Here is a 113,065-nt window from a genome sequence, read left to right on the forward strand (position 1 = left end):
CAGATGGTGCCGACCCGCGACCGCGCCGCTGTGGCCGAATTGTTGCGCATGACCGAGTTTGTGGACGTGATCGTGCCGCGCGGCGGCAAGGGGCTGGTCGGACTCGTGCAACGCGAGGCCCGCGTGCCGGTCTTCGCCCATCTCGAAGGGATCTGCCACATCTACATCGATGGCGATGCCGACCCCGGCATCGTCTCGAAGATCGTCGTCAACGCCAAGACCCGTCGAACCGGCATTTGCGGCGCGGTGGAATGTCTGCTGGTGGACCGCGCCTATTTCGACCGACACGGGGCGGACTTTCTGGGCGATCTTGTCGCCGCCGGGGTGGAGGTGCGGGCCGACGGGGCGCTGCTGGGTGTGCCCGGCACCGTTCAGGCCGGACCCGAGGATTTCGGGCGCGAGTTCCTCGACAGCATCGTCGCGGCGACGCTGGTGGACGGGGTTGAAGGTGCCATCGCCCATATCGGGCGCTACGGCTCCGACCACACCGACTGCATCCTGACGGCCAACGACGCCGCCGCGCAAACCTTCTTCGATCGGGTGGACAGCGCCATCGTGATGCGCAACGCGTCCACCCAGTTCGCGGACGGGGGCGAGTTCGGCATGGGCGCCGAGATCGGCATCGCCACCGGCAAACTGCACGCGCGCGGCCCGGTCGGGGCCGAGCAACTGACCAGCTTCAAGTATCTGGTGGACGGGGCGGGCAGCATCCGCGCCTGATCCGCCGACCGCTTGACGCCCCCGGCGCGCGAGCCTGCGCCGGTCAGCCCGGCGCGGCGTTGATCCGCAGCCCCGCCGGGCCGATCTGCACGCGCAGCACAACGGCCATCTCGGCGGCCTGCTGGCGTGCCAGTGCGAATTGCACCCGGTCCGGCGACAGCGCCGCGTCCAGCGGGCCGTTCTCCAGCACCGGCCAGACATCGGGCAATTCGCGGTAGCGCGGCCCCTCTCCGGTCACCTCCCAGCCGTCGGCGCCATCGCGCACGGTGATCCGCCCGCCATGCGGCAGCGCGCTTTCAAGGCACATGATCAGAAGGAAGGCCAGCTTGGCCGATGCGCGCGACACCGCGCGGGTGCTGCTCCAGGAAACCTGCAACCGGCTGCCCGCATGGACCTCTGTCAGGATCTCGACCAGTTCCGGCGTTCCGATCGACTGGTCGTGCCGGCTGGCCCCGAAGGCGACCCGGTAATAGCGGATGCGCGCCTGCGCCTTGCCGACGCTTTCGGTCACGAGCGCCATTTCGGGTGTGCGCGGCCCCCCTGTCATGCTAATCAGTTCCAGCCCGTTGCCTATCGCGCCGATCGGACTGATCAGGTCATGGCAGATGCGAGAGCCAAGAAGTGCGGTCAGGTCGGTCGCGGAAAGATCACGCATCGCCGCCGCCTCCGCAGACCGGTCGGCGCAGGAGCGTATGGCCGGTGCTTGGGCGGCCAGATGGCGCCGCGCCGGGATGGGCTGGGGACGGATCGCCGGGCACGGCCGAAACGGGCGCAACCGGAAAGGGAGCCGGAAAAGATGATGTCATTGCTGGAACCGGGTGTGCTGGTGCGCCATCCCGAACGACCCGATTGGGGGCTGGGGCAGGTGCAGTCGAACATTCATGGCCGTGTAACCGTCAATTTCGAACACGAGGGGAAGGTCGTCATCGACGCGACGCGCGTGGACCTGATCATCGATTTCTCTGCATAATGTCATTCTTTACTACCGTTAACACAATCTAAGCGTGTATCAAGTCGATCCTCGCACGGTGTGGCTTTTGCGCAATCCGCCTTGCATCGTCGGGCGCGCGTTTCTATCACCCGACCATGCTCAAGCGCAGGCGCATCCCATGAACCCGCACCAAGACCTGATCGTCCGTCTTGCCAGGGACGAGCGTGACCTTCTCGCGGCGCAACGCCTGCGCTATGAGGTGTTCGTGGAGGAACTGGGCGGCGACGGCGCGCTTGTCGATCACGAGGGCCGCTTTGAACGCGACGCCTATGACCCCTTCTACGATCACATGCTGGCGATCGATCCGGCGCGCGATGATGGGCACAGCCTGACCCATGTGATCGGCGTCTATCGCCTGATGCGGGGCGAGAACGCGGCAAGGGCCGGGGGCTTCTACACCGCCGGCGAATACGACCTCGCACCGCTGCTTCGAAGCGGCAGGCGGCTTCTGGAACTGGGCCGGTCCTGCCTGAAGGCCGAATATCGCGGCGGCAAGGCGATGTGGCACCTGTGGAACGGGCTGGCAGCCTACACGCTGCAGCATGAAATCGAGGTGCTGTTCGGTGTCGCGAGCTTCCACGGCACCGACCCCGCGCCACTGGCAGCGCCTTTGTCGCTGCTGCACCACCGCTACCTCGCTCCCGAGGACATCCGCGTGCGCGCCGTGCCGGAACACTTCTTGCCGCTCGATCTGATGGCGGCCGGCGACATCGACGCCGCCGCGGGAATGCGCGCCATGCCCTCGCTGATCAAGGCCTACCTGCGCCTAGGCGGTTTCATCGGCGAAGGCGCCTTCGTGGACCGGGAGTTCAACACGATCGACGTGTGCCTGCTGCTCGACACCGCGCGCATGAACGACCGGCAGCGCCAGATCTACACCCGCGGGCTGCCGGCATGAGCGCGACGTGGCAGGGCGCACCCGCGCCCGCCGCGGCGCGCATCACGCCACTGGGCTGGCTGCGCGTGGTCTTGCGCGGCAGCGCGCTGGGGGCAGTGACCTTCGGCGGGCTGGCGCTTCTGCTGGTGGTGCGATTGGTCGAACGCCCGCTCTACGGGCTGCACCGGCCGGTCACGCCCTACATAACGCAGGGCGTGTGCCGTGCCGCCTTCGTTATCCTAGGCATCGCGCACCGGACAGAGGGCACTCCGATGGCGCAGCCCGGCGCGGTGGTGGCCAACCATGCCTCCTGGCTCGACATCTTCGCGCTGAACGCCCGCAAGCGGATCTACTACGTCGCCAAGTCCGAAGTCGCGGGCTGGGCCGGGATCGGCTGGCTGGCCCGGGCGACCGGCACCGTGTTCATCGCCCGCGACCGAGCGCAGGCCGCCGCGCAGAAACAGGTGTTCGAGGACCGTCTGACCGCCGGGCACAAGCTGCTGTTCTTCCCCGAAGGGACAAGCACCGACGGGCGCCGCGTGCTGCCCTTCAAGCCGACTCTGTTTGAGGCCTTCTTCGCGCCCGCGCTGAAGGAGAGGATCTTCGTGCAGCCGGTCAGCGTGGTCTACACCGCACCGCGGGGGCAGGACGCACGGTTCTACGGCTGGTGGGGCGACATGGACTTCGCGCCGCATCTGCTCAAGGTGCTGGCGGCCCCTTGCCAGGGAGAGGTCTTCTTGACCTACCACCCGCCGCTGCGAGTGGCGGACTTTTCCGGGCGCAAGTCGCTATGCGCCGCCTGCGAGATCGCGGTGCGCGGCGGCCACACCGCGCGGCTCAGTCGATCGCGGCCGCCAGCGCCCTGATCGCCTCTGCCGGGTCCGGCGCGCGCCAGATCTCGTCGCCGAAGGCGAAGAAGTCCGTCACCGGCGCATAGGCGCGCACCAGGTCGGCCGTCAGCGCGCCTTCGGCCACCACCGGCAGTTCGATCATCTCGGACCACCAGGCGAACAGGTCATGGTCCGGCCGCTCGCCGGTGCCAAGTGCAGTCTCTCCCACCGGGCCGAAGGCGACGTAATCCGCCCCGGCCTCGCCCGCCGACAGCCCGTCATGGCGCGAGCCGCCGCAGAACGCGCCGACGATGGCATCCTGTCCCAACGCCTTGCGGGTTTTGCGCACCGACTTCGCCCCATCCGTCAGGTGCACACCGTCCAGGCCCAGCCGGTCCACCAGCCCCAGATGCGTGTCGATGACCAGCGGGATGTCGCGGGCATGGACCAGCGGGCGCAGCGTATCCGCGACGCGGGCGATGTCGTCCTCCACGGCGCTGGCCATGCGCAGGCGCAGGCAGGCTACCTCCACCGCGTCGAGCACGCACGACAAAAGGTCGGGAAAGCTGTCCGCTGACGGGTCGGGCGGGGTCAGCAGGTAGATCTGCGGGCGGGTCTGGTCCTGGGGGGCGGTCTTGGTCATGTCGGGCCTTCCGGTCTGGGCTGCGCGCCTGTTACCGTGCGCGCCGCGCCGCCACAAGCGCGCAGGCCGTCCACGCGACACCTGCAGTGGTCTGACAGGGCGCGCGCCCCCGCTTGGCTGACTGCGCTGCGCGCCATTGCGCCCTTCGCGCGGCTGGCCTAAACCGCCGCCATGACCGATACCGCCCCGCCCCGCCCACAGCCTGCCTTCGTGCTGGTCCGCCCCCAGATGGGCCAGAACATCGGCGCCGCCGCGCGCGCGATGCTGAACTTCGGGCTGGACCGGATGCGCCTTGTAAGTCCGCGTGATGGCTGGCCTAATCCCGATGCGGTGGCGATGGCCAGCGGCGCGGGTCGGGTTCTGGACGCCGCCGGGCTGCATGACAGCACCGCTGCGGCGGTGGCCGATTGCACCTACGTCTACGCCACCACGGCGCGGGCGCGGGGGCTGACAAAGCCGGTGTTCTCGCCCGAGGGTGCGATGGCCGACGCCGTGCGCCGAACCGCCGAAGGTCAGCGCGTCGCCGTGCTGTTCGGCCCCGAACGCGCAGGGCTGGAAAATGACGATATTTCAATCGCCAACGCGATCATCACGGTGCCGGTGAACCCGGACTTCCCGTCGCTGAACTTGGCGCAATGCGTGCTGCTGACCGGCTATGAATGGCGCCGCCAGACCCATGACGTGCCCGCGCAGACGACCGAACTGGCCGGCACCGACTGGGCCGAGGCGCACGAGATCGAGAAGCTGGCCGAACACTACGAGGAACGCCTTGAAGAAGCGGGTTTTTTCTTCCCCGAGGTGAAGGCCCCGCACATGAAACGCAATCTGCGCAACATGTGGTCGCGGATGCCGCTGACCCGCGCCGACGTGCAGATCCTGCACGGCATGATGCGCCAGGTCGTGCGCTGGAAAAACCGCGCCGAGTGACCTTGCCCGCACTGTCCGCAACGCCTAGCTTCCGCGCAACCCGGAGGACGCCATGAGCCAGAAAAACCGCAAGCTTTTCGAAGAGGTTGACAGCCCCAAGGCGGTCGCGGCCAAGCCCGCCGGCGGTTTGATCGACCGGCGCGGCGGCGGGGCGCGTGGCGCCGTGCGCGCATGGCTTATGGTGTTGTTCGGGATGGTGGTGTTGATGATCGCCGTCGGCGGTCTGACACGGCTGACCGACAGCGGTTTGTCGATCACCGAATGGCGCCCGGTCACCGGCGCACTGCCCCCCACAAGCGCCGAGGCGTGGCAATCCGAGTTCGACAAGTACCGCGAAATCCCGGAATACCAGTTGCAGAACAAGGGTATGACCTTGTCCGAGTTCAAGGTGATCTACTGGTGGGAATGGGGCCATCGGCAGCTTGGCCGCGCGATCGGACTGGTCTGGGCGATCGGGTTCGCGGGCTTCGCGCTGGCGCGCAAGATCCCTCCGGGCTGGTCGCCTCGCCTGCTGCTGCTGGGCGCGCTTGGCGGTTTGCAGGGTGCGATCGGCTGGTGGATGGTTGCCTCGGGCCTGACCGGAAGCATGGTCGATGTCGCCTCCTACCGCTTGGCCACGCATCTTGGGCTGGCTTTCGTGATCCTCGGCCTGATCGCGTGGTACACGTTCCTTCTGGGCCGCAGTGAACCCGCGTTGATGACCGCCAGACGAAGCCGCGACGTCAAGCTCTTCGGGATGTCCACAGGGCTGCTGCACCTCGCTTTCGTGCAGATCCTGCTTGGCGCGCTGGTCGCTGGCATCGACGCCGGTCGCAGCTATACCGACTGGCCGTTGATGGGTGGAGAGCTGTTTCCTTCGTCGGCCTTCGTGATCGAACCCTTGTGGCGGAACTTCTTTGAAAATCCCGGGCTTGTGCAGTTCATCCACCGCGTGACCGGCTATGTGCTGCTGGCCTTCGGGGTGGTCGTGTGGCAGCGCGGGCGGCGGTCGGCCAATCGCGGAACAGCGCGTGCCTTCCACCTGATGGCTGCGGCGCTGGCGGCGCAGATCTTGCTGGGGGTCGTCACCGTCTACAACGCGGCGCCGTGGCATCTGGCGATCGCGCACCAGTTCCTTGCGGTCGTCCTGTGGGTCGCCATCCTGCGCGCGCGGTTCCGCAGCCAGTATCCCGTCAGCCAGAGCGTGCGGGGCTGACGGCGGGCTTGCCAAAGTCCCGCGCGCTGCCCATCTGCCCTCGGGACCGGAACTGAGAAGCGAGGACGGGCATGGGCTATCTGCGCACGGCGATCTTGATGGCGGCGATGACCGCGCTTTTTATGGGCGTGGGCTGGATGCTGGGCGGCGGCGGCGGCGCGATGATCGCGCTGGTCGTCGCGGCTGGCATGAACGCCTTCACATGGTGGAATTCGGACCGGATGGTCCTGCGGATGCACGGCGCGCAATTTCTTGCCGCGGGTGACCGTTGGGGCCTGCACGAACTGACCGCAGAACTTGCGCGCAACGCGGGAATGCCGGTGCCCGCTGTCTACCTGATCGATCAGGACCAGCCCAACGCCTTCGCCACCGGGCGCAACCCCGGCAATGCCGCGGTCGCCGTGACCACCGGCCTGATGGCACGGCTGTCGCGCGAGGAACTGGCCGGAGTGATCGCGCACGAACTGGCGCATATCCGCAACCACGATACCGCGATCATGACGGTCACCGCGACCTTCGCGGGGGCAATTTCCATGCTGGCGAATTTCGCACTTTTCTTCGGCGGCTCGCGCGAAAGGGTAGGCATCATCGGCACGCTCGCGCTGATGATCCTTGCTCCGCTTGCAGCCTCGCTGGTGCAGATGGCGATCTCGCGGTCCCGCGAATACGAGGCAGACCGGATCGGGGCCGAGATCTGCGGCAACCCGCTCTGGCTTGCCTCCGCACTGGAAGGTATCCAGCGGGCCGCATCCAGGATCGATTACGCGGCTGCCGAACGGCACAAGGCGACGGCGCACATGTTCATCATCAACCCGCTGCACGGGCAAAGGATGGATAACCTGTTCGCCACGCACCCGGCGACCGAGAACCGCGTCGCCGCCCTTCGGGCCATGGCCGGGCAAGGCGGGGGCCGCGTGCCGCAACGTCCGACCGTGCAGCGCCAGACCACCGTGCCGCGTTCGGGGCGACGCAGCAACGACGCCGGCCCTTGGGGCTGAGGCGGCGTCAGGCGGCGCCGGGGGCGACCTGCGCGATCCAGTCCTGAAGGTTGTAGTAGGTCGTCACGCGGCTGATCTTGCCGTCTTCGACATTGAAGAACGAAGCGGCGGGCAGGGTGTAGGTCTGCCCCGTGGCAGCCGGTAGACCGTCATCGTCGGCCTTGTAAGTGCCGTTCACCGTGAACTCTGCCGCCGCCCGGTCACCGTTGGTAAACACCACGATATCGGTAAGCTGTTCGGAATAGCAGCGGTCCATATGGGCGCAGAACTCGGCGAACAATGCCTTGCCGCGGCGCGGTTCGCCCTGGTTGGGGTAATGCACCACATCCTCGGCCAGCAGGTCGAGCATGGCGGCGCTGTCGCCCGCGTTGAAGGCTTCGAAATAGCGGGTGATCAGGTCGTCGGTCGCGGGCATCAGAAACTCCGGTTAAACAGGCGCGGCGCGTCCATTTAGCAGCGCCTAGTTAAACTTGTTGTTCACGGCAGGAAAGGCGGTTTCGATCCCGTTCGGGCCCTTCCCGGATTTCATGCTGCCGATCCAGATCCTTTGCCCAGCGATTGTGGCCATCCCGCACATGCCAAGATTGTATTTCGCCATCATCTGTCTGTAGATTTCGGATTGAGGTGCATAGATCTGGCAGTCTTCCCAAGCCTCGGTGATCGCGGCCTTGATCGCGTTCCAATCCATGTCGGACGGGAAGAAGGAACTGACCTTCGGCGCCTTGCCGCCGCGGAGCGACACGCTGGCCGTATAGATGTCGTTCACCCGGCTGTCATGTTCTGTGATATTGACCGTTCGCGTCGGGTATTGACCGGCGGCGACATTGAAGCTGTGCAGGCCGGTATGTGCGCCCGGCCCGTTCGTGCTGTCGCCGAGCATGATATGGTTCTGCGCCGTCGCGGCGAACCTCACACCGCCCGCGATCCGCACCGCGATGATGCTGTCTTTCGGCTTTTCCTTGGCCATGGCGCCGTCTCCTTTTCTCGGCTGCTGTTCACGCGAGGTTAGCGTGTGAAGCCGCTCTGAAATCAAGGAAAATCCGCCAGGATCGTGGTTAGGGCGGGTTCAGAACCCTTCGATGCCCGCGCCCGCCTGCCACGGCTTGATGAGGTTGCCGAACCGGGTGAAGCGACCCTCGAAGCTCAGCTCCACGCTTCCGATCGGGCCGTGGCGCTGCTTGCCGATGATGACCTCGGCCTTTCCGTGCACCCGTTCCATAGCTTCTTGCCAGGCCTGCATCTCGGCCAGCTTGTCGTCGCCGGGCTTTTCGCGTTCCTTGTAGTACTCCTCGCGGTAGACGAACATCACCACGTCCGCGTCCTGTTCGATCGAGCCGCTTTCGCGCAGGTCCGACAGTTGCGGGCGCTTGTCCTCGCGCTGTTCCACCTGTCGGCTGAGCTGCGACAGCGCCACGACCGGGATGTCCAGTTCCTTGGCGATGGCCTTCAGGCCCTGCGTGATCTCGGACACCTCGTTCACGCGGCTGTCCTTGGCCGAGGCGGGGCGCACCAGTTGCAGGTAATCCACGAACAGCGCGTCAAGTCCGTGGGTGCGCTTGAGCCGCCGCGCGCGGGCGGCGAGTTGGCTGATCGGCAGCGCGGGTGTGTCGTCGATGAAGAGCGGACAGGCCTCGAGGGTCTTGGCGGCCTCAACGAAGCGGCGGAACTCCGCCTCGGTCATGTCGCCGCGGCGGATCTGTTCGCTCGGCACCTCGGCGGCTTCCGACAGGACCCGGGCGGCCAACTGTTCCGACGACATCTCGAGGCTGAAGAACCCCACGACGCCGCCGTTCACCGTGCCTTCGGTGCCGTCGGGGCGCAGGCCCTTCTGATAGCCCTTGGCGATGTTGAACGCGATGTTGGTGGCCAGCGAGGTCTTGCCCATGGACGGCCGCCCGGCGAGGATCAGCAGGTCGGATTTGTGCAATCCGCCCAGCTTTTTGTCGAGATCGTCCAGCCCCGTGGACACGCCCGCCAGCCCGCCGTCGCGTTGGTATGCGGCGTTCGCCACGTTCACCGCGTCGGTGACCGCCGACAGGAAGGACTGGAAGCCCTGACTGGCCTGCCCGCTTTCGCCCAGCAGGTATAGCTGCTGTTCGGCTGCCACGATCTGGTCGCGCGGGTCGCTGTCGGCGGTGACGGCGGTGGCCTTGGCGGCGATGTCGCGGCCCAGTTCGATCAACTGGCGGCGCATCGCGAGATCGCGGATGATCTGCGCATAGTCCTTCGCCGCGAAGGTCGAGATCGCGGCGCCTGCCAGCCGCACGAGGTAGGCGGACCCGCCCAGTTCCTTCAGCCCCTCGTCCTCGGACAGGTAGTTCGCCAGCGTGACCGGCGTGACCAACGCGTTCTTGGAAATTCGGGTGACGGCGGTTTCGAAGATGCGGCGGTGCACCGGGTCGAAGAAATGGCCCGCCTGCACGATCTGCGCGATCCGGTCGTAAATCTGGTCGTTGGTCAGAAGCGCGCCGAGCAGTTGCTGTTCTGCCTCGATAGAATGGGGCAGTGTGCCTGCCGCGTCCTCTGTGTCGGGGTGGGACGGTGTCACGCCTGTGATCTGGTTCATGGCTGCTCCCCGCGAATTTTTTGTGATCGTTTGTCCTGCCTAACCGCGCGGTCGATGGCAGGCAAATTGTATAAAGCTGTGGATGGGCTGTGGATATGCTGCATGTTGCGGCAAGGGTGCCCCCGCCGTCAACATCTGGCTGGTTTTCAGCGCGAGTTCAGGCGCGGGCGGCCTGCCAGGCGCGCGGATCGTCCAGGAAGGCGGCGACCTCGGCCAGGGTTTCTTCATCGAAACTTCGCGCACTGCGCGCTTCGGCCAGAACGTCGTGCCATGTGCACAGGTGATGCAGCGCGACGCCGTGTTCGCCCAACGTCTTCTCGGTTTCCGGGAAGATGCCGTAGTAGAAGATCACCGCCGTGTGGTGACAGCTTGCCCCTGTTTCGCGGATCGCGTCGACGAAGCTGATCTTCGATCCGCCGTCTGTGGTCAGGTCCTCCACAAGCAGCACGCGCTGCCCTTCGCTCATCGCCCCTTCGATCCTGGCATTGCGCCCGTAGCCCTTGGGCTTCTTGCGCACATAGGTCATCGGAAGGCTCATGCGCTCGGCTACCAGCGCAGCAAAGGGGATGCCCGCGGTCTCGCCGCCGGCAATGTTGTCGAACGCCTCGAAGCCCGCATCGCGCATCACGGTGATGGTCAGGAAATCCATCAATGTGGAACGAATACGCGGAAAGCTGATCAGTTTGCGGCAATCGATATAGGTCGGCCCCGGCAGGCCCGATGCGTAGATGTAGGGCTCGCGCGCGTTGAAATGCACCGCGCCTATTTCCAGCAGCATCCGTGCGGAAAGGCGGGCGATTTCGGACTTTTCGGGAAAGCTGGTCGGGATCATGTCTGCGGGCCTTCTACGCGCCAGTGGAGGGGGAAGCCGGGGTCGAACACGGTGACCGGGCCTTCGGCGGTGTCGATTGCGGCCGGGTAGGCGACAGGTGCGCCCTTGACCAGCGTTATGCTGCGCTCGTTGACCGGGAGCTTGTAGAACGCGGGGCCATGCAGCGATGCGAACCCTTCCAGGCGGTCCAGCGTCCCGGCGCGCTCGAATACCTCGGCGAGGCAGGACAGTGTGTTTGTCGCGGTGAAGCAGCCCGCGCAGCCGCAGGGCTGCAGCTTTGCTGCATCGAGATGCGGCGCGCTGTCGGTGCCGAGGAAGAAGCGCGGATCGCCCGAGGTTGCGGCCGCGATCAGTGCGTCGCGGTGGGTCGCGCGCTTGGCCACCGGCAGGCAGTAGTAGTGCGGGCGGATCCCGCCAGCGAGGATGTGGTTGCGATCGATGATCAGGTGATGCGTGGTGATCGTCGCGCCCATGCTGTCCTCGGGCTCTGATGCCACATAGTCCACCCCGTCGCGGGTCGTGACATGCTCCAGAACCGTGCGCAGGCCCGGCAGCCGTTCGCGCAGCGGCGCGAGCACCGTGTCGATGAACACCGCCTCACGGTCGAAGATATCCACGTCCGGCGTCGTCACCTCACCGTGCAGGCACAGCGGCAGCCCGATCTGGGCCATCGTTTCCAGAACGCGCATCACCTTGTCGAGGTCACGCACCCCTGAAGCGGAGTTGGTCGTCGCGCCGGCCGGGTACAGCTTGACCGCCGTGATCAGCCCGATCTCGGCCGCGGCGCGCACGTCCTTCGCATCGGTCGTTTCGGTCAGATAGAGCGTCATCAGCGGCTTGAAGCCGTTGTTGAGCGGCTTGGCGGCCATGATCCGGTCGCGGTAGTCGGCGGCGTCGGCGGCGGTGACCACCGGCGGCACAAGGTTCGGCATGATGATGGCGCGTGCGAAATGGCGCGCGGTCTCGGGCAGCACGGCGCGCAGCATGTCGCCGTCGCGCAGGTGCAGGTGCCAGTCATCGGGCTGGCGCAGGGTCAGGCGGTCTGTCATGGCGCTGGCGATACAGAAAACCGCGGCGCCTGACCAGACCGGCGTTGCGTTCCTGCGCTGCCCAAAAATGCGGCGTCGTGGCTGAAAATCCGCGCCGGGTTGCGGTTGGCCGTTGTCGCCGCCTGCCGGGGGCGGCTAGGGTTCCGGGCATGACCGATCTTGCCCCACTACGTCCGCCCGTGCAGGCGGCCCCGGTGCACCAGCGCACGCGCGGCCTTGCCGAAGTGGCGCTTGATGGCGGCGGGAAACGGGGCGCGCGCCTGACGCGGCTTTATCAGCGCGGGTCGGCCAAGGCTTTCCTGCCGCGCATCCATTCGGACCGGCCCGAGGTCGTGTTCCTGAACACGGCGGGCGGGCTGACCGGCGGCGACGACATGCGGTTCGATCTGAGGCTCGGGCCGGGCGTGACCGCTGTGGCGACAACCCAGACGGCGGAGCGCGCCTATGCGAGCCTCGGCGATCCGGCGCGCATGGCAGTGCAGCTGCGGGTCGGTGCGGGCGGAATGCTTCACTGGCTGCCGCAGGAGACCATACTGTTCGATCGGTCGACCCTTGCGCGCCGGACGGTGGCGGACCTTGAAGGAGATGCAGGGCTTGTGTTGTGCGAGACGATCGTGCTTGGCCGCGCCGCGATGGGCGAACGACTGACGGATGTGAGTTGCGAGGACTGGCGCGAGGTGCGCCGCGACGGGCGTCCGGTGCTGCTGGAGCCATTCCGACTGTGCGGCGCGGCGCTGGCGGTGCGGGATGGGCCCGCGATGTTGGGTGACGCTGTGTCGGTGAGCAGTCTTGCGCTGTGTGCGCCGGGCGCGGCCGATCGACTGGGTGCGGTGCGTGAGGTGCTGGACGGACTGCCAGGCCCGGTGCGGGCGGCGGCCGCGGGATGGGATGACAAGTTGGTGGTGCGGGCGCTGTCCCGCGAAGCGCAAGCCCTGCGCAAGGCCGTGGCGGCGGTGCTGGGCGTGCTGACCGGCGCGGCGCTGCCGCGCGTATGGGCGATCTAGAACAGGAAGAAGACGCGAGACATGAACCTGACCCCCCGTGAGAAAGACAAGCTGTTGGTCGCCATGGCGGCGATGGTGGCGCGCAACCGGCTGGCGCGCGGCGTGAAGCTGAACCACCCCGAGGCGATTGCCCTGATCACCGATTATGTGGTCGAGGGCGCGCGCGACGGGCGCAGCGTGGCCGACCTGATGGCTGCCGGCGCCGAGGTGATCACAGCCGCGCAATGCATGGAAGGCGTGCCCGAGATGATCCATGACGTGCAGGTCGAGGCGACCTTTCCCGACGGAACCAAGCTGGTGACGGTCCACCATCCGATCCGCTGATCCGCTGTCCCGGTGGGCCGGATCGATCACGTTTTTTGCTTAATGCCCGCCTTGCGGGCGTTTTGCCTTGCTTTTTGGCAGTGCAGCATTGTACCGCGCAGGTGCAGCGAAATGGCTGCCGCTAGGGCAGGGCGATCTTGTTCCCGATCCGCGCGTGTGAAAGCGTCCGGGAACCCAGCCAGGAGGACGACCCGATGATACCCGGTGAAATTCTGACAGCGCCCGGTGACATTGTTCTGAACGAGGGCGCTGAGGCGGTGACGCTGACCGTGGCCAATACCGGCGATCGACCGGTTCAGGTGGGCAGCCACTACCATTTCGCCGAAACCAACGCCGCGCTGGACTTCGATCGGGCGGCTGCCGCCGGCCGCAGGCTCGATATCGCGGCTGGAACCGCGGTGCGGTTCGAACCCGGCCAGTCGCGGGACGTGACGCTGGTGCCGTATGGCGGCGCGCGGCGGGTCTACGGGTTCAACCAGCAGGTCATGGGGCCGCTGGCGTGATCCTGCCCGGCATCTGCGGCCGTCCTGCGCCGCGACACAGCACTCTGGAGACGACGACGATGATGATGACGCCGATGGACTACTGGAAAAGCGGTGTGGAGCTTTGGTTCCGCACGGCGGAGGCGCAGCTGGAACTTGGGTTCCGCATGGCGACACTGATGCCCACCTGGGATGTCGCACTGACCTCTGCCCGTGGGCTGAAGGACGACCGTGTGACGTTGCGCGCCACCACGGCGCGCCCGGCGCTGCGCGCTGTGCCGAAACCTGCACCCGCGCCGAAGCCGAAGGCGGCTCCGAAGGCAAAGGCGGCATCCACGGCGAAGGCGAAGGCGTCTGCCTCGCCCGCGGTCGAAGCCGCGCCTGCGCCCCTGAAACCGGCCCCGATGCAAGCGGAACCCGCCAAGGCCGAAACCGTGAATGCGTCGCTGGTGACGCCCGTTGCGGCCCCCGCGAAGGCGGATGCGGCATCTGCCAAGACCGAGGCGCAGCCAGCGCCCAAAGCCCCCGTCGCTGCGACCCCGGCGGTCAAGACTGACACTCCTGAAAAGTCCGAAGCAGCACCCAAGCCTGCCGAAAAGGCCGCGCCGACGCCTGCCAAGGCACCTGCGCCCAAGGCGGCAGAGGCTACTGGCGCGGTCAAGGACGCCGTGACGGCGCCCGCGAAGAAGCCCGCCGCCAAGCCCAAGGCAGCCCCGCGTCCCCGGCGCGCCGCAGGCGCTGCGAAGGCCGCGCAGAAGCAGAAGGAAGATGCCGCGAAGGCCACTCCCGCCGCGGCTGCGGCCAAGACGTCATCGACTGATGCCGCGCCGAAGCCTGCTGCTGCAGAAAGCAAGCCCGCCGCCCCGCGCAGCCGCCGCCGTCGCGCCCCGGCCACCCTGGGCCTCCCGCCTAAGGCCACCGGCACGGGCGATCCGTCCTGATGTGACTGCACTGCGGAGCTTATGCCGCAGTGCAGCATTTTTCGATCTGTGGTAGACATGTATGGCAAGGCGGCTGTTCCGCCTTCCAGATCAGGAGCGGTCCATGTCTGCCCCAAACCCTTTCGACCCCCGACTGACCCATTACGCCAGCTTCGAAGCGCCGCTGCAGGCAATGCAGACCGGCCTGCAGCTGGCGACCATGCTGGCAGAGGCGCAGATGGTCGTGACCCTGCGCGTGCTGGGGCAGTTCGGCCTGTGGGCTGTGACACCGGGCGAGAACCGCCGCATGGTGTCGGAAAAGCCGCAGGCGTTCCTGAAATCGGCCAACGCGGCCCTGGCGGCGGCGCAGGCGGGCAAGCGTCCCGACCAGGTGCTGTCCGCGGCGGTCAAGCCGTTGGGGCGCAAGACCCGGTCCAACATGCACCGGCTGGCCCGCCGCGGCCCCGGACTGCCCAAATGATGGGCACAGGGCGCAGCGCGCGGCGCTGATCCCTTGCTCAACCCGGCGGTTCCGGCAAAGGTTGCGGGCAAGATCAACGCCCCGTTCCGAGGACCCCGCCGATGCCTGCCAAGATCTCCCGCGCCACCTATGCCGACATGTATGGTCCGACCACCGGCGACCGCGTCCGGCTGGCAGATACCGAACTGTTCATCGAGGTGGAGCGCGACCTGACCACCTATGGCGAAGAGGTGAAGTTCGGCGGCGGCAAGGTGATCCGCGACGGCATGGGCCAGAGCCAGGCAACCCGCGCGGACGGCGCCGTGGATACGGTCATCACAAACGCGCTGATCGTCGACACCACCGGCATCTACAAGGCCGATGTGGGACTTCGAGACGGGCGCATCGCGGCCATCGGAAAGGCCGGCAACCCGGATACGCAACCCGGCGTGGACATCATCGTCGGGCCGGGGACAGAGGCGATCGCCGGCGAAGGGCGCATCCTGACAGCGGGCGGTTTCGACAGCCACATCCATTTCATTTGCCCGCAGCAGATCGACGACGCGCTGCATTCGGGGCTGACCACCATGCTGGGCGGCGGAACCGGGCCCGCGCACGGAACGCTTGCCACCACGTGCACGCCGGGGCCTTGGCATATCGGTCGGATGCTTCAGGCGGCGGATGCGTTCCCGATGAACCTTGCCTTCGCGGGCAAGGGCAACGCGTCGCTGCCCGGAGCGCTGGTCGAACAGATCGAGGCCGGGGCCTGCGCGATGAAGCTGCACGAAGACTGGGGCACCACGCCCGGCGCCATCGACTGCTGCCTTACGGTGGCCGATGACATGGACGTTCAGGTGATGATCCACACCGACACGCTGAACGAGTCCGGTTTCGTGGAAAACACGCTTGCGGCGATGAAGGGCCGGACGATCCACGCTTTCCATACCGAGGGGGCGGGGGGCGGACATGCGCCGGATATCATCAAGGTCTGCGGGTCACCAAACGTCATTCCGTCCTCCACCAACCCGACGCGGCCCTTCACGGTGAACACGCTGGAAGAACATCTCGACATGCTGATGGTGTGCCACCATCTCGACAAGTCGATCCCCGAGGACGTCGCCTTCGCCGAAAGCCGCATCCGCCGCGAGACCATCGCAGCCGAAGACATCCTGCACGACATGGGCGCGTTTTCGATTATCGCTTCTGACAGCCAGGCGATGGGCCGGGTGGGCGAGGTCATCATCCGCACCTGGCAGACGGCGCACAAGATGAAGGTGCAGCGCGGGCGGCTTTCCGACGAGACCGGCGAGAACGACAATGTCCGCGTGAAACGCTACATCGCCAAGTACACGATCAATCCCGCCATCGCACATGGCATCAGCCACGAGATCGGCTCCATCTCCGTGGGCAAGCGAGCGGACCTGTGCCTGTGGTCGCCCGCTTTCTTCGGTGTGAAGCCGGAAATGGTGCTGCTGGGCGGCACCATCGCCTGTGCGCAGATGGGCGACCCGAACGCGTCCATTCCGACGCCGCAGCCGGTCTATTCCCGTCCCATGTTCGGCGCGTTCGGCCGGTCGCTCGAAGCGTCCTCTGTCACGTTCGTCAGCGAGGCGGCGCAGGCGGCGGGTATCGGCGCGGAGCTTGGCCTGCGCAAGCAGACTGCGGCGGTCAAGGGCACACGCGGGATCGGCAAGGCGGACATGGTGATGAACGATGCCACGCCCGAGATCGAGGTGAACCCGGAAACCTACGAAGTGCGCGCCAACGGTGAATTGCTGACCTGCGAGCCGGCCAGCAGCCTGCCGATGGCGCAACGGTACTTCCTCTTTTGACGCGTGGGCTGGCCGAAAGTCGGGGCGTTAATAGTAAAATTGTTTCTATGTTGAGGTGACGGGCGCCGAGCACGTATACGAATGACACATCGCAAGGAGTCGTTCGAAAATGTCTTTCACCAAATCAATAAAGTCCGTTGTTGTCGCCGCCGCGCTGAGTGCCGCACCGGTTGTCTCGCATGCCGCAGGGTATTTCGGCGAGTTCTGGGACGCATCGTCGTCCTTCAGCACCATCGACGCCGCAATCAGCTATGCGAATGGCAATGCGGCCACCGGCACCTTCCTTTCCACTGCGATCGACTATCCGGCGGGCAGCAGTGGTTCGGTCGGCGACAGCACGTCCCTGTCCAGTTTCCTCGGTGTGGACTTCCCCAGCTACAGCGGTTCCCTCCCGACATCGCTGAGCACCAGCGTCTTCCGCATTTCGGGCACGTTCCTGCCCGGTGCTGGCTCGAAGACCTATGGCGTGGGGTCGGATGACGGCTTTTCGCTGGTAATCGGTGGCTCGGAAGTCTCGCGCCAAAGCGCGCCGCGCGCCTTCGCCTACACCAACACCTTGTTCGATGCAGGGTCCGGCCCGGTCGATTTCGTTCTGACCTACTACGAGAACGGCGGGTTCACCGGTGTCGAGTTCACGATTGACAGCGTGATCGTCGACAGCAGCCTTGCCGCCGCGCAGGTGCCGCTGCCCGCGGCACTGCCGATGCTGGGGGCTGCGCTGGCCGGACTCGGTCTCGCGCGGCGTCGCCGCAAGGCCGTCATCTGATCTGTCCTTCGGGTTTTCTGGTTCCGCTGTTTCTTCCCCAAGTTGTTCATCGTTTCCGAGTTGGAGCCAGTCCGCGCCGCCAGATCCACTCTGGCGGCGCATTTTTGTGCGCGGGTCGCAAGGCGACGGCAATTCACGCGGCACGGATGCATCAATCCGGACGAGAAGGCTCGCGCGATTGCCTCTTGGGGTTTTCGGTTCATCTTTGCGTGTCAGCTTTAAGGGAAGGAGGGGCCATCGTCAGGAAAGGTGCCCAGATGACTGATGCAACCAACGTCCAGATCGCCTTCACGCCCGCGCTCGATCTTGCGCTCGACCAGTTTTTTGCCGGGGTCGGGTTCGGCTTCAACCCGGCGCAGATGCGGCGCAGCATTCGCCGCGATGCGTTGCGCCTGAACGCCAAGTCGGATGCCGAACTGTCCCGGCTGGGGATTTCGCGGGCCGATATTCCGGCCTATGTGCTACGCCACCGGTTGCCTGCTCATGCACCCGTGCTGCGACGCCGGGCCTGACCGGCGGCGCGTCGGGTCGACGCGCGACCCCAGCATCCGGCGGCGCACACCGGACGGACTATGTGTGGCGGGGCAAGCGGCCATGCGGATTTGGCGCAGGACAAGCGTGCGCTAGGCTCTTATAAGGGCACGCAGAGGAGACCAGAATGCGCGATCTGAAAATTCCCGAACAGCGGCACCCGGAAAAGGCACACCGCCCCGTCAACCCGCAACCCAAGAAGCCGTCCTGGATCCGCGTCAAAGCGCCGGTATCGGATGGCTACAAGAAGACCGCCCGCATCATGCGGGAACACAAGCTGACCACCGTCTGCGAAGAGGCCGGTTGCCCGAACGCGGGCGAATGCTGGTCGCAGGGTCACGCTACCATGATGATCATGGGCGAGATCTGCACCCGGGGCTGCACGTTCTGCAATGTCGCCACCGGACGGCCCGATGCGCTTGACGTGTTCGAGCCGGGCCGCGTCGCCGATGCGGTGCAGAAGCTGGGCCTGAACCATGTCGTCATAACCAGCGTGGACCGCGACGACCTCGATGATGGCGGGGCGGAGCATTTCGCCCAGACCATCCGCGCCGTGCGGCACCGCAGCCCCGACACCACGATCGAGATCCTGACACCCGACTTCCTGAAGTGCGAGCCGTCCGCGCTGGAAACCGTGGTCGCCGCACGGCCGGATGTGTTCAATCACAATCTGGAAACCGTCCCCGGCCTCTATCAGGAGGTGCGCCCTGGCGCGCGGTACTTCCATTCGCTTCGGCTGCTGCAGCGCGTGAAGGAACTGGACCCGATGATGTTCACCAAGTCGGGGATCATGGTGGGACTGGGCGAGGAACGCGCACAAGTACTTCAGGTGATGGATGACATGCGCTCTGCCGGGATCGATTTCCTGACAATCGGCCAGTATCTTCAGCCGACGCCGCATCATCACCGGGTGGATCGCTTCATCACGCCGGAGGAATTCCAGTCCTACGAAAAGGCGGCTTACAACAAGGGCTTCCTGATGGTCTCAGCCACGCCGCTGACGCGGTCGAGCTACCATGCCGGGGACGATTTCGCGCGTCTGCGCTCCGCCCGTCAGGCGAAGCTGGCCAAGGCCTGAGGCGCAGGGCCTGCCCGGTCAGCCGCCGCCGTCCAGCGGCGCGACCGGCGGCAGCGCCTTGAGATACGCGGCGATGGCTTGCCTGTCTCCGTCCGGCAGGCGGGCCAGGTTCTGAACCACGCGCGCCATGTGCCCGCCCGCTGAATCGTAGTCGGGCGTGAAGCCTGTGCCGAGGTAATAGGCGATGTCGGTCGCGGACCAGTCCAGCGCACCGGGGGTGATGTTCGGGATGCTGCCCTTGCCCGACGGGTTCGGCGCGCCGCCCATCCAGCGACCCTTCACCAGCCCTCCAAAGGCATTGCGCGGGGTGTGGCATTCGGCGCAATGGCTCAGCGCCTCGACGAGGTAGCGGCCGCGCGCGAGGCTTTCGGTATCTGCCGCACCCAATACGAATTCGTCGTCGAGGTTCATCCATTTCCAGACGGCCACGCTGCGCCGGATCGAGAACGGGAAGCTCAACTCGTGCCCGGCGCTCGGGGTTTGGTCCGCTGGAAGCGTCCGCATGAATGCCCAAAGATCCGCGATGTCCGCATCGGTCATGTGGGCATAACTGGGATATGGGAAGGCGGGATAGTAGTGTCGCCCCTGCGGGCTGACACCATTGCGCAGCGCCGTGGCAAAGTCCTCGAAGCTCCATCCGCCGATGCCGACCTGCTGGTCGGTCGATATGTTGGGAGCGACGAATGTCCCGAAGTCGGACGGAAACCGCTGCCCGCCCGCCAGCGTCAAAAGCGCGTCGCCCTCGGCTTCGGGCGCGGCGTGACACGATGCGCAGCCCGCGGCCCAGAACACCTGTTCCGCGGCGGCGGCGTCGCCATCGCCCGCCGCCGCCGAAAGATCATCCGACGAAAGCCGCTGCCCGCCCGTCACGAACCAGGCTCCGGCCGCTCCCGCGAGCAAGATCGCGCCGAGCAGACGTATCACAGGCGTGCCCCGCTGCGCGCGTATCGGGCGCCCTGCCGGGACCCTTCAGACCCGCGCAAGATCAACTGGACGGCTGGCGGTGCGCGTCATGGCAGGCGCCGCAGGCCTTGCCCACCGCGCCGACCGCCGGTCCGAGGGCGGATTGTCCCTCGTCGGCGACCTCTTCAAGCTGCTCGGCGGCCTTGCCGAAGGCATCCCATTTGGCAAGGAAGTCGGCGCGGTCGTCCCAGATCGAGGGCAGCGCGCGGGTGCCGTCGATCGCCATGTTGTCCGACCCCTCGGGCCATAGAGGCGCCTGGTGAAGTTCGGAAATCGTTTCGAGGTTCTCTGCCGCGAGCTCGGCAAGCGCCGCGTCATAGGCGACCTCGCCCTTGGCCATACCGCCCAGAACGCCGAGGTTGAGAGCCATGATCCGGAACTGGCCCTGGCGCGCCTTCAGCGCGGCCTCGAAATCCTGTGCGAAGGCAAGGCCCGGCGCAGTGGCCAGTGCGGCAGACAAGCAAATAGCGTGGGAAATCTTCATGGAACCCTCCTGTTGGTGACGCCACGGTATCGGGAAACCGCGGTTGCACAACAAAAAGGGCGGTCAGGCGTGTTCACAGGGTTGTGAGCCTAGTCGGTGAACCGAACCTTGCCGATGTGGTCGAGGTTGCGGTTGCGCTGCGCGTAATCGATGCCGTAGCCGACGACGAATTCGTCCGGGATCTCGAACCCTATCCAGTCGGCCCGGAAATCGACCTCGCGGCGCGCGGGCTTGTCGAGAAGGGCGATGGCCCGAAGGCTGGCCGGCGCCCGCGCCTGTAGCAGAGCGACCACATGGCTGAGCGTGAAGCCGGTATCCACGAGGTCCTCGACCACCAGCACGTGCCGGCCCGCGATTTCGCCCGACAGATCCTTGACGATCCGCACCTCGCGCGAGGACACCATCGCGTTGCCGTAGGACGACGCCTCAATGAAATCGACTTCGATATCCATCTGCAACTCGCGCACCAGATCGGCGATGAAGATGAACGATCCGCGCAGCAGGCCGACGACGACCAGCTTGTCGACGCCCGCGTAATGCCTCTCGATCTCGCGTGACAGGGCCTCGATCCGCGCGGCGATGGACTTTGCCGAGATGAGCTGGTCGATGACATACGGTCGGTCTGACATATCGTCCCCTTGATTTTGCAGCCCGACTTTAAGATATGAGCGCCCACTGTCTCGCGACAAAAGGACCGACATGCCGAGCCACGCGGAACATCGCAAGATGCCATACAGCGCCGACCAGATGTACGATCTGGTCGCGGATGTGGACTCCTACCCGCAATTCCTGCCCTGGTGCGCCGCCGCGCGCATCCGGTCGCGCACCGAGAAGGGCGACCGCGAGGTGATGGATGCGGACCTCGTCATCAGCTTCAAGGTGTTCCGCGAACGCTTCGGAAGCCGGGTGACGCTGTGGACCGACCGCAGCCGCATCGACACCGAATACCTCGACGGCCCGTTCCGTTACCTGAAGTCGAAATGGCTGTTCACTCCGGCCGAGGATGGAGGGTGCATCGTCGATTTCGATGTCGATTTCGAATTCCGCAACCGGATGCTGCAAGGGGTGATCGGGCTGGTGTTCAACGAAGCGATGCACCGCATCGTGCATGCTTTCGAAAAGCGGGCCGCCGCGCTTTACGGCTCAGGCGCCGCCAAGATGCGCGAGTAGCAGCCGAAGGGCATGGGCGACGGTCGCCTCGCGCACCGCGCCGCGCCCCAGCGGGCCGAAGTCGACCGTTTCCGTGCGTGTCGCGCAGCCCCGCGACGCCAGCCCGAAGCAGACCCGGCCTTCCGGTTTCCCGGCGCTGCCTCCGCCGGGCCCAGCGATACCCGTGACAGATACTGCGACCGCCGCGTCCGACCGGGCCAGCGCGCCCTCGGCCATCTCTCGCGCGACCGGCTCCGACACCGCGCCATGCGCCGCAAGGGTCGCCCCGCTGACGCCCAGTATCTGCTGCTTGGCCGCGTTGGTATAGGTGATGAAGCCGCGGTCGAAAATCGCGGACGACCCCGGAATATCGGTGATTGCGCCGCCGATCAGCCCGCCGGTGCAGCTTTCGGCAGTGGCCAGCATGACGCCCCGCGCGCGCGCGGCGTCCAGAACGGCCTGCGCGCTCATGCGCCCAGAACTCCGTGCGCCACGAAGGCGGCTGCTGCGACGCCAAGCGCGGCCATCAGCCCCGCGATCACATCGTCGAGCATGACGCCTGCCGCGCCGGGCTGCCGGTCTGCCCAACCCACCGGGCCTGGCTTCCAGATATCGAACAGGCGGAACAGAACGAAGGCGCCAACCCAGCCCGGCCAGGGAAAGACCCACGGGTCGGCCCCCGCGTGCCACAGCCCGCCTGACAGCGGCATCAGTGCGATCCAGATGCCCACGGCCTCGTCGATGACGATCTCGCCGGGGTCATGCGCGCCGGTCGCGCGTTCCTCAGCACGCGCGGCCCACCAGCCAAGCCCGAGCGCGACGAGCGTGCCCAGCACCAGAAGCGGAAACCCGCCCGCCACATGCAGCGCGTAGCCCGCGGGCAGGGCGGCAGCGCTGCCCCATGTGCCCGGGGCTGGGCGCAGCAGGCCGACATAGCCCAGCGTGGCGATGGCGCGGCTGGCCCTCATGGCGCCAGAAGCGTCGCGGTGGCCAGCGCCGCGATCCCTTCGCCCCGCCCGGTGAAGCCCAGCCGTTCCGACGTTGTGGCCTTCACGCTGATGCGGTCGTCCGTCAGCCCCATTATGCGCGCCAGTTCGGCCTGCATGGCGGTCGCGTGGGGTCCGATCTTGGGCAACTCGCAGACCAGCGTGCAATCGACATTGCTTATGGTAAAGCCGCGCGCGGCGGCCAGGTCCACCGCGTGGCGCAGGAAGATGTCCGATGCCGCGCCTTTCCAGCGCGGATCGGAGGGCGGGAAGTGCCGCCCTATATCGCCTTCGGCCAGAGCGCCGTAGATCGCATCGGTTATCGCGTGCATTCCCACATCCGCGTCCGAATGCCCGTCCAGCGCGTGAATGTGCGGCACGCGCACGCCGCACAGGACCACATGGTCGCCGTCGCGGAACCGATGCACGTCGAACCCGTTGCCAAGGCGAATGTCCATGCTCTTTCGTGCCTCGCCGCGCCGCGCCAGCAGCGCCTCGGCCCGGGCGAAATCGCCGGGCAGGGTGATCTTGATGTTGTCCTCATCCCCTTCGACGATGGCGACGTCAAGCCCCGCGGCCAGTGCCACCGCCACATCGTCCGCAGCGCCCCCGGGATGTGCGGCATGGGCGGCGACGATCGCGTCCAGCGCGAAGCCCTGCGGTGTCTGCGCGCGGAACAGCCCCGCGCGATCCTGCAGTCCGGCTACCGCACCGTCTGCGCCGCGCCACAGCGCATCGGTCACCGCCAGCGCGGGGGCGGCACCGGGCGCGCGGTCAAGCCCGGCCAGCACGCGGTCGATCAGCGCGGCTGCCACCAGCGGTCTTGCCGCGTCGTGGATCAGTACGCGGGTGGTGCCGGGTGCAACGGCGTCGAGCCCGGCGCGCACCGACGCGTCGCGTGTCGCGCCGCCGGTCACGCAGCGCAGCGCACAGCCTTCGGGCACATCGATCATCGCCGTGAACAGATCGGCGTCATCAGGATGCAGCACCACGACAAGTTGCGCGACACGCGGGTGCGCGGCAAGCGCAGCCAATGTGCAGCCCAGCACGGTCTTCCCGCCAAGCGGCTGATATTGTTTCGGGGTTTGCCCGCCTGCACGGGTGCCTCGCCCGGCGGCCACGACGATGGCTGCAACCGTCATTCTGCTCTCCTTGTTGTGCCATTCGGTTTATGGCCTGCCCCCGCCGGTGACAATGCGGTGCAGGCCGCATGTCACTTTGCACAAAAAGTATGCAAACGGTGTTTTTGGGGCGAATTCGCCTTGCGGGAGCTTTGCGCCTGTCGGAGTTACTCTCTACCAGTTGATAAAGCGCATAAGGTTTGAGCAAGTGACCATTCACGTGGCAGGAATTCACATCGTGCCTCCGGTGCTGCTGGCACCGATGGCCGGAATCACAGATCTGCCCTTCCGCAAGCTGGTCGCGCGGTTCGGGGCCGGACTTGTCGTGAGCGAGATGATCGCCAGCCAGGAAATGGTGCAAGCGCGCCGCGGCACTCGAGAAAAGGCCGAGCTCGACGGCGGTGCGGGCCTGTCGGCGGTGCAACTGGCCGGGCGCGACCCTTACTGGATCGCCGAAGCCGCTCGCATGGCCGAAGCGATGGGGGCGCGGCTGATCGACATCAACATGGGCTGCCCGGCCAAGAAGGTCGTGGGCGGGCTGTCCGGATCGGCGTTGATGCGCGAGCCGGACCACGCGCTGCGCCTGATCGAGGCGGTTGTTGGCGCGGTCTCGGTGCCCGTGACGCTGAAAACCCGGCTTGGCTGGGATGCGAACAGCCTGAATGCCGCCGTGCTGGCGCACCGGGCGCAACAGGCCGGTGTGCGGATGGTCACGGTCCACGGGCGCACGCGGTGCCAGTTCTACAAGGGGCGGGCCGACTGGTCGGCCATCGCCCCTGTTGTGCGGATGCTGGACGTGCCGGTCGTTGCCAATGGCGACGTCGTCACGCCGCGGGATGCGCGCACGGCGCTGGCCCAGTCTGGCGCAGCAGGCGTGATGATCGGGCGCGGCGCGCAGGGGCGCCCGTGGCAGCCCGCACTGGTTGCCGCGGCGCTCTATGGGACGCCTGCACCGGTGGTGCCGCGCGGCGCCGCGCTGGCCGATCTCGTCATGGCGCATCATGCCGGGATGCTTGAATTTTACGGACGCGATCTGGGGCAGCGCGTCGCGCGCAAGCACTTGGGGTGGTACATGGATCATGCGGCGACGCCGCCCGCGCTGCGCCGCGAGGTGTTGACCGCGCCGGACCCGGCTACGGTGCACCGCCTGCTGCCGCTGGCGCTGGCGGAACGCGAGAGGTTCGCGGCATGAGCGATCCGCGCTGGGGAGAAACGCTTTGGGCTTCGTTGCCGGTGCCGGCCCTTCTGCTCGAACGGGACGACAGCATCGCCGACATCACGCCGGCGGCCGAGTTCTTCCTGAATACATCGGCCAAGTCGCTGCGCGGCAAGCCGGTATGGGACAAGCTTATGGTTGCCGCCCCGCTGGAACAGGCCTTTGCCCGCGTGCGGCGCGACCGGGCGGACCTGTTCATCAACGACGTGGACGTAGGGAGCGGTAACCGCCCGCCGGTACAGTGCAACATCCAGATCGGGCTTCTGTCGGACCAGTCTGGCCGCGTGCTCGTGATGTTCGAACCGCGCCAGATCGCCGACCGCATGGACCGCGCCAATTCGGTCAAGGCCGCCGCGAAATCGGCGATAGGCATGGCCGAGATGCTGGCGCACGAGATCAAGAACCCGCTGGCGGGCATCGCGGGGGCGGCGCAGCTTCTTGCAATGGGCTTGTCAGGCGAGGACCGCGAGTTGACCGACCTCATCGTCGGCGAGACGCGGCGCATTTCCAAGCTGCTTGAACAGGTGGAGCAGTTCGGCAATCTCAGCCCACCGCAGCGCAAGGTGGTCAATGTGCACGACCTGCTGGACCGGGCGCGCAAGTCGGCCGCACTCGGTGTCGCCGCGCGCATGAAGATCGTGGAGAATTACGACCCGTCGCTGCCCAACACCTATGTCGACGGCGACCAGATGCTGCAGGTGTTCCAGAACCTGATGAAGAACGCGGCCGAGGCGGCCGATGCCACGTCGGGCGGGGTCATCACGATCCACACGTTCTATGACGTGTCGCTGCGGCTGCGCAAACGGGACGGGTCCGACGCGCCGCTGCCGCTGCAGGTCGAGATCATCGACGACGGACCGGGCCTGCCGCCCGAGATCGCCGACGACATCTTCGATCCGTTCGTGTCAGGGCGCGAGAACGGCACCGGCCTTGGGCTCGCGCTCGTATCGAAGATCATTTCCGAACATGACGGTTGGATCGGTGTGGAAAGCGTGCCTGGGCGCACCGTGTTCCGCATCTCGCTGCCCGTCGCACCCAAAGATCTGGAGGATACCTGATGGACGGCACAGTCCTTGTCGCCGATGACGACCGCACGATCCGCACCGTGCTGACGCAGGCACTCACGCGGGCCGGCTGCAAGGTGCACGCCACGTCCTCGCTGATGACGCTGATGCGCTGGGTGGAAGAAGGCAAGGGTGACCTGGTGATCTCGGATGTGATCATGCCTGACGGCAACGGGCTCGAGACGCTGCCGAAGATCAGCGCGGAGCGGCCGGGGCTGCCGGTGATCGTGATCTCGGCCCAGAACACAATCATGACGGCGATCCAGGCCGCCGAGGCGGATGCCTTCGACTACCTGCCCAAGCCGTTCGACCTGCCGGACCTGATGAAGCGCGCCTCGCGCGCGCTGGAGGTCAAGCGCCGTGCGCCCAGCCCACGAAAGGGCGCGCCCGAGGCCGAGTCGGACGAGTTGCCGCTGGTCGGGCGCACGCCGGCCATGCAGGCGCTCTACCGGCTTGTGGCACGGGTGATGAACACCGAGCTTCCGGTCATGATCACGGGCGAAAGCGGTACCGGCAAGTCGCTGATCGCGCGCGCGATCCACGATTTCTCGGATCGGCGCACGATGCCGTTCGTCGTGGCCTCGGCGGCCGATCTTGCCGGTGTCGACGGGCCCGCGAACCTGATCGCGCGGGCGCGCGGCGGCTCGGTGCTGTTCGACGAGGTGGGCGATTTCGACGCTGACACGCAGGCCCGCATCGTGAGGATGCTGGACAGTTTCGGGGACCATTCGCCGCGCGTGATGGCCAGTTCGCAAAACGACCTGTCAGACCGGATCGACGACGGCGCGTTCCGGCAGGACCTGTTCTACCGCCTGTCGGGCGTCGTGATCGCGGTGCCCGCGCTGCGCGAACGGGTGGACGATATCCCGCTGCTGGCGGAGCATTTCCTGGCACGGGCAGAACGCGAAGGCGCCCCGGCACGGCGCTTCAGCGACCCGGCGATGGAGATGATCCGATCCTACAGCTGGCCGGGCAACGTGCGCCAACTTGGAAATACGGTGAGGCGTCTTGTGGTGACCAGCCCGGAGGACGAGATCACGAAAAGCGACGTGGATCACGTGCTCGGCAACCAGCCGGCGATGGAGCCGCTGGGCGGACGGCCCGACGGAGACAAGCTGTCGGCGTCGGTTGGGGCGCATCTGCGGCGCTATTTCGACCTGCATGGCGGCGTGCTGCCGCCGCCGGGCCTGTACCAGCGGATCCTGCGCGAGGTGGAAACCCCGCTGATCGAGATCGCGCTGGACGCCACGGGCGGCAACCAGGCGAAGTGCGCCGATCTGCTGGGAATCAACCGGAACACGCTGCGCAAGAAGATCACCGAACTGGATATCCGCGTGACACGCCGCCGAAAGTTGATGTAAACCGGCCACAGGGCGTTGCCCTTTTGCCGCAGGTTGCGCCCGTCCGTTCGGGTCCGCAACCCCATCAGCCTTGAGGAGCTTCATGCGCGCACAGCTTGGGCAGGAGGCGATGTCCCGTCTGGTCGGCTTCGGTCAACGGCGCCGCGTGCAGACCCTTGGCACCCTTGCGCTCGTGGGGCTTGGCCCGCTTCTGGTAGCGGCAACCTTCGCGGTGCTTGGCCCGATGCAGATCGAGGCATCGGTGCTGTCTCTGCGGCTGGTGCTGCTGTCGGACCTTGTCTACATCCTGGTGTTGTCCACGCTGGTGCTGATGCGCATCGCGCGCATGATCGCGGCGCGGCGTGCCAAGTCGGCCGGATCGCGCCTGCACCTGCGGCTGACCGGCGTGTTCGCGCTGGTCGCCTTGGTGCCGACGGTGCTGGTTGCTGTCTTCGCAGGGCTGACCGTCAATGTCGGGCTGGAAGGCTGGTTCTCGGAACGGGTGCGCGGCGTGGTCGGCGCATCGCTGGCGGCGGCGGAAGCCTATGAGAGCGAACAGCAGCAGGACCTGACCGAGGATACCCGCGCGCTCGCCCGCTTGCTGAACGCGCAGCAGCGTCGCACCTTTCTGATGAGCGACGGGGATTTCCGGCAGATCCTCGGGCAGGGGCAGGCGCAGATCCAGCGCGGCCTGAAAGAGGCTTATGTCATCGACGGCAATGCCGAGATCCGGGCGCGCGGCGAGGGATCCTATCTTTTCTACTATGAACCGCCCACGCGCAGCGAACTGGCGCGCGCGTCGGCCGGCGAAGTGGTGATCCGCAAGGACTGGGACAACAACGAGTTCCGCGCGCTTGCCGCGCTCGATGCCTTCGTGGATCGTTACCTGCTGGTGTCCCGCGCGGTGGACGGAGACCTTTTGAACCTGCTGGACGACACCCAGCAGACCGCGACGCTGTACCAGCAGCTTGAGCGCGACCGGGGGCGGATGCTGTTTGAATTCGGCCTGCTGTATCTCGGTTTCGCGGTGATGCTGATCCTTGCGTCGATCTGGCTGGGTCTGTGGTTTGCGGAACGGCTGGCGCGGCCGGTCGGCCGACTGGCCGGCGCGGCGCAGCGCGTCGGCGATGGCGATCTGGAAGTTCAGGTCCGCGAGGAACGCGGCGACGACGAGATCGCCGTGCTGGGCCGCGTGTTCAACCAGATGATCCTGCAACTGCGCGGCCAGCGCCAGACGCTGCTGGACGCAAACCGCCAGATCGAGAGCCGCCGCCGCCTGTTCGACAGCGTTCTGTCCTCCGTCACGGCGGGGGTGATGGGCCTCGACGCGTCTGGCCGCGTCGATTTCATCAATACCTCGGGGCTGCGACTGCTTGCCCTGCAGGACGGGCAGGGGCCGGGCGTGCTGATGGGCGAACTCGTGCCGGAATTCAACGGCCTGCTGGACCGTCTGCGCACCGGTGGCGACACGACAGTACAGCAGGAAATCAAGCTCAGCCGTGACGGGGTGCAGGACATCCTGCTGGTCCGCATGGGGATGCGCATGGGTCGCGACGGCGCACTGGAAGGTTTCGTGGTGGCCTTCGACGACGTGACCGACCTCGTGTCCGCGCAGCGGATGGCGGCTTGGGGCGACGTGGCGCGCCGCATCGCCCATGAGATCAAGAACCCGCTCACCCCGATCCAGCTGTCCGCCGAACGCATCCGCCGCAAGTTCGGCCCGCTTGTCGGCGACGAGGTGGAGAAGCTGGACCAGTTGACCGGCGTCATCGTGCGCCAGACCGGCGATCTGCGCCGGATCGTGGACGAATTCTCCAAATTCGCGCGGATGCCCGAACCGGAAACGCGGCAGGGCGACCTGTCCAAGCTTGTGGCCGACGCGGTGTTCCTGCAATCGACCGGTGTTCAGGACGTCACCGTGACAGCCGATCTGCCCGAGGCGCCGATCATGGCCGAGTTCGACGCGACGCTGATGTCGCAGGCTGTGATCAACCTGGTCAAGAACGCGATCGAGGCCGCACAGTCGCGGCTGCCGGATGAGGACGGGGGCAACCGCGATGCCGACGGCGGTGCGCAGGTCCGGGTGACACTGGTGCAGCGCAGTCGCGTCATCCGGCTGACGGTCGACGATACCGGCCCGGGCTTTCCGCCTGACCGCGCCCGGCTGTTCGAACCTTACGTCACGACGCGCGACCGCGGAACCGGTCTTGGGCTTCCCATTGTCAAGAAGATCGTGGAGGAACATGGCGGGCGCATCAAGCTCGAGGCGGCGCCTGATCTTGCGGGCGACGGGCATCGCGGCGCGCGCGTGTCGGTGACGCTACCGCGCGCCGAAAGCGGGTTGCGGGCGGCGGAATGACCCCGAACAAGAAACGGCAGGCAGGCAGTTCATGACAGATATCCTGATCGTCGACGATGAACGCGACATTCGCGAACTCATCTCGGACATCCTCGAGGACGAGGGCTTCACCACTCATCTGGCGGGCACGTCCGACGAGTGCATGACGGCGTTGCAGGGCGCGCTGCCCAAGCTCATGATCCTGGATATCTGGCTCAAGGACAGCGAGATGGACGGGATCGACATTCTCAAGAAGGTCAAGCGCGACACGCCCGAGATCCCGGTGGTCATCATCTCTGGGCACGGCAACATCGAAATCGCGGTCGCCGCGATCAAGCAGGGGGCCTATGATTTCATCGAGAAGCCGTTCAACATCGACCAGCTTCTGGTGGTGATCCGGCGCGCGATGGAAACCTCGCGCCTGCGCCGCGAGAACAGCGAGTTGCGCCGACAGGACGTTGGAACCGGCGATCTTGTCGGATCAAGTGCGCCCTTCAAGCTGCTGAAAACGCAGCTTGAGAAGGTCGCGAAGACCAACAGCCGCGTGATGCTTCAGGGCCCGCCCGGTGCGGGCAAGGAAATGGTCGCACGCTACATCCACAGCCATTCGGCGCGGGCGGGCGCGGGCTTCGTCGCGCTCAACTGCGGCTCGGTCTCTCCGGACCGGATGGAGCATCTGCTGTTTGGCCGCGAGACCGCGGGGCAGCAGGTGGAACCCGGCGTGCTGGAACAGGCCGACCAGGGCACGCTCTACCTGGACGAGGTGGCGGACCTGCCGGTGGACACGCAGGCGCGCGTTCTCCGGGTGCTGGTGGACCAACAGTTCAGCCGGGTCGGCGGCGCGAACCGGATCAAGGTGGACGTGCGGATCATATCTGGCAGTTCGCGCGATCTGGACGCCGAGATCGCGGCCGGCCGCTTTCGGCAGGAGTTGTTCCACCGCCTGGCCGTGGTGCCGGTCGAGGTGCCCGGCCTCGATGACCGGCGTGCCGATATTCCCGAGATCGCCGAGCACCTGATCGCCCAGTTCCACAAGGCCGAGGGGCTTCCGCTGCGCCCATTGGGTGAAGAGGCTGCGGCGACGCTGCAATCCATGCACTGGCCGGGCAACGTGCGGCAGTTGCGCAACGTGATCGAACGTGTGCTGATACTCGGGCCCGACGGCGGCGAGATCGAGGCGCGGGAATTGCCCAGCACCGACCCGGTGGACGAGAACGGCGACCGCGTGGTGCTGTCCGCCGCAATCGCACGCCTGCCACTGCGCGAGGCGCGCGAGCTTTTTGAACGCGAGTACCTGCTGACCCAGATCAACCGCTTCGGCGGCAACATCTCGCGCACCGCCAGTTTCGTGGGGATGGAACGGTCGGCCTTGCACCGCAAGCTGAAATCCTTGAATGTCGTAACATCCAGCCGGGCCGGTGGCCGCGTGGCGAGTTTCGAAGACGACCGCGAAGACACCCAAGCCGATGACTGATTGCGCACCGACATCACGCCCGCTGCCGACCCATGCCGCCCCTGCGCCCTGGCCGCCACGGCGTGCCCGGCGGACAGGGGCTGCACACCAGCCCCAGACCGGAGCCTGAGCCATGAAGATCATCGTCTGCGGCGCCGGCCAGGTCGGCTGGCAGATCGCCCGGCACCTGTCGGGCGAACGCAATGACGTCACGGTGGTGGACAGCAACGAGGATCTCGTGCGCCGCGCCACCGATATCCTCGACGTGCAGGGCGTGACCGGGTTCGCCTCATATCCCGACGTGCTGGAACGCGCCGGGGCCGAGGATGCGGACATGATCATCGCCGCCACCCACGCGGACGAGGTGAACATGGTCACCTGTCAGGTCGCCCATTCCATATTCGGGGTGCGACGCAAAATCGCGCGCCTGCGCTCGCGCAGCTATCTCGATGCGATCGTGTCCGACCTCTACCGGCGCGACCATCTGCCGATCGATGTGGTGATCAGTCCCGAACAGGCCGTGGCGGAAGCGGCCTTGCAGCGGCTGTCGGCGCCGGTGACCTTCGATATCGAAAGCTTTCTCGACAACCAGGCGCAGCTGATGGGCCTGCATCTGGACGACGACTGCCCGGTGCTGAACACGCCGCTGCGCCAGTTGACCGACCTGTTCTCGACCCTGCGCGCGCAGGTGGTGGGGGTGCGCCGTGACGACACTCTGTTCACGCCGGGCGCGCAGGACCAGCTGTTCGCGGGCGATCAGATCTACGTATTCTGTCACAGCGACGACATGGACCGCACGCTGGAGATCTTCGGCAAGGCGCGCACCCGGCAGAAGCGCGTCGTCATAGTCGGGGGGGGAAATGTCGGGCTGGCGGTGGCGCAGGCGCTGGAAAAGCGAGTCGAACACCGGGTGCGGGTCAAGGTGATCGAGAAGAACCGCGCGGTGGCCGAACGCGCCGCCGAGGCGTTGGAAAGGACCATCGTGCTGAACGGCGACGGGCTGGACAGCGACCTGCTGGGCGAGGCGGGAATTTCCAAGGCCGACGCGATCCTGTGCGTGACCGATGACGACAAGACGAACTTGCTGACCTCGGTTCGGGCCAAGTCGCTGGACTGCCCGATGGCGATCAGTCTGGTGAACGATCCCGCGCTCATTCCGTTGATGGGGCCGCTGTCCATCGATGCCTATATCAACCCGCGCGCCACGACCGTCAGTTCCATTCTGCGCCACGTGCGGCACGGGCGGGTGCGCGACGTCTATTCGATCGGCGACGGCGAGGCCGAGGTGCTGGAGGCGGTCGTTCTGAAGACCGCGCAGATGACCGGGAAGCAGGTACGGGACATCGACTTTCCCGAAGGCGTCCTGATGGGGCCGGTGAACAAGCGCGGCCGCATCATCATCCCCACCGCTGACACCCGTGTGGAGGAGGGCGATATCGTCACCTTCTTCGCGCTGTCGCCCGAAGTGCCGCAGATCGAGCGGCTTCTGCAGGTCTCGATTGACTATTTCTGACCCCGACAGACGGCCGCCGCGCCGCCGCACGGGCAGCTCCTCGCGCCCGCAATGGTACGACCGCGTCCCGCTGATGGTACTGACGGCGGCGGTGGGGGCGGTGCTGATGACGGTGCCCGCGATCTATGCGGGCGTTGCGGGCGAACACGATGCCGGTCGGCCCTTCCTTTACGGCGCCATCGTGTTCACGGTGCTGACCTTGCTGGTCGGGCTGTCGATCGCCACGCGTCCGGTGGACCGCAGCGCGCGGGGGCAGCTTCTGTCGCTGCTGGCAACCTACCTGGCGCTGCCGCTGATGCTTGCCGCGCCGCTTTACGAGGCTGTGCCGGACCTCAGCTATGTCGATGCCTGGTTCGAGATGGTGTCGAGCCTGACGACCACCGGCGCCACCGTGTTTGCCCAGCCTGCGCGCGTGCCGGACACGGTGCACCTGTGGCGGGCGCTGGTGGGCTGGTACGGCGGTTTCATGATCTGGGTGGCGGCCATCGCGATCCTTGCGCCGGTGCGCGTCGGTGGGTTCGAGCTTGTTCTGGCCTCGGTCAAGCTGGGCGGCGACGGGGTCCGCGCGCGAACCCCGCAGGCCGAATTCCCGATCCGACGGATCTGGCGCTTTGCCCGCGCGCTCGGGCCGATCTACGGGGTGTTGACGCTGCTGGTCTGGCTGGCGCTGCTGGTCGCGGGCGAAGAACCGTTCGTGGCCGCCTGTCACGCGATGTCCTCGCTTGCGTCCTCGGGCATTTCGCCGCTGCTGAGCCTGCAGGAAAGCGCGGCCAGCCATTGGGGCGAGGCGGTTTTGCTGGTGGCAATGGTCTTTGCACTAAGCCGGTCGACCTTCGCGCGCGACATGCCCTCGCCGATCGGTCGGCGTTGGTGGCAGGACCCGGAATTCCGCATCGCCGCTGCGCTGCTGGTGGCGGTGCCGGCGCTGATTTTCGCGCATCACTGGGTCAGCCTCTACGATGTGGGCGGAAGCGCACCCAACCCGCTGCGCAGCCTGTGGGGATCGGTTTTCATGACCATGTCCTTCCTGACGACGAACGGCTTCATCTCGGCCGAATGGGAAGTGGCGCGGAACTGGTCGGGCATCACGACACCGGGCCTGATCCTGCTGGGCCTTGCAATGGTCGGTGGCGGCGTGGCGACCACGGCAGGCGGGGTGAAACTGCTGCGGGTCTATGTCCTGTACCGACATGGCAAGTTCGAAAGTGCCCGGCTGGTGCATCCGCGCCTGACCGCCGGGCCGGGCCACCGCGCCCGCCGCTTCCGGATCGAGGCGGCCTATACCGCCTGGCTGTCCTTCATGCTGTTCGCGCTCAGCTTCACCTTCGTGGTGTTGTCCCTTTCGTTGACCGGCATTACCTTCGAGACGAACGTGATTTTGACCACGGCGGCGCTGACCAATGCCGGGCCACTGACCGTGGTGGCGGGCACCGCGCCCATTCCGCTGGCCGGGCTTGGCGCGACGGCGCAGACTGTGCTGGCTGTGGCGATGGTCTTGGGTCGGCTGGAAACGCTGGCGATCATCGCGCTTCTGAACCCTGAATTCTGGCGCGCCTGACCACGGTGCAAAAATGCTGCAGCTGCGAAATTTCTGGCGCGTCGCTTCCAAAGTGCTGGAAAACAATGGCACTTGCATCCAGCTTCAAGGCGCTATTGAATGGTATGGGGTGACCATGCCGCGAATAAGAAAAAGGTTAACGAAATGGCAAGCGACCGGCAAAACCTTCAGGACGCCTTTCTGAACCACGTCAGAAAGACAAAGGTTCCCGTCACCATTTTCCTGATCAACGGCGTGAAACTTCAGGGTGTCATCACCTGGTTCGACAATTTCTGCGTGCTGCTGCGCCGTGACGGTCAATCGCAGCTTGTGTACAAGCATGCGATTTCCACGATCATGCCCAGCCAGCCCATCAGCCTGTACGAGGGCGAAGACTGACCGATACGATCTCGCGCGAACCCAGCCCGACGCGGGCATGGGTCCTGCACCCCGACCTAATGCCAAGCGATGCCCGTCGCGCGCCCGCCTATGCTCTGCAGGAGGCGGTTGCGCTCGCATCTGCCTTGCCTGGACTGGAGGTCGCGGGCTCGGACATCGTGCGCCTGCCCAATCCTCGCCCTGCAACGCTGTTCGGCCCCGGTAAAGTCGATGAACTCGGCGCGCTGATCGAGGCGCAGGAGGTGGAACTGGTGCTGGTGGACGGCCCGCTCACCCCGGTGCAGCAGCGCAACCTTGAGCGCGCCTGGAAGGTGAAGATCCTCGACCGGACCGGGCTGATCCTTGAAATCTTCTCGGACCGCGCACGCACCCGCGAAGGTGTGCTTCAGGTCGAAATGGCCGCGCTCAGTTACCAGCGCACGCGCCTCGTGAGGGCCTGGACGCACCTTGAACGCCAGCGCGGCGGGCTCGGTTTCGTCGGCGGCCCCGGCGAGACCCAGATCGAGGCGGACCGGCGCGCCATCGACGAGCAACTCGTGCGCCTGCGGCGGCAGCTTGACAAGGTGGTGCGCACCCGTGATCTGCACCGCGCCGCGCGGGCGCGGGTGCCGTTCCCGATCGTTGCGCTCGTCGGCTACACGAACGCGGGAAAGTCCACGCTGTTCAACCACGTCACCGGCGCCGAGGTGCTGGCCAAGGACATGCTGTTCGCCACGCTGGACCCGACCATGCGCGCGATCGAGTTGCCGCGCGGCGGACCGAAGGTGATCCTGTCGGACACGGTGGGCTTCATTTCGGCTCTGCCGACGCAACTTGTCGCCGCGTTCCGCGCCACGCTTGAAGAGGTCCTGAGCGCTGATCTGATCGTGCATGTGCGCGATATCGCAGACCCGGAAACCGAAGCCCAGGCCGAGGACGTTAACGAGATCCTGACCAGTCTCGGCGTGCAGCAGGACACTCCCCAGATCGAGGTCTGGAACAAGGCCGACCTGCTGTCCGAAGAGGCGGCCGCGGCCCTGCGTGCGCAGGCCGATCGGCGCGAGGATGTGCATGTCACCTCTGCCGTGACCGGCGAGGGTATCGCGCCGCTTCTGGACGACATCGCGGCGCGGGTTTCGGAAAGCGTGCAGGACCAGACATTGCACCTGCCGCATTCGGACGGGCGGCGCCGGGCGTGGCTGTTCGAACAGGGCGTGGTGCAGGCCGAACACCAGGACGAGGATGGCGTGCGGCTTGACGTGCGCTGGAGCGACCGGCAGCAGAAGCGGTTCCGCGACCTCTGAGTCTTGGCCGGAAGCAGCCGCGTCACGTGGTCAGGGGCGCGGCTCCAGCACCGTGATGCCGACGGCCCCGGCCTCGGCCAGCGCAGGGTCGAGCGACATTGGAATATATTCTCCGCGACGCCAGCGTTCCCCAAGGTTGTCGTAAAAACGCGAGAACGGGTGCCCGGACTGCCCGGTCGAGATCACGAAGACCGAACTGTCGGGATCGGCCATGTCGTAGACCCCGCGATACGCCGCGCCATGTACGTTGGCGAACGGCATCGGCCCGCGTCCGGCGGTCCGCCCGCGCATGAGCGTGTGATCGCCCCCGCCGGTTGCATAGCGGATGTTGACCAGCCAGCCGAGCCCTGCCACGTCGCCCAGAACCTCATGATCCATCTGCGCCATGTGCGCCTCGCCCCAGTTGAGGCTTTCCAGCGTGCCGCCGAAGGTCTCGTCGATCCAGACCAGCGCATCATCGAGCGCGAGCCGCGACATCTGAACGCAATCTTCCGTCTCTGCCGACTGAACCACGTCGCACCACGCCGCCGCGCCGTCCACGTCGCGCAGCACCCTTTCCAAGAACAGCGGGTCGGGATGGGCGAATTCGGCGGCCAGCGGCGCGCCCAGTTCGTCCGTGATCAGCCGCCGGTTCAGCGCCCTGACCCACGCCGCATAGATCAGCGGTTCCGCTCGGTGGGCGTTCATCTCGCCGTTCCAGCCCGCCAGCAGATCCAGCGCGTCGCGCCGCCGCCGTTCGGTCGTGCCCTGCGGAGCGGCCTCTCCGGTGAACCACAGATCGCGGCCCATCAGCGGCAGCAGCGTGCGCGCGGCTGGGCTCACCGCGTCGAGTTGCGTTTCCACGAAGCTGTCGCGGCTGTGCACGGGCCTGTCCTGCATCAGCGACTGCCAGCGTGTGATGCGCTGGCTGTCGCCCCAGCTATGGCTGATATGCAGCGGGAAGGGCCGTTCGATCAGCTTGTTGTTGGTGTTGCCGATGATGCCGCTTTCCGGGTCCTCGAAGCGCGGATTCAGATCATATGAAAAGGTGCCCTGCCAGTGGTTCTCGGCGCGCCAGCCGGGGCTGGGCAGCCGCCCCAGCGAGTTGTGCATGGCCGACCGCCGGGGCATCGCACCGATCATCTGCAGCGCGATATGGTCGCGGTCCACCAGCATAAGGTTCTGGGCCGGGGCGACATGGCGTTCCATCGCCGCGATGCCGGTCGCGACGTCGGGCGCGCGCATCAGTGCCATCGCCGCCGACATCGACGTGTCCTGCGCGCTCAGCACGGTCCAGGCGATCGATGGAACATGACCGTCGGGAGTGACATGGGCCAGCCCGAAACTGTCCGTCGGCAGCACCGGGCCCCGATCGGTCCAGCGCAGCCGCAGTGTGACTGGCGCGGCGTCCTTGACCCGCACGACACTGCTCTCGGTGCGGAACGGCACATATTCGCCCGACGGGGTCAGGTAACGGGCCGGATCCTCCGGATCGAGCCGTTCCAGATACACGTCGAGATCGTCGAGATACGCGGTGGTCAGCCCCCAGGCGAGCCGGTCGCTGCGCCCGGCAAGGACCACGGGCAGGCCGGGGATCGTGCCGCCGATCACGCCACCGTCCTGCAAGCCGATATGCGCAAGATACCAGATCGACGGCGCGGTCAGACCGAGATGCGGGTCGTTGGCCAGCAGTGTGCCGCCCGTCGTGCTGCGCGCGGGCACGGCGGCCCAGACGTTGGACGCGCCCGCGAAGGCCGCGCGCTTGAACGGCGAGAGCGGATCATCGCGGAAATCGGGGCCCGCCGCCTCCGCCACGGCGCTGCGGCGCAGGGCAGCGTCGTCGCGCCAGCCCGGGTCGGGCAGCGCGGCGATCCCGTCGCCGGGCACGTCGGGCATAAGGTCGCGCAGCCGTTCCGGCGGCAGGGCCAGAGCGGCGCGCGCTCGGGTCACCTCGCGGTCGAGATGAGAGGACAGCTGCAACCCCATCAGCTTGATGATGGCAAGGCTGTCGGCGGGCTGCCAGGGGGCGATCTGCGCATCGAACAGGAAGAACTCGGGCGCGCCGCGCCCCAGCGCGTTTTCGTTCACCGTAGCGAGCCAGGTGTTGACCCCGGCGGAATACGCCTCAAGCGCGGCGCGGGTCGAGGCATCCTGCACCTCAAGCGAGCGGGACGCGAGGCGATAGAGGTCGAATCGGCGGAGCGTCTCGTCGATCTTCAGGGTGCGCGCGCCGAACAGTTCCGACAGCCGACCCTGCGCGGTGCGGCGCAACATGGTCATCTGCCACAGCCGGTCCTGCGCATGAACGAAGCCCAGCCCGAAGAAGCTGTCCTCGTCCGTTGCGCCGAACACATGCGGAACGCCCGCAGTGTCGCGCACGATGCGCACCGGCGCGGTGACGCCCGCGACGGTGTAGCTTGCATCGTAGTCGGGCAGCGAGCGCGAGACGAGATAATAGGCCAGCCCCAGCCCGATGCCAGTCACGACCAGCAGCGCCGTGACCAGCCGCAGCATCCAGCGGAACACCTGTGTCATCGCCGCTCCCTCCCGTCGCGGTCCGGCCCGCCGCGGCTAGCGCAGGATGCGGGTGTATTTCGTGCCCTGGATCGTCGCCCCGGCCATCAGGCCCTGCCGGGCGAACAGGAAGGCCACCGAACTGTTCTGCGTCAGCGTATTCGCGGCAAGGCCCGCGCCGTTCTGTCCGCCTGTCAGTTCCGCTGCGGCGCCGCCGGTCCAGCCCGGTGAAGTGCGGAAGCGGCGAAGCGCGGTGGGGGTCAGGAAGAAGATCACATAGGCGAATTGCTGCGCGCCGATCTGGAAGCCGATGCTGCCTTGCGTGGCGGAATAGTATTCTACCGTCACGCCGTCGATCTGCAGCGCCCCCTCGCCATAGCTGCCGCCGACGATGAACCCGGCCTGGCCGATCATCGGCATGACCAGCTTGCCGATCGCCTTGTCGCGCAGTTGCAGCGTTTCGGGATAGGTCGCGTACATGTAGGACAGGGCGTTCTCGACGCGGCGGTCGATGACCTCGGCGCCGGTTGAACCCTGCGAGGTATCGCAGGCTGCGAGCGCGACCGCGCCCAGCACCAGCCCGCGGCGGGTGAATTGTGTCATGCTCTCGTGCCTCTTGCTGTGGCCTGTCGTGGCCGGATCGGCGCCTGTGCCTGCGCCTTGTGCGGGCAGATTACCCGCGCCGCGCCGCGGTGTCATGCCCTGTCGGCGCAGATGTGATCGCGGCGGCGGCGGACCGCCTAACGGGCGTTCAGCAGCGCGGCAGCGCGGGGCGCGAAGTAGGTCAGGATGCCGTTGCAGCCCGCGCGTTTGAAGGCCAGAAGGCTTTCCATCATCACGATCTCGCCGTCGATCCAGCCATTGGCGGCGGCGGCCTCGATCATCGCGTATTCGCCCGATACCTGGTAGGCGAATGTGGGTACTTCGAACATGTCCTGAACCCGGCGGCAGATGTCGAGATAAGCCATGCCGGGCTTGACCATCACCATGTCAGCGCCCTCGTCTAGGTCGCGGGCGATCATGCGCATTGCCTCGTCGCTGTTGGCCGGATCCATCTGGTAGGTCTTCTTGTCGCCCTTTAGCGCCCCCGATGCGCCCACCGCATCGCGGAACGGGCCGTAGAACCCCGAGGCGTATTTCGCGGCATAACTCATGATCGTGACGTCGGTATGGCCGGCAGCCTCCAACGCGTCGCGCATCGCGCCGATGCGCCCGTCCATCATGTCCGACGGGCCGAGGATATCGGCACCCGCCTCGGCCTGGGCCAGCGCCATGCGCACCAGCGCCGCGACGCTTTCGTCGTTCACGATCACGCCGTCCCGCACGATTCCGTCATGCCCGTTGGAATTGTAGGGATCGAGCGCGACATCGGTCATGACTGCGACCTCCGGAACCTCGGCCTTGATCGCGCGGATCGCCCGATTGCTCAGGTTGTCGGGGTTCCATGCCTCTTCACAGTTGTCGGTCTTCAAGGCGGGATCGGTATAGGGGAACAGGCACAGCGCCGGGATGCCCAGATCGCGCGCCTGCCGCGCCGCCTGAACCGCATTGTCCAGCGACAGCCGGTTCACCCCCGGCATCGACGTCACGGGTTCGGTCACGTTTTCGCCGTCGCGCAGGAAAATGGGCCAGATCAGATCCTCGGAGGTGAGGGCGCATTCGCGGACAAGGCCGCGCAGGGCGGGCGTTCGGCGAACCCGGCGGGGGCGCTGGCGAAGGAACTGGGCATGTGACATGGCTGGCATCCGTATTTTGCAGGGCATGGGTGCCACGACTGGCCCGGCTTCTCAAGATGCGGCGTCCGGGGCTGGGCATTTGGTCGCCGGGACGCTAGCAGTTGGTCAGGCAGGGCAGACGGCGGTGAGGCGCGGGCGTGGCGACAACAATCTGGGACCTGATCGACATGGGGTCGTTCTCCAGCCTGTGGTACTGGCTGTTCCTCGGTGTGTTCTGGGCGCGGATCATGCAGGCGCCGATGGGCGTGCCGGTGGACCTCGTGCGCCGCGCGCAGGAGGGCAGCACGCAGGCCCAGAGCGACCTTCAGGCGCTCAGCGGGGTGCGCATCGGCCACGAGATGGACATCGCGGCGTCCTCGGCGCGGCTGTGGCGCGCGGGGGGCTGGGCCTTCGTGCTCGGGGTGCTGACCGGGCTTGCACTTCTATACCGGCTCGAACTGGCCGAGGCGGGGCTTGCGCTGCTGGCGCCCTTCGCCGGAGTGCGCGCGCTTGAGGCGCGGGCGGCGCGGCGCATGGCTGACGTGCCCGACATGCCCGCGCTGGTGCGCGCGCACACGGTGCTAAGGCGGCAGGTTCAAGGCATCGGGATCGTCGCGGTGTTCCTTACGACGATCCACGGGATGCTCCGGTTGCTGGCCGAAGCGATGTTCTGAAGGCTTGACACCCGGTCACGCGCGCGTAGGTCAGCACCTCGCGCGTCGGGCGCGGGGCATTCGGCACGGCAGGAGGCGGCGGTCATGGCGCAGGGCAAATCGGGCAGTGTGGTCGTCGGTGGCGCACCCGAAGGCTTCGACGCGCAGCTGGTCCTGCGCGAGGTGGACCGCGCGGGCGGGCCTGTGGTGCACGTGGCGCGCGACGACAAGCGGCTGGAGGCGATGCGCGCCGCGCTCGCCTTTCATGCGCCCGGCATGCCGGTGATGACCTTCCCGGCCTGGGACTGTCTGCCGTATGACCGCGTCTCGCCCAATGCCGACATCTCGGCCGCGCGCATGGCCACGCTGGCCGCGCTGGTGCATGGCGCGCCGTCCCGCTTTGTGCTGCTGACCACCATCAATGCCGCGACGCAGTTTGTGCCCGCGCGGGACGTGCTGCGCGAGGCGGCCTTCGGGGCCCGCGTCGGCGACCGCGTGGACGAGGCCGCGTTGCGTGGCTTCCTGGTTCGGATGGGCTTCACGCAGGCACCGTCCGTGACCGAACCGGGCGACTACGCCATACGGGGCGGGATCATCGACATCTTTCCGCCGGGTGATGGCGGGCCGGTGCGACTGGACCTGTTCGGCGACGTGCTGGACGGCGCGCGCCGTTTCGACCCCGGCACGCAGCGCACCACCGAAAAGCTCGACGTGATCGAACTGGCCCCAGTGTCGGAAATCATCCTCGACGAGGCCGCCATCACCCGCTTCCGCCAGAACTACCGGCTGGAATTCGGCGCTGCGGGGCGGGATGATCCGCTTTACGAGGCGGTCAGCGCCGGGCGCAAGCACCAGGGCGTGGAACACTGGCTGCCCTTCTTCCACAAGCGGCTGGAAACCCTGTTCGACTTTTTGCCGGATGCGCCCGTTACGCTGGACGACCAGACCGCGCCGACGCGGCAGGCACGTTGGGACAGCATCGCCGACCAGTACGATACACGCCGCGAGGCGATGACCGCGAAGGGCCGGATCGACAGCGTCTATAAACCGTGTCCGCCGGGGCTTCTCTATCTTGACGATAGCGCGTGGGAGGCGGCCGTCGCCGGGCGCCGCGTAGTTCAGTTCCATCCGCTGCCGCAGCCCACCGGGCCGGGCGTGGTCGATGCGGGGGGGCGGATCGGGCGCGATTTCCTGCCAGAACGGCAGCAAAGGGAGATAAGCCTTTTCAAGACGTTGGCCGACCATGTTCAGGAAAGGCGCAAGGACAGCGCCGTGGTGATTGCCAGCTATTCGGATGGTGCCCGTGAACGGCTAAAGGGGCTGATCGCCGACGAGGGTCTTGAGGATGTAAAGGAAATCAGAGATTTCCGTGATGTTCCTGATGTGCCGGGCGGGCTGTTTCTTGCGATCTGGGGGCTGGAGCATGGCTTCGTCGCGGACGGACTGACCGTGATCTCGGAACAGGACGTTCTGGGCGACCGACTGGTGCGCAGCACCAAGCGCAAGCGCCGGGCCGAGAATTTCCTGACAGAAGCGCAAAGCCTCAGCCCCGGCGATCTGGTGGTGCATGTGGATCACGGCGTCGGGCGGTACACCGGGCTCGAGGTCGTGACCGCCATGGGGGCGGCCCACGAATGTGTCGCGCTGGAATACGCGGGCGGCGACCGGTTGTTCCTGCCGGTCGAGAACATCGAACTTCTGTCACGCTTCGGGCACGAGGAGGGGCTTCTCGACAAGCTGGGCGGAGGCGCGTGGCAGGCCAAGAAGGCCCGCCTGAAGGAGCGCATAAAGGAGATTGCCGACCGTCTGATCCGCATCGCCGCCGAACGTGCCCTGCGGCGCGCGCCGATCATGGAGCCGCCCGAGGGAATGTGGGACGCGTTCTGCGCGCGCTTTCCCTATGCCGAGACCGACGATCAGCTGAATGCGATCAACGACACGCTGAGGGACATGGCCAGCGGCCAGCCGATGGACCGGCTGATCTGCGGCGACGTGGGCTTCGGCAAGACCGAAGTGGCGTTGCGTGCGGCGTTTGTGGCGGCCATGTCGGGCACGCAGGTCGCCGTGATCGCGCCCACTACGCTGCTGGCGCGCCAGCACGCGCAGGAGTTCCGCGAGCGGTTCCGCGGCTTCCCGCTTGAGGTGCGGCACCTGTCGCGCTTCGTGTCCGCGAAGGAGGCTGCGTCGACCCGCGCCGGACTGGCAGATGGCACGGTCGATATCGTGATCGGCACCCATGCACTGCTGGCCAAGACCGTGAAGTTCCGCAACCTCGGGATGCTGGTGATCGACGAGGAGCAGCGGTTCGGCGTGAACCACAAGGAAAAGCTGAAGGCGCTGCGCACGGATGTGCATGTTCTGACGCTGACGGCGACGCCGATTCCGCGCACGTTGCAACTGTCGCTGTCCGGGGTGCGCGAGCTTTCCATCATCGGCACGCCGCCGGTCGACCGGCTGGCGATCCGAACCTATGTGAGCGAATTCGACAGCGTGACGGCGCGGGAGGCACTGCTGCGCGAGCATTACCGGGGTGGGCAGTCCTTCATCGTGGTGCCGCGCATCAAGGACCTGCCCGAGATCGAGGATTTCCTGCGCGATCAGGTGCCCGAGGTCAGCTATGTCGTGGCGCATGGGCAGATGGCGGCAGGAGAACTCGATGACCGCATGAACGCTTTCTACGACGGCAAATACGACGTGCTTCTGGCGACGACGATCGTGGAGTCCGGGCTTGATATCCCGACCGCGAACACGATGATCATTCACCGCGCCGACATGTTCGGGCTGTCGCAACTCTACCAGATTCGCGGCCGGGTGGGTCGGTCAAAGACCCGCGCCTATGCCTACCTGATGACAAAGCCGCGCGCGCCGCTGACACCGGCGGCCGAGAAACGGTTGCGCGTGCTGGGTGCGCTGGACAGTCTTGGTGCGGGATTTACGCTGGCTTCTCAGGACCTTGATATAAGGGGGGCGGGCAACCTGATCGGCGAGGAACAGTCGGGCCAGATGCGCGAGGTCGGTTACGAACTCTACCAGACCATGCTTGAAGAAGCGGTGTCCAAGATCCGCGCGGGCGAACTGGAGGGCCTGACCGACGATGACGGCCAATGGGCGCCGCAGATCAATCTTGGGGTGCCGGTGCTGATCCCCGAAGACTACGTTCCCGATCTCGACACGCGGTTGGGCCTTTACCGTCGCCTGTCGTCGCTGACGAGCAAGGTGGAACTGGAAGGCTTCGCGGCCGAACTGATCGACCGATTTGGAAAATTACCGAAGGAAGTCAATACACTGCTCTTGGTAATCCGGATCAAGGCGGAATGCAAGCGGGCAGGGATCGCGCGTCTTGACGCCGGCCCGAAAGGCGCGACGATCCAGTTTCACAACGACAAGTTTCCCAATCCGCAGGGGCTGGTGGAGTTCATCCGGGCGCAGGACGGGCTGGCTAAAGTCAGGGACAACAAGATCGTGGTGCGGCGCGACTGGTCCCGCGAGGCGGACAAGATCAAGGGTGCCTTCGCCATCGCCCGCGACCTGTCGGGTCATGCCAGAACCTGAAAGCGCGCGCCGAAGGCCAGAAGGAGTCGTGTAGGGGTTCGTAGGAGGCTTGCGCCGGTGCGGCGCGGACTTCGCGTGTCATGCGGCGGCAGAAGGGCCGTGGCCGGTGCTCGGTTTCTGAATGCCGCGGGCGGTCGCGTGGCTGGGCGGGCAGGCGGTTCGGGTCAGTCCCGCGCCGCGATCCTGCCCGCCCCGCCGGGCGCCGCCGTGCCGGAGCCATCGGCCGACGGGTCCGCTTGCGCTTGCGCGGGTTCGGGCGTTTCGGCCGCGTCGGCGTCCGCGGTGCCGAATTCGGTCTGCACCGGCCGGGCGTCGATGCCGCTCGAGGCAAGCCAGCGTGCGAACACGTCGGTGTAACCGTGAGTGGCGAACACCCGCTCCGCACCGGTTGCTGCGACGGCGCGGTTCAGCCCGTCCCAGTCGGCATGGTCCGAGATCACGAATTCCCGGTCGGCCCCGCGCCGCCGCCGCACGCCGCGCAGCGCCATCCAGCCCGAGGCGAAGGCCGTGGACACCGGCCCGTAGCGTTTCAGCCATGTGCCCGCCATAGCCGAAGGCGGGGTCATCACCAGAGCGCCGGGATGGGACTTCGCCCCGGTGTCTGCGGTCGCGCGGATCGTAGGCGGCAGCGCAAGCCCCTGCGCGCGCAGAACGTCGGTCGTGTCCTCGATGCTGGAATGGCACAGGATCGGGCCCTGCGCCGGGTCCAGCAGCGACAGCAGCCGCTGCGCCTTGCCCAGAGAATAGGCCCCGAGCACGGCTGTGCGCCCCTGCGCCGCACAATCGCGCCACCAACCGGCGATCTGTGCCGCGATTTCAGCCTGTGGGCGCCAGCGGAACACCGGCAGCCCGAAGGTGCATTCGCTGATGAAGGCATGGCAGCGCACGGGTTCGAACGGCGTGCTGAGGCTGTCATTTTCCAGCTTGTAGTCGCCGGACACGACCCAGACCTGGCCCGCGACCTCAACCCGGATCTGGGCCGACCCGGGCACGTGCCCCGCCGGGTGGAACGACACCCGCGCGCCCCCGACGGTCAGCGAGGTGCCGTAGCGCACCGTATCCACCGCGATGTCCCCGAGCCGGTGGCGCAGCACGGGCGCGGCAATGTCGGTGGCCAGGTAGCTGCCATGGCCGAAGCGGGCGTGATCCGCGTGGCCATGGGTGATCAACGCGCGCGGCACCGGGCGCCACGGGTCGATGTGGAAGTCTCCGGCCGGGCAGTAGAGCCCGCGATCGGTGAAGTGCAGCGTGTCGTGCTGTGGCATCAGTCCCCTGATTTTCTGCCTTTTCGGCAACATGGTGCGCGTGCCCGCGCAGCCAACCTGCAGCATTGCTTAAAAATTGCGCAGAAAATGGCCGCGAAATTAAGCAATGGGGATCAGGCATTGCGTTTCCGGGCTGGCCGTCCTTTCCTGTGGCGAAGAGCCATGCGAGTCAATCGCAACCAACCGGGGGACTGAACAGACCTAATGGCACCCACCTATTTCAACGAGATGTACCAGGATGGCGCGATCCGTGCGCCCTATGCCGGGCTTGAAACCTGGCAGCGAAACATGCCCGACGAGCTTCGCAACCTCAAGCAAGCCGAGGCGGAGGACCTGTTTCGGCGGATCGGCATCACCTTCGCGGTCTATGGCGAGGGCGGCGATCCGGACCGACTGATTCCGTTCGACATGTTTCCGCGCGTGTTCACCAACCGCGAATGGAGCCGCCTGTCGCGGGGTGTGAAGCAGCGGGCGCGGGCGCTGAACGCCTTCCTGGCCGATGTTTACGATCGGGGCGAGATCGTGCGCGCCGGGCGCATACCGGCCAAGCTGGTGTACCAGAACGAAGCCTACGAGAAGGCCGTCGTCGGCATAAAGCCGCCGCGTTCGGTGTTCAGCCACATCGTGGGTATCGACCTCGTGCGCACCGGGCCGGAGGACTTCTTCGTGCTGGAGGACAATTGCCGCACCCCTTCGGGCGTGTCCTACATGCTGGAGAACCGCGAGATCATGATGCGGATGTTTCCCAGCCTGTTCCGCGAGAACCGGATCGAGCCGGTGGAAAGCTACCCGGAGGTTCTGCGCCGCACGCTGGCGTCCGTCGCGCCGCAGAAATGCGAGGGCGAGCCGACCGTCGTGATCCTGACACCGGGGCATTTCAATTCGGCCTATTACGAACATTCCTTCCTTGCCGACATGATGGGCGTGGAGTTGGTCGAAGGGCAGGACCTGTATGTCGAGGGCGACTACTGCTGGATGCGCACCACAGAGGGCCCGCGCCGCGTGGACGTGATCTACCGGCGGATCGACGATGCGTTCATCGACCCGCTGTGCTTCCGGCCAGACAGCATGCTGGGCGTGCCGGGGCTGATGAACGTCTACCGTTCGGGCGGGGTGGCCATCGCGTCGGCGCCCGGTGCGGGCGTGGCGGACGACAAGGCGATCTATACTCACGTGCCCGAGATGGTGCGCTTCTACCTCGGCGAGACGCCGATCCTGAACAACGTGCCGACATGGCAATGCGCCAAGGCGGACGACTGCAAGTACGTCCTGGAGAACCTCAAGGACATCGTGGTCAAGGAAGTGCACGGATCGGGCGGCTACGGAATGCTGATCGGCCCGCGGGCGACGAAGAGCGAGATCGAGCTGTTCGCCGCCAAGATCCGCGAGAACCCGGGCAACTACATCGCCCAGCCCACGCTGGCGTTGTCCACCTGTCCGACCTTCGTGGACCAGGGCATCGCTCCGCGCCACGTCGACCTGCGCCCCTACTGCCTTGTGGGCGAGCAGGTCGAACTCGTGCCTGGCGGGCTGACCCGGGTGGCGCTGAAGGAGGGCTCCCTCGTGGTGAATTCGTCGCAGGGTGGCGGGGTCAAGGACACTTGGGTGCTGGCGGAGTGACGACATGCTGAGCAGAACCGCTGACAATCTTTTTTGGATGGGCCGCTACCTCGAGCGGGCCGAGACGATGGCCCGCCTGCTGCATGTGGGCGCGCGGATGAACCTGATCCCCGACACTGTGGACGGCTTCCGCAGCGAATGGGTGTCGATCCTGCACGCCAGCGGCACGTATGCCGCCTTCGAGAAGAAGTATGGCGAGCCGGTGGAGCGCAACCTTGTGACCCACCTGTTCTTCGACCGCGAGAATCCGTCCTCGGTGGCGGCCTGCATCGCCACCGCGCGCGAGAATGCGCGTATCGTGCGCACCGCGCTGAGCGCGCCGGTCTGGGACGCGCTGAACGGCGCCTATCAGGAACTGAAGGGGCTGGAGCGCACGCCGCGCAGCGAGATTTCGATCTCGGCGCTGACGGAATGGACGGCGCGGCACCACGCGCTGGCCTCGGGGGCGCTTCAGGGTACGCTGCTGCGCAACGACGGGTACGACTTCGTCAATCTCGGGATCAACCTCGAGAGGGCGGACAATACCGCGCGGTTCCTTGACGTGAAGTACTACGTGCTCCTGCCCGATACCGGCTTTGTCGGGTCGGGGCTGGACAACGTCCAATGGCAGACGCTTCTGCGCGGAATGCAGATGCACCGGGCGTTCCACTGGGCCTATGGCGGCGAGATCACGGCGGCCAAGATCGCGGACCTGCTGATCCTGAACCCGGCCTGCCCGCGTTCGCTGCTCACGGCGGTGGAGGAATCGGCCGCGCACCTGGACCGGATCGCACGCGCCTATGGCAAGACCGGCCCCGCGCAGGATGCGGCGCGCGGTCTTTTGACGGAACTGTCGCAGACGCGGCTCGACGAGGTGTTCGAAGAAGGGCTTCACGACTTCCTCGACCGGTTCAAGGGCAAGGTGGCCGATATCGGCACATGCGTCAGCGAAACCTACCTCAACGGAGCGGCGGCATGAAACTGAAGGTCTCGCACACCACGGTCTACCGCTTTGAGCAGCCGCAAAAGGCAGTTCTCCAGAGCCACAGACTCACGCCGTCACATTTCGCCGGGCAGTCCCGCCTTTCCTGGTCGGTGGACGTGCCCGAGGGCGCGGTTTACGGAAGCCGCTTTCGCGACGGAGCGGGGGACGAAACGGCCACGATGCGGTTTTCAGGCCCGGTGTCGAAATTGACGATCCACGTGCATGGCACGGTGGAGACCACGGACCTTGCGGGCGTGCTGCGCGGCCACCGCGAGAAGGTCGCGCCCGCGGCCTATATCCGCCCGACCCGGATGACCCGGCCCGATCTTGCCATTTCAGAACTCGCGGCGACCGCGCTGGCCGAACTCGATGGCGGCAGCGCGCTGGAGCGCGCGCACGCGCTGTCGGGCGCGGTCAGCTCGGTGATGACCTATGTGCCGGGAACGACCAACGCGCAGACCACCGCAGCGGAGGCGCTGGCCGGCGGGGAGGGGGTGTGCCAGGACTTCGCGCACCTGCTGACCGCCGCGGCCATATCTGTGGACATTCCCGCGCGCTATGTCGCGGGTTACCTGTTCTCCGGCGATGCGGACGGACCCGCCCCCGAAGCGGCGAAGGAGGCCAGCCCCGGGACCGAGGCGCAAACGCCGATGGGGCCCGATTCTCAGGCCAGCCATGCTTGGGCTGAACTGTTCATCGAGGGGCTGGGCTGGGTGGGCTTCGATCCCTCCAACGAATGCTGCCCCGACGCCCGCTACATTCGTCTTTGTTCCGGCTTCGACGCCTTCGATGCTGCGCCGATCCGCGGCCTGTCCAATGGTATGGGTGAAGAACAGCTTAACGTGGATGTTGCGGTGACACAGGAACAGCAGTAAGCGGACGCTCCGGGCCCGGATGTGCCCGGCTAGCTTGGAGTGTGCTGGAATGACCTACTGCGTCGGGCTGCTGCTGAAAGAGGGCATGGTCCTTCTGAGCGACACGCGCACGAATGCCGGGCTGGACAACATCTCCTGCTACAAGAAGATGTACACGTTCGAGGACCCGGGCGAGCGCAGCATCGTGATCCTGACCGCAGGATCGCTGTCGGTCACACAGACCACGATGGCGCGACTTCAGGAGGCGATTGACGATGCCGAGGCGACCGAGGAAACCTCGATCCTGAAGGCGCGCACGATGCTGAAGGTGGCCGACATCGTCGGCGCGCATCTCGCCGAGGTCGCCAGCGACATCACCATGAAGCTGGTGCGCAACAGCCAGGCCACCGCCTCGGCCACGCTGATCCTGGGGGGGCAGCGCAAGGGCGGCGCGATGCGGCTGTTCCTGATCTACCCGGAAGGCAACTACATCGAGGCGACGCCGGACACTCCGTTCCTGCAGGTCGGCGAGCACAAGTACGGCAAGCCGATCCTTGACCGGGTGGTTACGCCGGACACGTCGCTGACGGACGCGCGAAAGGCCGCGCTGTTGTCGATGGACAGCACGCTGCGGTCGAACCTGTCGGTGGGTATGCCGCTGGACCTGGCGGTAATCCGCGAGGGCGAGTGCCGCATCCACGAACAGCGCCGCATCGAATACGGCGACCCCGTCTTCGCGGAGATGAGCCAGGCTTGGTCCGCCGCGCTGCGCGACGCCTTCACGCAGATCCGGATCTGACGTTCAAGGGGGCGGCGCCTGTGCCGACGTCCCCGTTCGGATTGCCCGCCGCCGCGAACAGATCGAGGCAGCGGGACAGGAACAGCGCCTGCCGGTCGGCCGTTTCCATCATGGTTTCATGCTTGCCGCCCGGCACTTCCACCAGCACGCCGTCTCCCCAGCGCGCGGTCATCTCGCGGATCGCGGCGGCGCAGACGATTTCCTCCCTTTCGGGCAGGAATGTCATGGTTGGCACGGGCGGGCAGGCATCGCGACGCAGCTCTTCGCATTCGCGCAGCGCGCGATAAAGCCACGGCACGGATGGCCCGCCAAGGTCCATGCCCGGCTGCGCATCGAGCTGTGCGCGCATCCGCATCAGCATCGCGGGATCGCTGGTCAGGAAATTGTCGGCCGGATCGCAGACCCGGACATAGCTGTCGCGCGTCGTGCCCGGCGTGACCCAGCGGTTCAGGCCGCCCTGGTGGGCCAGCCAGCCAAGGCTCCAGCTGACCGGCCGCAGCACCGGCGGCATGGCGATGCCCCACATCGGAGCACTGAACACCGCCGCCCGTACGTCGAGCCCGTCCATCACCGCGCGCAGCCCGATCGCGCCACCCATCGAATGGCCGATCAGAAACCAAGGCCGGGGCATGTCGCGCGCAGCGGCGAAGTCAACCAGTGCCGCCATATCGTTCTGGTAGTCCGAGAAGCGCCCGACATGGCCGATCATCGGATCGTCCAGAAGCCGGTCGGCCAGACCTTGACCGCGCAGGTCGATGGACACCATTCCCAGCCCGTGTCGCGCGAAATCCGCCGCGACATGGCCGTATTTTTCAACGTATTCGGTGCGGCCCGGCACCATGAGGATCGTGCCCCGAGGCCCGGATGCGAGATGCGCCAACCGCAGGCGCACCCCGTCGCGCGCAGTCGCCCATACCGCTTCGGCGCCGGGCGGCGCCTGTGCACTGGCATGGTCGAACGGCGCGGGCAGGTGGGTCACGACAGCGCGGCGCCCAGCTTCATTGCGAGGCCCATGTCGCCGTCGATCTTCAGGCGGCCGCCCATGTAGGCGCTGGTGGGGTTCAGATCGCCGTCCAGCATTTCGCGGAAGGTTTCCGCATCTGCGCTGAGCGTGACATCCGCCGCGCCGTCGCCGGCACGGATGCCGTCGTTATCCACGAGTATCGCGCCCTCGTCCTCGATCTCGAACTTGGCGGAGCCGTCGAAACTGCCACCCAGCTTGTCGTTCAGTTTGCGCACCGCGCCCTCGATGATGTCGCTCATCACTTTTCCTCCGATAAATGCCCCCGCCCTATCGCTGCGCGGCGGGTTTGCGCTATTCTCAGGGATATGCAGACGATACGTTCCGTTTTCAAATGCGCCGTTGCGGCACTTCTTCTCGGGGTGGCGGTTTTCAGCTCGGCCCATGCCCAGAACATCGAAACCGAGGAACTGCTGGACAAGTTGCGCGAGCCGGACTTGACCAACTGGGAAGAGGTCGAGAACGAGATCTGGAAGCGCTGGTCCGAATCGGGATCGCCCACTGCAGACCTGCTGCTGGAGCGCGGCCGCGAGGCGATGGCCGAGGAGGACTGGACCACCGCAATCGCGCACCTGACCGCGCTGACCGACCATGCGCCGGATTTCGCCGAAGGATACAACGCCCGCGCGACTGCCTATTTCCAGGCAGGGCTTTACGGTCCCGCGATGGCCGACATCGCCCGTACGCTGGACCTGAACCCCCGACATTTCGGCGCGCTGATGGGACTTGCGCTGATCCTCGAAGAGACCGGCTATACCGAGGACGCGTTGTCCGCCTACCGCGCGGTCGCGGCTATACATCCCCATCGCCCCAACCTAAAAGACGCCATGGGGCGTCTCGAACGCCAATTGGGCGACACACGACTGTGACGCCCTGAACAGCGGGGTCCGGCGGTGCAGCCGGGCCGCAAGGGGGGCGCATGGCAGGCAACGGACGCATCGAAGCGGTCCTGGGGCCCACGAACACCGGCAAGACCCATTACGCCATCGAACGCATGCTGGCCTACCGCACGGGGATCATCGGTCTGCCGCTTCGGCTCCTTGCCCGCGAGGTCTATGACAAGATCAAGGCGATCCGCGGTCCGTCGGTGGTAGCGCTGGTCACGGGCGAGGAACGTATCGTGCCGGATCGCGCGCAGTACTGGGTCTGCACTGTGGAGGCAATGCCGGAGGGCATGGGCGCCGACTTCGTCGCCATCGACGAGATCCAGTTGTGCGGCGATCCGGAGCGCGGGCATGTCTTCACCGACCGGCTGCTGCGCGCGCGAGGCCATCACGAGACACTGTTCCTTGGCGCGGACACGATGCGCAGCGCCATTGCGGCACAGGTGCCCGGCGTCGTGTTCCAGCACCGCGAAAGGATGTCGGAGCTGACATATGTCGGCGCCAAGAAGCTGAGCCGGATGCCGCCGCGGTCGGCTATTGTGGGGTTCTCGGTGGAAAGCGTCTATGCCATCGCGGAACTGTTGCGCCGTCAGAAGGGTGGCGCGGCGGTGGTGATGGGTGCGCTCAGCCCGCGCACGCGCAACGCGCAGGTCGATCTCTACCAGAACGGCGAAGTCGATTACCTTGTCGCCACGGACGCCATCGGGATGGGGCTGAACCTCGATATCCGACATGTGGCGTTCTCGTCGTTGTCGAAATTCGATGGGCGGCGGATGCGCCCGCTGCAGCCGAACGAACTGGCGCAGATCGCCGGGCGGGCCGGGCGGCACACCGAGAACGGCACCTTCGGCGTGACCGGCGAGGCGCGGCCGCTGGACGAGGACATGGCGCAGGCCATCGTGGAGAACCGCTTCGTGCCGGTGCGGAAGCTGCACTGGCGCAACGCGCGGCTGGATTTCGGCACGGCGGATCGGCTGATCCGGTCGCTGGAGGAGCAGACGCAGGACGAGTGGCTGACCCGCGCGCGCGACAGCGACGATCTTCTGGCGCTGAAATCGCTGTCGGGGGTGCCCGCGATCCGGGACCGGCTGAACGGCGGGCCGGACGTCAAACTGCTCTGGGACGTGTGCCGTATCCCGGACTTCCGGGGTATCAGTCATGCCGAGCACGCGGGCCTGCTGGAGTCGATGTTCGGCTACCTGCACGAGTTGCGGCGCATCCCGGACGACTGGATGGCGCGGCAGGTCAAGCGCATCGACCGCACCGATGGCGACATCGACACGCTGTCGAAACGGCTCGCGTATATCCGAACCTGGACCTATGTTGCGCAGCGCAAGGGTTGGCTGGATGACGAAAGCCATTGGCGCGGCGTGACGAGGGCTGTAGAAGACCGCCTGTCGGACGCGCTCCATGCCAGTCTGACCCAGAGATTTGTTGACCGGCGCACATCCGTGCTGCTGCGGCGGTTGAAGCAGAAGGAGAGCCTCGTGGCTGAAGTAAACGACAAGGGCGAGGTGACCGTCGAGGGACAGTTCGTGGGCCGACTTGCGGGCTTCCGCTTCGTGCAGGACCAGTCCTCCAGTCCGGACGAGGCGCGCACCCTACGCCAGGCGAGCCTTCAATCGCTCGCGCCGCATTTCCACCTCCGGGCGGACCGGCTTTACAACGCACCGGACACCGAGCTTGATTTCACCGAGCAGGGTGGGCTGATGTGGGGCGACAGCGCGGTCGGAAAGCTGGTCGCTGGGCCAGAAGTCCTGAAGCCGCGGGTGCAGGCCTTCGTCGATGACGAGGCCGGCTCGGAGGTTGCACAGAAGGTCGAACGGCGCTTGCAGCACTTCATCGACCGCAAGATCGCCACCCTGTTCGAGCCGCTTCTGGCGATGCAGAACGATGAAACACTGACAGGCCTGGCGCGCGGTTTCGCCTTCCGCATGGTAGAGGCGAACGGCGTGCTGCCGCGCGACGCGGTCGCGAACGAGGTGAAGGCGCTGGATCAGGACGCGCGCGGCGCGCTGCGCAAACACGGTATCCGGTTCGGTCAGTTCACCGTATTCCTGCCGCTGCTTCTGAAGCCCGCGCCGACGCGGCTGCGGCTGGTGTTGTGGTCGCTTGCGCAAGATCTGTCGGAGTTTCCCGAAAGCCCGCCGCCGGGCCTTGTGACGGTGCCGGTGCGCGGCGACGCGCCCGACGGGTATCATACGATGTCGGGCTATCGTGCAGCGGGCGAGCGGGCGATTCGCATCGACATGCTGGAACGGCTGGCAGACATGCTGCGCGCGCAGGACACGCGTGGTGGGTTCGAGGCGACGGCGGACATGCTGTCGATCACAGGCATGACGCTGGAACAGTTCGCAAGCCTGATGCAGGGGCTAGGTTATGCCGCCGAACGCGGTGAGCGGGCCAAGCAACGCTCGACACCCACACCGAAATCGGCGGTCGGTGCAGGCTATGGGGCACAGACCCCGCCGGACGCGTCAACACCGGACGATTCGGCCGAAGGTACGGACGAGTCGCCAACACCCCCAGCATCCGCAGAGCAACTGGGCGAGGCGGCGCCCGAGGCGTCGGAGGTGCCGACCGAGGCCGGATCCGACACGTCGGCTGACCCCGAACCAGAGGCACCACAGGCTGTGCCCGCGACCAGCGCCGAGGCTGCCGCCACCGCGACGGCGGAGGCGGATGCAGGCGACGGCACGGCTGCGCAAGACGGCGATGCCGCCGCACAGGCCGGGCAGGCGGGCGAACAACCGCACGCCGCCGCCGAGACTGAGGTGTTCTATACCTTCCGCTGGTCCCCGCCTCGGCGCGGCGGACACCGCCCGCAGCAGGGTGGCGGCGGTCGGCGCGGCGACGACAAAGCCCGGAAGGGTGGCGGCGAGCGGCCCAAGGGCGGCAAGCCCAAGGGCAAACGCGGCTCGAAGGACGACAAGCCCGCGGCGGCCAAGACATTCGCCGCGCGACCGCCCAAGCCCGAGAAGAAGATCGACCCGGACAATCCCTTCGCCGCGGCACTGATGGGACTGCGTGACAAGACCTGACCCGGACAACGCCGACGCGGCGGTCAGCCTGCGTCTTGACAAGTGGCTGTGGCAGGCGCGGTTCTTCAAGACGCGCGGCCGTGCGGCTGAAGTGGTAGGCGGTGGGCATGTTCGGGTGAACGCGAGGCCCGTGTCCAAGCCGTCGCAAGCGGTGCGGGTCGGCGATACCCTGACCTTCGCGCAGGGGCGGGCGATCCGCGTCGTACGCGTGGTGGGGATTCCCGTGCGGCGCGGACCGGCGACCGAGGCGCAGGCGCTTTACGACGATCTGTCCCCGCCGCCGCCCCCGGCCGCCGCTGAAACCGGCGCGCCGACGCCCGTGGTGGGGCGCGTCGATAGGAAAGAACGTCGCGCTGCGCGCCTTTCCAAGCGCGGTCCGCTTGAATGATGCGCGCAGTCGCAATAGTTACCGCGAAAAGACGGAAAGCGAGCGTCCCATGACCTATGTCGTCACCGACAACTGCATTGGCTGCAAATACACGGACTGTGTCGAAGTCTGTCCCGTGGATTGCTTTTATGAAGGCGAGAACGCCTTGGTGATCCACCCGGACGAGTGCATTGACTGCGGCGTGTGCGAGCCCGAGTGTCCGGCGGATGCGATCCGGCCCGACACAGAGCCGGACATGGACAAGTGGGTGGAATTCAATCGCAAGTACAGCGAGTTGTGGCCGGTGATCTACACCAAGAAGGACCCGCTTCCGGACGCCGAGAAGATGGACGGCGAAACCGGCAAACTGGACAAGTACTTTTCCGAGAAGCCCGGCGAGGGCGGCTGAACACGGCCTGCCGCCGATCACGGCGGCGCGACGGGAGCAGCCTTCGGCCTTTGCCGGGGCGGCTTTTTGTGTTACAAGGATGTTTCAAAACAACTGCGTCACCCGGAACGTCTCGCCCTCTCGTGGCCGAGCACGTTCTTTTTTGCCCTTCTCGGCCGGGTATGGTCCCGGCGCGGTGGGCGGAATTCGAGGAAGAGAACCACATGAGCCAAGCGAAAGCGTCCGAATTTCGTGCCAATGACTATGTCGTATATCCGGCACATGGTGTGGGCCAGATCGTATCGATCGAGGAACAGGAGATCGCCGGCCTGAAGCTGGAGTTGTTCGTGATCTCCTTCGAGAAGGACAAGATGACGCTGCGTGTGCCGACGAACAAGGCGGCCGATGTGGGGATGCGCTCGCTTTCCACGCCGGACGTGATTTCCAAGGCAATGGACATCCTGAAAGGCAAGGCCAAGGTCAAGAAGGCCATGTGGTCCCGCCGCGCGCAGGAATATGAACAGAAGATCAACTCGGGCGACCTGATTGCGATCGCCGAAGTGGTGCGCGACCTGCATCGCGCGGACGACCAGCGCGAGCAGAGCTATTCGGAGCGTCAGTTGTATGAGGCGGCGCTGGAGCGGCTGACTCGCGAAGTGGCTGCGGTCAGCGGCGCCGACGAGGGCGATGCGCATCGCAAGGTGGGCGACGTGCTGCTGAGCCGCGCGGCCTGAAACGCGCGAAGCCGCGACGAGATCCGGATAGAAGGGCCGTGCCGCGAGGCGCGGCCCTTTTTGCTGGTCGGGTCGGTTTTCCCTGTTGGTGTCAGATGCGTTCAGGCAGCGAGGGCGACCAGCGTCAGCAGCACGGCGATTTCGGCGACCTGCTGCGCCGCGCCCAGCACGTCACCGGTCTGCCCGCCGATCTTGCGCCATGCGATCAGCCCGACGGACCCGACGGCCAGAATCGCGGCAATCGTACAGAGCGCGGCCGTCCCGAGGGGCAACAGCGCGGCGCACAGCCCGATGCCGATCACGGCGGCAAGTCGACAGGTCGCCGCGCGGGGACGGCCCGCGTGGGCCGAAAGTCCGGTGCGGCGTGCGGGGCGAAGCGTGCCCCAAAGCAACACCATGGCCGTACGCGACAGCACGCTTGCGGCGACCAGCGCCCAGCCCACCTGAAGCGGCGGCAGAGAGGCCAGCGCGCCGATCCGCAGGGCCACCGACAGGATCAGCACCAACACGCCGTAGCTTCCGATCCGGCTGTCCTTCATGATTTCGAGCCGCCGTTCCCGGGTCCAGCCGCCCCAGACGCCGTCCGCCATATCGGCCAGCCCGTCCTCGTGCAGCGCGCCGGTGAGCAGGACCAGCGCCGTCACCGCAAGGATCGCGCTGATCGTGCCTGGCAGCCCGGCCAGCATCGCGGTCGTGTGCAGCGTTCCGGCGATTCCGGCAAGAAGCGCGCCGACGAGCGGAAAAGCCCAGGCTGCCGCCGCGCCGCGCCGCTGTGCCGCGTCGCCGTGTACCGAAACGGGCAATCTGCTGAGCAGCCCGAAGGCGGCGGGAAGATCGTGTCTGGACAGGAGTTTCTTGCGTGGCATGTTTTCGCGTTTTCCCCAGCTTTGCATTGCGGTAGCGTCTGGATCACTCAATTTCAACGTATTCCGCGCGAGGTTACCCATGACTGGCCTTCCCTTTTCCAGCCTTGCCGCCGTGCGCGCCGCGCTGGCTGATCTGCCTGGCCCGGATGCGGGGGCGCTGGCGGCCGCTACCGCGCGAAATGCGGACCTGACCAAGCCGCCGCAGGCGCTTGGGCGGTTGGAGGACGCGGCGATCTGGTATGCGGGCTGGCGCGGCACCGACCGGCCAGTCATCGACGCGCCGCAGGTGGTGATCTTCGCGGGCAATCATGGGGTCGCGGCGCGCGGGGTATCGGCCTTTCCGGCGGACGTGACTGCCCAGATGGTCGCGAACTTCAAGGCCGGCGGCGCGGCGGTCAACCAGCTTGCCCGCACCTTCGGCGCGCGGCTGGACGTGCATCCGCTGCAACTGGACCGCCCGACTGCCGATTTCACAACCGCTCCGGCGATGACCGAGGACGAGCTTTGCGCCGCGATCTGCGCGGGCTGGCAGGCGGTCGACAGCGGCGCTGATCTGCTGGTCACTGGAGAGATGGGAATCGGCAACACGACATCGGCGGCTGCGGTTGCCGCGTCGCTTTTCGGCGGTGCGGCCGAGGGCTGGACCGGGCGCGGCACCGGGCTGGACGATGCGGCGCTGCAGCGCAAGGCAGAAGTGGTCGCAGAAGGGCTCGCCCGGCATCCACAGGCCGCGGGGGCGGGGCTCGAGGCGCTGCGCTGTCTTGGCGGGCGCGAGCTGGGCGCGATGGCGGGCGCGATCCTGCGCGCGCGTCAACTGTCGATCCCGGTGATACTTGACGGATTCATCTGCTGTGCGGCGGCCGCGGCTCTCGAGGCGGAACGTCCCGGCGCGCTGGATCATGCGATCGCCGGGCACATGTCGGCCGAGGCGGCGCATGGCCGTCTTCTGGGCGCGCTTGGCAAGACGCCGCTATTGGATCTCGACATGCGGCTGGGCGAAGGGTCGGGCGCTGCACTGGCGATCGGCGTGCTGAAAGGCGCGGTGAACTGCCTGTCGGGTATGGCAACATTCGCCGAAGCGGGCGTGTCAGGCGCCTGAGCGTAGCGCGGCGCCCGGCGCCTAGCCCGGATTGTGCGTGCCCCCGCCTGTGCCCAGCCGGGCGGTCACGTCCACGTCCTCGTCCAGCTGCGCGACAAGCGCGGCCTCGAGTTCCCGGTTCAGTTCGCGCGCGCGGGCGATGTATTCCGGGTTGTCGCTGGTGGGCACTCCGGGCTTCCAGACCTTTGCCAGTTCCAGCATCGATTTGCGGTCCAGCTTGAAGTAGAGCTTTTCCAGCTCGGCGGCCTCGAATTCGCTCAACCCCATGTTTTCGAGGACATAGCGGGCGGCACGCAGGCTGCTGTCGAACATCTCGCGGACGATGTCGTTCGCACCGGCGTCATACAGTTCATAGACATGGGTGCGGTCATGGGCGCGCGCGACGATATGCAGGTCGGGCCGCAGCTTGCGGGCATAGCGCACGATGGTGGTGGAGGCGTGCTTGTCGTCCATTGCAACCACAAGAATGCGCGCGTCCTCGATCCCGGCGGCATGCAGAAGTTCGGGACGGGTCGGATCGCCCAGAAAACCCTTGAAGCCGAATTGGCGCATCAGCTTGATCGTGGCGAGGTCGTGGTCGAGCACTGTGGCGCGAAACCCGCTCATCTGGATCATGCGGTTCACGACCTGGCCGAAGCGTCCGATCCCGGCGATGATGATCGGCCCCTGCTGTTCAATCTCGTCGGCGTCGCGCCCGGCGCGGGGTTCGTGCGCGAGGCGCCGAGTGAGTTGGTCGTAAAGGATGAAGAACAGCGGCGTCAGCAGCATCGACAGCGCGATGATCAGGTAAAGCTGTTGCGAGATCGCCGTCCCGAACACGCCGCGCTGAACGCCGAAGCCGATCAGGACGAAACCGAATTCGCCCGCCTGCGCCAGTCCCAGCGTGAACAGCCAAAGATCGCGCCCACGCAGCCGAAAGATCAGGCCCAGCAGCAATAGCACCGTTCCCTTGGCCAGCATCAGCAGCAGCGTCAGGCCCAGAAGGCGAAGCGGGTCGCCGAACAGCAGCGCGAAGTTGATCCCTGCGCCCACCGTGATGAAGAACAGCCCCAGCAGCAGCCCCTTGAAGGGTTGAAGGTCGGCTTCCATTTCATGGCGGAACTCCGAGTTCGCCAGAACCACCCCGGCGAGGAACGTGCCAAGCGCGGGCGACAGGCCGAGGATCAGCATGATGCAGGCGATCCCGATGACGATGAGCAGTGCGAGCGCAGTGAACATTTCGCGCAGGCGCGAGGCGTGGATATAGCTGAAGACCGGTCGGGTCAGGTAGATGCCGGTCAGAACGATCCCGCCCATCGCACCCAGCGTCAGCAGCGCGGCGCCCCAACCCGGCAGCGCGTCGACGAAGCCCTGCGCGGTCTGCACGAATTCGGCGACCGGGGTCGTGGCGGCTTCTGGGCCATGCCCGCCGCCGTGGGTGTCTCCGTGCCCGCTGCCGCCCGCAGCGCCCACCGCCAGAAGCGGGAACAGCGCGAGCATCGGGATCACGGCGATGTCCTGCGTCAGCAGCACGGCGAAGGCGGAGCGGCCGCCCTGTGTCCGCATCAGCCCCTTTTCGGTCAGCGTTTGCAGCACGATCGCGGTGGAGGACAGCGCGAAAGCAAGGCCGACGGCCAGCGCGACCTCCCAGCGCAGGCCCACGGCCATCGCCGCGCCCATCACTGCACCTGTGGTCAGCGTCAGTTGCAGCCCGCCCAGTCCGAGGAGTTTGTGCCGCATTGCCCAGAGCGCGCGGGGGTCGAGTTCCAGACCGATCAGAAACAGCATCATCACAACGCCGAACTCGGCGATGTGTTGCAGATCGCGCGTCTCGTTTCCGACCACTCCCAGCACCGGGCCGATGATCACACCGGCCAGCAGGTAGCCCAGCACCGAGCCGAGCCCAAGCCGCGCCGCCACGGGCACGGCGATCACTGCCGCCAGCAGGTAGATCAGGATCTGGAACAGCAGCATTTCCATGGATGGCTCTCCGGTGGCCGGTGTCTTCGGCCACGCTTACGCCATGACCCTTGGAAAGCGCCCTGTCCACGTGCGTACATGACGGGCAGAGCCGACTAAAGGCCAGTGTCGCGCACGTTTCAAGGGCAGGCTGCCCGATTGTGCGGCGTCATCAGCCCCGTGGCATGGTCAGCGTCAGGGTGCGGCCCGACTTGACGTAGTTGAGCCGCCCGTCGCTGATCCCGGCTACACGGCCGCCATCGACGCGGTCGCCGACGGACACGTTGATGACCCGGCCCGAGGGCAGGCGCACAAGTGCGCGCGGGCTGCGCGAGCTGCCGAAGGTACCCAGCAGGTTCACCTCGGCCAGGTTGAGGCGGGCATTGGTGGTGGCCCGGTCGGTCGCCGCCTTTGGCGAGGTGTTGCGCGGTGTCTCCACCTCGGTCGCGGCGATGGAGGCGACCGGGGTACGCGCTGCGGCGGCCTTGAAGGCGGCCAGTTTCTGCGCGCTGCGTGCGGTCGGACGTGGTCCGAGTGCGACGGCCTGGGCGGTCGCGGGCGCGGCGACGGCGGCCTCGCTTTCCTGCGCCGAAGCGGGGCGTGGCCGAGGTGCGAAAAGGGCCAGTTCGGTTTCCGTCTTGCCGCCCAGCCGGTCACGCTCGAAACGTTCGGTCAGCCGGTCGGGGCGCAGGCGCGGCTCCAGCCGCCGCAGCGGGTCGTCCTCGGGCAGGTCGGCCCGTCGCAGCACCGTGACCGTCTCGGGTTCGATCCGTTCGGGGCGCGGCCGGGTCTGCGCGGGCGGCGAACCGGCCACCACGAGGAACCCGTCGGGCGACCGGCGGCCCTCAGCGCTGGGGCGGATCAGGCCGTTCTCGTCCACGACATAGACCTGCGCGGGCGGCCCGGGCGGGGTGAGCGTGGTCGCGGCCGCAACGGCGCCGGGCGGGGTTTCGGCCTGGTCCAGCGCCAGCGCATCGGTGCGGAACGACGGATCGATGCCGGGCAAGGTCAGTCCGTCGATGAACGCCCGCGCGGCCGGAGCGGTCAGAACCGGCGGCGGGGTGAAGAAGGTTGCGATCTCGTCCATGCCGACGGGCACGTCCATCCGGGCAAGTTCCGGCGCGGGAACCCGCGCGGCGGTCGCGCCGGGTTGCGACGTGTCGCGACCCGGCAGGTCGGGAAGCGCTGCTCGTACTGGGGCTGTTGCGGGCTGCGGCGCGGGCAAAGCCGCCTCCTGCTGCGTATCGCGCGTCGGCGCGGTGACATCGGCGGCGATCAGGGGCGCAGGCAGCGCGGCAGGCGCGTCCGGTGCGCCGGTGCGCAGTGCAAGCCCGCCAAGACCCAGCGCTAGAAGCCCGACCAGTGCGGCAAGTCGGCGGGTCCCGCGCGGCAACGGGCCGGGCCGTCGCACCCTGCGGGCGCGTGGCGTGCTTTCGTCCTCGGGGAGTGGAGCGAGGTGGGCGGGATCGCGCCGGGCCGCATCAAGCGCGCGGGCGCGCGCCGGTGCCGGGGGGGCGTGCGCCTCGGCTGTGCTGACGTCCGTCTGCACCCCTTGCATTTCGGTGGGCGCGACCGGAGCCGTTTTGCCGACGGGTTCGGGACGGCCCAGCATCGCAGGCCGGTCCGTTGCCCGCCCGCCCTCCACCGGGCTGCGAACGCATCCGAACCATGCCGCCTTGTCCATGCCGCCGGTCTGCGGCGCGGCAAGACATCCGGCCGGGACCACCTTGAGTGCCTGAAGGAAGTTTTCTGTTTCGGCCAGCACTGCCACCGGCACCGCCGCTTCGTGGCGCGTGCCGGACGCCTCGTGCCAGTCCGTGCGCAGTGCTGCCGCGTCTGACCCGCCCGGGTCTGGCACGTCCTCGCCCGGCGGTGGGTCCTGCGCGCCCAAGCGGCGGCGGCGGCGGATCTGGTCTTCGGGCAGCACAACGGCAACGGGCGCGCCGACCGCCGGGGTTAGCAGTGCCGCCAGTTCGCGCGGCAAAGCCGCCGCGCCGGTTTCGGCAGCGGTACCCAGAGAGTGCCACGCGGCCCCGTCCCAGAGGTGAAGCGCGGCGCGGTCTCCCGAAAGGTCGAGCGCGTATAGTCGTGTCATGTGCCTGCCGGGCCCTTGGCCGCGATCTTTGTCTCTGCTCTTGTGGACACTCTAGCAAAAAAATGGGGTTTAGATAGACGCAAACGCCATGACATGGGCCAGAGCCCCGCGCTTCGGCCCCATTTTCAGGAGATATCCCGATGTTCCGATACATTCTTGCCGCGTGCGCAGCCGTGGTCGCGCTGGCCGGTCCGCTGACCGCGCAGGACGCAGGCCCCGCGCGGGTGATCACCGTGACCGGCGAAGGCGCGGTGCGCGCGGCGCCCGATATGGTAACGTTGCGCCTTGGCGTGCTGGCCGAGGGGCGTACCGCCAGCGACGCGATCGACCGGATGAGTGCGGATGCCGCGCGGCTTCTGGCAGCGCTGGACGCGGCAGGTGTGCCGGCCACCGACGTGCAGACCACGATGCTGGACCTGCGTCCGATCCGGGAGCAGAACGCGGCCGAACCGCGCCGCGCGCTGCGCATCACCGGCTTCGAGGCCGAAACGCAGGTCAGCGTCACTTCGACAGACATGGCCGGGTTGGGTGATCTGTTCGACCGCGTGCTGGAAGCCGGGGCGAACCGGGTGTCGGGGATCAGCTTCGGCTTGCAAGATACAGAAAACGCGATGAATCAAGCGCGGGCCGCCGCCGTGCGCGATGCCGTGTCGAAGGCGCGGGTCTATGCCGACGCGGCGGGCGTACCACTGGGCGCGGTGCTGCGGATCACCGATGCGCCAGGCGCGTCGCCGTTCGACGCAGCTCCGCGCATGATGGCTGCGGAGGGCGCGATGCCGATAGCGCCGGGCAGCCTGCGCCTGACGGCGCAGGTTTCGGTGACGCTCGCGATCGGCGAGTAAAGCCCGCCGGTCGCGTGTCGGCCTGACGCACCCGCGCGGTTCAGGCTGTGGCGCGGTCCAGCGCCTGGTCAAGATCGGCGATCAGGTCGTCCGCGTCCTCGATCCCGATGGACAGGCGCACCACGTTCGGCGCGGCCCCGGCAGCGACCTGCTGCGCTTCGGTCAGCTGACGGTGCGTGGTGGAGGCGGAATGGATGATCAGTGACCGCGTATCTCCGAGGTTGGCGACATGGCTGAAGATCTCGACCGAATCGACCAGCTTCACGCAGGCTTCGTAGCCGCCCTTCACCGCGAAGGTGAACAGCGCTCCCGCGCCGCGCGGGCAGACCTTGAGCCCCCGGTCATGATAGGGGGACGAGGGCAGCCCGGCATAGGTCACGAAATCCACGCGCGGGTCCTGTTCAAGCCAGGCCGCGACCTTCACCGCGTTCTCGACATGGCGCTGCATCCGCAGGCTCAGTGTCTCGATCCCCATAAGCGTGTAGTGCGCTGCCTGCGGGTTCATCGTCATCCCGAGGTCGCGCAGCCCGATGGCGATGCCGTGGAACGTGTAGGCGAGCGGGCCGAAGGTCTCGTGGAATTTCAGTCCGTGATAGGCGGGCTCGGGCGCGCTGAGCGATGGGAACTTGTCAGACGCGGACCAGTCGAACGCGCCGCTGTCCACGATGCAGCCGCCCGTGACGGTACCGTTGCCGGTAAGGTACTTGGTGGTCGAATGCACCACCAGCGTCGCGCCGTATTCGATGGGTCGGCACAGGTACGGCGTGGCCGAGGTGTTGTCCACGATCAGTGGCAACCCGACCTTGTTCGCAATGCCCGCAATCGTCTCTAGGTCGGTGACGTAACCGCCCGGGTTGGCGATCGATTCGCAAAAAATCGCGCGGGTGTTTTCATCGATCGCGGCCTCGACCGCGGCGAGATCGTCGAAATCGACGAAGGTTGCGGACCAGCCGAAGCGGCGGATCGTCTGGCTGAACTGCGTGACCGTCCCGCCATAGAGCCGCGTCGACACGACGATGTTGCAGCCCGGCTGCATCAGCGGGAACAGCGCCATGATCTGCGCCGCGTGCCCGGACGAACAGCACACCGCGCCCGCGCCGCCTTCCAGCGTCGCGATGCGTTCCTGCAGCACCGCGACCGTCGGGTTGGTCAGCCGCGAATAGATGAACCCGACCTCCTGAAGGTTGAAAAGCGCGGCGGCGTGGTCCGCATCTCGGAACACGTAGGCGGTGGTCTGGTAGATCGGCGTCTGGCGCGCGCCGGTGGCCGGATCGGGCCGCGCGCCCGCGTGGATCTGCAGCGTGTCGAAGCCCTTGGGCTGGCTGGTCATGTTTTGCTCCCCCGTTGGTGATATCGGTCGCACAGCAGTAGGACATTGCCTTTCGCCTGCCAAGCTGGCCCGCGTCATCGCAGGTTGAACGCGGCGCTTTCCCTGCCTAACGTGACGTCGGGCCCCGCGCTGCCGGGGCGACGAGGAAACATCGGATATCCATATGACTTTCACGACCTCCGCCCGTTCCGCCCCGCTTGCGGTCCTGCTGTGGGCCGCGCTGTGCGCCGCCGCCGCGCAGGCCGAGATCCGCATCGCCCATGTCTATGGAAAGACCGGGCCACTCGAAGCCTATGCCGCGCAGTCCCACACCGGGCTGATGATGGGACTGGAATATGCCACCGGCGGCACGATGACTGTGAACGGCGAGACACTGGTGGTGATCGAGAAGGATACCCAGCTCGACCCGGCGCGCGGCCGCGCGCTGCTTGAAGAGGCCTACGGCGATGATGGCGCGGCACTTGCCGTGGGGCCGGTCAGTTCCGGTGTCGCGCTGGCGATGCTGCCGGTGGCCGAGGAATACGAAAGGCTGCTTATCGTGGAACCGGCGGTGGCCGACTCGATCACCGGCACGAACTGGAACCGCTACGTGTTCCGCACCGGGCGCAATTCCAGCCAGGATGCCATCGCCAACGCCGTCGCGCTTGGCGCGCCGGGCGTCAAGATCGCCACGCTGGCACAGGATTATGCCTTCGGGCGCGACGGCGTCGCCGCCTTCCGCGAGGCGCTGGTCGGCACCGGGGCGGAGTTGGTTCACGAGGAATACGTGCCCAGCGACACAACCGACTTCACCGCCGCAGCTGAGCGGATCTTTACCACCATGAAAGACATGGAGGGCGACAAGAAGCTGTTCCTGATCTGGGCGGGTGCGGGCAATCCCATGAGCAAGATCAACGCGATGGAACCGGACCGCTTCGGCGTCGAGATCGCGACCGGGGGCAACATTCTCGCGGCGCTGGCTGCCTACAAGGAATTGCCGGGCATGGAAGGGGCGACCTATTACTACCACGACATCCCGGACAACCCGGTCAACGACTGGCTGGTGGCCGAGCATCAGGCGCGCTTCGGCACGCCGCCGGATTTCTTTACCGCTGGTGGCATGGCGGCGGGCATCGCGGTGGTCGAGGCGCTGCGCAAGGCCGGCAGCACTGACACAGAGGCGCTGATCGCGGCGATGGAAGGCATGGAATGGCAGACGCCCAAGGGCACGATGCGTTTCCGGCCCGAGGATCATCAGGCGCTGCAATCCATGTATCACTTCAGGATCCGCGTCGATCCCGCGGTGGACTGGGCAATCCCCGAACTGGTGCGCGAACTTGGGATCGACGATCTGCCGATCCCGCTGCGCAACTGACTGCGCCGGATGCTTGAAACCCGTGACCTCAGCGTGCGGTTCGGCGGCCATCTGGCCGTCGACGCCGTATCGTGCCGGTTCCGGCCGGGAGAACTGACGGCGATCGTCGGGCCGAACGGCGCGGGCAAGACGACGTGTTTCAACCTGATCTCGGGGCAGGTGGCGCCGACATCGGGGCGTGTGCTGCTGGAGGGTGCGGACATCACGCGCCTGTCACCGGCCGCGCGCACCCGGCGTGGCATCGGGCGCGGCTTTCAGCAGACAAACCTGTTTCCCGGCCTCGGCGTGGCCGAGAACATCCGTCTTGCGGTGCAGGCCAGCAGACGCAAGGGCGGCGCGCTGCTGCGGCTTGCTGCCGCCGACCGAACCACCGCGCGCGCGACGACGGATATCCTGGAAAGGGTGCAGATGGCGCATCTGTCGAAGCGGCTGGCGGCCGAACTGGCGCATGGCGATCAGCGCAAGCTGGAGGTGGCGATGCTGATGGCGCTCGAACCGAACGTCTACATGTTCGACGAACCGACGGCGGGCATGTCCGCCGAAGAAGCCCCAGTGGTGCTGTCGCTGATCGACAGCCTGCGCCGTGACGGCGGCAAGTGCGTTCTTCTGGTGGAACACAAGCTGGACGTCATCCGCGCACTGGCGGACCGGATCATCGTTTTGCACAACGGCCGCCTTGTGGCCGATGGCGCACCCGCCCGGGTGATGGAGATGGACATCGTGCAGGACGCGTATCTGGGGCAGGGGCTGGCCAATGTCTGACAAGGACGACACTGAACGCGTGCACCTGCGGGTGGATCGGCTGGCCGCCGCCATGGACGCGGCCCGGGCCCGCGCCCGCGGCGAGGTGCCGGCTCCTGCGCCGGGCAACGTGGGCGAAATCCCTGCGTCGCAGCCGTCGCTCCCGGAAGCTTCCGATGAATCCCCCGCACCGCCCAATCCGACCGCCCCTGCTGCGCCTTTCGGTAATGAGGACTCGGGTGCTCCGGCCATGGAAAAGCCCGCGCCGGGGATCGGCCCGGCGGGCTCGTCCTACCCACATGAACCCGAACCTGCATGGCCTGTCCCGACGCAGCCGGACAGTGCACAGCCGGACTGTCAGCCTCAGCTGTCGGCCGATGCCGACCTGTCCGGCCAAGCAGATCCGCCCGGCGACGCGCCGCAGGCTGACGTGTCGGCGGCATCGGTCCCGCAGGATGGTACGGTGCCCGACCCGATGCCCGGTGACGCTGCGCCCTTAGAGCCTTTGCCGGACGCCACAGCGGGGCCTGTCCCGGCTGAAGCTTCGCATTCGCCCGACCCGGGTTCCGACCCTCGGACCGAACCATTGATCCTCACGCCGGATTTCACGGCGCCGCCGCCCCGGCCTTCGCTCGATCCGCTGGACGATCGGACGCGCGCGGATTTTCCGGCTGCCGGCCCGATCGGCGCGGCAGCGGCTGTGCCGCACCCTGCCGTGCCGCCCGCGCCGCGCCCCGCGGGGCCGGTGCTGCTGTCGCTTGAGGGCGTGCGCACGGATATCGGCCGCTATCATATCCTTGGCGATGTCGGCTTTGACGTCCCGACAGGCGCTGTCACGATGCTGCTGGGCCGCAACGGCGTCGGCAAGACTACAACGCTACGCACGATCATGGGCCTTTGGCGCGCCCGAAGCGGCGAGATCCGTTTCGCCGGCAACCGCATCGAACGCTGGCCCACGCACCGCATTGCGCGCGCCGGGGTCGGGTATGTGCCCGAATCCATGGCTATATTCGGCGATCTCACCGTCGCCGAGAACGTGGCGTTGGGGTCAGTGTCGAAGCGGGTACCGACGGACCGTCTGGACTGGCTGTTCAGCCTGTTTCCGCCGTTGGCGACGTTCTGGCGCGCCCCGGCCGGCAACCTGTCGGGCGGGCAGAAACAGATGCTGGCCCTTGCCCGCGCTCTTGTCCAGAAGCGCAGGCTCTACCTGATCGACGAGCCGACCAAGGGCCTCGCGCCGACCGTCGTGGACACCGTGGTCGCGGCGCTGCGCGATCTCAAGCTGCAAGGGGCGACCGTGCTGATGGTGGAACAGAATTTTGCGGTGGCGCGCGCGCTTGGCGATCGTTGCGTCGTGATGGATGACGGCAGGGTCACCTGGAGCGGCGTGATGGCCGATCTTGCGCAAGACGCGGCGTTGCAGACCCGCCTGATGGGCCTGAGCCTCGGGGTGGACGCATGACGGGTACCGCTGCCGCGGGCCTGACCGCACCCGGCGCGGGCGCACGGATCGGCGCGGCGATGCCGTGGCTGCTGGTGCCGCTGCTGATGCTGGCCGGGCTTCTGGCCATGACCGTGCAGGCGATGCCGGGCGAGGGCGAGACGCTGGCGGCACTGCTGGCCGATCCGGGCCTGTGGCCCCTGCGCGCGCCCGCCGCGCTTGAGGCGGTGCTGGCCTCGTGGGTCACGCTGACGCTTGCCGGGCTCGCGATGGGTATGATGGTGTTCCTGATGGCCTCCGGGCTGACGCTGATCTTCGGGCTGATGGACGTAATCAATTTCGGCCACGGCGCCTTCGTGTCACTCGGCGCTTTCGTGGGCGTCAGCGTGCTGGCCGCGCTGGCTGGCTGGATGGCTGCGCCGAGCCTTCCGTTGAACCTCGCCGCTGTCGGCGCCGCGGTTCTGGCCGCGATGGCGGTTACCGGTGCTGCGGGCTACGCCTTCGAACGGGTCATCGTGCGGCCGGTCTACGGCGCACATCTGAAACAGATCCTCGTGACGGTGGGAGGGCTGATCATAGCCGAGCAACTGATCTACGTGATCTGGGGACCGGCCGAGATCTACATTTCGCGGCCCGAGATGCTGAAGGGTGCCATGGTCTTCGGTGGCGTCGCGCTGGAAACCTACCGTCTTCTGGCGGTGGCCGTGGGGCTGGCCGTCTTCGCGGTGATGGGGGCCGTCCTGCGGCTGACGCGGATCGGGCTTATCGTACGCGCGGGCGTACAGGATGGCGAGATGGTCGAGGCGCTGGGATACCGGCTGCGGCGGGTCTTCATCGGCGTCTTCGTGACGGGATCGGCACTGGCAGGGCTGGGTGGCGTGCTTTGGGCGCTCTATCAGGAGGTGGTGACCGCGCATATGGGCGCGGACCTGATGGTGCTGGTGTTCGTGGTGGTGATCATCGGCGGTTTGGGGTCGGTCACGGGCTGTTTCCTCGGCGCGCTGATGATCGGGCTGGTGCAGAACTACACTGCCTTCGTGGAACCCAAGCTGGCGCTTGTGTCCACAATAGCTGTGCTGGTGCTGGTGCTGATGTGGCGCCCCACCGGCATGCTGGCCCGCGACAGGGGGCGGCAGTCATGATCCGGCTTCTGTCCGGCGACGGGCCCGGCGGGCGCCTTGTGTCGATTGCGGTGCTGGCGATTTTCCTGTCCCTCGCCTTTGCGCCTTTCGTGTTCGAGGGAACCCGCGCGCTCGATACCGCGGCGCGGATCTGCGTGCTGATCGTTCTGGCGGCCAGTTTCGATCTTCTGCTGGGATATGCCGGGATCGTCAGCTTCGCGCACACGATGTTTTTCGGCCTTGGCGCCTATGGCGTGGCGCTGTCCAGCCTGCACATGGGCCGCGGGTTCGAGGCACTGGCAGCGGGCACGGCCGCCGGGGCCGGGGCGGCCGCGGTACTTGCGCTGGTGATCGGACTGTTCTCGCTGCGGGTGCGGGCGATCTTCTTCGCCATGATAACGCTGGCGGTGGCCTCCGCCGTGGCGGTGCTTGTCTCGCAACTTTCGCAGATCACGGGGGGCGAGGACGGGCTCACCTACCGCATCCCGCGCGCGCTGACAGCGGCAGCGGACCACGGTACCGTGCCCGCTTTCGCCATCGGGGGCGATCTGGTGCTGGGCGGCCAGCGGATTACTGGCAAGATCGCCAACTACTATCTCGTGTTCGGCGGTGCGCTGCTGCTGTTCCTGCTGATGCTGCGGCTGGTCAACTCGCCCTTCGGACGGGTTCTTCAGGCGATCCGCGAAAACGATTACAGGGCGGAATCCATCGGCTATTCCGTGGTGCGCTACCGCATCGCGATCAGCGTCATCTCGGCCGTGATCGCGGCGCTGGCCGGATCGCTCTTCGCGATCTGGCTGCGCTATGTCGGACCGGACACGACGCTGAGCTTCGAGTTGATGATCGACATTCTGCTGATGGTCGTGATCGGCGGGATGGGCACGCTTTGGGGGGCGGTGATCGGCGCGGTGCTGCTGGTACTGGCGCAGTCCTACCTGCGCGACGTGATGGGCTCAGCCGCCGAGCGCATGGCCGACCTGCCGCTGCTGCCGCAGCTTCTGGACCCGGACCGCTGGCTGCTGTGGCTCGGGCTGCTCTTCGTGCTCAGCGTCTACTTCTTTCCGTCCGGTATCGTGGGACGGCTGCGTGGGCGGCGTTAGCCGATCCGCGCCTTCATCTCGCGCATCAGGCGGCTGTTCTTCTGCATTGCGTCCAGCACGGCATCGAAGGTGTCAAGGCCGCGCGCCTCCAGCATGGGGATCATGCGCTGGAACACTTCGGCGGTGGCGATGGTGTCGCCAAGCGCGGTGTGGCGGGCCTCTTCGGGGATGACGATGCCGAACCGGTCGGCCAGCGCATCGAGCGTGTGGGTTTCCCCCTGGCCGAACAGGATCGCCGACAGCAGGACCGTGTCGAACACCGGATGATCGAAACGCGCGCCGATCCGGTCGGCTTGCTTGTGAAAGAAGGCCAGATCGAACGGCGCGTTGTGAGCGATCAGCACCGCATGCTCGCAGATCCGGTGGAAGCGCGCGCCCACCTCATCGATCTTCGGGGCGCCCTTGACCATCGCGTCGTCGATGCCGTGAACCTTGGTCGATGCCGCGGGGATAGGGCGTTCTGGGTCAACCAACTGATCGAGCGTCTCGCCCTCCACCAGTTTGCCATTGACCAGCCGCACCGCCGCGATCTGTACGATCTCGTCGCCGCCCTTGGGGTCGAGTCCGGTCGTTTCCGTGTCGAACACCACGTAGGTCAGTTCGCGCAGGCGCTTGCCCTGCTTGCTGCCGTCCGGCACCCGGTTCAGCAGGTCGAAATCGAAAACGGTCGGTCGTTCGGCGATCTTGTCCGCTGCCAGATTGATCGGCGTTGTGCGTTCGGCCTCGCGCAAGGGCAGGACCAGCGCGGCGCGTCCCTCGGGCAGGCGTTCGGGCCAGATGTCCGTGTTGTGGAAATCCAGGATCTCGCGCCCGGTGACGGCAAGCGGACTGTCGCGCACCGGCTCGTCCAGTTCGGCTTGCAGCACGTCCATCGCCATCGGCGTGCCCTGCCAGCCGATGGTGATCAGCGCGCCGGGGCTGTCGTCGGTCACGTCGATTGTGAAGGCTTGCGCCAGCCCTTCATCCACCACCCGCTCGATCAGCGCGGCCAGAAGGTTGACCAGCGCGAAGGCGTCGCAATGCAGCCGCAGGAACACTGTCGGCGCAGAAATCGTCGGCCCGCCGTCGCCAAGCTGGCCGCGCAGCGCGTCGATCAGGTGCGATGCGCGCACGTCCTGCATCGGCCACCAGGTATCCTCCTGGGCATCGTGGCGCGCGGCGATGTCCTGCACGGTCGCGGTCAGATCCAGCGCTTCGCGGCGAATATCGGCGGCCAGGGCCGGGTCGTTGTCACGGCCATCCTCGGCCATGTCCAGCAGCGCGCGCAGCCCCGCTGCCGGAGCGCGCAGGGCGCCGACCATGTCGCTGAGCAGACGCTCGCGTTCGGTGTGCAGCCGCAGGTCGGCCGAGATGTCGCGCAACGTCAGAACGTAGCCCGGCACACTGCCAATCCCCAGCGCGCCCGACACCAGCCGCATATGCGCCGCGATCACCCGCCCGCAGCCGGTTGTCGACACCAGCAGTTCGGCGTCGTTGTCTTCGGTGTCCAGGAGCCTCTGGTAGGTGCGCTGGATCGGCGCCTTGCGCAGCAGGTCGAACACCGACCGGTCGAGGCGCGGACGCCCGCTGCCCTGAAGCAACCCAACCGCAGGCCCGTTGTAGAATACCACCCGGTGCGCGGAAGAGCACAGGATCAGTCCGGCCTGCACATCGGACAGAAGCGCGCTCAACTGGGCGGTCTGTTCCTGCAGGCGGCGGGTCTGTTCGGCGATGGTGAGGTCCAGTTCGTCCCGTGCCGAGGACAGCGTGCTGACGACCGCGCCGGCGGCGGGTGCGAGATCGCCGAGATAGCGGGCGGGGGCGGTGTCGATCCCGGTGGCGACATGGCCATGCGTGCGGGCACGCAATTCGGACGACAGCCGTTCGATCGCCTTGGCCACGTTCTCGTCGAACAGGCGCCAGATCGCCAGCACCAGTCCGGTCACGAGAAACGCGGCGATGATCCCGCCGGTCATCAGCGCGGCGGTGGGCTGGGCCGGGTCGGCGCGCGTGGCGGCAAACCACAGGCCGCCTGCGATCAAGGCATCCGACCCCAGTGCCAGCGCGGCGAAGAACAGAAAGACGCGCAGCCGCAGCGAAAGTCCCGTCAGCATGTTACGCGTGCTCTGCCAGAAGCCGAAGCGCGGCTTCGCGCAACTGCGCCGGATCGCAGGGTAGCGGCAACGACGCGTCAGCCCCCAGGGCGCGGGCGCGGCGATGGTCGATCTCGCGGCAGGTGTCCTGCAGCACCACGAGACGCGTTGCGGCGAAGGGTTCGGTCTGCCCGACGCTCTGGCACAGGCAAAGCGCCGAAGGATCGCGCGCCATGACCACGGCGATGACAAGATCTGGCGGATCCGCGCACAGCGCGTCCCGCGTGGCAGGCCCGGCGGGATAGCTGCGCAGGCTTCCGCCCAGACACTCAAGGTCCTGCGCCAACCGCCGTCCTATGGCGGGCGCGTCACAGACAAGCGCGATTGCGGGGCCCCCGTGGCGGGTGCCGTGCGGGCCCATTACCCGACCTCCGCCCGGCAGGCGGTGCGCAGGACCGGATCGTCCGGGGCCATTGTCGTCCACGCATCCGGCGAAAGCGCGCCGCGTTCGTCCATCGCGGCATTGGGGCCAAGTTCGGCGCGCCGGTTGCCATCGCAGTCGAACACGACGCTGACCTGCCGCCCGGGTGCCCAGCGGCCCATGAAGTAAAGGTCAACCATGCGCTGGCCCGGCAGCCCGTCATTGGTGCGGATCGTGCCCGTGTCCACCGCGACGAAGCGGTTGGTCTGCGGCAGCGCGTAGGTCCATGGCTTCCACGGCGCGCTGTCCTCGTTCGCCCAGGCGACGACGACCTTGTCGGGCAGGTTGTTCGCCGTGCGCGGATACCACGTGTATTCCGACCAGATCGAGAAGGCGATCATGCTCAGACCAGCGGTCGCGGGCATCAGCCATCCAGGCAGACGCCCCCGCATAACCTTGTTCAGCAGCAGCACCGTTCCGGCCCCGCCAAGGCCGATGACGAATGTCGCGATCAGTTCCAGAAACATGGCTCCCCCCTTGTTTTCCGGTCGGACGGGGCGCGCTAACCCAGCATGCCCCGCCCGTGGCCAATGGCCGATTGCAGCGTCTTTACCGCGACAAAGGCATCCCGAAGATGACTTCGCTCAAAGTCCGACATTTCCGTCGGCGAAAGATAGTTGTCCGGCTTCTGGTCGCGCCGCACCTGGCTTGCCTGATGGTCAAGCCGGGTCTGCGCGATCAGGTCATAGGCGTCGAGCAGGTCGCTCGCGCCCGATTTGCTGAGCACGTTGGACTTCGCCGCGGCTTCCAGCCGTGTGCGCGTGTTCACCGCCGTGATCCGGCCCTGCAGTGCGTAGACCCGTGCAAGGTCGGTCACGGGCACGACGCCGTTGTGCTTCATGTCGATGTGGTTCTTGTGCTCGCCCGACCGGATCGTCGCGAAGCCGCGCAGCAGCCCCAGCGGCGGCGTGTGCTTGAGCGAGTTGGACACCATGTGCGCCACGAAGATGCTGTTCTCGGCCGCAAGGCCCAGCGTATCGCGTTGCAGCGCGTCGAACAGCGCGCTTTCGCCGCCGATCACCCGCAGGTCGAACATCACGGAAGCGAGCATTTGCGCTTCCGGGTTCGGCTTTGAAATCCAGGTGCCGAAATAGTCGCGCCATACGCGCAGGGGCTGGCACCAGCGCGGGTTGCTCGCCATCATGTCGCCGGGGCAGTAGACATAGCCGCAGGTGTCCAGCCCGTCGCACACGAACTCCGCCAGCTTGGCGAAATAGGCCATGTCGTCGGGCGTGGCGCGGTCGTCGATGATGATGCAGTTGTCCTGGTCGCTCACGCCGGTCTGCTCGCGGCGGCCCTGGCTGCCGCAGGCCAGCCACGCGTAAGGCACCGGCGGCGGGCCGAACTTGTCCTCGGCCAGTGTCAGCAGTCGGCGCGTTGCGGCATCGGCGATGTCGGTGATCAGCCGGGTGACGACCTCGTGCCGGTTGCCGCTGCCGACAAGCTGCACCAGCAGTTGCGGGATCTGCGCCGTCGTCCGCGCCATGCCGGCGGCGGTGCGCGCATGCGCGATCTCGCTCACGAATTGCGCCGAGGTGACGGCCTGAAGCCGCGTCAGATCGGTCTGTGTGACCATGCCGACAAGGCGGCCGTCTTCGGCGATGGGCAGATGGCCGATATGGCGTTCGTGCATGATGTGCAGCACGTCGCTGGCAAGGGCGTCGGGCGGCAGCGTGATCGGCTTCGGCGTCATGATCGTGGTGACGGGCAGAGCGCTGTCGATCGCCTCGGCCACGGCGCGGTGGGACAGGTCGGTGGTGGTGACGATGCCGCGCAGCTTGCCGTCCTCGACCACGGCGAGGCTGGAGATGTTGCGCGCCCGCATCTGGCGCGCGGCATCGCGGATCGTGGTGTCGGGCGTGCAGGTGATCGGCGGGCCGGTCAGCAGATTGGACACCTGCGTCGTGGCCAGCGACAGCGACTTGCCGCGCTCGGGTGCGGAGCGGTCGAAGAACTTGGCAAAGCTTGGCTGGGTTTCCAGCAAGCGGCGGAATTCGCCGACCGGAAGCATAAGTACCGTCGTGTCGGCGGCCGAGAAGGCGGAGGTGACGGCGACACCGTCGCGCATCAGCCCGCGTTCGCCGAAGGAATTGCGGGGACCGAGAAGGGAGATCTGCGCACCGCTCTGGTCACGGATCTCGACCGACCCGGTCTGGATGAGGAAAAGGCCCGGCAGCGCCTGGCCCACCGTGTAGATCTCGCCGCCGCGGGGGAACCGCGCGGTCTGAAAACTGTCAGCGACCCGGCCAAGTTCATCCGGGGCGAGCGTATCGTAGGGGTGCACGGAAACGAGGAACTGGCAGACGGGGTCTTGCTGGCGGTCCATCGCGGCCTCCTGGAATGAAAGGTCCGGACGCGGGGGCATACCTCGCGTCCGGCGGGATCGTGGGGGCGGGCCGACCTGCGGCCCGCTCCGGTCCGGTCAGTGATCGACGGCCATGCCTGCGCCCTTGGGCACGCGGATGCTTTCGACCAGGTCCTGGATCTCCTGCGGGGGCTCTTCCGTCGCGTTCGAGACGAAGTAGGCGACCACGAAGTTGAGGATCGCACCGATCGAGCCGATCGCGGTGGACTGGATGCCCAGCAGCGAACCTTCGATCGTGTCCGCGAAGGAGTTGGTGCCCGGGATGAAGAACCAGCCCTTGTGCAGGAAGATGTAGACCAGCGTGAACGCGAGGCCGGCCAGCATGCCCGCGACGGCACCCTTGTTGTTGATGCGCTTCACGAAGATGCCCATCATCAGCGCCGGGAAGATCGACGATGCCGCAAGGCCGAAGGCCAACGCCACGGTCTGTGCCGCGAAGCCCGGAGGATTGAGGCCCAGGTAGGTGGCGACAGCGATGGCGACCGCCATCGACAGGCGTGCGACCAGCAGTTCGTTCTTCTCGCTCATGTTCGGGGTCAGCTGGCCCTTGAACAGGTCGTGGCTGACCGACGAGGAGATCGCCAGCAGAAGGCCCGCCGCGGTGGAGAGCGCCGCCGCAAGACCACCGGCCGCGACAAGACCGATGACCCAGCCCGGAAGGTTGCCGATTTCGGGGTTGGCCAGAACCAGGATGTCGCGGTTGAAGTTGGTCAGCTCGTTACCCTGCCAGCCGGCCGCCGCCGCACGTTCCTGCAGGGCAGGGGATGCGTCGTTGTAGTACTGGATCTTTCCGTCGCCGTTCTTGTCCTCGTAGCCGAACAGGCCGGTGACTTCCCAGGTTTCCATCCAGGCGTACTTGGGATCGCTCTGGATCGTTTCGATCGACACGGCCTCACCCTGCGTGCCGTTCGGCCACATCAGGTCGGTGATGTTCAGGCGTGCCATGGCGCCCACGGCCGGAGCCGTCAGGTAGAGCAGCGCGATGAACACCAGTGCCCAGCCGGCCGAGATGCGTGCATCCGACACCTTGGGAACGGTGAAGAAGCGGATGATGACGTGCGGAAGGCCCGCCGTGCCGATCATCAGCGAGAAGGTGAACAGCGTCATGTTGATCACCTGGCTCGGCGTTCCGTCCTGGAGCGTGTATTCACGGAAGCCGAGATCGGTCACGACCTGGTCGAGACGGGTAAGCAGCTGTTCGCCGGACACGGTGTGTTCGCTGAACAGGCCCAGTGCCGGGATCGGGTTGCCGGTCAGTTGCAGCGAGATGAAGATCGCCGGGATCGTGTAGGCGGTGATCAGAACGCAGTACTGCGCCACCTGGGTGTAGGTCACGCCCTTCATGCCGCCGAGAACGGCGTAGAAGAACACGATCGCCGCACCGATCAGAAGGCCCGCGGTGTTGCTGACTTCAAGGAAGCGCGAGAACGCGACGCCCACACCGGTCATCTGGCCGATCACGTAGGTGATCGAGGCAATGATCAGCGCGGCCACGGCCACCATGCGGGCGGTCGGGCTGTAGAAGCGGTCGCCGATGAACTCCGGCACGGTGAACTTGCCGAACTTGCGCAGGTACGGCGCAAGAAGCAGTGCCAGCAGCACGTAGCCGCCGGTCCAGCCCATCAGATAGGCCGAGGTGGTGTAGCCGCCGAAGGCGAGCAGGCCCGCCATCGAGATGAACGATGCTGCCGACATCCAGTCCGCGGCGGTGGCCATCCCGTTGGTGACCGGGTGCACGCCGCGGCCTGCGGCGTAGAATTCCGCGGTCGAGCCGGCACGGGCCCAGATCGCGATGCCGATGTAGAGCGCAAAGGACGCGCCCACGAACAGCAGGTTGAGTGTAAACTGATCCATCTGTCCCTTGCTCCCTTTATTCTTCGACGCCGTACTGGCGATCGAGCCGGTTCACGCGCCATGCGTAGAAGAAGATCAGCACGATGAAGGTGATGATCGACCCTTGTTGCGCGAACCAGAAACCAAGATCGCTGCCCCCGACGGGGATGCCGGACAGCAGCGGGCGCAGCAGGATGCCAAACCCGAAGGACACCAGCGCCCAGATGATCAGGCAGACCCTGATGACCCGGATATTGGCGGCCCAATATTCATTGTTCGAAGAATTATCCGCCATGGCGGTCACTCCCTTTGTGATGGATGCAAGTTCCCTGTCGGCGGACTCGCGCCCGTCGTCAGATCGCCTGCGGTTGCTCATTGATGCGGCGCCTCCTCCCTCGGAGCCGCCGATCCCCTTAGCTGGATGCGGCCTTCACGATACGGCCCAGGTCGTCGGCGACGGTCTGGATCTCGCCCATGGCGTCCACCCGCTGCAGCACGCCCTGCGCCTCGTAATAACCGATCAGCGGTGCCGTCTGCGCGTGATACGCGGCAAGCCGCGATCGCACGGTTTCGGCATTGTCGTCGGCGCGGCGCTTCATTTCCGTCCCGCCGCACTTGTCACACACGCCGTCGACCTTGGGGGTCTTGAACGTGTCGTGATATCCTTCGCCGCAATTGGCGCAGGTGTAGCGGCCCGAAACGCGCTCAACCATTGCCTCGTCTTCGACCTCGAGCGAAATCGCGGCATCGATCTTCTGGCCGTTCGCCTGAAGCAGACCGTCCAGCGCCTCGGCTTGGACCGTGGTGCGCGGGAATCCGTCCAGGATCACGCCTGCCTTGGTGTCGGGCTCCTGCATGCGGTCCTGCAGTATCGCCAGCACGATATCGTCAGACACAAGCTCGCCCGCTTCCATGACGGCCTTGGCCGCCTTGCCGGCATCCGTGCCCGCGGCAACGGCCGCGCGCAGCAGATCGCCGGTGGACAGTTGCACAAGCCCGTATTCATCTTCGAGCATACGGGCCTGCGTGCCCTTCCCGGCGCCCGGAGGGCCGAGAAGGATGAGAACTGCTGGTGTTGTCGTCACTTGGTTCACTCCGTCCATGGTCTCAGGCCCGGTTCATACGGTTTTCGATGAGATCGTCCACCACCGCCGGTTCCGCCAGGGTCGATGTGTCGCCGAGGCTTCCGTAGTCGTTCTCCGCGATCTTGCGCAGGATGCGCCGCATGATCTTGCCCGACCGGGTCTTGGGCAGGCCGGGGGCCCACTGGATCAGGTCGGGGCTGGCGATCGGGCCGATCTCGGTCCGGACCCAGGTGCGCAGTTCCTTGGTCAGCTCGTCGCTCGGCTCCACGCCCTCCATCAGGGTCACGTAGCAATAGATGCCCTGGCCCTTGATCTCGTGCGGGTAGCCGACCACCGCGGCCTCGGCCACCTTGGCATGGGCCACAAGCGCGCTTTCCACCTCGGCCGTGCCCATCCGGTGACCGGAGACGTTGATCACGTCGTCGACGCGACCGGTGATCCAGTAGTCGCCGTCCGCGTCGCGTTTGCAACCGTCGCCCGAGAAGTAATAGCCCTTGTAGTCCGAGAAGTAGGTCTTCCCGAAGCGTTCATGGTCGCCCCAGATTGTCCGCATCTGGCCCGGCCAGCTGTCTTTCAGTGCCAGCACGCCCTCGGTCGGGTTCTCGTGGATCTCCTCGCCAGACTGCGGGTCCAGCACCACCGGCTGCACGCCGAAGAACGGCTTCATCGCAGATCCGGGCTTGAGCGCGTGCGCGCCCGGCAGCGGCGTCAGCAGGTGGCCGCCGGTTTCGGTCTGCCACCAGGTGTCCACGATCGGGCATTTGCCCTTGCCGACATTGTCGTTGTACCAATTCCACGCCTCGGGATTGATCGGCTCGCCCACGGTGCCAAGCACGCGCAGATCGGACAGGTCGCACTTTTCGACGAAGTCGGTGCCCTTGCCCATCAACGCGCGGATCGCGGTAGGTGCAGTGTAGAACTGGTTCACCTTGTGCTTCTCGCAGACCTGCCAGAAGCGGCTGGCGTCGGGGTAGGTCGGCACGCCCTCGAACATGATCGTCGTCGCGCCGTTGGCGAGCGGGCCATACACGATGTAGCTGTGCCCGGTCACCCAGCCCACGTCCGCCGTGCACCAGAAGATGTCGCCCTCGTGGTAGTCGAAGACGTACTTGTGCGTCATTGCGGCGTACAGCAGGTAGCCGCCCGACGTATGCACGACGCCCTTGGGCTGGCCGGTCGACCCGGAGGTGTAGAGAATGAACAATGGGTCTTCCGCCCCCATCTCGACGGCGCGGCAGGTGTCGTCGGCCTCGGCGTGCAACTCGGCATAGTCGAAGTCACGGCCGTCGACCCAGGTCGTCTGGCCGCCGGTGCGCTTGACCACCAGCAGCTTCACGGTGTCCTTGCAGTGCAGCAGCGCCGCATCCGCGTTCGACTTCAGCGGAGTGTTGCGGCCGCCGCGCGGAGCGTAGTCGGCGGTGATCACGACCTTGGCGTCAGCGCCGTTCACACGGGCCGACAGCGCGTCGGGCGAGAAGCCCGCGAACACGATGGAATGGATCGCGCCGATGCGCGCGCAGGCCAGCATCGCAAAGGCGGCTTCGGGGATCATCGGAAGATAGAGAACGACCCGGTCGCCCTTGCGCACCCCAAGACCTTCAAGGATGTTCGCCATCTTGCACACTTCGGTGTGCAGCATCTTGTAGGTGATGTGCTTGGCAGGCTCGTCCGGGTTGTCGGGCTCGAAGATGATCGCGGTCTGGTCGCCGCGTGTGGCCAGATGCCTGTCGATGCAGTTCGCCGATACGTTCAGCGTGCCGTCCTCGAACCACTTGATGTCCAGCGCATCAAGCGAGAAGTTCGTGTTCTTGACCTTGGTGTAGGGCTTGATCCAGTCCAGCGACTTTCCCTGCTCGCCCCAGAACGCTTCCGGGTCCGCGATCGAGGCGGCGTACATTTCCTCGTACTTGGCCGCGTCGATATGGGCGCCCTTGGTGAAATCCGCACTCGGCGCGTAGTTCGCCGCGTCCTGACCTTGACTCGTCATCTGAGTCCTCCCGTCAAAATGTCATCCGTTGTTCCCAGAACCTGACCGCATACAGAGTCGCAATCAGGGTTCCGAACTCCCGCCACCACTTTACCACCATCCGAAAAGCGGGGAATAACCCCACATAATCCCACCGCTTTTCAGTAAATCTTTTTTCCCGAACCTGGAAAACATTGTAAATTTCCATGACCGTCCGCTTTTTGTGCAAGGATTTCGGGCTCTTGGTGATCGAAAGGTCAAGGAAGTGTTGACGCTGTATAGCGTGAAACAGGGGTTTGGTGTCACCAATGGGCGGTGTGACAAAATCGCCGCCATCGCCCGTCAAACGCCAAGCAACGGAAAGCATGGCGTTTTTGTCCGGCGCTAACACGGAATCGGAGTGAATCAGGGGCGGCCCCGGCGGTGGCGGCGCCCAGTTTGCCTGACGTCCAGGCAGCACCGAACCGGGGCGCCAACATGCCTATCCGTGCCCACCAGCGCACACCCGGCGCACAAAAAAAGGTCGCCCGAAGGCGACCTTTCGTGGGGTGACGGGCGGCGCGGCGGCGCCTCAGGCCGTCGGCTGCCAGCCTGTCAGGCCACGGCTCGCGCGATCCCGCATTGCTGCCACAGCGTGTTAAGCGCGCCGACAAGGTGATCGATATCGGCGTCCGTGTGCAGCGGACCGGGAGTGAAGCGCAGCCGCTCGGTTCCCTTGGGAACCGTGGGGTAGTTGATCGGCTGCACGTAGATCCCGAATTGCTGCATCAGGATGTCGGCGATCTGCCGACACTTCACCGGGTCCTTGATCATGACCGGGATGATATGGCTCGGATTGTCGAGATGGGGGATGCCGCAGGCATCCAGCTTTGCGCGCAGCCGCTTCACCTGGCGCCGCTGCTGGGCGCGTTCGATCTGGCTCGTCTTGAGATGCGCGATCGACGTGCGCGCGCCTGCGGCCACGGCGGGCGGCAGTGCCGTCGTGAAGATGAACCCGGACGAGAACGAGCGGATGAAGTCGCACAGCGGCGCGGAGCCGGTGATGTAGCCGCCGACCACGCCATATGCCTTGCCCAGCGTTCCCTCGATCAGCGTGATCCGGTCCGCCAGCCCATCGCGTTCCGAAATTCCGCCGCCACGCGCGCCATACAGCCCGACAGCGTGCACTTCGTCGAGATAGGTCATCGCACCGTGCTTTTCCGCCACTTCGACGATCTCGGCCATTGGACAGATGTCGCCGTCCATCGAATATACGGATTCGAACGCGACGATCGGCGTGCTGCCTTCGGGCAGCGCGGCCAGCTTTCGGTCAAGATCCTCGGGGTCGTTGTGCTTCCAGATCAACTTTTGGGCGCGCGAATGGCGGATGCCCTCGATCATCGAGGCGTGGTTCAGCGCGTCCGACAGGATCACCGCGTTCGGCAGGCGTGCGCCCAGCGTCGAAAGCGCCGCCCAGTTCGACACGTAGCCAGACGTGAACAGCAGAGCTGCGTCCTTGCCGTGCAGATCGGCCAGTTCGGCCTCCAGCAGGCAATGTTCATGCGTGGTGCCCGAGATGTTCCGTGTACCGCCCGCACCTGCGCCGGTCCGGTCGATCGCGTCCTTCATGGCCGTGCGCACAGACGGGTGCTGGCCCATGCCGAGGTAATCGTTGGAACACCACACGATCACCTCGCCGGGGTTGGCCGCATCGTGGCAGGCCGCGCGCGGAAACTGCCCGCAGCGGCGTTCGAGTTCGGCGAACACGCGGTAGTTGCCGTCTTCCCTCAGGGCGTCAAGCTGTTCTGTGAAAAGGGCATCATAGTCCATGGGCGTCCTCCGGCCTCAAGTCTTTTTGTTTGGCCTCCGGCGCGGGAAGCATCCAGCGCCAGAGTTTCTCGTCCGGCAATGGCAGCACCATCAGCCAGTGTTCCAGCAGCGCCAGCAGCGTCAGCGCGGCCAGCAGCGCGAAGCCGACGGTCGCCGCCGGGCCGGGCGCGGTGTAAAGCCGTTCCAGCCAACAGCCGGCGGCAAAGCTCAGCGCGGTGACAGAGACCGGGAATAGCCAGTTCAGCCGCGCGATGCGGAAATGCGACGGCAGATGCGCCAGCGTTCCGGGCAGGAATTCGGTGTTGATCTTGGGCACGCCCAGAAACAGGTTCAGCTTGGCCGAGATGCGCGCGAAGAACAGCACGACGAAGGTCCAAAGCCCCGCGGTGTTCTCGGCCCCGTGCCCGGTCCAGACCAGCAGCCCCAGGGCCGTGACAAGCAGCACCTCGTGATGCGCGATGGTGCCCCAGGCACGCAGGAAGCGTTCCCATTCCGGCACGTCGGGCGGGCAGGGATGGGTGTTCGGCCCGGTGATCTGGCCGGTCAGGAAGGCCAGTTCGATCCAGCCCCAGATCGCCAGCGCCGACAGGAACGCGCCGTAGATGCCCGCGACCGACGGATCGGTCTGGGTGACGGCGAAGCCGGTTATGCCGACCCCAAGGACCGGCAGTCCGGCCAGCGCGCAGATCAGCCGTGCGCGCGCGCTGTGCCGGTCCGACCACTTGACCGCCGCAAGGATCGCTCCGGTGGAGAACCACCAGACGAAAAGGGCGACAAGCGCCGCGATCCAGGGGTTGGCCAGCATCAGTAAGCCGGTTCCAGACGGGGGCTTTCTGGCACCCGGTTAGGTACCGACGGGATCGTGTAAAGTGACACGAAAGCCGCCGCGGCGCGCGCCGATCCCCATGTCTTGCCCAGCCACCCGGACAGACCGCCGCGTTCCTTGGCTTCTGCAATGTCCGCATTGGCGGCCTGCAGCCGCTTCAGGCCGCGCGCCCAGCGGGGATGCTCGATGTCGAGCGTGATCGGGAAGATCTGCTTGCTCAGCTCGCTGGTCTTGGTGAAAACCTCGTGCCCGTACCAGTCGGTGTCCACGCCAAGCGCGGCATGGAACGCGGGCCGCTGGTGGTCGCGCACATGCATGGTGGAGTAGACCGCTGTCAGGAAAAACTTGATCCACCACACGTTCCCGCCCGATGTCAGCTTCGGGTCGGTCTTCATCAGCAGTGCGAAGGCCTCGCCATGGCTGAACTCGTCGTTGCACCATTCCTGGAACCACTTGAAGATCGGGTGGAAGCGGTGCTCGGGATGCGCCTCAAGATGCCGGAAGATCGTGATGTAGCGCGCATAGCCGATCTTTTCCGACAGGTAGGTTGCGTAGTAGATGAACTTGGGGCGGAAATAAGTGTACTTCTTCTTCTGCGTCAGGAACCCGAGATTCACCGCGACGCCCGCCTCGCGGAGCGCGTCGTTGATGAAGCCGGCATGGCGCGCCTCGTCGCGGGCCATCAACTGAAAGAGCTGCGTGATGTCCTTGTTCGACCCGCGCCGCTTCATTTCCTTGTAGAGCACGCAGCCCGAGAACTCGGCCGTGCAGGACGAAATCAGGAAATCGATGAATTCCTTGCGCAGCGTCGGGTCCATCCCGTCCCAGTCGACATGGTCCCAGTCCTCGTTCTTTTTGAAATGGCCCTTGTTCGGGTCGGACACCATCTGCGCGATCAGCTTGTCCCAGTCCTCGCGAACGGACGACACATCGATCGCATCGAGTTCGTCGAAATCGGTGGTATAGAAACGCGGCGTGAGCAGCGTGTCCTGCATGGCAACAGCGGTCGCGGCCTTGCTGTCGAAGGCGGCCTGCCGTTCCTGAATGGCGATGCTTTCCTCGGCGGTCACGGCATCTGCGGTGTGCATGTTCATAGCGTCACCTCGTCGCTGAAGGAGAACTCGCAAAGTTCCATGACTTCCAGATCGCCCGTCAAGCGGGTCCAGAGCCGTTCGAGCTTGCTGGCGCGAAAGATCGTGGCCATGCGCTGTTCGGTGACGATCTCGCCGAACGGGGCCATGATTTCGGGGCCCTGCACCTTCACCTCGTCCCCGGGGTAAATCACTGCCCCATTGTCGAAGCGCACATGCGCGTGCAGGCTTTCGAACTTGTGGCTGATCTCGACCGTGCAGGGTGCGCGTTCAACCTCTTTTGTTAGTAGTCCCATGGGGTTCCCTCCCAATTTGGTGGCGTCAGTCCAAGAGCCTGGCGAAAGCCCTGGCATTGTCTGCGCCGAACCCCATCAGGTCGGCGCTCCAGTTCGTACTGTGATCATGGATCGAAAGACGTCCGTTCGTCCCGCGCACCAGTGTCACGGGTCCATCGGGCGCAGCGCCGCTCTTGGCGCGCTCGCGCTGGAGCACGCGCCAGACCCCGGCGATGAAGCCTCCCTGTTCGGGGGGCAGATCGACGATCAGCCTGCCGTCCTCGGCGCGCACGGTGGCCGCGCCGCCCATCGTGCCGTCGATGAAGATCACCCGTTCCTGCGCGGTGGGCACCACCGGTGGGGTGGAGATCGGCCCGTTGCCGAACAGCGTGTGCGCGGTGACGAGTGCAAGGCAGACCGCGACCAGCCCGAACATCGTCTTCACGAGGAAGGTCGGCACCTTCGTGTCGTCCATCACGGTGCGTTTCTGGTTGTCAGGGGAAAAGGTCATGGCTGCTTGGTCCTCATTCCGCGGCGACGGCAGTGGCAGCCGGGCGGCGCGTGACGGTGGGCTGCGCGATCTGCGACTCGGCGGCTTCGGCCAGCAGGTGGGCGACCTTGCCCGCATCGGGAATGCAGCGCAGCGCCGGTTCCGGGCGGCTGAAGTGCCAGGGGCGGACATGCGGCCAGCACACGAGATAGCCCAGCGGCATCCCGCCCAGCGGTTTCATCGCGATCGTGCCGGTGCCGTTCGACCGCTGGTCGAGGTCGATGCTGGCGATGCGCGAGTAGGGCAGGTTCAGCGTCACAGTCAGCGCGGCGCCGATCCGCATGGCGACGCGGCGGTTGGTGATGGTGTAGACCGTGGCGCGGGCCTGCACCCAGCCGACAAGGCCAAGCAGCAGGCACACGATCGCGCCAAGGAACAGGAACGGCACCGATGCCGCGATGGCGCGGTCCAGCGGCATCAGATCCACCACCGCCAGGAACCGCCATACGGCCAGCGCGCAGAAGTACCCGACCACCCACCAGATGTTGAGCGCGTCGCGGATCAGCGCCCAGGCGTCGGGGCGGCCCTGCCAGATCAGGTGCTCTCCCTCCGGCGGGGCCTCGGGCAGGCCCTTCACGGGCTCGAAGGCGAAATCGTCATGCGGCATCGGTCTCTCCGATCAGAGTTGCGGCTCGAGCCGGGCATCGGAAGCATAAAGCTTGCCGCCGCCGTAGTAGGCCGAGATCTTGTCTTCCTCGAGCAGGGTCACTTGGCGCGGGCTGGCCGTCTTGGGGACCGCGGCGAAGTGCTTGCCGAAGATCGCGTGGATGCGCACGTCCTGCGCGGTGATCTTTGCGAAGGTCATCGGCACCAGCCGCTTGCCGCCGCCGTGATCCGCGTCCAGCGCGATTTCAAGGTAACGCACCAGCTGTTCCGGTTCGTCCACCCACATGTCGCTGATGCTGCCCACGATCTCGCCGTCACCGGCCTTCACGGCCATGCCGCGCGGGTCGCGCCCGGCCGAAACGGTGAAGTGTTCGGACGCGGCCATCGGAATGATCTTCGGGTGGCCGTGACCGTCGAGTTCAGGCACGTCGCGGCGCGCGCACCACGATGCCGGGCCGACCCCGTCGACCATCGGATCGCCCGTCGGTTCGAACGGAAAACCGTCGCTGTCGTGGCTGCGCTTGAGCGCGAGGCTTGCGTTGCGCGGGTCGGTCTGCCCGTTGGGATAGCTGACCTCACCGCGGCCGTGGGCCAGCTTGAAGGTCTTGGGTTCAGGCATCGGCAGGCCGAGATGTGCGTTCGGCGTGCCGTCGTCATTCTCGAGCGGGAAGCCTTCGCGCATGTTCTCGCGCTGGATATAGATCACGAGACCCACGAAGAAGGCCGTGAAGAGCCACAGCGCGATGCTCGCGATGTCGAGGTTGCCGGTGATGTAGTAGTCCATGGTCGGGTCCTTCAGTTGGGTCGCAGTCGATCAGGTTGGGAAGTCGGCCAGCCCGATGGGGCCTTTGCCGTTGGAAGCGGTGTCGGGGGCGGGCGCGTGCCGCACGAGCGGGCCAAGCACCACAAGGGTCAGGAACAGGAAGGCGATTTCCATGTGGTAGACCACGGAATACCCCGTGGCTGCGCCATGCAGAGCCGGGCCCAGGTCGCCTGAAAGCGCCATGCCGTTCACCCAGTCGCGCACGCCGCCGCCAATCGCGATGCCCAGTCCCGCCGCCGTGGCCTGCGCCGCGCCCCACGCGCCGAGAGCGAGGCCGCGCCCGGCGGCGCCCGTTTCGGGCATGGTCATCGCGGTGGTCAGCGTCGAGACAGCGAAATACCCGGCGCCCAGACCGATCAGCGCGGCGCCGGCGAAGAACATCGCGGTCGATTGCAGCGGACCCGCGAAGATCACCGCACAGAACGCGAAGATGCCGACGAGGATACCCGTCGCCGCCATGCGATAGGGATTGGCCTGCGCGCGCAGACGGCGCGCCGCGATCGCGAAGCCGACCAACGCGCCGCAGGCCCACATCGTCGTGAGCAGCGTCGTGGCCGACACCGAAAGTCCCAGCACCTCGCCGCCGTAGGGCTCCAGAAGCACGTCCTGCATGTTGAAGCCCAGCGTGCCGAGGAACACCACCAGAAGAAGGCGCCCTGCCGACCCGCCGCGCATGTAATCGTCCCACGCGTCGCGGAAGCGCGGGCGCGGGGCCTCGCGTTCGGCTTTCGACATCGGACGCACGCGTTCTTGCCGCCACAGCGCGATCAGGTTCAGGATGATGCCCGCCGCCGCCGCGCCCTGTACCACGCGCACCAGCCGCAGCGACGAGAAGTCGGTCAGCAGCCATCCGATCACCACCGCCGAAACCGCCATGCCGACAAGGAACATCACGTACAGCAGCGCGACCACCTGCGGGCGGGTTTCCTCGCTTGCCCGGTCGGAGGCGAGCGCGAGCCCGGCGGTCTGCGTCATGTGCAGCCCGAGGCCCGTCATCAGGAACGCAAGTGCCGCCAGCACCTCGCCGGCCCATGTCGGCCCGAGCGTCTGATCGCCTGACAGCACGATCAGCGCGAAGGGCATCACCGCCAGCCCGCCCATCTGCCAGAGCGATCCGAACCAAAGGTAGGGGATGCGCTTCCAGCCGATGGCGGACCGGTAGGTGTCGGAGCGGAAGCCCAGAAGCGCGCGGAACGGCGCGATCAGCACCGGCAGCGCAATCATCATGGCCACCACCATCGCAGGCACAGAAAGCTCCACGATCATGACACGGTTCAGAGTGCCAAGCAGCATGACCGATGCCATGCCGACTGACACCTGGAACAGCGACAGCCGCAGCAGCTGTCCGAGGGGCAGATCGTCGCTTGCCGCGTCGGAGAAAGGCAGGAACTTCGACGACATGCGGGCCAATGCGCCAGGGCGCGGTTGCTGTGTCATGGCCGGACCTCCAGCGCGTGACTGATGTAGAACCCCGAGTGGACGCGACCGAGGTCGCGCACCTCGGCGGGCAGGGCCCGCAGGTCACGAGCCAGCCGGTCGGGGCAGTGCGGTACCATGACAGGCGCGCGGTCGCTGCGAGGGAACAGCTTACCGGCTTGCCACATCGCCATCAGGAGCGGCGTGCGCGGCGCGACGGTGAACGCGACACTGCCCGATATGCGCGGCGCCAGCGCCGCCAGCGCGTCGGCGATGTCGGCGTCGGTGTAGTAGATCAGGCTGTCCATCGCGATGGCATGGTCGAACTGTCCGAGGCCGGGGTCCAGCATGTCGCCGCTGGCGAAGGTCACGCGCGGGCGCAGATGGTCGGGCAGGCGGGTCTTGGCGATGTCGATCAGCGACGGGGAGATGTCCACCGCCAGCACATCCGCACCGCGCTGCGCCAGTTCTATCGTCATCTGCCCGGCTCCGCAGCCCGCATCCAGCACCCGCGCGCCTGTCAGATCTGCGGGGAGCGCGCCCAGCAGGCACGCGCGCATCCTGTCACGTCCCGCCCGCACGGTCGCGCGAATCCGCGAGACCGGCGCGTCCGAAGTCAGGCGCGCCCAGGTCTGGGTCGCGGTGCGATCGAAATAGTCCTCGACGCGGGTCAGGGTGCGGTCATAGCTCATCAGTCGAATCCGAGCAGCTCGAAGATTTCACGGTCGGGGAGCGGGGCGGGGGCATGGCTTTCGGTCCCGTTGTAAAGCGCCTCCGCCAGGCGGATGTACTCGGCGCGGCACTGTACGATGTCCTCCTCGTCGGGCATTTCGAACAGCGTCTTCTTCTTGAGCCGCGAGCGGCGCAGCGCGTCCACGTCAGGCATGTGCCCGATCCGCTTGAAGCCGACGCGGTCGCAGTAGCGGTCCACCTCGTCGGTATCGCGGCTGCGATTTGCGATGCAGCCGGCCAGACGCACCTTGTAGTTGTTCGACTTGGCCTGCACTGCGGCGATGATGCGGTTCATCGCGTAGATGCTGTCGAAATCATTCGCGGTGACGATCACGGCCTTGTCGGCGTGCTGGAGCGGCGCGGCGAACCCGCCGCACACGACGTCGCCCAGCACGTCGAAGATCACGACATCGGTGTCTTCCAGCATGTGATGCTGTTTCAGCAGCTTCACCGTCTGGCCGACGACATAGCCGCCGCAGCCAGTGCCGGCCGGCGGGCCGCCTGCCTCCACGCATTTCACGCCGCCCCACCCGTCGAAGACGAAATCCTCGGGGCGCAGTTCCTCGGCGTGGAAGTCGACCTCCTTGAGGATGTCGATGACTGTCGGCACGAGGCTGCCGGTCAGCGTGAAGGTGCTGTCGTGCTTCGGGTCACACCCGATCTGAAGCACCCGCTTGCCCAGCTTGGCGAAGGCGGCCGAAAGGTTGGAACTGGTGGTCGACTTGCCGATGCCGCCCTTGCCGTAGACCGAGAAGACCTTCGCCCCCTCGATCTTCATGCTGTCGTCCTGGTGCACCTGCACCGAACCTTCGCCGTCGCGGCCCTTCAGGACCGGCGGCGCCGAAACACGGCGCGCCTCCAGCCCGGCGGCTTCGCGCATGTTCGCCAGCGATGCGGGCGGTTGCTTGCTGTCCAGTGGGCTCATGTGGGTTTCCCCTCCGTTTCATGTGTCCGGCTCTGCGCGGCGACGCCGGCGCAAATGCTTCGGCTGTGCGGGGGCTGGCCCCCGCCGTGGCGTGGTGTCGGGCGATTCCTTGGGGTCATTCCGCCGCGATCCCTTCCAGCCGGTCTTCCAGTGCGTCTGCCGCATCCTGCAGCGCTGCCAGCGTTTCAGCGTCTGGCTGCCAGTAGGCGCGGTCGTGCGCTTCGAGAAGGCGGTTCGCCATCCGCGACGAGGCCGCCGGGTTCAACTCCGCGATGCGCTTGCGCATGGCCTCGTCCAGCACGAAGGTTTCGGAAATGCGCTGGTAGACCCAGGGCTCGACCTGGCCGGTCGTGGCCGACCAACCCAGCGTGTTCGTCACCGTGCTCTCGATCTGGCGCACGCCCTCGGCGCCATGGTTCAAAAGCGCCTCGAAGAATTTCGGGTTGAGCGCGCGGGAGCGGGTCTCGAGCGCGATCTGGTCCGACAGGGTGCGGACTTTGCCAGCGCCGCGTGTCTGGTCGCTGATGTAGACGGCCGCTTCCTGCCCGCCGCGTGCCCGCTTCACGGCCCGGCTGATCCCGCCAAGCGTGTCGAAGTAATGGTCTACCGTGGTCACGCCCAGTTCCACGCTTTCGAGGTTCTGGTAGGCCAGGTCAACGTCCTTGAGTGCGCGTTGCAGCAGCGCCGTGTTCTGGGTCGCTTTGCCGTTGACGCCATAGGCGAAGCTTTTGCGCGCCTCGTAGGCATCGGCCAGCTCGTCCTCCTCTCCGAAGGCGGAACTGTCGACCAGCTGGTTGACGTTCGAACCGTAGGCGCCTTCGGCATTGGAAAAGACGCGCAAGGCGGCGGTTTCCAGGTCGCACCCCATCTTGGCGGCATAATCGAGCGCATGCGCACGGATGAAGTTCATCTCGGTCGGCTCGTCCTCGGCTTGCGCGGCCTTCAGCGCGGCCTCCGCCAGCAGCCGGGTCTGCAAGGGCAGCAGGTCGCGGAATATGCCCGACAGCGTCATGATCACGTCGATGCGCGGGCGGCCGAGTTCCGGCAGCGGGATCAGGTCGGCGCCGCCCAGCCGTCCGAAAGCGTCGAAGCGGGGCCGGGCACCGATCAGCGCCAGTGCCTGTCCGATCGGACCGCCATCGGACTTGATGTTGTCCGACCCCCAAAGCACCAGCGCGATGGTGCGCGGCAGGGTCGGGTGCGTGTCGAGCAGAACCTGCGCCTGCTTCGCGCCGTCGCGGCAGGCATATTCGGTCGGCATCCGGAACGGGTCGAATGCATGGATGTTGCGCCCCGTCGGCACGATGTCGGGCGAGCGGATCAGATCACCGCCGGGGACGGGCGCGGTATACCGCCCCTCGAGCGCGCGCAGCAGCGCCGGGATCTCGTGATCCTCGCTCAGGGCGGCATCGACGCGGGCGCGTGTGGCGTCGTCGGCATCGCCCAGCCGCGCCACGTGATCGGCGCGCGCGGTGTCGCTGATCTTCTGGCCGACGATGTGCAGGCCTTCCGGGATCAGCGCGTCCTCGGTTTCCAACAGCGCCAGCCAGAGCCGGGCCGGATCCGTTTCGGCTAGGTCAACGGCGGTGGCCTGTTCGGCGATGAGCGCGGCCAGATCGGTGCGTTCGGGCGCGTCCGGCGCCAACGCGCGCCAGCGACTCAGGCTGTCCTTCAGCTCCACCAGACCCTTGTAGAGCCCGGCCTGCGCAAGCGGCGGCGTCAGGTGCGTGATCGTGACGGCGCCCGAGCGCCGCTTGGCCAGCGTCGCTTCGGAGGGGTTGTTGGCCGCGTAGAGATAGACGTTCGGCAGATCGCCGATCAGCCGGTCGGGCCAGCACGCGGCGCCGGGACCGGCCTGCTTGCCGGGCATGAATTCCAGCGCGCCATGCATTCCGAAATGCAGCACCGCATCGGCGCGGAAGGTGCCCCGCAGCCACAGGTAGAAGGTGGCGAAGGCGTGGGTCGGCGCGAATCCCCTCTCGAAGAGAAGGCGCATCGGGTCTCCCTCGTAGCCAAAGGCGGGTTGCAGGCCGACAAAGACGTTGCCGAACTGCGCGCCCAGCACGAACACGCCGCGACCGTCGGACTGCACGCGGCCCGGCGCCGGGCCCCAGGCGTCTTCGATCTCGGACAGCCATGGGGTCTGCGCGACCATCTGGTCGGCGCTGACATGGGCGGCGACATTCGCATCCTGTCCATAGGTCTGGGCGGAGCCGTGCAGCACGGCGCGGCGCAGGTCCTCCACTGTCGCGGGCGGCTCGAGGTCGTAACCGTCCGCCTTGAGGGCGTGCAGCGTATTGTGCAGCGAGCGGAACACGTCGAGATAGGCCGCGGTTCCGGCCGCGCCGGCATTGGGCGGAAAACCGAAAAGCACGATGGCAAGACGGCGGGTCGCTGCCTGCGAGCGGCGCAGTGCGGCGTGCCGTGCGACCCGGGCGGTCAGCACCTCTATGCGTTCCGGGCAGGGTGCCATCTGGCGGTCCAGTCCGTGTGGACGGCAGGCCTGTGCGCAACCCGCGCAGCCTTCGGTGCCATGGCGGCCGGCGAAGACGGTGGGGTTGGTGGCGCCGTCGAGTTCGGGCAGCGCGATCAGCATCGTGGTTTCGATCGGGCCGAGGCCGCCCGCTGACGCCGCCCATTGGCCGAGCGTCTGGAACTCCAGCGGATGGGCCGCGAGATATGGCACGTCTAGCGCCTTGAGTGCTGCCACGGCGCTGTCATTGTCGTTGTACGCGGGCCCGCCGACCAGCGAGAAGCCGGTCAGGGACAGCAGCGCGTCGATCCTTACGCCGGTTTCGATGCGGAAATACGCCTCGATCGCGGGGCGCGCATCCAGACCGCCTGCGAAGGCCGGGATCACGCGGATATTGCGCGCTTCAAGGCTGCGGATCACCGCATCGTAATGCGCGGTGTCTGAGGACAGCACGTAGGAGCGCATCATCAGCACGCCGACCGTGGCCACCGGTTTGCGCGGTTGCGGCAGCGCGGCGGGATCTGTGGTGATCCGGTCGGGCAGATCGGGGTGGTAAAGCCCGACCTCGGGGTATTCCAGCGGTTCGGGGGCAGGGGTGCCGCGCCACTTGGCCTCGTGCGAGTAGCGCGAGATCAGGAAGCGGACCATCGCCTCGATGTTGTCGTCGGAAGAGCCCAGCCAGTACTGCATGCATAGAAACCAGGCGCGCAGATCCTGGCTCTTGCCGGGGATGTACTTGAGAATGCGCGGCAGGCGGCGCAACATCCGCATCTTCTTTTCGCCGCTCTCGGTAGAGGGCTTGGACGAACCGCGCAGGCGCTTCATCAGCTTTCCAAGACCCGAGGGCGGCGCGGCCATGTCGAGCGTGCCCATGCGCGTCAGCCGGACGATCTGGGCGTCCGAGATCATGCCGACCATGGCGTCGCAATGGGGCCGCCGGGCCCGCAGATCCGGCAGGATCGCCTCGATGTGTTCCTCGAGGAAAATCAGCCCTGATACGACGATATCGGCCTCGGCGATGGCCATCTTGGTGCGGATCAGCGCGTCCGGGTTCTCGCCCCATTCGGCGGCGGCATGAACGCTGACCGACAGGCCCGGAAATTCGCCCGCCAGCCGTTCGACGACGCGTGCGCAGGGCCCGGCCGCATGGGCGTCAAGCGTCACGATCACGACGCGGTAGCCCGGACGCGGGCCTTGGGCCTGTCGGTCATCGCGCATAATGGGCCTTTGCCTCGTACAGTGTTTCGACGCTGATTTGCGTGACGCCGCGGTCGGCGGCGAATTTTTCGGTGTTGCGGCGAGCCTTGCCACGAACGAAGAAGGGGATCTTCTTCAATTCGCGTTCGGCGCAAGCCAGCCAGGTGACCACGTCGCCGCCGGTAGCGGGTGCCGCGGCAAGATCCGCGTCCGCGCCGGGCATCGAGTCGGCCGCCCGCGCCGCATCATCTGCGGCGCTGCGCGGTACTGCCTTGGCGCCGTGGTGGCTGGCCCCCGCGGCGTCATGGAACTCGAAATCGTCGCGGAACATGTGCAGCAGGTGCTCTTCAAGCCCCATGACGAGCGGGTGCACCCAGGTATCGAAGATCACGTTCGCGCCCTCGATGCCCATCTGTGGCGAGTAGCGCGCTGGAAAGTCCTGCACGTGCACGGGTGCGGAGATCACGGCGCACGGGATGCCCAGACGCTTGCCGATATGACGTTCCATCTGCGTGCCGAGGATCATCTCGGGCGCCAGCGCCTCGATCCGTTCTTCCACATCGAGATAGTCGTCGGTGATCAGCGCCTCGACGCCGAAATCGCGCGCAAGGGCGCGCACGTCGCGCGCCGTCTCACGGTTGTAACAGCCCACGCCCACCACCTCGAACCCCATCTCGTCTCGGGCGATGCGCGCGGCGGCCTTAACATGGGTGCCGTCGCCGAACACGAACACGCGCTTGCCGGTCAGGTAGGTGCTGTCCACGCTGGCCGAATACCACGGCAGCCGCAGACGGCTTTCGTCGAGATGGGCGGGCACATCCAGAAGCGCGGCGAGTTCGGCGACGAAGTCACGCGTGGCGCCGACGCCGATCGGCACCGTACGGGTGTAGGGCAGCCCAAGCTCGCGCTCCATCCAGCGGCACGCGCTCTCGCCTGTTTCGGGATACATGAGCACGTTGGCATGGGCCGCACCCAGCCGCGCGATATCGGCCGGGCTGGCGCCCATCGGTGCGGTCACGTTCACCGCGATGCCCATGTCCATCAGCAGGCCGGTGAGTTCGGTAATGTCGTCGCGATGCCGGAACCCCAGCGCCGTCGGCCCGATCAGGTTCACCGACGGGCGCGCGGTGCGGTCCACAGACCGGGCCAGGGTGCGGGTGATCTGGAAGAACGTCTCGTCCGCGCCGAAATTTTCCTTGCGCTGGTAGCTGGGCAGCTCCAGCGGGATCACCGGCACGGGCAGGTCCATGGTTTCGGCCATGCCGCCCGGATCATCCTGGATCAACTCTGCCGTGCAGGACGCCCCGACGATCAGTGCCTGCGGGCGGAACCGGTCATAGGCGTCGCGGCACGCGGTCTTGAACAGGTCGGCGGTGTCGGACCCGAGATCGCGCGCCTGAAATGTGGTGTAGGTCACCGGGGGGCGGTGGTTGCGCCGTTCGATCATCGTGAACAGCAGGTCGGCATAGGTGTCGCCCTGCGGCGCATGCAGCACGAAATGCAGGTCCCGCATTCCGGTGGCGACACGCATCGCACCCACATGGGGAGGGCCTTCGTAGGTCCAGACCGCGAGTTTCATCGGCGTGCCTCCGCCCGCGCGGCGGGGGGCTGCGCGGCATCGAGTTTCAGCACCGCGCGACGGCGCAACGGGCGCGAGAACAGCCCGGCGAGATCGCCGGCCTGTTCGTAGAAATGGACAGGCGTGAACACCAACTCGATTGCCCATTTGGTCGTAAGGCCTTCAGCCTCAAGCGGGTTGGCAAGACCCAGCCCGCACACCGTCAGGTCGGGCCGTGCCGCGCGGCACCGGTCCAGTTGCATGTCGACGTCCTGCCCTTCCGAGAACACCGGGCCCTGAACCATCAGGTCCATGTCGGGCCCCATCAGGTCGCGGTGCAGGTAGGGCGTGCCGACTTCAATCGCGGTCATGCCGCATTCGCGGGTCAGGAAACGGGCCAGCGGAACCTCCAGCTGACTGTCCGGGAAGAAGAACACCGACTTGCCGTCCAGCCCTTCGGCGGCCTGCGCCACAGCCTTGCGCGCCCGGGCGCGCGGCGCGGCGGTGACGCGCTCGAAAAGGTCGGGCGCGACGTCGAACTCGGTCGCGATGGCTTGTAGCCAGGCGGTCGTGCCTTCTTCTCCGAAGGGAAAGGGAGCAGGGATATGCCGCGCACCGCGCCGTTCCAGCGCCGCGTGCGTGTCGCCGAGAAACGGCTGGGTGAGCGCAAAGACAGTGTTCGCCCCGAGCCCGAGGTCATCGGCTTTCCGCGGGGCGGGCAGCACGCGGATCGGGCCGATGCCCATCGCCTCGAGAAGGCCGACCGCCTGCTGTTCGACCACATCAGGCAGTGCGCCGACCAGCACCAGTTCCCGCGCATCCGTTTCCGGCAGCACGGGCACCATCGCGGCGAGGCAGGCGTCCTCGCCCTGTGTGAAGGTCGTCTCGATCCCGGAGCCGGAATAATTGATCACCCGCACGTTCGGCGCGTGTGCCGCGCTCATGCGTTCTGCCGCCTTTGCGAGATCGAGCTTGATGACCTCCGACGGACAGGAGCCGACGAGGAACAATTGCCGGATGTCGGGCCGCCGTGCGAGCAGGCGTGCAACCTCGCGGTCAAGCTCGTCCTGCGCATCCGCCATTCCGGCGAGATCGGTTTCCTCAAGGATCGCGGTGCCGAAACGCGGTTCGGCGAAGATCATCACACCGGCCGCGCTTTGCAGCAGATGCGCGCAGGTGCGCGAGCCGACGACAAGGAAGAACGCATCCTGCATCTTGCGGTGCAGCCAGATGATCCCGGTCAGTCCGCAGAACACCTCGCGCTGGCCGCGTTCACGCAGCACAGGCACGTCGCGGCAACCGGGCATTGGCGGGGGGCTTTGATCGTTCATGCCGTCACCGCCGCATCCAGCCGCGCCGCGCGCAGTTTGAGCAGGAACTGCCCGGCATTGATGATGTAGGCGCCATAGGCCGCAAGCGCGAGCCACATCAACGCAACAGGCGACAGCGCCGCAGTGACCAGCGCCCAGACATAGGCGCAATGCAGCGCGATGACGGCGAAGCTGAACACGTCCTCCCAGAAGAAGGCGGGGGCGAACAGGTACTGGCCGAATACGACCTTCTCCCAGATCGCGCCGGTAATCATGATCAGAAGCAGGAACCCGGTCTTCACCAGGATCGATGCGGTGGCAAGATCGTAGCCTGCGCCGGTTGCAAGGTACCGCAGCACCAGCGCGAGCGAGACAAGGAAGACAAGGAATTGCAAAGGCGCGAGAATTCCCTGGATCAGGGTCCAGACGCTTTCGTCGCGGCGCGCGCGCTGCGCGGCGTCGTAAAGCGGCTTCCTGCGTCCGTGTTGCTTGGCGATTGGCGGCACTTGGGCGACTCCGCGGCTGGTGTGGTGAGGGAACTTTGGGACCGGCCCGGCAATGTGTCAACTATAACTTACACTCTTGGCCGTTCGCGCTGACGTTTTTTCAGTTGGGATGCCGTAACGTAAATCCATTAATGCCTGTTTTTATTGTGAAAAATTTCTGAGCTAGAAATATCCACCCAAAGCTGTCCATTCGCTTTGACATTCTGGCGGGCTTCGGCAAGACTTGAGGTGTAAATGCCGCGTGCCGGAAGGGTGCGCCGCCGGATCCCAGCGGATCCCACAGGCGGGGAGACGGGAATGCCCATGGAAAGGCAGATGTCACAGCGGCCGCCGCAGGCGACCGAACATGCCGCGGCGCTTGCCTCCCGTGTCCTGGCCTCGTTGCAGGGGCGCCCGAAGGCCCGCCCTGGCCGAGTTGCCGGACGGGTCTGCCCCCGGGCGCTGTCCATGCTGTTCGAGGCATCGCTGGCGGCAGAGTTCGACAGGTGCGAAACGATCCGCGCGCTGTGCGAGATGGGCCTTGATCATGACGAGATCGCGGACAGCTACGTACCAGCGGCGGCCCGGCAGCTGGGCTGCGACTGGGTGGAGAACACGCTGAGCTTTGCGCGTGTCACCGTTGCCGCCGGTCGCCTGCAGGAAATGCTGGGCGGCCTGGCCAAGGCCAACGACATCGTCACTGCATCGCACAGGGCCGCGCCGAACGTGCTTGTTGTCAGTTTCGAGAACGACCAGCACACAGTCGGCTGGAAGCTGGTCACGCTGCAGTTGCGCCGCCTTGGCGCGGCGGCTCATGCCATGCTTGATGCCACGCCGCAGGATGCGGCCGAAGTGCTGGAGCAGGTGTCCTATGATCTGGTCCTGGTGTCGTCCTCGCGCATCGATGTGGGCGCGAGGATCGGAGAAATGATTGATTTCCTGCGCGCCCGAATGGTTGATGTTCCCCCGGTCGTGCTTGGGGGAATTGTCGTTGATCTGCTTGACGGTGCGAAGCCGCATGCAGATATTGTCGCTGTGACGAATTGTCTGGGAGCAGCGCTTACGCATAAGAAACGGAAGCCTGCCCCCAAAACTTGAGCATGAAGTGAACCCGTGATGAAAGCTGCCGGTATCAGAGAGGCGAAACGCCACGGGGCAGCGACATGGGAAGGTCTTTCCGCGATCGAGCCGAAGTCCCTCGGCGGCATCGTCGCTGCGGCGTCGGACATTACTTTGCTGCTGGACGGTGAGTGTGTGATCACGGCGCTGATGATCGGCGAGCAGAGCACCGACCTTGGCAAGCTCGACCACTGGATAGGTCGCCCGGTCCGGGATTTCCTGACCGGCGAGAGCATCCCGAAATTCGATGCCGCCGCAGACCGGTTGCGGCGCGGCCAGACGCAGGGCAAGCCGGTGGAGCTGAACCACTGCGACAATGCGGTCTGGGATTTTCCGATCCAGTACACTTTCCACTCGATCGAGGGTCAAGACGGCTTCCTGATGATGGGGCGTGACCTGCGTCCGATCGCGGAAACCCAGCGTCAGTTGGTGCAGGCGCAGATCGCGCTTGAGCGCGGCTACGAGGCGCAGCGCGAATTCGACTCCCGTTACCGGTTGCTGCTGGCCACCGTCACCGATGCGATCATGCTGGTATCGCTGGGCGACGGGCGAGTGACGGATCTGAACGATCACGCGGCAGACCTGTTCGAAATGGCGCGCAAGGATATTGTCGGCACCGTGCTTGCCTCGCATTTCGAGAATATCCGCCGCAGCGAGATGGAATCCAAGCTTGTGAACGCGGCGCTGACCGACGGCGCCGAGCCGATCGTGCTGACCACCGCGCGCGGCGCCGCACGGCTGCGCCTTGTGCCTAGCGTGTTCCGCGTCGGCGGCGACCGTGTCGTGATCTGTCGGCTGACCCCCAATGAACAGACGGCAGCGACCTCGGCGGACGGGTTCGCCGCGATGCTGGACGCGCTTTACACGTCAGCGGTGGAAGGCATCCTGTTCACCGACGCGCGTGGTGCGGTGCGCAATGCCAATGACCGCTTCCTGTCGATGGTGGACGCCGCGCATCTGCCAGCGCTCAAAGGGCGCAACCTTGCCGAGTTTCTGGCGCGTGGACAGGTGGACCTCGGCGTGATCCTGGAAAACGTGATGCGCAGCGGGCAGGTGCGGCTTTATTCCACCGAACTGATCAGCGATTTCGGATCGCGCGTTCCGGTGGAGATGTCCGCGACCCGCGTGGCGGACGGGCGCGACGCTCAGATCGCATTCGTGTTCCGCGACAGCGGGCGACTCGATGCGCTGCGCCTGCCGACGGCCGACAGCGACAACACCGCCCAGCACAACATCCTCGAACTTGTCGGGTCGGCTTCCCTGAAGGAAATCGTGGCCGAAACCAACGACGTGATCGAAAAGCTCTGTATCGAGACGGCGATCAAGCTGACCAACAACAACCGTGTCGCCGCCGCCGAGATGCTCGGCCTGTCGCGCCAGAGCCTCTATGTGAAGTTGCGCAAGTACGACTTTCTCAAGAAGGGCGAGGAAGACTAGACCGCGCCGCCGGCCGGCGATCGGCCGCCCCTGAACATCATCGCGCCGTGCGCCGCTTTTCAGCCCGTTGCGTGCCGGTCCGGGGGCTCCGGGGCGGGGCCGCGGCAAAGCGCCGGATCGCACAGGGTTTCGCTTGCGCCGACTCAAAGTGTCAGTCTAACCTGACAGTATGAGCGTGACAGATCTTCCCTCTTCCAGCCGCCGATGGCCCGACCCGCTGGCCGTTCTGACGATGATCCGGCCGATCACGTGGTTCCCGCCTATGTGGGCGTATCTGTGCGGCGTCGTCTCGTCGGGCGTGGCGCCGGGCAGCGCGCCTGGACTGGTGCTGCTGGGGGTCGTGCTTGCCGGGCCGCTTGTATGCGGCATGAGCCAGGCCGCCAATGACTGGTGCGACCGCGAGGTGGACGCGATCAATGAACCTGGCCGCCCGATCCCGTCAGGGCGCATTCCGGGCCGCTGGGGACTTTGGATCGCGCTGGCGATGACCGTTGTCTCGCTGCTGGTCGGCTGGACGTTCGGGCCGTGGGGCTTCGGCGCGACGGTGGTGGGGGTCGTTGCCGCATGGGCCTATTCCGCTGAACCGGTCCGCCTGAAACGTTCGGGATGGTGGGGGCCGGGACTGGTCGGGCTCTGCTATGAAGGGCTGCCGTGGTTCACTGGCGCCGCGGTGCTGTCGGTGGGAGCGCCCGCATGGCCGGTGATCTGGCTGGCGTTGCTTTACTCCATCGGCGCGCACGGAATCATGACGCTGAACGATTTCAAGGCACTGGAGGGGGACCGCCAGACCGGCGTGAACTCCCTGCCGGTGACACTGGGCCCGGAACGTGCGGCGCGGCTCGCCTGCTGGGTCATGGCTTTGCCGCAACTCGCCGTGATCGCCGCGCTGGTACAGTGGGACCGCCCGCTACACGCGCTTGGCGTGGCGGCGGTGCTGGTGGCACAACTGGCCGCGATGCGCGTGCTGCTGCGTGATCCGCGCGCCAAGGCGCCGTGGTATAACGGCACGGGTGTCGTGCTCTACATCACGGGGATGATGATCTCAGCCTTCGCAATCCGCACGTTGGGAGTTTCGCCATGACGCTGGGCTGGCTTTCGATCGTCCGTCTGGGGCTGGTGCAGATGTCGCTGGGTGCGATCGTGGTGCTATGCACATCGACGCTGAACCGGCTGATGGTGGTTGAACTCGCGCTGCCCGCGCTGCTCCCCGGCCTGCTTGTCGCACTGCATTACGGCATCCAGATCAGCCGTCCGAAATGGGGCTTCCTGTCCGACACGGGCGGGCACAGGACCCGGTGGATATTGCTCGGCATGGCGACCCTCGCCGTGGGCGGCTTGCTGGCCGCCGCCGGTGTTGCTGTCATGGAAACCCGAATTGCATTCGGCCTTGTGCTGTCGGTTGTGGCATATTCGCTGATCGGCCTTGGTGCCGGCGCGTCAGGCACGTCGCTTCTGGCACTGCTTGCCAGCCACACCGCGCCGCACCGGCGTGCTGCGGCGGCCACCATTACCTGGCTGATGATGATCGCCGGGATCGCGCTGACCGCGGGCGGGGTGGGCGCGATCCTCGATCCTTACACGCCGATGCGCCTTCTGCAGATCGTGGCTCTGGTGACAGGGGGTGCGATGGCGCTGACTGTGCTGGCCGTCTGGCGGATCGAGGCGGGGCTCGCTCCCGCCGCGCCAGAACGCGATCCGATGCCGTTCCTCGACGGGTTGCGTGAAGTCTGGAGCGAGGCGCGCGCGCGCAACTTCACCATATTCGTATTCCTCTCTATGACCGCCTATTTCATGCAGGAATTGATCCTCGAACCCTATGCCGGCCTCGTTTTCGGCTTCACGCCGGGGCAGTCCACATCGCTCAGCGGTGCGCAGAACGGCGGGGTTTTCCTCGGCATGCTCTGCGTGGGCATCGCCGCGACAGGGCTGCGGATGGGCAGCCTGCGGAACTGGGTCGTGGTCGGCTGCATAGGGTCCGCCGGAAGCCTTGGCGCGATTGCGCTGCTAGGGCAGGTTGGCCCGGTGATGCCGCTGACCGCCGCCGTCGTCGGCATGGGGTTCTTCAACGGCGTGTTCGCGGTCGCGGCGATCGGGTCGATGATGGCGCTGGCCGGGCAGGGCCGTGGCGCGCGGGAAGGCACCCGCATGGGCCTTTGGGGCGCGGCGCAAGCCATCGCCGCGGGCTTTGGCGGTTTGGCCGGGGCAGCGGGCGCCGATGCAATGCGCCGGGTTTTCGTAACAGATGCAACAGCTTTCGGGACGGTTTTCATGTTTGAAGCCGCCCTGTTCCTTGCCGCCGCCCTGATGGCGGCTCGCGTGATCGAACGGCCTGCGCCCATGATCCGCGCCAACCTCGTGCCGGGAGAATGATCATGTACGATGTCGTAGTCGTGGGCGGGGGGCCGTCGGGCGCCACCGCTGCCGAGGATCTGGCCCGCTCCGGGGCGCGGGTCGCAATGCTGGACCGTGAGGGGCGGATAAAGCCATGCGGGGGCGCGATCCCGCCGCGCCTGATCGAGGATTTCGCCATTCCGGACGACCAGCTTGTCGCCAAGATCACAACGGCCCGGATGATTTCGCCAACCGGGCGGGCGGTGGATATCCCGATCGAAAACGGCTTTGTCGGCATGGTCGACCGGGAGCATTTCGACGAGTATTTGCGCAACCGGGCCACGCAGGCAGGTGCGACGCGGCTGACAGGTACCTTCCTGCGGATCGAACGGGATCCGGGTGGCTGCAATGTGGTCTACCGTGAGAAGGCCACGGGCGAAGAACGTCGCCTGTCGGCGCGCATGGTGATCGGGGCCGACGGCGCGCGTTCCCGGGTGGCCGCCGCCGAAATGCCGGGCGGCAGCAAGATCCCTTATGTACTGGCCTATCACGAGATCATCGATGCGCCGGATTGCGCCACCGGCAGTTATGACCCGGCGCGCTGCGACGTGATCTATGACGGCGCTATTTCGCCCGATTTCTACGGTTGGGTGTTCCCGCACGGCCGGTCGGCCAGCGTTGGTATGGGCACAGCCGTCGATGGGGTGGACTTGAAGCAGGCCACCGCCGCGCTCCGAAGTGCATCGGGACTGGCCGAGTGTGCCACCGTGCGCCGAGAAGGCGCGCCGATCCCGCTCAGGCCGCTGGATCGTTGGGACAACGGGCGCGATCTGGTGCTCGCAGGGGACGCCGCGGGTGTGGTCGCGCCGTCCTCGGGCGAGGGGATCTATTATGCCATGATCGGCGGTCGCGTGGCGGCAACGGCGGCGATGGCCGCTCTGACCAGTGCCGACCCGGCCAAGCTGAAACTGGCGCGGCAGTTGTTCATGAAGGAACACAAGACGGTTTTCCGCGTGCTCGCCTCGATGCAGAACGCCTATTACCGCAGCGACGAACGGCGCGAACGCTTCGTGTCGCTGTGCCATGACATCGACGTGCAGCGCCTGACCTTTGAGGCATACATGAACAAACGCCTGGTGAAGGCGCGCCCGCTTGCGCATGTGAAAATCGGCATCAAGAATCTCGCCCATCTCACCGGTCTCGTGCGGCCCGGCTACGTCTGAGCCGCGCATCCGGATCCGAACGACCGGGAAGGCATTGGCGAGTGTGAGCTTCGCAAGGTTTCGGCAGTGCCGTAGAATGTTGGCCGTTCGCTGAACCTTTGCTCCTGGAAGGATCGCAAGGCGTTCGGCACCAAGAGTCGCCACGTCAAGAACGCCGAGCCGGCCGAGGCCGCCTCAGAAACGCTTGAGGCCCTAAATCATGGACCCCTGGGGCAAACGATACCTGAATTGCGCCGCCTTGCCCGGTGAACAACATGCTCTGCGGGCAAGGCGAGGCGGTTCACTGTCCACGAATGCAGACATGCTCGCCCCGGCGGGCACGAACGAGAATTGCGAAGCTGCATGTCGCAGATGTCTGACAGCGGTTAAGCGGCGGACGGCGATTGAAGTGTTGAAAACCGAAGGTCGGCACGCTCAGGAACGCCCACCTCGCCTGCATGGCGTCGAATGGAAAACCACGCTCCATGGTTCCGCGCGCGAGACCGTTTCCGGCTTGCTTTCCGAGACCATTCGGGAGTTCGAGGCGGCCACTGCCTGAGTATCAGATGCTTGAAATAGGATGCATCGCTGCGAGGGCGACGCATCGGCGGTTCCTGTCCGGATCCAGGCTGTTATTGCGCCTGGCCTGCCGGAGTTTCTTTGAGGTGATGAGCATGCGGTGGCGCCGAAGCGCGGCGGTCACAACACTCGAGACCCACTTTACTGAACACCGATCCCATCTTCTCGGCCAGGAGCGCATCGCTACATCCGCCCATCAATGGTGAGTGCGAATCGCGTTCTACGATGGGCGTCGATGACGGGTTTTTTCAGCGCTCTGCCAAGCAGTTTCCGCTGCTTCATACATCCGCAGGCAGGTGCTCAGAAGGGGCCCAGCGGGACGTAGGTGTCCGCAAGACCGAAGGCGGCGGGGCCAAATTGCCGTAGAGCCCGTTCGCTGCGCATGATCGGGGGCACGCCCACCGCCATTACCGTGACGCGCTGGCCGTAGCGCAGCGTCTCGTTCGTGATGGGGGCGGCCGTCTCGGAATCGAGCACCGTGATGATGTCGGGCACGATGGCCAGCAGCGCGCCATCGGCCTTTGCAGACAGGTTCTCGTTCTGAAATGCGATCACGCAGTCGGCCCCGGGCCCGTCGGGCGAAATCGTCACCTGTCCGAGGGTGAAGCCCCTGTCTGTCTGTCTGTCGAGATCGGTGATCTTGCCGGAAAAGATCCGACGCGCCACGCCGTAGGACGTGGTGGCGAGGAACGTCTCCAGTTCTTCGAACGGGTCGATCCGGCGGGCCCGCGCCGTGCGGATGATGGCGCCGATCCGGCGTGCCAGCGTCAATGTATGCTTGACTGAGGCGCGCTTCACCTCGGCGCCCCGCATGGGGTAGTTCGCGAAATACGCTGTTCCGCCCATGCGGATGGTGATACCGCGTGCGATCCATTCCATGCGGTGGTGGTCTTCGGTTCGGATCGTTGCGAAATCTCCTTTCTCGTCGGCGATGCCCATGGGCGTGCCGGCGATGCCCTCGATGGCGAAGGTCTCCATCTGCAGTTCGGGGAAGGCGCGACCCTGGCCGTCGGCGTCGATCACTGGCAGTCCAAGCCGGGCGCCCACAAACAGCGGAATGGTCGAATTGATGCCGCCGACCTCGGTCGGCATGGTAGCGTCAGCCCTACGGCCCAGCGCCGTCTCGACGGCCTGCAGTGCGCGCAGCGGTTCGTCGCCCGATGGGATCTTTTCCAGAAGTACCGTCGGCGCCCCCATCATCGCCGTGGGGATCACCAACAGATCATCGTCGATCTCGTCGGGATCGAGGATCCGGATGCGCCGACCGGCGCGCAGCTCTTCCTTGACCATAAGCCCGCCGATATAGGGGTCGCCCCCGCCGCCGGCGCCCAGGAAGGCCGCGCCGGTGCACAGGTCGTCCACGTCCTCGATCTTCAGGTCCATTGCCTCTCTCCTCAGACGGGTAGGTCGCCCACGGCTTTGACCCGAAGGCGCGACGGATTTCCGGGCAAGTAGCTGATCGGCACCTGCTCGACTTCGATGATCTCGACGCTGGCTTCAATCGCACCGGCCGAAACCGCGTTGCGGCGCGCCTCCGCGCGTGCGTCGTCCAGAACCTGGGCGCGGTTGGCCTCAGTGATCGACACCACGGTTTCGACCTCTCCGGAAACCTGAGCGATGGCCGCCCCTACCGCGTTCGCCACCGAGGCGTAGGCGGGGCGGACGACCTCTGAGGCAGTGGGCACATCCCAATCCACGAGAATCGCGCCGCCGCCCACGACGAGCAGGGGAAGGTCGCGCGCCTCGGTCTTCATCTTTTCCACGTTGGCGGCGATCAGGCGCTGCATCTCGGTGCGTGCTGCCGCGATGGTGTCGCGGCCGATGCCCTGCAAATGGACGGCGTCTCCCACGTCCGCCCAACCGCCGGCGACGGCTATGTCCGTTGCGGTCAGCGTGTCGCCGCCGAAGCAGAGCGCCCGCCGCGTCAGCTCGTAACCAACCGAATCCGGCCCGATGCGCCGACCGCCATCGCGGATGATGGACCCGCCGCCCAGCCCTACGGCCAGCACGTCGGGCATGCGGAAGTTCGTCTTGACGCCGCCCACGTCCACGAAGTGGGTCGACTGACGGGGAAACCCGTTGCGCAGCATGCCAATGTCGGAGGTCGTGCCGCCGATGTCGACGACCATCGCGTCACCCATGCCGGCCAGGTGCGCCGCGCCGCGCATGGAATTTGTCGGCCCCGAGGCAAAAGTCAGCACTGGGTACCGTTCCACATCCTCTACACGCATCAGGGTCCCGTCGTTCTGGCTTATGAAGAGCGGGACGGTCAGGCCAAGGTCCTTCAACGCCGCACGGAATGCCCCGACCACGCGTGTAGCCAGGCCCGCGAGCGCCGCGTTGATGATGGTGGAGTTCTCGCGCGGCAGAAGCCCGAACTGCCCCAGTTCTCCACTCAGCGACACCGCCAGGTCGGGCGCTTCGTTCAGGATGATCTCGGCCGCGCGACGCTCCATCGTGCCGTTCATGGGCGAGAAGACCGATGTGACCGCTGCAGCTTTCAGGCCCTGCGCTTTCCACTCCCGCGCCGCCTTCGAGATCGCCCGTTCGTCCAGCGGGGCGATCTCGCGCCCGTCAAATTCGTAGCCTCCCGCGACCAGCGTGACGTGGCGGCCCACCGCCTGCACGAGGTCGTCTGGCCAGTCGGTCAGCGGCGGGATGGCCGAGGTCGCGGGCAGGGCCAGCCGGATCACGCCTACCTGCTGCAGTGCGCGCCGCTCTATCACCGCGTTGGTGAACTGCGTCGTGCCGATCATGACGCAATCCACGTCCTCCGCTTGGGCGCCCGCATCCGCAAGCGCGGCGGAAATCGCGGCGACGATGCCCGATTGCACGTCCGCCGTGGTCGGGGTCTTGCGCCAGCCGCGCACGCCGTGTCCATCGAGGATCACGGCGTCCGTGTTGGTCCCGCCGACATCGACTCCGATCTTCATGCTCGCCCCCTTCAGCGCAGCGCAACGCCGCTTTCGGGCGTCCAGTAAAGTGCGACTTCAGCCCCTGGCGGCAGTTGCGCGAGGTCAGGCCGATTTGGCACCTCGACGGTGACCGTCTGGCCGCCGGTCTCGACCTGGTAACGGCGCAGAGCGCCCTGGTAGACCTCGTCTGCCACGCGGCCGGTCAGCATGGGCGCCTCGCCCTCGGTCACTGGTTCGAGTCGGATCTGCTCGGGCCGGATCAGGAGCGCCACCTCGGCACCGTCTGCCCCCTGCGCTTGGGCCGCGGGCACGACGGTGTCGCCGACGCGCACGCCGCCCGCCGTGAGGCGGCCCGACAAGAGGTTCGATTCACCGATGAATTCGGCGATGAAGCGCGAGTTGGGGCGTTCGTAGATCTCGACCGGCGACCCCACCTGAAGGATGCGCCCTTGGTTCATCACAGCGATCCGGTCCGACATGGTCAGTGCCTCGGACTGGTCATGCGTGACGTAAATTGTGGTGATGCCAACCGATTTCTGAATGTTCTTGATCCAGAACTTCATTTCTTCGCGCATTTTCTTGTCGAGCGCCGAGAGCGGCTCGTCCAGCAGCAGGATCTCGGGCTCGATGACCAGCACGCGGGCCAGCGCCACGCGCTGCTTTTGTCCACCAGAAAGCTGCCGCTCGAACCGTTCGCCAAAACCGCCCAGGCCCACCTGGTCGAGTGCCGCATCGACCTTGCGCTTGATGTCTGCGCGGTTCTCGCCGCGTTCCACGAGGCCGAAGGCGATGTTGTCGAACACCGTCATGTGGGGAAAGATCGCGTAGTTCTGGAACACGATGCCGATATCGCGTGCCTCGGGCGGCAGACGGGTAATGTCGCGCCCATGTACGTGGATCGATCCGGTACTGGGTGCTACGAAGCCCGCCAGCATCCGCAGCGTCGTGGACTTGCCGCAGCCAGAGGGCCCCAGCAGCGAAAAGAATTCGCCCCGCGCGATGTCCAGATCCATCGTATCAACCGCAACGGACTTGCCGAAGGTCTTGGTCACGCCCTTGAATTGCACGAAGCCCATCTGCGTCTCCCCGGTGGATGATGCGGGCCGGGGAACCGGCCCGCCTGTGGGTTTAAAGGCCGAAGATCCGGTTCAGCCGGTCCGTGATCTCGAGCTTGTTCTCGACGAAGAAGTCCCAGTCCGGCACCCAGAATTCGTTCACGGCCTCGGCGGTGTTCTGCACGCCCTCCTCGGCCAGCGGCGCGGTGATCGACGCGTTTGCGTTGGTCGGGCGCCACAGGAACTCATCGCCGAAGGCGTTCAGGAACTCGGGCGACAGGGTCCGGTTCATCAGCGCGAAAGCCAGCTTCTTCTGCATCGGGTCGGAATAGCGGCTGATGGTCTTGGTCTGGGTCAGAATGGGCTTGCTGTCCCACATCCAGACGTCCATCGGCACGCCCTTGCGCTTGAGCGACAGCGCTTCGCCTTCGATATGCACGGCGATGTCCACCTCGCCGCGCTCGATCAGCGACAGCATGTTGAAGGTGAACTCCGACACCTTCATCGGCATCGCGTCTTCCAGAGCCTTGAACGCGGCCTGCATGTCGTACTGGTCGGCGCCGAATTCCTGCGCCGTTGCCATGAAGAACGCATGCATCAGCCCGTTCTCGGTCCCGTAGGTCCCGCGCTTGTTCGCGTAACGTTCGGCCCAGAAGGCGCGGAAATCGGTCGGCGCCTCGCCTGCGTCTGTGCGGTAGGCGTAGACATAGGGCATGTAGGCCCAGGTGATCCCTGCGCCCGAGGCGAAGGCGAAATCCCAGCAGTCGGCCGCGTTGGGCACGTTCTCGCGTACCTCGTCCACGGTCAGGAAGAAATCGCCCGCCTGCTTGGTCTGGGTCAGGTTCGGCAGGTTCCAGTTGCAGATATCGTAGACAGGGTTTTGCGGACCCTGAGTCACAAACTTCGGAAACCACGGGAACGAACTGTCCCAGTTGATGCGGCAATTGAAATCCGTCTCGAACTGGTCGGTCAACGCCTTGCGCACGAACTCTTCCCAGCCGCCTCCCCATTCGCCGATGTTCAGAACCGCGCCGCCGGCGTCGAACACTTCGCCGTCATACGTCACGTCCTGCGCCCAGGCATGGTTCACGAACGGCGCCGAAAGCAGAGATGCGGCGCCCAGCGTCGCGCCTCCCTTCAGCAGCGCGCGGCGGGTCGGCGTATAGAGCTTGCGTGTCATGGTCAGTCTCCCTGTCGGTTGTGTTGCGGTCATGATCCGTCCTGCCGACGTTCCAGCAGGGTGCGCAGGTTCACCAGCCGGTTGGTTAGCAGGACCGAGGCGATGACAAGCGTGATGGCGAAGATGCCGGCGGCGGCGGCGGAGGGGTCGAACTGGTAGCGCAGCGAATTGTACATTGCGATCGGCAGCGGTTCGGAATTGGGCGAGGAGAGGAAAAGCGATACCTCGAACTGGCCGAAGCTGACGATGAAGGCGAAAATCGAACCTGCCTGGATGCCCTGGCTGATGTTGGGAAGCGTCACCTTGCGAAATGCGCGCCACGGCGAAGCGCCCAGCGACCGCGCGGCCTCCTCCAGCGAGGTGTCGTAAGCGGCGAGCGCCGCGCCCACGGTGCCGATGACATAGGGCGTGGAATAGAGGATATGGCCGATCCACAGACCCCAGATCGTGCGCGACAAGCCGATCCCGGTGGAAATGTAGAAGGCGAAGAGCGCGAAACCCACCACCACCCCGGGCAACACAACAGGAGACAGGAAAAAGGCGCGCATCGCGGCACGGCCAACCATGTTGGTGCGGCTGAGGAACAGCGCCGCTGCCGTGCCGAGGATCGTCGATACGATCATCGTCATGAGCGCCAGCTTGAACGAGAAGAAGAAGGACGAAAGGTATTTCTCTGAACTCAGGAAGGCTGCGACCCAGCGCAGCGACAGCCCCTGTGGCGGGAAGGTCAGGAACTCGCCCGCCGTCAGCCCCGCGAGCACGACCACGACGATGGGCAGCAGCATGTAGGCAAAGCCCAGGATGGCGAGGATCGCCAGAACCAGCGGGATCCGTCGTTCCGTCATGCAAGCCCCCCCGAATGTCGGCGTCCGAGCCGCAGGTAGATCGCGACGGCCAGCGCGCTGAGAACGAACAGGATGACCGCGATCGTGGCGCCGAACTGGAACCGAGCGCCCTCGGCCACCTGCTGGAAGATGTGGATCGGCAGCACGCCCACCCGGAAACCGCCCATCAGCGCGGGCACGATGTAGGACGAGATCGACAGCGCGAAGACAAGCAGCGACCCCGACAGGATGCCCGGCATCGACATGGGCAGCGTGACGCGCAGGAACGCGCGGCGGCGGCTCGCACCCAGCGAGCGCGCCGCCTCTTCGAGGCTCGGGTCGATGCCCCGGATCACGCCCACCAGGGTCAGGATCATGAAAGGCAGCGCGAACTGCACGAGTCCCATGACCACGCCCATGAAGTTGTACATCAACTGGACCGAGCTTTCGGCGCCGATCAGCCCCAGACCGCGCAGCATCTGGTTGATCAGCCCCTCGTCGCCGAGGATCACCATCATGCCGTAGAGCCGGATCACCATGTCGAGCTGCATGGCGGCAAGCACCAGGATGAGCAGAAAGGTGTTGCGACCCGGATGCTCGGTCTTGGCGATGACGTAGGCCATCGGATATGCGACCACCACCGTGATCGCGGCGACGATCACGCCGAGGATCACCGAGCGCCCTGCCGCCAGGAGATAGTTCGACCGGCTGAAGAAACGCAGGTAGTTGTCCAGCGTCAGGTCGGCGGTGACCGCTACCTGGCCGATGGCCTGCGGGTTCAGCGACGTGGCGAAGAGAAGCCCGACGGGGATCACGAAGAACACGACGAAGAAGGCAAGCAACGGCACCACCAGCAGCCATTTCATCCGCGCCTGAGCGAAGACGTTCGTCGACAGCGCGCTCACGCGTCTGCCTCGCGCGCCATGAGCGCTGACAGCGCAGACCAGTCGTCGAAGCCAGTGACGCGCTTCGGATCGGGGCGGGGATGTGCTGGCACGGCCTGTCCCGCGGCACCCGCTGCTTCGCGCACGGCATGGGGCAGGGGGTCCACGATGCGCTCCACGGGTAGGTCCAGCGCAGCGGCCACCGGCTCTGCGAAACCCAGCATGCCGGTGCAGCCAAATACGATGGACTGCGCGCCTTGCTCGGCCATTGCGCGTCTGCAGGCGGCGACCGTTCGGAAGATCGCCTCATCGCGATCCTGTTCGAGCGCAAGCACCGGCATGGCGATCCCGTGGACGCCCGCCAGCAGGTCGCTCAGACCGTGCTTCCGCGCCAGAGCGGCGAAGGCCGGCGCCTGCCGGTCGAGAACCGTGACCACGGCGAAGCGGCCGAAGCGCGCCGCTTCGTGCAATCCGGCTTCGCCGGCGCCGATCACCGGCAGCCCGACCGCTTCACGCGCGGCCTCGAGCCCCGGGTCGAGCATGCAGTCGATGACCAGTGCGTCGATACCGCGCGCTTCGGCGGCGATGGCGGCGTCAACCACGCCAGGGGCGGCCAGCACCTCGTCAACCGCTGACTCGACCGAGGCCGGGCCCTTGTCGAGCCCGGCGACCGTCAGCCGACAAATGCTCTCGCACGCAACCTCGAGCCCGCTGTCGTTGCGGAAGTCGACCGAGATGATCGGCGTGATGACGTGGACGGACGGCAAGACCATGCGAATAAATCCCCTCTGCGACCAGGGTGACCGGTTGCAACTGCTCGCGCGACTACCCGATCGGGTAGTTAAGCCAGATAACCCAGATCGCGTGCGCGCTGCACGGCCCGCGCACGGTTGTCGGCGCGCAGATCGCGGAAGATATGTTTCAGGTGGTATTTCACCGTGTTTGTCGACACGCCCATTATGCGACCAATTTCCTTGTTGGTATGGCCCAACGCCAGAAGCTCGAGATAACGGCGCCGTAGTGCCTGCGCCTCGTCGCCGGCATCGTGCCTTGTGGCGCGCGGTGCTCCGGTCCAGTGAAGCAGGATGTCGCTCAACCTACGCCGCTGTGCGCGCGTCGGCGGGACACTCACGTGGTCTCCGTCAAGCACGGCCTGCACGATGGCGTGCATGTCGTCGCCCTCGTCGATGATGAAACGGGCGAAGGGCTGATCGCCCAGCAAGCGGATCGCACTCAGCAGGCTGCCGACCGCCTCGGTCTTCGTGCCAAGCGACCAGTGCGCATGGGCTGCGATCACGCGCAGCTTGGCCAGCGCAAGCAGTTGGCCGCGGCGGATCGCCAGATCTTCGGCGGTGGCAATGAAACCCAGCGCCTCGCGCGCGCGGCGGGTCCTTGTAAGCAGCCGGGCCGCGGCGACCAGCGTGCTTCCCTGGCGAAGCGCGAAGTCATCGCTTTCCTCTATCACGGCGCGGTCGGTGGTCAGCCCGATATCCTCCAGAAGCCGCTGCGCGGCTTTGATCTCGTTCGATAGGGCAAGAGCGCGCAGCCGTTCGACCTGCATCAGGCGACGCAGGCGCGGCATCCGCCGTTCGACGGCGATCCGCTCGCCGTGCGACATCGCCTCGAGCGCGCCGGGCAGGCCGGCATCGGCGAAGGCGAGGCGCGCGTTCACGCGATAGGCCGCCACCAGGATGTCGGACCAGGCGTCGTGGCCCTCGACGAAGCGGAACGCTGCGTCACGCAAGTGCCGCGCGGCGGGCAGGTCGTTGGCCTCGTAGGCGACTTCGGCCTGAAGGATGCGGCTCACGGCGACCAGGTTCTGCGTAGGCCCCGGCATCGCGCGCAGCTCTGCCTCCATGGTCTTGAGCACCTCGGATGCCGCACGCAGATCGCCACGCGCCAGTCGGATCTGGGCAAGGTGGGTATGCAGGTGCAACGCGCCGAACACGGCCCCACCACGCCTGTAGAGCGCGATGGCGTCCTCGGCATGTTTCTGGCCACGGTCGAAATCGCCCATCTGCAGCGCGATGTTGCACAGGTGATTGCTGACCAGCGCTCGCCCGATCCAGTCGTCCTCGCGCAGCCGCGCCTGTGCCCAGCGCACGCGTTCCGCCATCGCGGCGTCGCAGATCCGATCCTCGTAGATCGACAGGTGCACGTCCACCAGAACGACATCTGCCGCAAGCCCGGTGTCCTGCAGGGCCGCCTTCTTGATCAGCGGCAGGAACCGTTCGAAGGCGCGCCGCGCCTCTTCGGTCTGGCCCACCTTGGCGGCTGCGAAGATCAGTCCCAGAACGACCCCGGGCGATTGCCTCGCGCGGGCTGTGTCGAGGCAGGCGATCACGCCGACCGGGCAGGCCCAGGCATCCTGCATGGCCATGCGCCATCCGCCCCTGTCGTTCAGGGCGCTCAGGGTGTCCTGAAACCCCATATCCGTGTTGCCGGGCATAGCTTGTAGCTTAGCGGGCGGTTGTCTGGACGGAAAGTCCATCGGTGCAGCGGACAGACGATGACGCGCCCGAAGTCAACGCCGATCCTTGACGGCGCCATGATCCGGATCGTCGCGCTCAGGCCCATGTGCCGAAGCAAGCGACGCTCGACGACCGCGACCGGTTGGTGGATGGTGAATCGCCACAATGACCGGGATAGCCGCCACGGCCCGGATCATTCCGAAGACGAGATCGTCGCGGGTCTGGCTCGAAGACCAACGCATGGAGCACGTCCATGGATCGCAAAACCACCCGCAGACCCAAGGCAAGATCGAGCGATGGCACCAGACCATAAAGATGGCGTGCCCATGAAAGTTCTCTAGTCGCACTGGTCAGGGTTTCTCTTTCGGGTCTGCGCTTTTGCCGGGCTCAGGGTTCTCTCCGCAGTCGATCGCTCTCGGGTCGCTGCATGGTGGCATCGGATGGTGAATCGGCCGAAGTGGTCCTCGCGGTTATCTTCCCTGCCTCTTTTTGGAGGTGCAGCGCTTCATTGTGAACTGATGCGGTGGCTGCCCCCACCCAGCGGCATTTCGTATGCCATGGTGGTTTCATCGGAACCGAACGGAGGGCACATCGATGACGACGAAGATCGACATGCTGGAGATCGACCTGGCGAAGGGCAGCTTTCAGGTCTGTGCCGTGGGGCCGGAGGGGACGGTTCTATACAACCGAGGTTTGTCGCGGACACGGCTGGCCGCGCTTCTCGCTGAGCAGCCAGCGTGCATCGTGGCGATGGAGGCCTGTGCCACGTCGCACCATTGGGGCCGGGTGGCACAACGGCACGGTCACGAGGTGCGGCTCGTCCCGTTCTACGCTACAAACGCTCCCCCGGAGCGTTCGCTTGACGCTTGAACCCTACGTGAAGCCTTTCGTGAAGCGCCAGAAGAATGATCGCGCGGATGCTGAAGCCGTCGCGGAGGCGGCCTTGCGCCCAACCATGCGCTTCGTGGCGGTGAAGAGCGCCGAGACCCAGGGGCGCGCGGTCGCATTCCGAACGCACCAATGCCTTGTCCGGCAGCGCACG

Annotated in this window: 104 protein-coding genes and 1 pseudogene (1 of these 105 running past the window's edge); 51 read left to right on the forward strand and 54 right to left on the reverse strand. The window is 66.3% G+C overall.

The window, feature by feature from the left end; translation table 11 throughout:
* Window positions 1-720, forward strand: the 3' portion of a protein-coding gene (locus DKT77_RS03100; RefSeq protein WP_109810371.1) for a glutamate-5-semialdehyde dehydrogenase. The gene continues 546 nt to the left of window position 1, outside the view; only the last 720 of its 1,266 coding nucleotides appear in the window; its start codon lies beyond the left edge, outside the window; it ends in the stop codon at window positions 718-720.
* Window positions 721-763: 43 nt separating this feature from the next.
* Here the strand turns inward: DKT77_RS03100 and DKT77_RS03105 are convergent, their stop codons facing one another.
* Window positions 764-1,375, reverse strand: a complete 612-nt coding sequence (locus DKT77_RS03105) for a histidine phosphotransferase family protein (protein ID WP_109810276.1) — start codon at window positions 1,373-1,375, stop codon at window positions 764-766.
* Window positions 1,376-1,516: 141 nt separating this feature from the next.
* Between DKT77_RS03105 and DKT77_RS03110 the strand changes: the two genes are divergently transcribed.
* The 3 genes from DKT77_RS03110 (at window position 1,517) to olsA (ending at window position 3,454) form a co-directional block, all read left to right on the forward strand.
* Complete coding sequence (locus DKT77_RS03110; protein ID WP_109810372.1) at window positions 1,517-1,690, forward strand: DUF3553 domain-containing protein; 174 nt, start codon at window positions 1,517-1,519, stop codon at window positions 1,688-1,690.
* Window positions 1,691-1,829: 139 nt separating this feature from the next.
* Window positions 1,830-2,609, forward strand: coding sequence for an L-ornithine N(alpha)-acyltransferase (gene olsB, locus DKT77_RS03115; protein WP_109810277.1), 780 nt, complete (start codon window positions 1,830-1,832; stop codon window positions 2,607-2,609).
* Entirely contained in the window at window positions 2,606-3,454 is an 849-nt protein-coding gene (gene olsA, locus DKT77_RS03120) for a lyso-ornithine lipid O-acyltransferase (RefSeq protein ID WP_109810278.1), read from the forward strand. The genes olsB and olsA overlap by 4 nt, the downstream gene beginning before the upstream one ends.
* On the opposite strand, the gene DKT77_RS03125 is transcribed toward olsA, so the two are convergent.
* The gene (locus DKT77_RS03125; protein ID WP_109810279.1) at window positions 3,426-4,061 is read right to left on the reverse strand and encodes a thiamine phosphate synthase; all 636 of its coding nucleotides are present in this window, start codon (window positions 4,059-4,061) and stop codon (window positions 3,426-3,428) included. The genes olsA and DKT77_RS03125 overlap by 29 nt on opposite strands.
* Window positions 4,062-4,232: 171 nt before the next feature.
* Between DKT77_RS03125 and DKT77_RS03130 the strand changes: the two genes are divergently transcribed.
* The 3 genes from DKT77_RS03130 (at window position 4,233) to htpX (ending at window position 7,181) form a co-directional block, all read left to right on the forward strand.
* Window positions 4,233-4,988, forward strand: coding sequence for an RNA methyltransferase (locus DKT77_RS03130; RefSeq protein WP_109810280.1), 756 nt, complete (start codon window positions 4,233-4,235; stop codon window positions 4,986-4,988).
* A 52-nt stretch (window positions 4,989-5,040) separates the two neighbouring features.
* A complete protein-coding gene (gene ctaA / locus DKT77_RS03135) occupies window positions 5,041-6,183 on the forward strand; it encodes a heme A synthase (RefSeq protein WP_109810281.1) in 1,143 nt (380 codons plus the stop codon).
* Between the two features lie 71 nt (window positions 6,184-6,254).
* Complete coding sequence (htpX, locus tag DKT77_RS03140) at window positions 6,255-7,181, forward strand: zinc metalloprotease HtpX (RefSeq protein WP_109810282.1); 927 nt, start codon at window positions 6,255-6,257, stop codon at window positions 7,179-7,181.
* Between the two features lie 7 nt (window positions 7,182-7,188).
* Here the strand turns inward: htpX and DKT77_RS03145 are convergent, their stop codons facing one another.
* The 5 genes from DKT77_RS03145 to pyrC form a co-directional block, all read right to left on the reverse strand.
* Window positions 7,189-7,596, reverse strand: coding sequence for a ketosteroid isomerase-related protein (locus tag DKT77_RS03145; protein WP_109810283.1), 408 nt, complete (start codon window positions 7,594-7,596; stop codon window positions 7,189-7,191).
* 45 nt (window positions 7,597-7,641) lie between these two features.
* The gene (locus DKT77_RS03150; RefSeq protein WP_109810284.1) at window positions 7,642-8,148 is read right to left on the reverse strand and encodes an EndoU domain-containing protein; all 507 of its coding nucleotides are present in this window, start codon (window positions 8,146-8,148) and stop codon (window positions 7,642-7,644) included.
* 99 nt (window positions 8,149-8,247) lie between these two features.
* Window positions 8,248-9,747: a replicative DNA helicase gene (locus DKT77_RS03155; protein ID WP_109810285.1), complete on the reverse strand. Its 1,500-nt coding sequence runs from the start codon at window positions 9,745-9,747 to the stop codon at window positions 8,248-8,250.
* A gap of 157 nt (window positions 9,748-9,904) precedes the next feature.
* Complete coding sequence (locus tag DKT77_RS03160; protein WP_109810286.1) at window positions 9,905-10,579, reverse strand: orotate phosphoribosyltransferase; 675 nt, start codon at window positions 10,577-10,579, stop codon at window positions 9,905-9,907.
* A complete protein-coding gene (pyrC, locus tag DKT77_RS03165; RefSeq protein ID WP_109810287.1) occupies window positions 10,576-11,628 on the reverse strand; it encodes a dihydroorotase in 1,053 nt (350 codons plus the stop codon). The genes DKT77_RS03160 and pyrC overlap by 4 nt, the downstream gene beginning before the upstream one ends.
* A gap of 149 nt (window positions 11,629-11,777) precedes the next feature.
* Between pyrC and DKT77_RS03170 the strand changes: the two genes are divergently transcribed.
* From DKT77_RS03170 to lipA, 9 genes are all read left to right on the forward strand, one after another.
* Window positions 11,778-12,632 (forward strand): urease accessory protein UreD, encoded by an 855-nt coding sequence (locus DKT77_RS03170; RefSeq protein ID WP_238547653.1) that lies wholly within the window; start codon window positions 11,778-11,780, stop codon window positions 12,630-12,632.
* A 21-nt stretch (window positions 12,633-12,653) separates the two neighbouring features.
* Entirely contained in the window at window positions 12,654-12,956 is a 303-nt protein-coding gene (locus tag DKT77_RS03175; protein WP_109810288.1) for an urease subunit gamma, read from the forward strand.
* A gap of 194 nt (window positions 12,957-13,150) precedes the next feature.
* Entirely contained in the window at window positions 13,151-13,459 is a 309-nt protein-coding gene (locus tag DKT77_RS03180) for an urease subunit beta (RefSeq protein ID WP_109810289.1), read from the forward strand.
* Between the two features lie 59 nt (window positions 13,460-13,518).
* The gene (locus DKT77_RS03185; RefSeq protein ID WP_146204941.1) at window positions 13,519-14,379 is read left to right on the forward strand and encodes a hypothetical protein; all 861 of its coding nucleotides are present in this window, start codon (window positions 13,519-13,521) and stop codon (window positions 14,377-14,379) included.
* Between the two features lie 103 nt (window positions 14,380-14,482).
* Complete coding sequence (locus DKT77_RS03190; protein ID WP_238547654.1) at window positions 14,483-14,839, forward strand: antifreeze protein; 357 nt, start codon at window positions 14,483-14,485, stop codon at window positions 14,837-14,839.
* Window positions 14,840-14,940: 101 nt separating this feature from the next.
* The gene (gene ureC / locus DKT77_RS03195; protein WP_109810291.1) at window positions 14,941-16,650 is read left to right on the forward strand and encodes an urease subunit alpha; all 1,710 of its coding nucleotides are present in this window, start codon (window positions 14,941-14,943) and stop codon (window positions 16,648-16,650) included.
* Between the two features lie 109 nt (window positions 16,651-16,759).
* Window positions 16,760-17,416 carry a VPLPA-CTERM sorting domain-containing protein gene (locus DKT77_RS03200; RefSeq protein ID WP_109810292.1) on the forward strand — a complete coding sequence of 219 codons (657 nt, stop codon included), beginning with the start codon at window positions 16,760-16,762 and terminating at the stop codon, window positions 17,414-17,416.
* Between the two features lie 257 nt (window positions 17,417-17,673).
* On the forward strand, window positions 17,674-17,928 hold the full coding sequence (locus DKT77_RS03205) for a hypothetical protein (protein WP_109810293.1): 255 nt from the start codon (window positions 17,674-17,676) through the stop codon (window positions 17,926-17,928).
* Window positions 17,929-18,074: 146 nt separating this feature from the next.
* Window positions 18,075-19,025: a lipoyl synthase gene (gene lipA, locus DKT77_RS03210; RefSeq protein ID WP_109810294.1), complete on the forward strand. Its 951-nt coding sequence runs from the start codon at window positions 18,075-18,077 to the stop codon at window positions 19,023-19,025.
* Between the two features lie 18 nt (window positions 19,026-19,043).
* Here lipA and DKT77_RS03215 read toward each other — a convergent pair whose 3' ends face one another.
* The 3 genes from DKT77_RS03215 to hpt form a co-directional block, all read right to left on the reverse strand.
* Entirely contained in the window at window positions 19,044-19,949 is a 906-nt protein-coding gene (locus DKT77_RS03215) for a c-type cytochrome (protein WP_109810295.1), read from the reverse strand.
* A gap of 61 nt (window positions 19,950-20,010) precedes the next feature.
* Window positions 20,011-20,472, reverse strand: coding sequence for a c-type cytochrome (locus DKT77_RS03220; protein ID WP_109810296.1), 462 nt, complete (start codon window positions 20,470-20,472; stop codon window positions 20,011-20,013).
* 89 nt (window positions 20,473-20,561) lie between these two features.
* The gene (gene hpt, locus DKT77_RS03225; RefSeq protein WP_109810297.1) at window positions 20,562-21,101 is read right to left on the reverse strand and encodes a hypoxanthine phosphoribosyltransferase; all 540 of its coding nucleotides are present in this window, start codon (window positions 21,099-21,101) and stop codon (window positions 20,562-20,564) included.
* A gap of 70 nt (window positions 21,102-21,171) precedes the next feature.
* Between hpt and DKT77_RS03230 the strand changes: the two genes are divergently transcribed.
* On the forward strand, window positions 21,172-21,642 hold the full coding sequence (locus DKT77_RS03230) for a type II toxin-antitoxin system RatA family toxin (protein WP_109810298.1): 471 nt from the start codon (window positions 21,172-21,174) through the stop codon (window positions 21,640-21,642).
* Here DKT77_RS03230 and DKT77_RS03235 read toward each other — a convergent pair.
* Genes DKT77_RS03235 through DKT77_RS03245 form a run of 3 tightly spaced genes read right to left on the reverse strand, consistent with a single transcriptional unit; the run spans window position 21,616 to window position 23,749 of the window.
* Window positions 21,616-22,092 (reverse strand): CinA family protein, encoded by a 477-nt coding sequence (locus DKT77_RS03235; RefSeq protein WP_109810299.1) that lies wholly within the window; start codon window positions 22,090-22,092, stop codon window positions 21,616-21,618. The genes DKT77_RS03230 and DKT77_RS03235 overlap by 27 nt on opposite strands.
* Window positions 22,089-22,589 (reverse strand): phosphatidylglycerophosphatase A family protein, encoded by a 501-nt coding sequence (locus tag DKT77_RS03240; protein ID WP_109810300.1) that lies wholly within the window; start codon window positions 22,587-22,589, stop codon window positions 22,089-22,091. The genes DKT77_RS03235 and DKT77_RS03240 overlap by 4 nt, the downstream gene beginning before the upstream one ends.
* A complete protein-coding gene (locus DKT77_RS03245) occupies window positions 22,586-23,749 on the reverse strand; it encodes a bifunctional 2-C-methyl-D-erythritol 4-phosphate cytidylyltransferase/2-C-methyl-D-erythritol 2,4-cyclodiphosphate synthase (RefSeq protein ID WP_109810301.1) in 1,164 nt (387 codons plus the stop codon). The genes DKT77_RS03240 and DKT77_RS03245 overlap by 4 nt, the downstream gene beginning before the upstream one ends.
* Before the next feature lie 241 nt (window positions 23,750-23,990).
* Between DKT77_RS03245 and dusB the strand changes: the two genes are divergently transcribed.
* From dusB to hflX, 9 genes are all read left to right on the forward strand, one after another.
* Window positions 23,991-24,920, forward strand: coding sequence for a tRNA dihydrouridine synthase DusB (gene dusB / locus DKT77_RS03250; RefSeq protein WP_238547662.1), 930 nt, complete (start codon window positions 23,991-23,993; stop codon window positions 24,918-24,920).
* The gene (locus DKT77_RS03255) at window positions 24,917-26,002 is read left to right on the forward strand and encodes a two-component system sensor histidine kinase NtrB (protein ID WP_109810303.1); all 1,086 of its coding nucleotides are present in this window, start codon (window positions 24,917-24,919) and stop codon (window positions 26,000-26,002) included. The genes dusB and DKT77_RS03255 overlap by 4 nt, the downstream gene beginning before the upstream one ends.
* The gene (locus DKT77_RS03260; RefSeq protein WP_109810304.1) at window positions 26,002-27,369 is read left to right on the forward strand and encodes a response regulator; all 1,368 of its coding nucleotides are present in this window, start codon (window positions 26,002-26,004) and stop codon (window positions 27,367-27,369) included. Before DKT77_RS03255 ends, DKT77_RS03260 begins: the two co-directional genes overlap by 1 nt.
* Window positions 27,370-27,451: 82 nt before the next feature.
* A complete protein-coding gene (locus DKT77_RS03265; RefSeq protein ID WP_109810305.1) occupies window positions 27,452-29,707 on the forward strand; it encodes a sensor histidine kinase NtrY-like in 2,256 nt (751 codons plus the stop codon).
* 31 nt (window positions 29,708-29,738) lie between these two features.
* On the forward strand, window positions 29,739-31,160 hold the full coding sequence (gene ntrX, locus DKT77_RS03270) for a nitrogen assimilation response regulator NtrX (RefSeq protein WP_109810306.1): 1,422 nt from the start codon (window positions 29,739-29,741) through the stop codon (window positions 31,158-31,160).
* 112 nt (window positions 31,161-31,272) lie between these two features.
* Window positions 31,273-32,652: a Trk system potassium transporter TrkA gene (trkA, locus tag DKT77_RS03275; protein WP_109810307.1), complete on the forward strand. Its 1,380-nt coding sequence runs from the start codon at window positions 31,273-31,275 to the stop codon at window positions 32,650-32,652.
* Complete coding sequence (locus DKT77_RS03280) at window positions 32,639-34,210, forward strand: TrkH family potassium uptake protein (RefSeq protein ID WP_238547655.1); 1,572 nt, start codon at window positions 32,639-32,641, stop codon at window positions 34,208-34,210. Before trkA ends, DKT77_RS03280 begins: the two co-directional genes overlap by 14 nt.
* A gap of 144 nt (window positions 34,211-34,354) precedes the next feature.
* Entirely contained in the window at window positions 34,355-34,588 is a 234-nt protein-coding gene (hfq, locus tag DKT77_RS03285; protein ID WP_086053174.1) for an RNA chaperone Hfq, read from the forward strand.
* A gap of 8 nt (window positions 34,589-34,596) precedes the next feature.
* Window positions 34,597-35,871: a GTPase HflX gene (gene hflX, locus DKT77_RS03290; RefSeq protein ID WP_420798288.1), complete on the forward strand. Its 1,275-nt coding sequence runs from the start codon at window positions 34,597-34,599 to the stop codon at window positions 35,869-35,871.
* Between the two features lie 30 nt (window positions 35,872-35,901).
* Here hflX and DKT77_RS03295 read toward each other — a convergent pair whose 3' ends face one another.
* From DKT77_RS03295 to hemB, 3 genes are all read right to left on the reverse strand, one after another.
* Window positions 35,902-38,385 (reverse strand): penicillin acylase family protein, encoded by a 2,484-nt coding sequence (locus tag DKT77_RS03295; protein WP_109810310.1) that lies wholly within the window; start codon window positions 38,383-38,385, stop codon window positions 35,902-35,904.
* 36 nt (window positions 38,386-38,421) lie between these two features.
* Window positions 38,422-38,967 (reverse strand): lipid-binding SYLF domain-containing protein, encoded by a 546-nt coding sequence (locus tag DKT77_RS03300; protein ID WP_109810311.1) that lies wholly within the window; start codon window positions 38,965-38,967, stop codon window positions 38,422-38,424.
* A gap of 137 nt (window positions 38,968-39,104) precedes the next feature.
* Window positions 39,105-40,109 (reverse strand): porphobilinogen synthase, encoded by a 1,005-nt coding sequence (gene hemB / locus DKT77_RS03305; protein ID WP_420798285.1) that lies wholly within the window; start codon window positions 40,107-40,109, stop codon window positions 39,105-39,107.
* Between the two features lie 128 nt (window positions 40,110-40,237).
* Between hemB and DKT77_RS03310 the strand changes: the two genes are divergently transcribed.
* Window positions 40,238-40,753 carry a hypothetical protein gene (locus DKT77_RS03310; RefSeq protein WP_109810313.1) on the forward strand — a complete coding sequence of 172 codons (516 nt, stop codon included), beginning with the start codon at window positions 40,238-40,240 and terminating at the stop codon, window positions 40,751-40,753.
* An 84-nt stretch (window positions 40,754-40,837) separates the two neighbouring features.
* Window positions 40,838-44,284, forward strand: a complete 3,447-nt coding sequence (gene mfd, locus DKT77_RS03315) for a transcription-repair coupling factor (protein ID WP_109810314.1) — start codon at window positions 40,838-40,840, stop codon at window positions 44,282-44,284.
* Between the two features lie 164 nt (window positions 44,285-44,448).
* Here mfd and DKT77_RS03320 read toward each other — a convergent pair whose 3' ends face one another.
* Window positions 44,449-45,549 (reverse strand): ligase-associated DNA damage response exonuclease, encoded by a 1,101-nt coding sequence (locus DKT77_RS03320; RefSeq protein ID WP_109810315.1) that lies wholly within the window; start codon window positions 45,547-45,549, stop codon window positions 44,449-44,451.
* A gap of 204 nt (window positions 45,550-45,753) precedes the next feature.
* Between DKT77_RS03320 and DKT77_RS03325 the strand changes: the two genes are divergently transcribed.
* Genes DKT77_RS03325 through DKT77_RS03340 form a run of 4 tightly spaced genes read left to right on the forward strand, consistent with a single transcriptional unit; the run spans window position 45,754 to window position 49,786 of the window.
* Window positions 45,754-47,169, forward strand: a complete 1,416-nt coding sequence (locus tag DKT77_RS03325) for a circularly permuted type 2 ATP-grasp protein (RefSeq protein WP_109810316.1) — start codon at window positions 45,754-45,756, stop codon at window positions 47,167-47,169.
* Window positions 47,170-47,173: 4 nt separating this feature from the next.
* Window positions 47,174-48,127 (forward strand): alpha-E domain-containing protein, encoded by a 954-nt coding sequence (locus DKT77_RS03330; RefSeq protein WP_109810317.1) that lies wholly within the window; start codon window positions 47,174-47,176, stop codon window positions 48,125-48,127.
* Complete coding sequence (locus DKT77_RS03335; RefSeq protein ID WP_109810318.1) at window positions 48,124-49,008, forward strand: transglutaminase family protein; 885 nt, start codon at window positions 48,124-48,126, stop codon at window positions 49,006-49,008. Before DKT77_RS03330 ends, DKT77_RS03335 begins: the two co-directional genes overlap by 4 nt.
* A 49-nt stretch (window positions 49,009-49,057) precedes the next feature.
* Window positions 49,058-49,786 carry a proteasome-type protease gene (locus DKT77_RS03340; protein ID WP_109810319.1) on the forward strand — a complete coding sequence of 243 codons (729 nt, stop codon included), beginning with the start codon at window positions 49,058-49,060 and terminating at the stop codon, window positions 49,784-49,786.
* On the opposite strand, the gene DKT77_RS03345 is transcribed toward DKT77_RS03340, so the two are convergent.
* On the reverse strand, window positions 49,767-50,765 hold the full coding sequence (locus DKT77_RS03345) for an alpha/beta fold hydrolase (RefSeq protein WP_109810320.1): 999 nt from the start codon (window positions 50,763-50,765) through the stop codon (window positions 49,767-49,769). The two genes, DKT77_RS03340 and DKT77_RS03345, sit on opposite strands and share 20 nt — an antisense overlap.
* Window positions 50,762-51,049, reverse strand: coding sequence for an SCP2 sterol-binding domain-containing protein (locus DKT77_RS03350; protein ID WP_109810321.1), 288 nt, complete (start codon window positions 51,047-51,049; stop codon window positions 50,762-50,764). Before DKT77_RS03350 ends, DKT77_RS03345 begins: the two co-directional genes overlap by 4 nt.
* A 66-nt stretch (window positions 51,050-51,115) precedes the next feature.
* Between DKT77_RS03350 and DKT77_RS03355 the strand changes: the two genes are divergently transcribed.
* From DKT77_RS03355 to DKT77_RS03375, 5 genes are all read left to right on the forward strand, one after another.
* Window positions 51,116-51,676 (forward strand): tetratricopeptide repeat protein, encoded by a 561-nt coding sequence (locus tag DKT77_RS03355; protein WP_109810322.1) that lies wholly within the window; start codon window positions 51,116-51,118, stop codon window positions 51,674-51,676.
* 50 nt (window positions 51,677-51,726) lie between these two features.
* Window positions 51,727-54,732, forward strand: coding sequence for a helicase-related protein (locus DKT77_RS03360; RefSeq protein WP_109810323.1), 3,006 nt, complete (start codon window positions 51,727-51,729; stop codon window positions 54,730-54,732).
* The gene (locus DKT77_RS03365; protein WP_238547656.1) at window positions 54,719-55,120 is read left to right on the forward strand and encodes an RNA-binding S4 domain-containing protein; all 402 of its coding nucleotides are present in this window, start codon (window positions 54,719-54,721) and stop codon (window positions 55,118-55,120) included. The genes DKT77_RS03360 and DKT77_RS03365 overlap by 14 nt, the downstream gene beginning before the upstream one ends.
* 49 nt (window positions 55,121-55,169) lie before the next feature.
* Window positions 55,170-55,508, forward strand: coding sequence for a ferredoxin FdxA (fdxA, locus tag DKT77_RS03370; protein ID WP_109810324.1), 339 nt, complete (start codon window positions 55,170-55,172; stop codon window positions 55,506-55,508).
* A gap of 203 nt (window positions 55,509-55,711) precedes the next feature.
* Window positions 55,712-56,221 carry a CarD family transcriptional regulator gene (locus DKT77_RS03375; protein ID WP_109810376.1) on the forward strand — a complete coding sequence of 170 codons (510 nt, stop codon included), beginning with the start codon at window positions 55,712-55,714 and terminating at the stop codon, window positions 56,219-56,221.
* Between the two features lie 101 nt (window positions 56,222-56,322).
* On the opposite strand, the gene cobS is transcribed toward DKT77_RS03375, so the two are convergent.
* Complete coding sequence (cobS, locus tag DKT77_RS03380) at window positions 56,323-57,087, reverse strand: adenosylcobinamide-GDP ribazoletransferase (RefSeq protein WP_109810377.1); 765 nt, start codon at window positions 57,085-57,087, stop codon at window positions 56,323-56,325.
* Between the two features lie 79 nt (window positions 57,088-57,166).
* Here cobS and cobT point away from each other — a divergent pair, with 79 nt between their 5' ends.
* Window positions 57,167-58,186, forward strand: a complete 1,020-nt coding sequence (gene cobT / locus DKT77_RS03385; protein ID WP_109810325.1) for a nicotinate-nucleotide--dimethylbenzimidazole phosphoribosyltransferase — start codon at window positions 57,167-57,169, stop codon at window positions 58,184-58,186.
* Between the two features lie 21 nt (window positions 58,187-58,207).
* On the opposite strand, the gene DKT77_RS03390 is transcribed toward cobT, so the two are convergent.
* Both DKT77_RS03390 and DKT77_RS03395 read right to left on the reverse strand, forming a co-directional pair.
* Window positions 58,208-60,145 carry a cation:proton antiporter domain-containing protein gene (locus tag DKT77_RS03390; protein WP_109810326.1) on the reverse strand — a complete coding sequence of 646 codons (1,938 nt, stop codon included), beginning with the start codon at window positions 60,143-60,145 and terminating at the stop codon, window positions 58,208-58,210.
* 151 nt (window positions 60,146-60,296) lie between these two features.
* A complete protein-coding gene (locus DKT77_RS03395) occupies window positions 60,297-62,219 on the reverse strand; it encodes a hypothetical protein (protein WP_109810327.1) in 1,923 nt (640 codons plus the stop codon).
* 140 nt (window positions 62,220-62,359) lie between these two features.
* Between DKT77_RS03395 and DKT77_RS03400 the strand changes: the two genes are divergently transcribed.
* A complete protein-coding gene (locus DKT77_RS03400) occupies window positions 62,360-63,061 on the forward strand; it encodes an SIMPL domain-containing protein (protein ID WP_109810328.1) in 702 nt (233 codons plus the stop codon).
* Between the two features lie 40 nt (window positions 63,062-63,101).
* Here DKT77_RS03400 and DKT77_RS03405 read toward each other — a convergent pair whose 3' ends face one another.
* Window positions 63,102-64,391: an O-acetylhomoserine aminocarboxypropyltransferase/cysteine synthase family protein gene (locus DKT77_RS03405; RefSeq protein ID WP_109810329.1), complete on the reverse strand. Its 1,290-nt coding sequence runs from the start codon at window positions 64,389-64,391 to the stop codon at window positions 63,102-63,104.
* Window positions 64,392-64,554: 163 nt separating this feature from the next.
* Here DKT77_RS03405 and DKT77_RS03410 point away from each other — a divergent pair, with 163 nt between their 5' ends.
* From DKT77_RS03410 to DKT77_RS03430, 5 genes are read left to right on the forward strand one after another with little or no spacing between them, the layout of a single operon-like run.
* Window positions 64,555-65,745 carry a substrate-binding domain-containing protein gene (locus DKT77_RS03410; RefSeq protein WP_109810330.1) on the forward strand — a complete coding sequence of 397 codons (1,191 nt, stop codon included), beginning with the start codon at window positions 64,555-64,557 and terminating at the stop codon, window positions 65,743-65,745.
* Window positions 65,746-65,754: 9 nt separating this feature from the next.
* Complete coding sequence (locus DKT77_RS03415) at window positions 65,755-66,507, forward strand: ABC transporter ATP-binding protein (protein ID WP_109810331.1); 753 nt, start codon at window positions 65,755-65,757, stop codon at window positions 66,505-66,507.
* Window positions 66,500-67,948, forward strand: a complete 1,449-nt coding sequence (locus DKT77_RS21460; RefSeq protein ID WP_420798286.1) for an ATP-binding cassette domain-containing protein — start codon at window positions 66,500-66,502, stop codon at window positions 67,946-67,948. Before DKT77_RS03415 ends, DKT77_RS21460 begins: the two co-directional genes overlap by 8 nt.
* Entirely contained in the window at window positions 67,945-69,069 is a 1,125-nt protein-coding gene (locus tag DKT77_RS03425) for a branched-chain amino acid ABC transporter permease (RefSeq protein ID WP_238547657.1), read from the forward strand. Before DKT77_RS21460 ends, DKT77_RS03425 begins: the two co-directional genes overlap by 4 nt.
* On the forward strand, window positions 69,066-70,148 hold the full coding sequence (locus tag DKT77_RS03430; protein WP_109810332.1) for a branched-chain amino acid ABC transporter permease: 1,083 nt from the start codon (window positions 69,066-69,068) through the stop codon (window positions 70,146-70,148). Before DKT77_RS03425 ends, DKT77_RS03430 begins: the two co-directional genes overlap by 4 nt.
* Here the strand turns inward: DKT77_RS03430 and DKT77_RS03435 are convergent.
* The 23 genes from DKT77_RS03435 to bchF form a co-directional block, all read right to left on the reverse strand.
* The gene (locus tag DKT77_RS03435; protein ID WP_109810333.1) at window positions 70,145-72,241 is read right to left on the reverse strand and encodes a 3'-5' exonuclease; all 2,097 of its coding nucleotides are present in this window, start codon (window positions 72,239-72,241) and stop codon (window positions 70,145-70,147) included. The two genes, DKT77_RS03430 and DKT77_RS03435, sit on opposite strands and share 4 nt — an antisense overlap.
* Before the next feature lies 1 nt (window position 72,242).
* Window positions 72,243-72,566, reverse strand: coding sequence for a response regulator (locus tag DKT77_RS03440; protein WP_146204942.1), 324 nt, complete (start codon window positions 72,564-72,566; stop codon window positions 72,243-72,245).
* A gap of 74 nt (window positions 72,567-72,640) precedes the next feature.
* Window positions 72,641-73,168: a hypothetical protein gene (locus DKT77_RS03445; protein WP_109810335.1), complete on the reverse strand. Its 528-nt coding sequence runs from the start codon at window positions 73,166-73,168 to the stop codon at window positions 72,641-72,643.
* Window positions 73,169-73,203: 35 nt separating this feature from the next.
* Window positions 73,204-75,027 carry a DUF294 nucleotidyltransferase-like domain-containing protein gene (locus tag DKT77_RS03450; protein WP_109810380.1) on the reverse strand — a complete coding sequence of 608 codons (1,824 nt, stop codon included), beginning with the start codon at window positions 75,025-75,027 and terminating at the stop codon, window positions 73,204-73,206.
* A gap of 96 nt (window positions 75,028-75,123) precedes the next feature.
* Window positions 75,124-76,920, reverse strand: a complete 1,797-nt coding sequence (locus DKT77_RS03455; RefSeq protein ID WP_109810336.1) for a sodium:solute symporter family protein — start codon at window positions 76,918-76,920, stop codon at window positions 75,124-75,126.
* Window positions 76,921-76,936: 16 nt separating this feature from the next.
* Window positions 76,937-77,194, reverse strand: a complete 258-nt coding sequence (locus DKT77_RS03460) for a DUF4212 domain-containing protein (RefSeq protein ID WP_109810381.1) — start codon at window positions 77,192-77,194, stop codon at window positions 76,937-76,939.
* Window positions 77,195-77,312: 118 nt separating this feature from the next.
* On the reverse strand, window positions 77,313-78,002 hold the full coding sequence (locus tag DKT77_RS03465; RefSeq protein WP_109810337.1) for an adenylate kinase: 690 nt from the start codon (window positions 78,000-78,002) through the stop codon (window positions 77,313-77,315).
* 4 nt (window positions 78,003-78,006) lie between these two features.
* Window positions 78,007-79,971: an acetate--CoA ligase gene (gene acs, locus DKT77_RS03470; protein ID WP_109810338.1), complete on the reverse strand. Its 1,965-nt coding sequence runs from the start codon at window positions 79,969-79,971 to the stop codon at window positions 78,007-78,009.
* A gap of 13 nt (window positions 79,972-79,984) precedes the next feature.
* Window positions 79,985-80,317, reverse strand: a complete 333-nt coding sequence (locus tag DKT77_RS03475; RefSeq protein ID WP_109810339.1) for a hypothetical protein — start codon at window positions 80,315-80,317, stop codon at window positions 79,985-79,987.
* A gap of 227 nt (window positions 80,318-80,544) precedes the next feature.
* On the reverse strand, window positions 80,545-81,759 hold the full coding sequence (gene hemA, locus DKT77_RS03480) for a 5-aminolevulinate synthase (RefSeq protein WP_109810340.1): 1,215 nt from the start codon (window positions 81,757-81,759) through the stop codon (window positions 80,545-80,547).
* A complete protein-coding gene (gene puhE / locus DKT77_RS03485; RefSeq protein WP_109810341.1) occupies window positions 81,749-82,564 on the reverse strand; it encodes a putative photosynthetic complex assembly protein PuhE in 816 nt (271 codons plus the stop codon). Before puhE ends, hemA begins: the two co-directional genes overlap by 11 nt.
* Window positions 82,564-83,679, reverse strand: coding sequence for a magnesium-protoporphyrin IX monomethyl ester (oxidative) cyclase (gene acsF / locus DKT77_RS03490; RefSeq protein ID WP_109810342.1), 1,116 nt, complete (start codon window positions 83,677-83,679; stop codon window positions 82,564-82,566). The genes puhE and acsF overlap by 1 nt, the downstream gene beginning before the upstream one ends.
* On the reverse strand, window positions 83,676-83,972 hold the full coding sequence (locus DKT77_RS03495; RefSeq protein WP_109810343.1) for a hypothetical protein: 297 nt from the start codon (window positions 83,970-83,972) through the stop codon (window positions 83,676-83,678). Before DKT77_RS03495 ends, acsF begins: the two co-directional genes overlap by 4 nt.
* Before the next feature lie 25 nt (window positions 83,973-83,997).
* A complete protein-coding gene (gene puhC / locus DKT77_RS03500) occupies window positions 83,998-84,462 on the reverse strand; it encodes a photosynthetic complex assembly protein PuhC (protein WP_109810344.1) in 465 nt (154 codons plus the stop codon).
* Between the two features lie 13 nt (window positions 84,463-84,475).
* Window positions 84,476-85,108 carry a photosynthetic complex putative assembly protein PuhB gene (puhB, locus tag DKT77_RS03505; RefSeq protein ID WP_109810345.1) on the reverse strand — a complete coding sequence of 211 codons (633 nt, stop codon included), beginning with the start codon at window positions 85,106-85,108 and terminating at the stop codon, window positions 84,476-84,478.
* A 12-nt stretch (window positions 85,109-85,120) separates the two neighbouring features.
* Window positions 85,121-85,891, reverse strand: coding sequence for a photosynthetic reaction center subunit H (gene puhA, locus DKT77_RS03510; protein WP_109810346.1), 771 nt, complete (start codon window positions 85,889-85,891; stop codon window positions 85,121-85,123).
* 30 nt (window positions 85,892-85,921) lie between these two features.
* Window positions 85,922-87,367, reverse strand: coding sequence for a PucC family protein (locus DKT77_RS03515; protein ID WP_109810347.1), 1,446 nt, complete (start codon window positions 87,365-87,367; stop codon window positions 85,922-85,924).
* A complete protein-coding gene (bchM, locus tag DKT77_RS03520; protein WP_109810348.1) occupies window positions 87,364-88,038 on the reverse strand; it encodes a magnesium protoporphyrin IX methyltransferase in 675 nt (224 codons plus the stop codon). Before bchM ends, DKT77_RS03515 begins: the two co-directional genes overlap by 4 nt.
* Entirely contained in the window at window positions 88,038-88,958 is a 921-nt protein-coding gene (bchL, locus tag DKT77_RS03525) for a ferredoxin:protochlorophyllide reductase (ATP-dependent) iron-sulfur ATP-binding protein (RefSeq protein ID WP_238547664.1), read from the reverse strand. Before bchL ends, bchM begins: the two co-directional genes overlap by 1 nt.
* Before the next feature lie 160 nt (window positions 88,959-89,118).
* Window positions 89,119-92,694, reverse strand: coding sequence for a magnesium chelatase subunit H (locus DKT77_RS03530; protein WP_109810349.1), 3,576 nt, complete (start codon window positions 92,692-92,694; stop codon window positions 89,119-89,121).
* On the reverse strand, window positions 92,684-94,252 hold the full coding sequence (gene bchB / locus DKT77_RS03535) for a ferredoxin:protochlorophyllide reductase (ATP-dependent) subunit B (RefSeq protein ID WP_109810350.1): 1,569 nt from the start codon (window positions 94,250-94,252) through the stop codon (window positions 92,684-92,686). The genes DKT77_RS03530 and bchB overlap by 11 nt, the downstream gene beginning before the upstream one ends.
* Complete coding sequence (locus tag DKT77_RS03540; RefSeq protein ID WP_109810351.1) at window positions 94,249-95,562, reverse strand: ferredoxin:protochlorophyllide reductase (ATP-dependent) subunit N; 1,314 nt, start codon at window positions 95,560-95,562, stop codon at window positions 94,249-94,251. The genes bchB and DKT77_RS03540 overlap by 4 nt, the downstream gene beginning before the upstream one ends.
* Window positions 95,559-96,047, reverse strand: a complete 489-nt coding sequence (bchF, locus tag DKT77_RS03545; protein WP_109810352.1) for a 2-vinyl bacteriochlorophyllide hydratase — start codon at window positions 96,045-96,047, stop codon at window positions 95,559-95,561. Before bchF ends, DKT77_RS03540 begins: the two co-directional genes overlap by 4 nt.
* 315 nt (window positions 96,048-96,362) lie before the next feature.
* On the opposite strand from bchF, the gene DKT77_RS03550 reads away from it, so the two are divergent.
* From DKT77_RS03550 to DKT77_RS03570, 5 genes are all read left to right on the forward strand, one after another.
* The gene (locus DKT77_RS03550) at window positions 96,363-97,124 is read left to right on the forward strand and encodes a cobalamin B12-binding domain-containing protein (RefSeq protein ID WP_146204943.1); all 762 of its coding nucleotides are present in this window, start codon (window positions 96,363-96,365) and stop codon (window positions 97,122-97,124) included.
* A gap of 18 nt (window positions 97,125-97,142) precedes the next feature.
* The gene (ppsR, locus tag DKT77_RS03555) at window positions 97,143-98,582 is read left to right on the forward strand and encodes a transcriptional regulator PpsR (RefSeq protein ID WP_109810354.1); all 1,440 of its coding nucleotides are present in this window, start codon (window positions 97,143-97,145) and stop codon (window positions 98,580-98,582) included.
* A gap of 169 nt (window positions 98,583-98,751) precedes the next feature.
* Window positions 98,752-99,663: a chlorophyll synthase ChlG gene (gene chlG / locus DKT77_RS03560; RefSeq protein ID WP_109810355.1), complete on the forward strand. Its 912-nt coding sequence runs from the start codon at window positions 98,752-98,754 to the stop codon at window positions 99,661-99,663.
* Entirely contained in the window at window positions 99,660-100,952 is a 1,293-nt protein-coding gene (locus DKT77_RS03565; RefSeq protein WP_109810356.1) for a BCD family MFS transporter, read from the forward strand. The genes chlG and DKT77_RS03565 overlap by 4 nt, the downstream gene beginning before the upstream one ends.
* A gap of 2 nt (window positions 100,953-100,954) precedes the next feature.
* Window positions 100,955-102,136, forward strand: coding sequence for a geranylgeranyl diphosphate reductase (locus DKT77_RS03570; RefSeq protein ID WP_238547658.1), 1,182 nt, complete (start codon window positions 100,955-100,957; stop codon window positions 102,134-102,136).
* Window positions 102,137-102,994: 858 nt separating this feature from the next.
* On the opposite strand, the gene DKT77_RS03575 is transcribed toward DKT77_RS03570, so the two are convergent.
* The 8 genes from DKT77_RS03575 to DKT77_RS03610 form a co-directional block, all read right to left on the reverse strand.
* A complete protein-coding gene (locus DKT77_RS03575; protein ID WP_109810357.1) occupies window positions 102,995-104,077 on the reverse strand; it encodes a DUF917 domain-containing protein in 1,083 nt (360 codons plus the stop codon).
* Between the two features lie 11 nt (window positions 104,078-104,088).
* Entirely contained in the window at window positions 104,089-105,627 is a 1,539-nt protein-coding gene (locus DKT77_RS03580; RefSeq protein WP_109810358.1) for a hydantoinase/oxoprolinase N-terminal domain-containing protein, read from the reverse strand.
* Window positions 105,628-105,638: 11 nt separating this feature from the next.
* On the reverse strand, window positions 105,639-106,685 hold the full coding sequence (locus DKT77_RS03585) for an ABC transporter ATP-binding protein (protein ID WP_109810359.1): 1,047 nt from the start codon (window positions 106,683-106,685) through the stop codon (window positions 105,639-105,641).
* A 52-nt stretch (window positions 106,686-106,737) separates the two neighbouring features.
* Window positions 106,738-107,844, reverse strand: a complete 1,107-nt coding sequence (locus tag DKT77_RS03590; RefSeq protein ID WP_109810360.1) for an extracellular solute-binding protein — start codon at window positions 107,842-107,844, stop codon at window positions 106,738-106,740.
* A gap of 29 nt (window positions 107,845-107,873) precedes the next feature.
* Window positions 107,874-108,689 carry an ABC transporter permease gene (locus tag DKT77_RS03595; RefSeq protein WP_109810361.1) on the reverse strand — a complete coding sequence of 272 codons (816 nt, stop codon included), beginning with the start codon at window positions 108,687-108,689 and terminating at the stop codon, window positions 107,874-107,876.
* Window positions 108,686-109,573 (reverse strand): ABC transporter permease, encoded by an 888-nt coding sequence (locus DKT77_RS03600; RefSeq protein WP_238547659.1) that lies wholly within the window; start codon window positions 109,571-109,573, stop codon window positions 108,686-108,688. Before DKT77_RS03600 ends, DKT77_RS03595 begins: the two co-directional genes overlap by 4 nt.
* On the reverse strand, window positions 109,570-110,325 hold the full coding sequence (locus DKT77_RS03605; protein ID WP_109810362.1) for an aspartate/glutamate racemase family protein: 756 nt from the start codon (window positions 110,323-110,325) through the stop codon (window positions 109,570-109,572). Before DKT77_RS03605 ends, DKT77_RS03600 begins: the two co-directional genes overlap by 4 nt.
* 68 nt (window positions 110,326-110,393) lie before the next feature.
* Window positions 110,394-112,001, reverse strand: a complete 1,608-nt coding sequence (locus DKT77_RS03610) for a LuxR C-terminal-related transcriptional regulator (RefSeq protein ID WP_238547660.1) — start codon at window positions 111,999-112,001, stop codon at window positions 110,394-110,396.
* A gap of 616 nt (window positions 112,002-112,617) precedes the next feature.
* Here DKT77_RS03610 and DKT77_RS21465 point away from each other — a divergent pair.
* Together DKT77_RS21465 and DKT77_RS21470 are read left to right on the forward strand one after the other, a co-directional pair.
* The gene (locus DKT77_RS21465) at window positions 112,618-112,893 is read left to right on the forward strand and encodes a hypothetical protein (RefSeq protein ID WP_420798287.1); all 276 of its coding nucleotides are present in this window, start codon (window positions 112,618-112,620) and stop codon (window positions 112,891-112,893) included.
* Window positions 112,883-113,065: pseudogene (locus DKT77_RS21470) on the forward strand (IS110 family transposase); the annotation flags it as partial. The gene DKT77_RS21465 and the pseudogene DKT77_RS21470, both read left to right, overlap by 11 nt.

Origin of the sequence: Meridianimarinicoccus roseus, from assembly GCF_003172915.1 — a bacterium.
Classification (GTDB): domain Bacteria; phylum Pseudomonadota; class Alphaproteobacteria; order Rhodobacterales; family Rhodobacteraceae; genus Meridianimarinicoccus; species Meridianimarinicoccus roseus.

Bases quoted from the DNA above. Each gene is read 5' to 3' on its own strand.
- DKT77_RS03105 (WP_109810276.1), bottom strand. From the start codon at position 1,375: ATGCGTGATCTTTCCGCGACCGACCTGACCGCACTTCTTGGCTCTCGC.
- DKT77_RS03110 (WP_109810372.1), top strand. From the start codon at position 1,517: ATGATGTCATTGCTGGAACCGGGTGTGCTGGTGCGCCATCCCGAACGA.
- olsB (WP_109810277.1), top strand. From the start codon at position 1,830: ATGAACCCGCACCAAGACCTGATCGTCCGTCTTGCCAGGGACGAGCGT.
- olsA (WP_109810278.1), top strand. From the start codon at position 2,606: ATGAGCGCGACGTGGCAGGGCGCACCCGCGCCCGCCGCGGCGCGCATC.
- DKT77_RS03125 (WP_109810279.1), bottom strand. From the start codon at position 4,061: ATGACCAAGACCGCCCCCCAGGACCAGACCCGCCCGCAGATCTACCTG.
- DKT77_RS03130 (WP_109810280.1), top strand. From the start codon at position 4,233: ATGACCGATACCGCCCCGCCCCGCCCACAGCCTGCCTTCGTGCTGGTC.
- ctaA (WP_109810281.1), top strand. From the start codon at position 5,041: ATGAGCCAGAAAAACCGCAAGCTTTTCGAAGAGGTTGACAGCCCCAAG.
- htpX (WP_109810282.1), top strand. From the start codon at position 6,255: ATGGGCTATCTGCGCACGGCGATCTTGATGGCGGCGATGACCGCGCTT.
- DKT77_RS03145 (WP_109810283.1), bottom strand. From the start codon at position 7,596: ATGCCCGCGACCGACGACCTGATCACCCGCTATTTCGAAGCCTTCAAC.
- DKT77_RS03150 (WP_109810284.1), bottom strand. From the start codon at position 8,148: ATGGCCAAGGAAAAGCCGAAAGACAGCATCATCGCGGTGCGGATCGCG.
- DKT77_RS03155 (WP_109810285.1), bottom strand. From the start codon at position 9,747: ATGAACCAGATCACAGGCGTGACACCGTCCCACCCCGACACAGAGGAC.
- DKT77_RS03160 (WP_109810286.1), bottom strand. From the start codon at position 10,579: ATGATCCCGACCAGCTTTCCCGAAAAGTCCGAAATCGCCCGCCTTTCC.
- pyrC (WP_109810287.1), bottom strand. From the start codon at position 11,628: ATGACAGACCGCCTGACCCTGCGCCAGCCCGATGACTGGCACCTGCAC.
- DKT77_RS03170 (WP_238547653.1), top strand. From the start codon at position 11,778: ATGACCGATCTTGCCCCACTACGTCCGCCCGTGCAGGCGGCCCCGGTG.
- DKT77_RS03175 (WP_109810288.1), top strand. From the start codon at position 12,654: ATGAACCTGACCCCCCGTGAGAAAGACAAGCTGTTGGTCGCCATGGCG.
- DKT77_RS03180 (WP_109810289.1), top strand. From the start codon at position 13,151: ATGATACCCGGTGAAATTCTGACAGCGCCCGGTGACATTGTTCTGAAC.
- DKT77_RS03185 (WP_146204941.1), top strand. From the start codon at position 13,519: ATGATGATGACGCCGATGGACTACTGGAAAAGCGGTGTGGAGCTTTGG.
- DKT77_RS03190 (WP_238547654.1), top strand. From the start codon at position 14,483: ATGTCTGCCCCAAACCCTTTCGACCCCCGACTGACCCATTACGCCAGC.
- ureC (WP_109810291.1), top strand. From the start codon at position 14,941: ATGCCTGCCAAGATCTCCCGCGCCACCTATGCCGACATGTATGGTCCG.
- DKT77_RS03200 (WP_109810292.1), top strand. From the start codon at position 16,760: ATGTCTTTCACCAAATCAATAAAGTCCGTTGTTGTCGCCGCCGCGCTG.
- DKT77_RS03205 (WP_109810293.1), top strand. From the start codon at position 17,674: ATGACTGATGCAACCAACGTCCAGATCGCCTTCACGCCCGCGCTCGAT.
- lipA (WP_109810294.1), top strand. From the start codon at position 18,075: ATGCGCGATCTGAAAATTCCCGAACAGCGGCACCCGGAAAAGGCACAC.
- DKT77_RS03220 (WP_109810296.1), bottom strand. From the start codon at position 20,472: ATGAAGATTTCCCACGCTATTTGCTTGTCTGCCGCACTGGCCACTGCG.
- hpt (WP_109810297.1), bottom strand. From the start codon at position 21,101: ATGTCAGACCGACCGTATGTCATCGACCAGCTCATCTCGGCAAAGTCC.
- DKT77_RS03230 (WP_109810298.1), top strand. From the start codon at position 21,172: ATGCCGAGCCACGCGGAACATCGCAAGATGCCATACAGCGCCGACCAG.
- DKT77_RS03235 (WP_109810299.1), bottom strand. From the start codon at position 22,092: ATGAGCGCGCAGGCCGTTCTGGACGCCGCGCGCGCGCGGGGCGTCATG.
- DKT77_RS03240 (WP_109810300.1), bottom strand. From the start codon at position 22,589: ATGAGGGCCAGCCGCGCCATCGCCACGCTGGGCTATGTCGGCCTGCTG.
- DKT77_RS03245 (WP_109810301.1), bottom strand. From the start codon at position 23,749: ATGACGGTTGCAGCCATCGTCGTGGCCGCCGGGCGAGGCACCCGTGCA.
- dusB (WP_238547662.1), top strand. From the start codon at position 23,991: ATGGCCGGAATCACAGATCTGCCCTTCCGCAAGCTGGTCGCGCGGTTC.
- DKT77_RS03255 (WP_109810303.1), top strand. From the start codon at position 24,917: ATGAGCGATCCGCGCTGGGGAGAAACGCTTTGGGCTTCGTTGCCGGTG.
- DKT77_RS03260 (WP_109810304.1), top strand. From the start codon at position 26,002: ATGGACGGCACAGTCCTTGTCGCCGATGACGACCGCACGATCCGCACC.
- DKT77_RS03265 (WP_109810305.1), top strand. From the start codon at position 27,452: ATGCGCGCACAGCTTGGGCAGGAGGCGATGTCCCGTCTGGTCGGCTTC.
- ntrX (WP_109810306.1), top strand. From the start codon at position 29,739: ATGACAGATATCCTGATCGTCGACGATGAACGCGACATTCGCGAACTC.
- trkA (WP_109810307.1), top strand. From the start codon at position 31,273: ATGAAGATCATCGTCTGCGGCGCCGGCCAGGTCGGCTGGCAGATCGCC.
- hfq (WP_086053174.1), top strand. From the start codon at position 34,355: ATGGCAAGCGACCGGCAAAACCTTCAGGACGCCTTTCTGAACCACGTC.
- DKT77_RS03295 (WP_109810310.1), bottom strand. From the start codon at position 38,385: ATGACACAGGTGTTCCGCTGGATGCTGCGGCTGGTCACGGCGCTGCTG.
- DKT77_RS03300 (WP_109810311.1), bottom strand. From the start codon at position 38,967: ATGACACAATTCACCCGCCGCGGGCTGGTGCTGGGCGCGGTCGCGCTC.
- hemB (WP_420798285.1), bottom strand. From the start codon at position 40,109: ATGCCAGCCATGTCACATGCCCAGTTCCTTCGCCAGCGCCCCCGCCGG.
- mfd (WP_109810314.1), top strand. From the start codon at position 40,838: ATGGCGCAGGGCAAATCGGGCAGTGTGGTCGTCGGTGGCGCACCCGAA.
- DKT77_RS03320 (WP_109810315.1), bottom strand. From the start codon at position 45,549: ATGCCACAGCACGACACGCTGCACTTCACCGATCGCGGGCTCTACTGC.
- DKT77_RS03325 (WP_109810316.1), top strand. From the start codon at position 45,754: ATGGCACCCACCTATTTCAACGAGATGTACCAGGATGGCGCGATCCGT.
- DKT77_RS03330 (WP_109810317.1), top strand. From the start codon at position 47,174: ATGCTGAGCAGAACCGCTGACAATCTTTTTTGGATGGGCCGCTACCTC.
- DKT77_RS03335 (WP_109810318.1), top strand. From the start codon at position 48,124: ATGAAACTGAAGGTCTCGCACACCACGGTCTACCGCTTTGAGCAGCCG.
- DKT77_RS03340 (WP_109810319.1), top strand. From the start codon at position 49,058: ATGACCTACTGCGTCGGGCTGCTGCTGAAAGAGGGCATGGTCCTTCTG.
- DKT77_RS03350 (WP_109810321.1), bottom strand. From the start codon at position 51,049: ATGAGCGACATCATCGAGGGCGCGGTGCGCAAACTGAACGACAAGCTG.
- DKT77_RS03355 (WP_109810322.1), top strand. From the start codon at position 51,116: ATGCAGACGATACGTTCCGTTTTCAAATGCGCCGTTGCGGCACTTCTT.
- DKT77_RS03360 (WP_109810323.1), top strand. From the start codon at position 51,727: ATGGCAGGCAACGGACGCATCGAAGCGGTCCTGGGGCCCACGAACACC.
- fdxA (WP_109810324.1), top strand. From the start codon at position 55,170: ATGACCTATGTCGTCACCGACAACTGCATTGGCTGCAAATACACGGAC.
- DKT77_RS03375 (WP_109810376.1), top strand. From the start codon at position 55,712: ATGAGCCAAGCGAAAGCGTCCGAATTTCGTGCCAATGACTATGTCGTA.
- cobS (WP_109810377.1), bottom strand. From the start codon at position 57,087: ATGCCACGCAAGAAACTCCTGTCCAGACACGATCTTCCCGCCGCCTTC.
- cobT (WP_109810325.1), top strand. From the start codon at position 57,167: ATGACTGGCCTTCCCTTTTCCAGCCTTGCCGCCGTGCGCGCCGCGCTG.
- DKT77_RS03390 (WP_109810326.1), bottom strand. From the start codon at position 60,145: ATGGAAATGCTGCTGTTCCAGATCCTGATCTACCTGCTGGCGGCAGTG.
- DKT77_RS03395 (WP_109810327.1), bottom strand. From the start codon at position 62,219: ATGACACGACTATACGCGCTCGACCTTTCGGGAGACCGCGCCGCGCTT.
- DKT77_RS03400 (WP_109810328.1), top strand. From the start codon at position 62,360: ATGTTCCGATACATTCTTGCCGCGTGCGCAGCCGTGGTCGCGCTGGCC.
- DKT77_RS03405 (WP_109810329.1), bottom strand. From the start codon at position 64,391: ATGACCAGCCAGCCCAAGGGCTTCGACACGCTGCAGATCCACGCGGGC.
- DKT77_RS03410 (WP_109810330.1), top strand. From the start codon at position 64,555: ATGACTTTCACGACCTCCGCCCGTTCCGCCCCGCTTGCGGTCCTGCTG.
- DKT77_RS03415 (WP_109810331.1), top strand. From the start codon at position 65,755: ATGCTTGAAACCCGTGACCTCAGCGTGCGGTTCGGCGGCCATCTGGCC.
- DKT77_RS21460 (WP_420798286.1), top strand. From the start codon at position 66,500: ATGTCTGACAAGGACGACACTGAACGCGTGCACCTGCGGGTGGATCGG.
- DKT77_RS03425 (WP_238547657.1), top strand. From the start codon at position 67,945: ATGACGGGTACCGCTGCCGCGGGCCTGACCGCACCCGGCGCGGGCGCA.
- DKT77_RS03430 (WP_109810332.1), top strand. From the start codon at position 69,066: ATGATCCGGCTTCTGTCCGGCGACGGGCCCGGCGGGCGCCTTGTGTCG.
- DKT77_RS03435 (WP_109810333.1), bottom strand. From the start codon at position 72,241: ATGCTGACGGGACTTTCGCTGCGGCTGCGCGTCTTTCTGTTCTTCGCC.
- DKT77_RS03445 (WP_109810335.1), bottom strand. From the start codon at position 73,168: ATGTTTCTGGAACTGATCGCGACATTCGTCATCGGCCTTGGCGGGGCC.
- DKT77_RS03450 (WP_109810380.1), bottom strand. From the start codon at position 75,027: ATGGACCGCCAGCAAGACCCCGTCTGCCAGTTCCTCGTTTCCGTGCAC.
- DKT77_RS03455 (WP_109810336.1), bottom strand. From the start codon at position 76,920: ATGGATCAGTTTACACTCAACCTGCTGTTCGTGGGCGCGTCCTTTGCG.
- DKT77_RS03460 (WP_109810381.1), bottom strand. From the start codon at position 77,194: ATGGCGGATAATTCTTCGAACAATGAATATTGGGCCGCCAATATCCGG.
- DKT77_RS03465 (WP_109810337.1), bottom strand. From the start codon at position 78,002: ATGGACGGAGTGAACCAAGTGACGACAACACCAGCAGTTCTCATCCTT.
- acs (WP_109810338.1), bottom strand. From the start codon at position 79,971: ATGACGAGTCAAGGTCAGGACGCGGCGAACTACGCGCCGAGTGCGGAT.
- DKT77_RS03475 (WP_109810339.1), bottom strand. From the start codon at position 80,317: ATGCTTTCCGTTGCTTGGCGTTTGACGGGCGATGGCGGCGATTTTGTC.
- hemA (WP_109810340.1), bottom strand. From the start codon at position 81,759: ATGGACTATGATGCCCTTTTCACAGAACAGCTTGACGCCCTGAGGGAA.
- puhE (WP_109810341.1), bottom strand. From the start codon at position 82,564: ATGCTGGCCAACCCCTGGATCGCGGCGCTTGTCGCCCTTTTCGTCTGG.
- acsF (WP_109810342.1), bottom strand. From the start codon at position 83,679: ATGAACATGCACACCGCAGATGCCGTGACCGCCGAGGAAAGCATCGCC.
- DKT77_RS03495 (WP_109810343.1), bottom strand. From the start codon at position 83,972: ATGGGACTACTAACAAAAGAGGTTGAACGCGCACCCTGCACGGTCGAG.
- puhC (WP_109810344.1), bottom strand. From the start codon at position 84,462: ATGACCTTTTCCCCTGACAACCAGAAACGCACCGTGATGGACGACACG.
- puhB (WP_109810345.1), bottom strand. From the start codon at position 85,108: ATGCCGCATGACGATTTCGCCTTCGAGCCCGTGAAGGGCCTGCCCGAG.
- puhA (WP_109810346.1), bottom strand. From the start codon at position 85,891: ATGGACTACTACATCACCGGCAACCTCGACATCGCGAGCATCGCGCTG.
- DKT77_RS03515 (WP_109810347.1), bottom strand. From the start codon at position 87,367: ATGACACAGCAACCGCGCCCTGGCGCATTGGCCCGCATGTCGTCGAAG.
- bchM (WP_109810348.1), bottom strand. From the start codon at position 88,038: ATGAGCTATGACCGCACCCTGACCCGCGTCGAGGACTATTTCGATCGC.
- bchL (WP_238547664.1), bottom strand. From the start codon at position 88,958: ATGCGCGAAGCCGCCGGGCTGGAGGCGCGCCGTGTTTCGGCGCCGCCG.
- DKT77_RS03530 (WP_109810349.1), bottom strand. From the start codon at position 92,694: ATGCGCGATGACCGACAGGCCCAAGGCCCGCGTCCGGGCTACCGCGTC.
- bchB (WP_109810350.1), bottom strand. From the start codon at position 94,252: ATGAAACTCGCGGTCTGGACCTACGAAGGCCCTCCCCATGTGGGTGCG.
- DKT77_RS03540 (WP_109810351.1), bottom strand. From the start codon at position 95,562: ATGAACGATCAAAGCCCCCCGCCAATGCCCGGTTGCCGCGACGTGCCT.
- DKT77_RS03550 (WP_146204943.1), top strand. From the start codon at position 96,363: ATGTCACAGCGGCCGCCGCAGGCGACCGAACATGCCGCGGCGCTTGCC.
- ppsR (WP_109810354.1), top strand. From the start codon at position 97,143: ATGAAAGCTGCCGGTATCAGAGAGGCGAAACGCCACGGGGCAGCGACA.
- chlG (WP_109810355.1), top strand. From the start codon at position 98,752: ATGAGCGTGACAGATCTTCCCTCTTCCAGCCGCCGATGGCCCGACCCG.
- DKT77_RS03565 (WP_109810356.1), top strand. From the start codon at position 99,660: ATGACGCTGGGCTGGCTTTCGATCGTCCGTCTGGGGCTGGTGCAGATG.
- DKT77_RS03570 (WP_238547658.1), top strand. From the start codon at position 100,955: ATGTACGATGTCGTAGTCGTGGGCGGGGGGCCGTCGGGCGCCACCGCT.
- DKT77_RS03575 (WP_109810357.1), bottom strand. From the start codon at position 104,077: ATGGACCTGAAGATCGAGGACGTGGACGACCTGTGCACCGGCGCGGCC.
- DKT77_RS03580 (WP_109810358.1), bottom strand. From the start codon at position 105,627: ATGAAGATCGGAGTCGATGTCGGCGGGACCAACACGGACGCCGTGATC.
- DKT77_RS03585 (WP_109810359.1), bottom strand. From the start codon at position 106,685: ATGGGCTTCGTGCAATTCAAGGGCGTGACCAAGACCTTCGGCAAGTCC.
- DKT77_RS03590 (WP_109810360.1), bottom strand. From the start codon at position 107,844: ATGACACGCAAGCTCTATACGCCGACCCGCCGCGCGCTGCTGAAGGGA.
- DKT77_RS03595 (WP_109810361.1), bottom strand. From the start codon at position 108,689: ATGACGGAACGACGGATCCCGCTGGTTCTGGCGATCCTCGCCATCCTG.
- DKT77_RS03605 (WP_109810362.1), bottom strand. From the start codon at position 110,325: ATGGTCTTGCCGTCCGTCCACGTCATCACGCCGATCATCTCGGTCGAC.
- DKT77_RS03610 (WP_238547660.1), bottom strand. From the start codon at position 112,001: ATGCCCGGCAACACGGATATGGGGTTTCAGGACACCCTGAGCGCCCTG.
- DKT77_RS21465 (WP_420798287.1), top strand. From the start codon at position 112,618: ATGACGACGAAGATCGACATGCTGGAGATCGACCTGGCGAAGGGCAGC.